We start from the raw sequence: 115,343 nt of genomic DNA on the forward strand, positions 1-115,343 counted from the left end.
GGGCGACAGCGGGGCGTCGGTCGCGCCCGCGATGACGATGTCGGCGGTGCCCTCCTCGATGAGCTGGACGCCGTGGGCGACCGCGTCGAGACCGGAGGTGCAGCCGGTCGAGATCAGCGCGACCGGGCCTTCCGCCCCTGCCTGCCAGGCGACTTCGGCCGCCAGCGTGCTGGGGACCATGTAGCCGTACAGGTGCGGGACACCGTAGGTGTGGTCGACGAGCCAGTCCTTGCCGCCCTCCGACAGCACCTTGTACTCGTCCTCCAGGCCGGTGGTGCAGCCGACGGCGCTGCCGATGCTGACACCGATACGGCCCGGGTCGCCGGCCGCCAGGTCGATGCCGCTGTCCTCGACGGCTTCCCGTGCGGCGACGACCGCGAACTGGGCGGCCCGGTCCATCCGGCGGACTTCCTTGGGGCTGAGCCCCGCGGCCACGGGGTCGAAGTCGCACTCGGCGGCGACCCGCGAGCGGAAGTCCGAGGCGTCGAACAGGCTGATCTCCCGGGTGGCCGTGCGGCCGGCCGAGAGCAGGTCCCAGTAGGCGTCGCGGCCGATGCCTCCGGGGGCGACGGCGCCGACCCCGGTGATGACGGCGCGACGGCTCATCGGGCCCCTCCGACGTCCGGGTTGGCGCCGGACCGGTCCAGCGGGGCCTCTGTGTCGACGTGGCCCAGCTCCGGACGGGGTGCCAGCGGTGAGAGGTGGAAGACCACCTGCGCCGGCTCCTGTCCCGCGTTGACCAGGCGGTGGCGGACACCGATCGGGACGAGCAGGGAGTCACCGGGGCCGATGCGCACCGGGTCGTCGTCCAGGGTGATCTCCAGATCGCCGGAGACGACGTGCAGGAACTCCTCGGAATAGGGGTGCAGATGCTCGGTGACGTACTCGCCCGGAGCCAGCCGCAGGGTCCCCCCGAATCCCGAGGTGCAGCCGACGGTGCGCGGGCTGAGGGTGATCCGGATGTCGCCGCCGCGCTTGCGGTTGGCGGCGACCTCGTCCAGGTTGATCTTGGTGGGGTTCGCTGCGGTGGTCACCGGGCACCGCCCAGGTTCGGCGCGGACGGCGGGGTGCTGACCGGACCGTCCTGGGGGGTCCAGGAGTAGAACGGGACGGCCATCGCGTCGCGCGGCTCGCGCCAGTTCGGGTCGTACGGTGAGATGAACTCCTGCAGGCGGGTGTTGACGTCGTTGTACAGCGGGTGGCTGCGCGCCTTGTAGAGGTTCGGGCCGATGTCCTGCTCCGCCTCGACGAGGTGGAAGTACAGGTTGTGGAAGGCGAACAGGGTTCGCCTGGAGACGCCCACCATGTGCGGCAGGTCGGTGCTGTCCGAATCCGCGAAGACCTTGGCGACGCCTGCGGCGTCGTCGAGGTCCATACGCGCCACGATCAGTGTGCGGTGCACGTTGCCCTCCTGGCTTCTTCGGTCTTCGTCCCACCCTCGTGGAGGGCTCTCGAAGCTGTCTTGAAGAGGTCTGGACCGTCCTCCTGTGAGGTCACAGGCGGAGGTCGATCCGGTACTCGGTCATCCAGGTCTCTAGCTGCAGCACCATTTCCATGCTGGCCCGCTCGACCCAGGCGAAGGCGCCCTGTGGGGAGTTGTCCGAGGTCAGTGCCGTGCCGGTGGCCGAGGCGTCGAGGAGACCGGCCACGGCCGCGTTCGGGTCGGTGGCCAGCTCGGTGAACCGCCGGCGCACGAAGTCGCCGTAGGCCGCCTCCTGCGTGGCCGGGTACGCGCTCTTCTTGCGGCGCAGTACGGCCTCGGGCAGCAGGTCGGCGACGGCGGAGCGCAGCAGGCTCTTCTCGACGCCGTCCACCCGCTTCATGGCGGCCGGCACGTTGTAGACGTACTCGACGAGCGCGCGGTCGCAGAACGGCGGCCGCAGCTGCACGCCGTGGGCCATGCTCATGCGGTCGGCGCGGTCGAGGTGGGTGGGCGCCCAGCGGGTGAGGGCGAGGTAGGTGACCTCCCGGGCCCGGCGCTCCTCGGGGGAGTCACCGTCGACGTGCGGCACCTCGGCGAGGGCGTCGCGGTAGTGCTGGTCGGCGTAGCCGATGAAGTCGAGTTCCTTGCGCAGCTGCCGGTCGACCATGGAGGTGCCCAGGCCGCCGGCGGCGGCGTCGTGGCCGCGCTCGAAGGAGACCCACGGGAATGTCTGCGAGTTGCTGTGCTTGGCGTCGTACGCCCAGAAGTAGCCGTTGAACACCTCGTCCGCGGTCTCACCGGAGAGCACGGCGGCGAAGCCCGCCTCGCGCAGCCGGGCGAAGAACTGGATGAGGGAGACGTCCATGTCGCCGAGCGGGGAGGGAGCGTCCTGGACGCGCAGCGAGGTGGCGTGCACCTCGGGGTCGGTGAGGGCGGCCATGTCCAGGAGGATCTCGGTGTGCCGTGAGCCGATGTGCTCCGCGGCGAGCGCGGCGAACGGCGCGTCGGGAGTGGCCCGCATGGTGGGATGCGGCTCGAAGTTCTCCGTGTAGCCGGTGAAGTTCACCGAGAAGCTGCGCAGCGGTCCGGCGCCGCCGGCGTTCGCCGTCCGGGAGGCGAGTGCCGTCAGGGCGCTGGAGTCGATGCCCCCGGAGAGCATGGCGCCCACGGGGACGTCGGCGCGCAGGTGGGAGACGACGGCGTCGCCGAGCAGGCGGCGGACGGTGGCGACGGTGTCGTCGAGGCTGTCGGTGTGCGCCCGTGCGGGCAGCGACCAGTAGCGCCTGTCCTGGCTTCCCGGGCGGCGTACGACCAGGACATGGCCGGGGATGACCTCGCGCATACCGCGGTAGACGGCCGTGCCGGGCTTGCGGCTGTGCGCGAACAGCTCGCGCAGGCCGTCGGCGTCCACGACCGGCTGCACGTCGGGGTGGGCGAGGATCGCCTTGGGCTCCGAGCCGAAGATCACTCCGGTGGGGGTCGGGTGGTAGCTGAGCGGTTTGACGCCGAGGCGGTCGCGGGCGAGCAGCAGCTCCTGGCTGCGGACGTCCCACAGGGCGATGGCGAAGAGTCCCTCCAGGCGGGAGAGGAAGTCGGTGCCCCACTCCAGATAGGCGTGCAGGGCGGTCTCGGCGTCGCCTCCGCCGGTGAACCGGTGTCCCTTGGACGCCAGTTCGCTCCGCAGCTCGGTGTGGTTGGTGACGGCTCCGTCGAGGGTGAGGACCGCGACGGTGGTGCCCCCTTCGGTGGTGTACGCGACGGGCTGCTTGCCGGTGTCCGTCACGTCGAGGAGGGCCAGGCGCCGGTGGGCGAGCGCGGCGTGGCCTTCGAGCCAGGTGCCTTGGCCGTCGGGGCCGCGGTGGGCGAGTGTGGCGGCCATGGCCTCGACGATGTCGGTCTGCGGGGACAGGTCCCGCTCGAAGTCGACCCAGCCGGCGATTGCGCTCATCGGGCGGTCCTCTCATTCATGGCGAGTGCGTGGGTGTCGCCGGTGCGGAGCGTGACGGTGACGAGGGCGAGCGGAATGCCGGTGACGGCGGCACGGAAGTCGTCGAGGGTGGGCATGGGCCCGTCGTCGACGGTGATGCCGAGGCGGCGCGGGGCGGCCTCGGCGCCGTAGCGCTCGTACAGCTCCAGGTATCCGCGGGCGGTCCGCTCGGGGTCGGTGACCAGGTCGAAGCGGGCTCCCGTGCGCCTGCCGCTCCAGGTGAGCTCTCCGTCGGCGCCTGCGGCGAAGTTGTGGCGCCAGGGACTGCCGGTGGCTATGCAGAGGGCGCCGTCGAGGCGATGGACCCCCGCGGGCACGGTGTAGCCGCGACCGCTGCGCCGTCCGGTGAAGTGCAGCAGGGCGAGGTGTGCGGCGACCGGGCCGGGGTCGGGCCGGTTGAGCATCGCGATCATGCGGTCGTTGGCGGCGGACCGGTCCTCCTCGCCGGGCAGGGCCCGTGCGATGCGGGGACGGGCCGGAGTGGTCCGCTCGTTCGCGGCGCTCATGACAGGACCACCGCGGCGGCGGTGAGGGCGCAGCCCGCGACGGCGAAGCAGGTACGCAGCAGGTGCCAGTCGCGCCACTGGGTCCGTGGGTCGTCCCACCCGGGGCCGATGTCCTCCGGCAGGGTTTTCTTGACCCGGTTGTTGATGGGCACGTTGCGGGTCTGCGAGACCACCGCGACACCGGTCATGGCCAGCGCCGCGGCGATGAACAGCGCTCTCGGGCCGGTCTGGTCGGCGCGTACGGCGAAGGCGGCGTCGACGACGACGGAGCCGCTCACGATGAACGGCATGATCCGGTCGTAGCGCCTGCCGAGCAGCTTGTGCGTGTCGACATAGCGGTCGGGCGTCATCGCGATCAGGGCGGGCATCACGCTGATCGCCACGGCGAACAGCACGCCCGCCACCAGCCCGGTGCCCAATAGCACCAGCACACTCAGGGTTTCCACCACGGCCCGGGGCCTCCCGTCCAGCACGGATCGTCATCAGCGCTTCGAAGATTCCAGCCGCCCCTCGCGTGCCGCTCGAAGCGGTCTGGACAGGCCGGGCGACCCAACTCCGATGCAAACGCGGCCCGTTCGGAGCCCGAGTGGCCCTCTAGGCGGTCGGTGTTGGCTGGCCGGGAGTGTCCAAAGCCGTATCGCGACGAGAACGGCATCGAGACAAGGGAGCACATCCGGTGGCGGAACGAACCGACGTGTTGATCGTGGGCGGCAGCATGGTGGGCCTGGCCCAGGCGCTGTTCCTCGCCCAGCAGGGCATCCGGCCGGTGCTCGTCGAACGGCACCCGCACATCTCCGCGCATCCGCGGGCACAGGCGGCCAGCCCCCGCACGATGGAGCTGATGCGTGCGCTGGGGCTGGAGCGGGCGGTGCGCGCGCAGGAGAACCCGCATGCGCAGTACGGCGACATCCTGCAGGTGGAGTCGCTGACGGGGGCCGAACTCGGCCGGTTCGACGGCCCGTTCCGCCATGATCCGAACGATGTCAGCACCACCGGCTGGACCCTGATCGGCCAGGACCGCTTCGAGCCGGTGCTGCGCGCGAAGGCCGTGGAGCTGGGGGCGGACATCCGTTTCGGCACCGAGCTGGTCGGCTACGAGGAGGACGCCGACGGCATCAGCGCCGTCCTGCGGGATGTCCGGCACGACACCGAGACCACCGTGCGTGCCCGGTACCTGATCGCGGCGGACGGCTTCCGCAGCCCGGTCCGCGAAGGGCTGGGGATCGGCACGCACGGCCAGGGGGCCTTCGGCCGCCAGATGAACGTCATCTTCCACGCGGCGCTGGACGAGTACGTCGACGGCCGCGAGTTCTTCCTGTGCTTCGTCAACAACGACAAGGTCAAGGGCGTGCTCGGCCGGCTCGACAACGCCGACCGCTGGGTGCTGGCCCCGAGCCTGCCGCCGCAGGAGACCCACGCCGAGTACTCCGAGGAGGACTGCGTCGAGATGGTGCGGGCCGCGGTGGGCGTCCCTGATCTGGACGTGGCGGTGGAGACGAGCACCAGCTGGGAGATCGCCGCGCGGATCGCCGACCGGTTCCGCTCCGGCCGGGTGCTGCTGGCCGGGGACTCGGCCCATGTCATGCCGCCGACCGGCGGTTTCGGCGGCAACATGGGCGTGCAGGACGCGCACAACCTGGCGTGGAAGCTGGCGCTGGTGCTGCGGGGTCTTGCCGGTCCCGAGCTGCTGGACACGTACGAGGAGGAGCGGGCCCCGATTGCCGAGTTCACCGTCGAGCAGGGCGTGATCCGGTATCTGCAGCGCAGCGGGCTGGACGAGGAGGTCGCGGCCCGGCACCGTCCCGAGACCACCGTGCTCTTCGGCCATGTCTACCGCTCGGGCGCGGTGCTGTCCGAGCCGGACACCAACGACGGCGCCCCTGTGGAGGACCCCACCCAGCCGTCCGGGCGTCCGGGCACCCGGGCCCCGCACATCGATGTGCGCATCGACGGTGCGGACACCCCCCTGCACGATCTGCTGACGGGCGGCTGGTGGCTGCTGGCCGGGCCCGAGAGCGGCCTGTGGGAGCGGGCGGCCGGCGACGTCTCCCGGCTCACCGGCATCGACATCGCGTTCCACGAGGTGGGCCGCCTGGAGCCGGCCGACGTGGTCGAGGACTTCCTGAAGAAGTACGCGATCACCGCGTCCGGCGCCGCGCTGGTCCGCCCGGACGGCTTCCTGGCCTGGCGCTGCCCGGAGCGGCCCGCGGACCCGGCGGTCGAGCTGTCGGCGGTCGTCCACCGGCTGCTGGCACGTACGGCCTGAAAGCCCCGGAGCGGGTCGCTCGGGCGGGCTGCGAGTGCAACGACGTGGCGCGCCTCCCCTCATCGGGAGGCGCGCCACGTCGTTTCCGCAGGGCGGCGCTACCGGGTCAGTCCAGGGCGAGGATCTGACGCAGCAGGCCGGTCACGGTCTGCCCGACGTCCCCTTCGGGGCCGCTCCGCGACCGCCAGGCCACGAATCCGTCGGGGCGGACCAGGACCGCGCCGCCGTCGGAGATGCCGTACTTCTGAGGGAAGGTGCCCTCGGCGTCGGTGTAGTCGCCGCCTTCGCCGATGCCGTGGACCCTCAGCATCAGGCCGAGATCGCGAGCGGCGCCGGCTGCGGCTCCCCACGGGTCGGCGGGGCCGGCGGTCAGCAGGGTGAAGCCGACGGGGAAGAGGTCGACGGTGGAGAACGGGCCGTGTGCCCCCTCGACGACGACGTGCGGGGCCCGGGTGCCGGGACGGCCACTGGGCTTGTCCGGGTCCTCGGTGACGGTCCACAGTTCCGGGGCCTCGCCGGCGAACGCGCCTGCCGGATAGGCGTATCCGAACGTCATCGTGGTCTCGTCGACCAGGTCCTTCGCCACGTCCTTCAGCTGCTTGCCCTCGCGGACGGCGAAGCGCAGCATCGCCTGCCGGACCGTCTCCTCGGCGACCGGGCGACGCTCGGCGTCGTAGGTGTCGAGCAGCGCGGGCCCGGCCTTGCCGCCGAGCACCAGGCCCAGCTTCCAGGCCAGGTTGTAGGCGTCCTGGATGCCGGTGCTGGCGCCGAAGGCACCGGTGGGCGGCATGACGTGCGCGGCGTCACCTGCGATGAGGAAGCGGCTCGCGGTGAAGCTGTCGGCGACGCGTGCCGAGATGTCCCAGGCGGGCATGTCGACCGACTCGATCGTCAGCGGCAGGTCGGGGACGCCGACCGCCGCCCGGACCAGTTCGACGCAGCGCTGCGGGGTGAAGTCGTCGGCGCTCTGCCCCTTGTCGGGGAAGAAGGAGACGTTGATGACCCACTTGCGGTCGTTGTCGAGCGGGATGATCGTGCCGCGTACGTCGGGGTTGTTGACGTACGCGGCGATGATCTTGCGACCGCGCAGCGCCTCCTTCAGGTCGGCGTCGAAGAAGAAGCTCACCAGGTTGGTGAGGGTGCCGCGGCCGTGGGCGCCGATGCCCAGCAGCTCGCGGACCGGGCTGCGGCTGCCGTCCGCGGCGACCACGTACGCGGCACGCAGCGTCGAGCTCGTGCCGGTGGCGGTGTCGGTGAGGGTGGCGGTGATTCCTTCCGCGTCCTCGGTGGCCGCGTCGAGCCGGGTGTGGAAGCGCAGGTCGACGCCGACCTCCTCGGCCCGTTTGCGCAGGATGGGTTCGAGCTGGTTCTGGTCGATCAGGGTCCACTGGGCGGGGCTGATCCGGCTGATGTCCTCGATCGAGGCGTTGGGCATCCGGACCCGCTCGTTGCCGGCGAGCGTCTCGACGTGCACCAGGTCGGTGTTGCCGGAGATCGGCGAACGTCCGGCCTTGACCCGCTCTTCCATGCCGACGGCACGGTAGAGCTCCATCGTGCGCGGGTTGATGGCGCGGGCCTTGGGATGGGTGGAGGTGCCGGGGTGGCGCTCCACCAGTGTCGCCTTCACCCCGTGGTGGGCGAGGAACACGGCGGCGGACAGGCCCGCGAGGCCGCCGCCGACGATGAGTACGGGCACCTTCTCCTGGCTCATGGTGATTCCTTAGGTGATCGGGGCGGGCGGCTCAGGTCCTGGCGGTCATCGGACCGCGGTCACCAGCGTGTGGGTGCCCAGCAGCGGCGCGGCGGTGCTGTCGGTGAATCCGGCCTCGCGCAGCCAGGTACGGAGGTCCTCGACGCGGTACTCCGAACCGTCCGGGCTGACCAGACGCATGTGGAGGCTGGACAGCAGGCGCTCGGGGTCTCGGCGCTCGTCATCGATCATCCGGTCGTAGACCAGGACCTGGCCGCCGGGGTTGACGGATGCGTGGACGCGGCGCAGCAGTTCGTGGCGCCGGTCGGTGTCGAAGCCGTGCAGGATGTGCCCGAGCACGATGACGTCGGCCTTCGGGATGTCGTCCGTGAAGAAGTCGCCGCCGGTGAACGCGATGCGGTCGCCGAGGCCCAGCCGGGCGGTGTGCTCGGTGAACAGGGGGCGGGTGCGCGCCAGGTCGAACACACCGGCCGCCAGGTGCGGGTGCTCGGTGGCCAGGACGGCGGCGAGGTTGCCTCGCGCGCCGCCGAGGTCGAGGACGGAGGTGTGCCGGCTCCAGTCGATCCGGCCGGCGAGCTCGATGCCCATCCGGTCGCTGTAGGCGTCGAGACCGGCGAAGAAGCGCTTCATCTTCTCCGGGTCCTTGTGCTTGTCCCCGACGAAGCCGCCCTTGTCGGGGTCAAGGTGCTGCGGGGCGCCGGTGGTCAGCGCCTCGGTGAGCCGCCCCCAGGTGCTGTAGAGGGTCTCGTTGGTCAGTTCGACGAAGCCACCGAGGTAGGTGGACGTGCCGGGCACCAGATACGCCTGGGCCAGCGGCGCGTTGCTGTAGCGGTCCCCGTCGCGCTCCAGCAGGCCGAGGCCGGTCAGCGCGTCCAGGAAGTCGGCGGCCATGCGGTGGTGCAGGCCGGTCGCGGCGGCAACCTGGTCCGCGTCCGCCGGGGCCTTCGCCAGGGCGCCGAAGACGCCGAGTGTCACGGCGCTGTGCAGCACCTTGGCCGCACAGTCCGCGATGGTCAGCTTGATCAGCGGACCGGGATCAACCGCCACGGCCGTCGTACGGACATCGGTCGTTGTCACGCAAGCCTCCTAGCGAGCTTTGGGGACCGCACAGGTCTTCCCTCGACGATGGCCGCTGCGCGTGGAGTCCCACTCGAAGCGGCCTGCAGCGGGGTACCGCACACGGCGAAGGGCCGCCTCTCCCACCGCAGTTCAGAGCGGTGGGAGAGACGGCCCTTCGGCCATGCGTGGAGCCCGCGCCGACCGTGAGTGGAGGGCGGCCGGCGCGGCCCCCTCGGTCCGGCGGCCGGCTACCGACCGCCGCGCCCGGTCGTCTCAGCCGTCCCGGCCCAGGCGTTCAGTGCCGTGTGCAGGCCCTCGGCGATCTCATCGGCGGTCGCCGACCTGTCCGCCGCCCAGGCCACGTAGCCGTCGGGGCGGACGAGGACACCGGCCAGCTCCGGCTCCTCCTCGCAGGCGGCCACGACGCGCCTGACCCGGTCGACGTCGCCCTCCTGCTGTGCGGCCCACTTGTCGAAGACCTCGGAGACCGCCGGGTTGCCGGCGAGGTCCAGCAGGACGAAGTCACCGCCACGCAGGAACACCGGAAGGGTCTCGGTGCCCTCCGCGGTCTCCAGGGTGAGGTCACGCGCGAAGTCGCCGAGCAGTCGGTGCTCGGCGCCCTCCAGGTCGTACCGGACCCGGACGCCGCTGAGCATCTCGGCGACGTGCCGGTTCACCTGGTCCTTGGTCATCAGATCCTGGAACAGCTCGCGCAGTTGGGTGACGTACGGGTCGGGGTTCATCAGCGCGATCTGGGCGCGGGTGTTGGAAATGACGTTGCGGGCCGGCTCCTGCCGCTCGCGGTCGTACGTGTCGAGCAGACCTTCGGCGGCCCAGCCGTTGATCACCGCGGCGAGCTTCCATCCGAGGTTGAAGGCGTCCTGCAGGCCGAGGTTGACGCCCTGCCCGCCCACCGGGAAGTGGGTGTGCGCGGCATCGCCGGCCAGGAAGACGCGGCCTTCGCGGTAGCGCTCGGCCTGCCGGGCGGAGTCGGTGAACCAGGACAGCCACCGCGGCTCGCTCGCGCCGAGGTCGTCACCCCAGATCTCGCGCAGACTCGCGGTGAACTCCGCCAGTGTCAGCTCGGAGCCCGCCTCCTTGCCCTCCTCGAAGTCGAAGGTGGCGACGCGGTGGTAGGTGTCGTCCAGCGGAACGCAGAAGAGCAGGCCCCGGTCCGTACGCTCCATGCCCATCGGCGCCTTCTCGCGGTCGGCGAGGACGACGTCGGCGAGGCGTGCGGTGACCCGGCCGCCGGTGCCAGGAAATCCGATGCCCGCGGACTTGCGGACGAGGCTGTGGCCGCCGTCGGTGCCGACGACGTACCGGGCGCGCAGGGTGTACGCACCGTCGGGCCCGGTGACATCGGCCTCCGCGCCGTTCTCGTCCTGGCGGACGGCGGTCACCTCGTGCCCGCGGCGGATGTCCGCGCCGCTCTCCAGGGCGCGCTCCTCCAGCAGGCGCTCGGTGCGGGTCTGCTCGGACAGCAGCGCGTAGTTGTGGGCGCTGTCGAGCAGGGCGAAGTCGACCCAGACATCGAGTCCGGCGAAGTGGCCGTTGTTCCACGAGCGGGCACCGTCGCGGAAACTCTCGACGAGACCGCGGCGGTCCAGCGACTCCAATGAGCGGGCGTGCAGACCGAAGGCCTTGGAGTGGGGTGTGCGCTCGGAGAGGCGCTCCAGCACGGTCGTCCTGACCCGGGCGAGGCGGAGTTCGGAGGCGAGCAGCATGCCCACCGGGCCTCCGCCGACGATAAGGACATCGAAGTCGAAGTCCTGGGTGTCCGGCATTGCAGTCCTTCCGGAAGAACTCGATGCGACAACATGCTTGTTATCGGGTAATTGACATGAACTATCCATGGTTGGCCGACTTCTGCCGGCTGATTCAGGACATGGCCCGCCGTGCCCCACAGCGGGGGGCCGGCACTCGCCCACTCCCGCCCACGGGCAGAAGTCCTTCGCGCTCAGCGCCCCAGAATCCGGCGCAGCGCCGCCTCCAGCGCCGCACCTTGCTCGGCGGCGGGGAGGGAGGCAGGTGCACGCCAGGCGACGACGCCGTCCGGGCGTACCAGGACCGCGCCCCCGGCACGCACGCCGTAGGCGTCGTTCCAGCGGCCCTGCCGGTCGACCAACTGCGTGTCCTCGGCGGTCGGACCGATGCCATGGAAGGCGATGTCCACACCGAGCGCGGGGCCGGCCGACGCGGCGGCCCTTCCCCATGAACCGCCGTCCCGCCCGGCCAGCAGGACGAAGCCCGTGCCGAACAGGTCCAGTGTGGACACCGGGACCCCGTCCCGCTCCAGCACCACGTACGGGGCACGGGTGCCCGGTTCACCGCGCAGGCTCCGCGGGTCACACGTCAGCGGCAGCGGCTCCGCGCCGGCCTCGTGGACGAAGGCGCCCGACGGGTATGCCTGCCCCATCGTCACCGTCATCGCGTCATCGGTCGCGGCCTGCTGCTCCTCGGTCGCGGTGCCCGACCGCACGGCGAGTTGGAGAGAGCCCTGACGGGCGGTGTAGGTGCCGACCGGCCAACGCTCCTCGTGGTAGGTGTCGAGCAGGGAGGGGGCCGCGACCCCCTTGAGGACGAGGGCGAGCTTCCAGCTCAGGTTGAAGGCGTCGGCGATGCCGGTGTTGGCGCCGTACCCGCCGGTGGGCGGGATCTGATGGGCGGCGTCGCCCGCGATCAGCACCCGGCCCTGGACGAACCTCTCGGTGACGAGTTCGGCCATGTCCCAGGGGAAGCGGGAGCGGACGGTGACCTCGACCGTGTCGGAGCCGATCGCGGCGGAGACGAGTTCGGCACAGCGGGCATCGGTGAAGTCGTCGAGACTCTCGCCCTTCTCCGGGTCGTAGCCGACGATCAGAGTGCCCTCGGTGAGGGTGTCGTCGTGCACGAGGATGCCCATGACCGTGTCGTTCTTGACATGTACGACGCTGTAGCGGCGCTCCCCCAGAACCGCGCCGAAGTCGGCGCCGAACGCGATACTGACGTGCCGCGACAGCACTCCCCGGCCCTCGCGCCGCAGGCCGAGAGCCTCCCGTACGGTGCTGCGCGGCCCGTCGGCGGCCACCAGGTAGTCGGCACGCAGGGTGCTCTCGACCCCGTGCTCATCCTTGACGACCGCGCTGACGCCGTCGCCGTCCTGGGTGAAGGAGACCAGCTCGGTGCCGAACCGCAGGTCCGCACCGAGCTTCTCGGCGCGGGCCCGCAGGAGGGGCTCCAGCCGGTCCTGGGGCAGCAGGAGCAGCTTGGACGGGGTCAGGTCCGCGAGCTCGTCACCCCCCGCCAGCTCCTCCTTGCTGAAGAGGACCTCGCCGGCGAGCGAGACCACGCCGGCACGGGTCTTGTGCTGCTCGAACCCGGAAGCGGCGTCCTTCGCGGCATCCTCCACCCCGACGGTGCGCAGGAGTTCGGCGGTGCGCGGGTAGTACCCGACCGCACGGGGATGGATCGAGGTGCCCGGATGCCGCTCGACCACGGTGCAGGGCACATTGTGATGGGCGAGGAACACCGCTGTGGACAGGCCGACGAGGCTGCCACCGGCGATCAGTACGTGTGTGCCGCTGTTGCTCACAAAGAACCCCTCTCGCGCTGAGCTGTCTGCGCCGAGCGTGGCAGCGGCCGGTGGACCTGAACTCGAACGCGGCTCGGATGGTCAGACCTTGACGGAAAACGTCGACCAGGCGCTGTCCGCCCGGAACCCGAGCCGGCGGTTGAGGGCGACGGCGGCGTCATTGCGGACGTCGTTCCACGCCTGCACCAGGGCCAGGTTCTCGTTCTCACCAGCCGCCCTGACCAGCAGGTTCGCCTTGAGCCAGGTGCCCAGGCCGCGGCGGCGCCGGTCGCCGAGCACGAGGGTCTCGCCCGCGTCGGCCATGGGGCTGTCCCGGACGAAGAGGGTGGCGTACCCCGCGACCCGGCCGGTGTCCGTGTCGACTGCGGCGCACACATACTGCCGGTGTCCGGCCCGCCGGCCTTCGGCCTCCCGCGCGCGGACGTCCTCCGCGGTGGGCGTCCGCACCTGCGCCTGTCCGTTGACGGGTACGTCCAGCGTGCCCCAGGCGCGGGCGTAGGAGTCGACGAGCTCGTCCGGGCAGCGGTCGGTCCACTGCACCAGGTGGTGACCGGTCACCGCCTGGGCGGCGAGCCCGTCGAGCCCGGCGCGCCCGGGCCCCCGCAGGAAGAGGCGGTTGCGAAGGTTGGTGCCGCGGAGTTCCGCGCCACAGACCGAGACGAAGGCCGTGGCGGCAGTTGTCTCGGGGGCGTCGATGACGAGGTGGCTGCGGCCGCGGGCGCGCAGTTCGGCGCGGGCGGCATCCACCAGGGCGGTGCCGGCGCCGCGGCGGCGGTGGGAAGGGAACACCCAGAGCGAGCCGTGCCCCGGCCCCGTCGGATCGCCGAGGTCGAGGCCGAGCTTGGTGCAGCCGACGGGCCGGTCGCCGTCGAAAGCGGCCAGGAGTATCCGGTCGGCGCCGTGCCGCCGCTGCATGAGCCGGGCCAGCAGGGCCGCCGAAACCGGTGGGTCGCCGGGCAGTTCCAGGCTCATGGTCTCCTGGAAGCCCGGGAGGAGAAGGGTGATCGTGGTCGGATCGTCGCCGTCGAGGCTGCGGATTTCCATGCGTTCATGGTTCTCGGCCTCGGTGGTACGGCCGTGGAGCGGTGCTCGAGCCCGGGGCCCGCACAGCGCCCCGGGATCGAACCACCACGGCCACCGGGAGGGGACGCCTGCCCGGGTGGGCAGGTCCGAGCACCCGATGGCCCCGTCCGGTGTTCAGCCGGCCGGCGTCGCCTCGCCGAGGCTCTGCGCGTGCCGGAAGAACCCGTCAGGGTCGTAGGCCCGCTTGATCTCACCCAGGCGGGGCGCGTTCTCCCCGTGGTACTCGCTCTCCCACTCGGCCGGTACCCGGGAGTTCGGGAAGTTGATGTACGAGCCGACCGCCAGCGGAGCGAGGGCCTGTCGGCAGTTGTCGGCCCACCGGTCGTACTCGGCCGGGGCCTGAGCGGCCAACTCATCGTCCCGGGTAGCCCTTTGGAAACCGGTGAGGAACTGTGCGTCACGGTGCACATAAGCGGTCTCGGCACGGTCCACGCGGTTGGCGGCGCCGCCCAGGGCCATGCACAGAAGGTAGCGCTCACCGTCCAGGTCCGGATTCCACGCCTGCAGCAGGGCATCGGCCTCGGCGAGGTTCGCCGCCCTCCCGGTGAGCCGGTAGGCCTGACGGGTGTAGGGGTGACGGTGCCCCTCCGCGTCGGGGTGGGTCCCGGTGCGGTGGCACTGCTGGACGGTTTTGGAGCCGCACAGCGCCTCGTGCATCACGTCGGCGTACGGGCCCGGCGCGCCGACCTCGCGGTGCATCGGCTTGGTACAGGCACGCTCGGTGAGCTCGTCGAGGGCACGCTCCAGGTCCTCGGGCAGGCCGTGGTGCACGCCCCAGATCTTCACGACCGGCCGGCCACCCGGCCCGAACATGCCGGGCAGCACCACCAAGGACGTGCCGAGGTCCTCGGAGCCCTCGACGGCCCAGTTCTGCCAGGCGACCAGCACGTTCGCCGCGTCGTCGTACGACCACAGGGTCTCGAAGCCGGTCAGCCTCGGGGCGTCGACAGGGCGCAGCTCGAACTCGGTGACGACGCCGAAGTTCCCGCCGCCCCCGCCCCTCAGCGCCCAGTACAGGTCCGGGTTCTCGTCCGCGGATGCCCGGACGACCCGGCCGTCGGCGAGGACGACCTGCGCGGAGACGATCCGGTCGCAGCCGACGCCGAACTTGCGGGTCTGCCAGCCCAGTCCGCCGCCGGTAAGAAAGCCCCCCTGGCCCACGGTGGGAAAGGTGCCGCTGATGATCTGACGGCCCTGGGGCGCGAGGGCGTCGAGCGCGTCGAGGGACTGGACGCCGCCGCCGATGCGCACCGTGGGGCCCTCGGCGACGGCGTGGTTCATCCGGGAGACATCGATGACCAGGCCCGTGCCGGTGGACCAGCCGTTGTAGCTGTGCCCGCCACCGCGCACATGCGCCGGGACCCCTGCCTCCTGGGCGTGGCGCACACAGGCGACGACGTCCTTTGGGGAGTGGCAGTAGGCGATGCCGCTCGGGGAGATCGCGTCGTACTCGGTGTTCTGCAACTGCTTGGCGAGCTGGTAGCCCGGATCGGACGGGAGAACGAGCTCACCCTTGAGTTGGTCCCGCAGCATGGGTCTTTCCTCCGTAACGTCCCGGTCCGGGATACGAGGCGGGTGCGCCGTGCGGTCTACTTGTCGATGCCGAACTTGCGGGCGCCTACCTTGGATCCCTCGTGGCCGCGCAGCAACTTGCCGCTGGGCGAGTAGAAGTTGGCACCACCGGTGCCCTCCCAGCGGTCGTCGGAGACGAATTCGCCGGTCACGAACACATGCGCCTCGCCGACGTGCTCGCCCTCGGGGCTGACGGCGAGGATGTGGAAGTTGTACTGGAACGAGTCCGGCCCGGTGGACTCCCAGTTGCCCAGTCCGATGTTCTTGGCGTTGACCTGGTAGCAGGTGACGCCGCCGTCACCGGTGAAGGACGCCAGTCCGAACACGGACTTGCCGTCGTCGTCAAGCTCCGTGGTCCAGGTTCCGACCAGCCTCGCGTCGTTCATGTCGATGCTCCTGCCGTGGGTCTCGGGTTGCGTCGTGTGCCGTCGATACGCTGTCACCGCGTGCTGGAGCCGAACTCGAACGGCTCTGCAGCACGCGGCGGGGGAGCAGGAGTCACCTGCTGCGCCACGTGCCGGCGGCCCGGTGCGGGTTGGTGTGCGCGCGGTGCCAGCCTGAGGGCGCGTTGCCGTCCTCGGTGGCCGCCGCTTCCGCGGCAGCCGCTCGCCCGGCCAGGAGGGCCGTCAGCACCACGGTCAGGGCGGCAGTCTCCTCGGCGCGGGGGCTGCCCCCGGTGATACGCCAGATGGTCACCGTCCGGCCTCCCGCGTCATGCCGGCGGATTGCCGTGCTTGCGCGACGGCATCTCCGCGTACTTCGACCGGAGCATTTCGAGTGCGCCGGTGAGGGCAGATCGGGTGTCCGCCGGGTCGATCACGTCGTCCACGAGGCCGCGCTCCGCCGCGTAGTACGGGTGCATCAGCTCGGACTGATACTCCTTGATCTTCTGTGCCCGTACCGCGTCCGGGTCGTCGGCCGCGGCGATCTCCCGGCGGAAGATCACATTCGCGGCCCCCTCGGCCCCCATGACCGCGATCTCGTTGGTCGGCCACGCGAGCGAGATGTCCGCACCGATGGAGCGCGAGTCCATGACGATGTACGCGCCGCCATAGGCCTTGCGCAGAATCACCTGCACCCGCGGGACGGTTGCGTTGCAGTAGGCGTACAGCAGCTTGGCACCGTGCCGGATGATGCCGCCGTGTTCCTGGTCGACCCCCGGCAGAAAGCCGGGTACGTCGACGAGGGTCACCAAGGGGATGGAGAAGGCGTCGCAGAACTGCACGAAGCGCCCGGCCTTCTCACTCGCGTGGATGTCGAGGACCCCGGCGAACGCGGACGGCTGGTTGGCGACGATGCCCGTGACATGACCGTCGAGCCGCACCAGCGCGCAGACGATGTTGGCGGCCCAGTCCGGCTGGATCTCGAAGTACTCGCCGTCGTCGACGATCTCCTCGATCACCGCCCGCATGTCGTACGCCTGGTTGCCGTTGGCCGGGACCATCTCCCGCAGCGCCTCGGTGAGCCGGTCGGCCGGGTCCGCCGTGGGCCGGCGGGGCGCCGTCTCGCGGTTGTTGGACGGCAGCAGGGTGAGCAGGAAGCGCACGTCCTCCAGGCAGGCGGCCTCGTCGTCGTAGGCGAAGGCCGCGACGCCGGAGACGGACGCATGGACATCGGCCCCGCCGAGACCGTTCTGGCTGATCTCCTCACCGGTGACGGCCCTGACGACGTCCGGTCCGGTGATGAACATCTGCGAGGTCTCACGGACCATGAACACGAAGTCGGTGAGCGCGGGCGAGTAGGCGGCGCCGCCCGCGCAGGGGCCGAGCATCACGGAGATCTGCGGGATCACGCCGGAGGCCCGGGTGTTGCGCTGGAAGATGCCGCCGTATCCGGCGAGCGCGGCGACCCCCTCCTGGATACGGGCGCCGGCCCCGTCGTTGAGGGACACCAGGGGCGCTCCGGCGGCCAGCGCCAGGTCCATCACCTTGTGGATCTTCTGGGCGTGGGCCTCGCCCAGCGCGCCACCGAAGATCCGGAAGTCATGGGCATAGACGAAGACGGTGCGGCCGTGGACGGTGCCCCACCCGGTGATCACACCGTCGGAGTGGGGGCGCTTGTCCTCAAGGCCGAATCCGGTCGCGCGATGCCTGCGCAGCGCCTCGATCTCGTGGAACGATCCCTCGTCCAACAGCAGGTCGATACGCTCTCGGGCGGTCAGCTTCCCCTTGGCGTGCTGACGGGCGGTGGCCTGCTCATCAGGTCCCTGAGCGGCCAGTTCCTTCAACTGGGCGAGTTCGGCCAATCGGTCTCGTACCGCACCCTCGGTCTCGGTGGTCACGCGCTCTCCTTCGGGCTCGCCAGCCGGCGTGCCAGGTCCTGTTCCTCGGCGCTGAGCGGCACGGACGGGCAGAACCGCTCCGGGTGGCCCGGCGGAGGCTGGGACAGCGTCCGCTCCTCGGCCGGATCGACGGGCAGGGGCACGGGTGACCACATGGCACCGGCCGTGGCCAGCATCCGGCCGATCCACCGCAGGAGAGCGGTCGATGCCGACCAGAAGCCCATGGGCCTGCCCCGTACCAAGGACCAGGTCGTCCAGATGGGCATGGACCCGCCTCCTCACACTCGTGGTACGCGATGTCGCACTCGCACCACGGTCATTCATGAGGCTCAAGAGCACTTGGAGACGCACTGGAGGGCCTGCGCTCCGCACGCGGACCGGCCGCAGGGCGCATGGACGCCGGGCGGTCACCGCTCAGCGATGCGCTCCGATCTCGGGCCCGTGGCCGGCCTGGTGACCGCCACCGCCGTCCGGTCCTGTGCCCTTTTCGGGCTCCCTCGTCAGACGCATGAGCGTGCGCGCCAAACCGTCCGCGTCGGCCGGCCCTCCCCCGTACGTCACCACGAGCGGACCGGGCGCGTCCGCCCCGGTCACCCGACGGGCGATCTCGTGCGCGGGGTGTCCGCTGCCCGACCAGCCGGCCAGAAGGAGGCGGCGGTCGGGCGGCAGCAGCGTGCGCAGTGCCTCCGCCGCCGCATCGGGCGCTTCGGTCGCCGAGCGCAGGGCGAGCAGCCGTTCGGGGCCGGTGTGGCTGGGCACGAGCGTGCTGTAGCAGGCATACGTCGCACCGGCCGGCGGGACGAGACAGACGGTCCCCGCGTCAGGGCCTTCGCCCTCGCGCAACTCCGTGAACACGCCGAGGTCCCGTCCCGCAGTCCCCTCCGCCATCCGGGGCACCTCGGCGCCGTGCAGCGCCTCCAGGACCGATGCGATGGGCCTGGCGCTGTCGGCAACGTCCATGAACTCCCGCAGCAGCTGCATGCTCTGGGCGAGGATCTTCGCCGCCTGTTCGTCGTCGAACCGGACCCGGTCGTAGACCGCGGTCACCACAAGAGCCCCGAGAGGGTCGAAAGACGCGGTCAGCCTGATCGGCAGCGTGCTGCCTGCGCCGGTGCTGCGCGGCGGCTCGACCCGGATGCCGTGGGCGGCGAGTTCCGCCACGAGGTATTCGGGCGGACGCCGGTGGGATTCGAAGACGAGGGCGGTGCCGAAGAGCCCGTCAGTGGTCGGGCAGCCGCTCCATTGGCGGATGTGCTCCGTGCTCACCCATTCGTACGCCGAGATGTCGATGGTTCTGTCGCGCAGGGCATCCAGCAGTTGGGGCAGTCCGGCCGTGGGATCGACCCTGACGGTCATCGGCAGGATGCCCCGCAACGGCCCCGGCAGATGCTCGACACCTTGGAGAGCGATGGCACGGCCGGCGACCGAGACTCCGAAGCCCACCGTGGTCGGGCCGCGGTCGCCGGTGGCGCGGTGCAGCAACAGGGCCCAGGCGGCCTGCAACGCGGTGGCCTCGGTGACGCCCCACGAGGCGGCCCAGTGGACGAGCCGTACCGCTTCGGGCCGTGGCAGTCGTCGCGACAGGCGTCCGAACCCGGTGAGACCGGTGGGCGCCCCGGCTCGGGCCGGGTGCAGCGCCATACCCGGCTCCCAGGCCCTCTCCGACCAGAACCTGCGCGCCGGGGAAAGGTCCTGCCCGCTGAGCCAGCGCGTGTAATCGCGCAGGTCGGGACGGCGTTCGCCGCCGCCCAGGTAGCCGTCGTGGAGATATGCGCGGTAGAACGCGAACAGGAGCAGCTGGATGCTCCAGCTGTCGAGGAGCGCGTGGTGGTAGGTGAGCAGGACCCGCGTCATGCCCACCGCTCCGCCGTCGCCCGGGTCGTCCTCGAACAAGGTGATCCGCAGCGCCCCGGGGCGGTGCGGGTCGACCCCGCGGCTGCGGTCACGCTCCAGGAGCCGGGCCCAGCTGACATCGTTGTGCGACAGACGGACGACCTGGACGGTGGCCCGGCCGTGCAGCACGACGCGGGAGTGGGTGCGGTCCCAGGCGGCGCGCAGAAGTGCCTCGTTGTCGAACACGGATTGCCATGCGGCGGTGAAGCGCTCGCGGTCCAACGGCCCGTGCCAGGTCCAGTGGAGCTGTTCGACGTGGTGGCCCGCACCGGGGTGGGCCAGGGACTGACTGAGCAGCTCGCGCTGACGGGGCGTGGCGGCGACGGTCGGGCCGACGGGGGGAACGGACCCCCCGGCCTTCCCCGAGCGCGCCAACTCCATCAGCAACGGGCGCAGATGGCCGATCAGTACGTCGACGCGGATCTCATCGGCACGGGCCCCGGAGTGGGGGTACCACTCGGTCCTGACGTGCAGTCTGCCGTCCTCGACGTGGCTGGAGACCTCTATCTCGTACACGGATGCGCTGTCGGCCGGTTCGGGCCGCAGCTTCGGTGCCCCGTTGTCGGCCGGTGTGAAATGAGTGCAGTGCGGCAAGAGTTGGGCCGGTAAGTGGTGGGTGAAGCAGGCCGACGCCGGGGGCGCCTCGCCGGGAAGGGGAGGGTCGGCGCGTAAGCAGCCGGACGGGCCACCGTCATCCGTGAACGCGGGCACGACGGCGGCAAGGTAGCGATCGGGCGCCACATGCCGGTCACTGTCGAACCGCACGGAACGGACACGGGTGTACGGGCCGAGGGCGCGGGCGTGTCCGGGGAGGCCCTCGCGCCCGTCGGTGCGTATGTCGAACACGACGTCGTGGGTCTCACTCGTGCGGGCCAGGGCCTGGCCGAAGGCCCCCGCGAGCAGTTCCACGACGGAGAGGCCGTATCGGGCCGGAAGGACCTCGGTGAGCGCCGTGGTCTCTCCGGCCGACAGCACGAAGTCGGTGCGGCGCGCCTGTGGCCGCTTGGCTCCCGGTGTGGCCAGGAGGGAAGCGGCGGACCCGCCATCGGGTGCGTCACGACCGCGGGTGACTGCCTCGGGTTCGGCCGTCAGCGCGCGCTGCCGCTCGGCCCATTCCTCGAACCTGCCCGCGTCGCTCTCCAGTCGCGGCGGTGTGCCTGCGGCGAGCGCGTCCAGCGCCGCGTCCAGATCCTCCAGCAGGATGCGCCAGGACGTCATGTCGGCGCCGAGGTCGTGAACGGCGAGGAACAGCAGGTCATCATGGGCCGAAACCTTTTTGCCCCGGTCCCGGACGAGTAAGGCGCGCAGCAGCACGCCGGTGTGCGGGGCGAGGCCGCGGCGGGTCGCGGCGACCGCCTGCTCGAACGGGGCGCGGCCGGTCAACTCCACGGTCCGCAGCGGGTCGTACCGCCCGGTCCCGCCGTCCATGTCGGTGGTCAGCGGCATCCGCCCCTCGGGCGTCAGCGGAATGCGGGCGGACAGCATCGGGTGGGCGGCCATGACGGCACGGAGGGCCCGCCGCAACACCTCCTCCTCGACGGGGCCGGCCAGCCGCAGCAGCACACTGTGGTGCGCACGGGCCGCTCCGCCGGGCGCGGAGCGCAGCACATCACGCTGACCGGGACTCAGTTCCACGGATGCGGCCGACGAGGTCAGCAGATCGGCGAGCATCCCCGCATGCAGGTCCCGCATCGGCTGCCCGGACGGCCCGTTGGGCCGGCCGACGAGGCGCACGGTGTGGTGGGCGCTGCCGTGCCGCTCCAGATGAGCGTGCAGTACGCCGTCCTCCTGGAGGTCGACGGCGCCGTCGGCGCTGATGCACCAGGTGCGCAGACCCCGATGGCGCGCGACGACGCACTCAAGGGCCCTCTCCAGTGCGGCGGGGTCCAGAGCGCCGTGGAGTTCGAGGACCGGGCCTACGGCGACCACGGTCATCGAAGCCTCCGTGGAACGGCTGCTGGCCATGCGCCCCCTCCTGGTGATGTGTGGGCGTCGGCCCGGCTTACCTCCTCGCGCTCCTGCGTGAGCGCTCTGGGAACGTTAGATCAGCGAGTCCGAGGGCCGCCCGTCGAACCCCACGCTTTCAGCCCCTGGGGTGGACCCTGAGCGGGACCGACACCCTCGTGCGACGGGTGCGGATCTCCGGACAGCAGCCCCGAGACCAGAGCCATCGACCGGTCGTCGGCGATGCCGTGGGCGGCGGCCCCGGGTGCCGGGCCGTGGGCGTGGCAGGCCACACTGATCAGCCACCGTCGCAGGGCCCGATAGGTGCCGAATCCCCATGCGCCGCGGACGGCCGGAGTACCGTCCGGCGCGAGCAGACCCGTGCCATGGGCTTCCGGCACGTCCCGCTCGATACAGGCCGACAGGTCGAAGTCGGTGAACCGCAGGCGCAGGCCCTGCCCGAGTGCCTTGGTGTAGGACTCCTTGAGCGTCCACAGGCGCAGCATCGCGGCCCTCCGATCGGGTACGTCGAGCGCTTGCAGCACGGCCCGTTCGGCGGGGGTGCACACACGGTCCAGCAGCACATCGAAGGACAGGGCACGCGACAGCGGTTCCGCGTCGACGCCGATCCTGCCGAGGCGGCTGACGCCCACCGCGACGAACTCCCCGGTGTGGGTGAGACTCACATCGACATGGCGAAGCCCGCGAAGGTGCGGGCGCCCACCGGTCTTGTATGCGAGGTCGAGTTCCACGGCCTCGGTGCCCAGCGCGGCCGCCGCCGTGTACTTGAGGGCGAGCCGGGCGGCGAACCGGTGGCGCACCACGGGCTCGGTGGCATCCCGGTAGCGCTGCCGGTCACGGCCGAGCACCTGCCGCATCCGAGGATCGGTGGTGACCGCGCTCAGCCATTCCCCCGAGGTGGTGTAGGCGACCACATTGCCGTCCCGCTGAAAGCCCTCTCGCACTGTGTGCCATGGGCCGGCCGGTCCGCCTATGTACACGGGTGGCGTCAGGCGCGGCGCGTCCGCCGTCAATGTGGCCCCCTTCCGGGACACGTCACAGCGAGAGGGGAACGCCGTCGAGGTCGAGGCCGTGTCCCGCCCTTTCACGGCGCAGCAGTTCGTCGAGTACGCCGCCGACGCAGTCGTCCGGAACGTCCGGCGCCCTGAGGCCCAGCCGTCGACCGAGCCGGGACAGCGCCAGAACTGCCCAGTCGGGGTCGGCCAGGAACGGGGCGTCCCCTTCCTGCGCCTCCCAGACCCCCAGGACCGCGGCGGCCGTGACCACCAGCGCGTACCGGTCGCACAACGCCGCCGCGGCAGGACGCGACAGGGCGCCACCCGACCGGGCGGGCAGGGCGGCACACTGCTCGCGCAGCACACGTAGTTCACCGAGGAACTCCTCGGCCAGCCGGCCGAGGAGGGCGGTCCGGCCGCCGGCCGACCGACCACGGGTGAGCCGGTCCGCTGAGCCGGCAAGGGACGCGGCCAGGAAGTCCCGGCCTCCGGCGAAGGGCAGCAGACGGTGGTCCAGCGGCGGCAGGTCGGCCCGGTCACGGAACAGTGCGGGCGGCGGTTCCTCCTCCGCCAACCAGGAGCCGGCCGCCAGCGTGCTCAGCTGGGGAACGATCACTGCCTGGCAGGAGGCGGCGCCGACGCGTCCGATGCCGGCGGCCGGCAGGTCGCGCCCCAGTTTGGCGAGAATGCCATGGGCGAGACCGCCGTCCCGCCGGCCGCCCGGGCCGAGCACCGCGCAGAGTTCCTCCAGAGCGTCCTCCAGCAGGGTGGGAATCACATACGTGGCGGCCACCGCCGGGACGTGCGCCCGGCCGGGCAGCAGGCTCATCGCCCGCAGGCACACCGTGGCCATGGCATCGCAGGCCAGTAGATCGCTGAAGGCCCCCGCGAGCGGGCGGTGCCAGCGCCGGGCGGGCGGTCCGACGCGCCCTTCGGTGGCGGCCCGTACCGCGGAGCGCAGTACGGGGTCGACGGCCGCGGTCGCGGCTCCGGCGACGAGGCACCGGTTGACCTGATGCGTACGGAGGGCCAGGGTGGCCCCCTCGCCGGGCCGGCCCACCAATGCGTCGTCCCCCAACGGGCAGTTGACGAACCGCAGCCCGGAGAAGACCGCGGAGCGGAGCCCCTCTGTCGCGACCCGCGGCAACCGGTGCACCCGGCCGCCCGGGAGCCCGGCAGGGTCGAGCAGGAACACGGAGTGGTCGCGCGCCCCAGGGTCTGCGGTGGTGCGCGCGTGAACGACAAACCTGTCCGCCCGCGCGGCATCGATGAGCACGTCCCTCCGGCCGCTGAGGGACAGTCCCCCGGCAGCCGGCCGCCGCACGGTGAACGCGTCCCGCCGAACTCCCCCTGCCGGGGCGAGCCCGGGGTGCGCGACGGTGGCCCGCCCGCCGTCCAGCAGAAGCCGGGCGGTGGAGCGCCGCTGTGCGTCGGTGCCCGCGGCCCACACCGCGGAAGCGGCGAACAGCGACGTGAGGCCGCACCCGAAACCGAGGGCGACATCACGCCGGAAGACGGGACGCAGCACCCGCAGAAGCAGGTCTGCCCGGGTCAGCGCGCCACCGTAGCGAGCAGGCACGAATTCGGCCGCCAACCCCGCTTCCGCCAGCAGCGACTCGGCCGCCTCCGGCGGACGGTGCTCCATGTCGGCGGCGAGGAACGACCGGAAACCGTGGGCGTTGGCCGGGTCGTAGGGGTCACCGAGCAGCGCGTCCAGGCGAGCGGCACGGCGCAGTGCGGCGATCCGGTCGTCCACGACGGTTCACCCCCTGCCCCGAGACCTGCGCGCTGCGACACTTGCGACGATCCTCGGAGATGCCGCTCGTGACCTGGTGGAACGGGATTCGAACCGCGCTTTGGCACCGGCCGCGCCCTCGGAGGGCCGCAACGGAGAAGCGGCAGGGGCTGCGAGGCCCCTGCCGCTTCGAACTCCGTGCGGATACCGGGGCTCAGGCCACGGTGCGGGAGGACAGTACGCGGTTGACGACCGCGAGGTACTGCCGAGGAGTCTCGGCCTCGTCCAGCGCCTCGTCATCCAGCGTGACGCCGGAGTCGCGCTCGATGACCCCGGTGACCTGAAGGAGCGCCAGCGAGTCGTAGCCGAGTTCGCCGAACGGGACGTCCAGGACGTCACCCTCCAAGTCGTTGGTGTCGCTCTCGCCCGCGCTGTCGCGCAGCAAGGCGAGCAGAGCGGTGATGTCGAACTGCTGCATGATGATGCCTCTCTCTTCTCGTGCCGGCACGCCCAGGTCTTCCTCCGGCGCCGGCGCCTTCAGGCAGGTTGAATCGGTCAGGTCAGGGCTCTTCACATGGCCTTTCACAGTGATTGCACAGGGCTTTTCGCAGCGCTCGTCACGGCGCTCGTGACGGGGCTTCCCACAGCCGCTCGCAGGCCGAGCCGTGCGGACTCGTCACACGGATCGGTACGCCCCCGGCCGTGCGGGACCTGCTCGCGCGCGGCGCCGGTACCGCCCAGCCGCTGCACCACACGACACGCACGGCCCACAAGGCGCGGCAGCCCACTGCCCCGTACGAAGAAGTGGTCGCCGGAGACGGTGCGGGTCACCACCGGCGCAACGCTCCAACGCCTCCAGCCGGCGACCAGCTCCGGGGGTGCCAGCAGGTCTCCCTCCCCGGAGACCGCGAGCAGCGGGACCCGCAGCGGCCCCCGCGTGGCCGAAGCTCCGCAGGCGGCGCCACGCAGAGCGTGTGCCAGGCGCAGATCGTCCCGGAGCACCGGCATCACCGCCCGGCGCCAGTACCCGTTGTGCTCCGCCCCGTCCGGCAGGAGGCCCAGGTCGCGGAGCCGGTCCATCAGGTCCTCGTCGGAACACTCGCTGCTGTCGGAGAGCTCGTTCGCCGCATCCGGTGGTGGGCAGGCACCGACCGCGATGAGCGCGGGCAGCGGCGCCCCCTTCTCCTCCATGGCCCGTGCCAGGCGGTGGACGACCAACGCGCCCAGACTGTGGCCGTACAGGGCGAACGGCCGGCCTGGCTCGACGCCGAGGCGATCCAGCAGATCGGCCGCCAGCGCGTCAGGATCCGTCAGACGGGGCTCACGACGCCGGCCCTCGCGGCCCGGCAGAAGGACCGGGACCGGCTCGACACCTGGTCCCACGCTGCGCGCCCAGCCCCGGAAGGCCGAGGTGCCGGCACCTGCGTGGGAGAAGCAGTACAGCCGCAAGGATGGTGCTGTCTCCGCCATCTCCGCCACTCCTCGGCCTATGGCTATCCGTGGACCATCAGGCTCGCCGACGCCACTAGAGGCAGGCTCGAAGCGGCCGCAACGGGGGGAGTCAGGCGGCGTAGAAGTCGAAGGTCGAGCTGCGCCGGGGGCCGGCGGCCATGTCCAGGGCGGGGTCCACGGTGAGCATCGCCTGGTGCAGGCGCTGCAGCGGCGGCGACGGCTCGACGCCCAGTTCCTCGATCAGCCTCATACGCAGCTTTCGGTAGACGTCGAGGGCCGCGGCCTGCCGGCCGGAGCGGTACAGCGCCACCATGGCCTGCGAATGCAGACCTTCGTGCTGCGGCTGGCGTGCGATCAGTTCCCGCAGTTCCGCGATCAGTTCCGTATGCCGGCCCAGCCGCAGATCGGCGTCGATGCGCCGCTCCAGGGTGACCAGCCTGCTCTCCTCCAGCCGGACCGCCTCGATGGCCAGAACGGGGCCGACGCGCACATCGACCAGCGCCTTCCCCCGCCACAGATCCAGCGCCCGTCGCAGGGTGTCCGCGGCGCGTTCGTTGTCGCCCGCCTCGAATGCCGCGCAGCCCGCTGCCGCCAGCCGCTCGTAGGCGTACACGTCCGTACTCTCCGGCGGGACCTGCAGGAGATACCCGCCGTGCGAGGTGGCGAGCACGTCCTTGGCGGTGCCCGGGAAGCCGGGCCGCATGGCAGCCCCCAGCCTGCGCCTCAACTGGAGAATGTAGGTCTGCAATGTGGTGACCGCGCTGCAGGGAGGGGCGGTGTCCCAAATTTCTTCCATCAGCGTGGAAACCGGCATCACACGGCCGGGACATACTGCGAGCAGCGACAGTATCTGTCGCGGTTTTCCGGCCGTAGGCACGATGGAGACGCCATCGATTTCGGCCCTCAGTGAACCCAGAATTTGAATCCTCATTTACCGGCCCCCATTTTTCGCCGTCGAGATTTCATCGAATTGCTTGTCCGAAGAAGATGTACGACTTCGGGAACCCTAGCCGCCACGGCACCGCTCCCCGGATTCCTTGAGCCTTCGTCAAGCGCGTCTCAACTTGCTTCCCAGCGACCTCCGGAGCGCCCCCTCACGGCCGCTCCCGGCCAAGGCTTTCGAGGGGGGACGCGTCGGTTGGTTGCCCAATACAACTCATCGGGCGACCCATTGGGCAGGCATGGGGCACCGCATTGGGTGCACGAGAAGAATCCGATGGCGGGTGCCCCCGCCACGTACACAGACAGGACCCCGAAAGGCCACTCCGTACGAGCCGCCACCCTCGGCCGCGTCGATGGCCCCGGCCACACTCACGCCGAGCGCGACGGGCCTCTCACCACGTCCGCCGCGGACGCCCGACCCTCCGGGGAGGCGGGGCGCACACGGGCGCGCCGGGGGCCACTCCGGTCGACTTCAGCGCCCCGGCGCCCACAAGCCGCAGCAGGCGCGATCACCACCGCAGCCACTGCGCCCTGCGCCCCAACCAGCCTGCCAGAGCAGTGACTTGAGTCACATCACAGCGAGCCGGAGAAGCCGGCCCGGCGGACGGGCGCACGACCCGCTCGACGTCCATACGCCGTCAGCACACACCCGCCGACGCGAACACGAACACCGGCGACGCGGATACCGGCGGCGTGTACACACCGCCGGCACGGACATCGCCGGCCGGCACCACCCGCGGGGCGTCAGCCCACGCGGCTGAGGCTCTCGTCCGATCCCAGAACCGCCGCGTCCAGAGTCGGTTCCGGCCCGGCCATCAGGATCGACTGCTGCACCCGGCGCAGCCTCGATGACGGTTCGAGACCGAGTTCCCGCACCAGGGTGTTGCGCAGCCGCTGGTACACGTCCAGCGCCTCGCTCCGCCTGCCCGATCGGTGAAAGGCCAGCATGAGTTGGCCGTGCAAGGTCTCGTGCGTGCGATAGCGGCTGGCCAGGACGGTGAGTTCGCCCAGCAGCTCACGGTGACGCCCGAGGCGCAGGTCGGCCTCGATGCGTTGGTCGAGGGCGCAGAGCCGCGTCTCCTCAAGACGCTTGATCTCCATCTCCAGCACTCCCCCGGCCTGGACGTCGGCGAGGGCGGAGCTGGTCCACAGCGTGAGCGCTTCGCGCAGCTGCCGTGCGGCTCCCTCGAAGTCGCCGGAGTCCATGGACCGGTAGCCCGTCCCGGCCAGCCGCTCGAACTCGCGGACGTCGCTACGGCCACCCGCCGTGTTCAGGATGTAGCCGCCCGCCGAGGTGACCAGTACGTCCTTGGCGGTGCGCGGCGCAGAGCCCTCCGGGTCGCTCCCGATCGCGGTCGAGATCTTCTCGCGCAGCTGCAATATGTACGTCTGGAGGGTGGTGCGGGCGCTGCGCGGAGCCTGCTCGCCCCAGAGCTCACCTATCAACTCGGACACGGGCACCAGGTGGTCGGCACGCAGCGCGAGCATGGCCAGCACCTGACGCGCCTTCGGGGCGGTCGGCGTCACCGAGACGCCATTCTCTCTGACCCTTAACACGCCCAGTAGTTCGATGTCCATGCCGTTTCCCCCATCCGTACATGAATCGTCGCGGCGCGCTATGGTCATGCCAGAGTCAGCTAGGCGCCGCTCCGAGTAAAATTCGAGTCACGCGGTTTGTCAATCATCGCCTCCTGTCCCCCACGAGCCACATCCCGTCAGTTCGGCAAAGAAAAGTAAAAGTTCTTCCCGGCTATTCCGCTGCCGCGAGGGCCGTGCGCATATCAGAGCAGCGGTTTCGGCCTGCGACGCCTCGAGCGGATGTGATTTTCCAGAACTCTCCTATGCCGTCGGGCTGCGGCCCCTTTTGGACAGCTGAGCAACTCCAGGCTCGCTCAAGCCGTTCCATAGTCTTTCCGGGCCCGGCCGAGGGCCGCTCCCGGAATGATCTCCAGTGGGCCGGCCGAGCGGCACGTCCCCCCTCCGGCGGAGCGAGGAGCCCGGACTGCGCCGGCAGGTTGGGCGGAGTCGCCTCGCCAAGCGAACCACCCTCGTCAACTCGCCGCGCAGCCACGGCTCCACACCACTGACCGAGGGAAACCGAAGGATTCGGTCGGTGGTGGACCGGACGCCGAATGCCGAATTCCGGATGCCCGAACCGTGGCGCCCACTGCCGATGTCACGGAAGCCCGCATTCCCTCCGCGCGGGTCCGCGGCGGGGGGGGGTCGGCTACCCGCGTGCGGAACGGAAACGTCCAGTACGGGACGGGACCTGAAATCCCTCTTGGCCACGCCCCGTTGATCGACGAGGTCCGTGCTGGGGCCGGTCCCGCCGGAACAGGGCCGTCCACAGGAATGGTTCACCGAAGGACAGGGACTCAGGTGACTCCCCCTGCATACGGCGTAGTTCGACCTCCGTGAGATCGGAGAACAACCAGCGCAAAGACTCCGGCGTGTAGGCGAGGCCGCCGTGGAAGATGCCGCCTTGGAGTCCTGCCTGGCGGTAGAAGTCGGTATCGCTGAGCTCCGATCCCATCCCCCCGGCCGCGAAACAGGTCATGGCGAGGTGGCCGCCGGGAGCGAGGGCCCGGTCGAGGAAATCGAGGTAGCTGATCCGGCGATGCGGCGGCAGATGGTGGAAGCAGCTGGAGTCGTAGATCAAATCGTAGGTGCCACCGAGTTCGGTACCGGCCGAGGCCAGGGCGTCCCCGCAATGGAAGCGGATCTTGGCCCCCGCATCGCGGGCGCGATCCTCCGCCCAGGCGATGGCCGCCGACGAAAGGTCGACCGCGTCCACCTCGAAGCCCAGCGAGGCCAGATGCAGGGCGTTGCGGCCCGCTCCGCACCCCAGGTCGAGGGCCCGCCCCGGGGTGATCAGCCCGCGATCGAGGTACGAGACCAAGTTCTCGTCCGGCTTCGGCACGAAGAACGGCACCGGTCTGGAGCGGTCCGCGTAGAGACTGTCCCACCAGGCGGCGGCGTCGCTCGTCCAGCTGTCGGCCTCCGGCGCGAACAGGCCGTCCAAGAGCCTGAGTACGTCGTCCACCCCGCGAATGTCCCGGTCCATCCGTGCCCTCCCCGCGTCGTTGCTCTCCTCGGCTCATTCAGCCACAGGAAAACGGGAGTTCCCACCCGGGTCCAGCCCGCTTCGACACCGCTTCAAGCAGAATTCCGAGCACCGCTTATTTCCTGCGAATTCCGCTGTCCGAATCTCGCACCGGAAAGCCCACGCGCACACCCGCCGCCCGGGCCACCGCCGTTCGGGCCCAGCACTGCTGGTCAGCAGCCACCTGAGCCACGGTTGACATTGCCCGAGGCCGCCCCGTGCCACCCCGATCACGCACGCCGTACATCAGAGGGTTCCCCCCTCAGGATCAAATTCCGCCAACAAGACCCGGGCCGAGTTGACCCCGCTGAGACAAAGACCGAGAAGCCGAAACCCGCGAAACCCAAACCGACTTCAGCCACCGAAAGCCTCAACTCCCCACCCCGGCAACCGAACCGAACGCGCTCGCCCCGGCCATCCGCCGGGATCACACCGATGACCTCTGCAGGGGGAACCCATGCACCCCCGTCAGCACGACACGGACACCAATCCACGAGACGAGGCCGACCCGGACGGGCCGGTTCGGCGATGAGACCCACAGCGCCACCCCGCGGCTTGGACGTCAGCCCTCCACGCGTCCTGGTGCAGTCCGGGAATGGCCAAGCGCCAAGCGCCGAATCCGGGCTGTGACAGCCACCGGCACCCACCACTACCTGGGCGAGCATGCAGGTCGGCGCGCCTCCAGCCGATGGTGCCTGGGGCAGCCCCCGCCGCAGGTGGTCATGCGAGCCGGTACCCGTCGAGCGTTGCACTTTCGGCTCGTCGCCGGCGCTCGTTGAGGGCGGCTACCAGTGCTAGGGGGACGGTCGCGACGACCCCGACTCCTGCGAGTGTCGTTCCCTGCTGCTGCCTATGGCGGCTGCCCCCATCGGCGGAGACACCGGGCAGCCACCAAGCGGGCAGCTCCGGCAGGAGCACCACGACGTCGACGTCTTCTCGCTGCTATACGGGCATCCACTCGGCCACGCGCCGGCTGAACGCCTCGGGCCTCGGCATGACCACGATCATGGAGATCCTTCAGCACTTCCGGATCAGTCAGACCGGCTGTAGGCACCGCCGCCCGGCCCGCGCTCAGCGCCGCCGCCACCTCCAGCAAAGCAAAAGCCCCAGGTCACGGCGAGTGAGTCCTGGGGCTTCCACGGAGCCGCCTTCGGGATTCGAACCCGAGACCTACGCATTACGAGTGCGTTGCTCTGGCCAACTGAGCTAAGGCGGCGTGGTGCGCGGCCTAGTCTACACATCGGCAGGGGGTGCTTTGACACCGGTTTAAGGGCTGGTCAGGGGTGGGCGGCGGGTGTGGCGCAGGTCACTCGCAGCGCTTGTTCTTGGGGGGCGGGGTGCCTTCCAGGAGGTAGGTGTTGATCGCGGTGTCGATGCAGTCGCTGCCGCGGCCGTAGGCGGTGTGGCCGTCGCCGTCGTAGGTCAGGAGAGTGGCGCTGGAGAGCTGGTCGGCCAGGCCCTCGGCCCAGGCGTACGGGGTGGCCGGGTCGCGGGTGGTGCCGACGACGACGATCGGGTCGGCGCCCTTGGCCTCGATGCGGTGGGGCTTGCCGGTGGCCTTGACCGGCCAGTAGGCGCAGTTCAGGGCGGCCCAGGCGAAGTTGTCGCCGAAGACCGGGGAGGTCTTGCGGAAGGTGGGGATGGCCGCGCGGGCCTGCCGGGTCGTGGTGAAGGCCGGCGGCAGGTCGAGGCAGTTGACGGCGGCGTTGGCGTACATCTGGTTGGCGTAGGTGCCGTCCGGGTCGCGCTCGTAGTAGCTGTCGGACAGCATCAGCAGGCCGCGGCCGTCGCCGCCCTTGGCCTGGGCGAGGTATTCGCGCAGGACGGACCAGGCGCCTTCGTCGTACATCGCGGCGATCACGCCGGTCGTGGCGAGGGACTCCGTGAGCGGGCGGGCCTCGCCGGTCGCGACCGGGTGCGCGTCCAGCTTCTTGAAGAGGGCGGAGAGCTGCTTGCCGGCGTCCTGGACGCTCTTGGTGCCGAGCGGGCAGTCGCTGCGCTTCACGCAGTCCGCGGCGAACGCGGTGAAGGCCGTGTTGAAGCCGGCGGTCTGGTCATTGTTGATCGTGCGGGAGTCCAGCGCCGGGTTCATCGCGCCGTCGAGGACGAGGCGGCCGGAGCGGGAGGGGAAGAGGCCGGCGTACGTCGCGCCGAGGAAGGTGCCGTAGGAGGCGCCGACGTAGTTGAGCTTCTCGTCGCCGACGATCGCGCGCAGCACGTCGGTGTCGCGGGCCGCCTCGACCGTGGAGACATGCCCGAGCACCTTGCCGGAGCGGGATCGGCAGCCGTCGGCGAAGTCGCGGTAGGCGTGGGTGAGCTTGCCGACCTCGGCCTGGGAATCGGGGGTCTGGTCGGTCTGGGTGTAGCTGTCCATCTGCTTGTCGGAGAGGCATTCGACGGGTTCGCTGCGAGCCACGCCGCGCGGGTCCATCGCCACCATGTCGTAGCGCGCGCGGACCGCCGCGGGCTGGGGCGCGTACTGCTGGAGGTAGTCGATCGCCGAGCCGCCGGGTCCGCCCGGGTTGACCATCAGCGAGCCGATCCGCTTGCCCGGGCCGGTGGCCTTCTTACGCGCCACCGCGATCTTGAGGTCGGTGCCCGCGCCGGGGTCGCCGTAGTCCAGGGGCACCTTCATCGTGGCGCACTCGAAGCCGGAGACCCCGCATCCGTGCCAGCTCAGCTTCTGGTCGTAGTACGGGCGGAGGCCGGCCGGAGTGGCGGTGGGGAGAGGGGCGAGCGTCGCGGAGGCGCCGCCCGGGTCGGTACGGCCCGCTCCGGCCTCCGACCCGCGGCCGGGCGACGCCTCCGATTCGGGGGTGGAACTCCCCGACGAGCAGCCGGAGATCAGCAGGGCGGTCGCCGCGAGGACGGCGGCGATGGTGCAGAGCGGACGGCTGGTGGCCATGGGTGGTCCCTCGGTCTCGGTACCTGGTTCGGCTTCGGCGGCGATGGCATCGGAGATGGCGACGGGGAGGCGTGGGAAGGGAGGTAGGAGGCGGTAGGGAGGGGATGGAGAGGGCGGCGGAGCGGGCGCGGTGCGAGGGAGCGGTCAGCCCGCGCGGAGAGCCGCGGTCATGGCTTCGACCGCGAGCAGCGGCGCGACGTTGCGGTCCAGGGCGCCCCTGCAGGCGATCACGGCTTCTATCCGGCGCAGCGTGCGCTCCGGGGTCGAGCTGCCGGCGACCCGCTGGATGCTGTCGCGGACCTCGTCGTTGGCGATGGGCACCGAGGCGCCCATCTGGAGGGCGAGCACATCGCGGTAGAAGCCGGTCAGGTCGATCAGGGCCAGGTCGAGGCTGTCGCGCTGGGTCCTGGTGGAGCGGCGCTTCTGCTTGTCCTGGAGTTCCTTCATGACACCGGCCGTGCCGCGCGGCAGCCGCCCGCCCGTGCCCGAGGCGGCGCCGAGCGCGGCACGCAGTTCCTCGGTCTCCTTGGTGTCGACCTCCTCCGCGACCTGCTTGGCGTCCTCCCCCGCGGCGTCGATCAGCTCCTGGGCGGCCTTGAGGCAGCCGCCGATGTCGTCGATGCGCAGCGGCAGCTTGAGCACCGCCGCGCGGCGGGCACGGGCGCGCTCGTCCGTGGCCAGACGGCGGGCCCGGCCGATGTGCCCCTGGGTGGCGCGCGCGGCGAGGGCGGCGGCCTCCGGCGGGATGCCGTCCCGGCGGACCAGGACATCGGCGACCGCGCTGACCGGCGGGGTGCGCAGGGTCAGCAGGCGGCAGCGGGAGCGGATGGTGGGCAGGACGTCCTCGATGGAGGGGGCGCACAGCAGCCAGACCGTGCGGGGCGCGGGCTCCTCGATGGCCTTCAGCAGGACGTTGCCCGCGCCTTCGGTGAGGCGGTCGGCGTCCTCCAGGACGATCGCCTGCCAGCGGCCGCCGGCCGGGGAGAGGGAGGAGCGGCGGACCAGATCACGGGTTTCCTTGACGCCGATGGACAGCAGGTCCGTCCGGACGATCTCGACATCGGCGTGGGTGCCGACCAGGGCGGTGTGGCAGCCGTCGCAGAAGCCGCAGCCGGGGGCTCCGCCGAGCGCGCGGTCGGGGCTGACGCACTGCAGTGCGGCGGCGAAGGCGCGGGCGGCGGTGGACCTGCCGGATCCGGGCGGTCCCGTGAACAGCCAGGCGTGTGTCATCTGGGAGGCACCCGACTGCTCGTCCGGCGCCTGGGAACCGCGCGGTGCGGCGGCCACGGCGCTGTCGGCGGACACGATGGCGTCGGCGTCGCGCGCGGCCGCGGCAAGCCGTTCGGTCACCTGGTCCTGCCCGACCACGTCGTCCCATACCGCCATCGCTGCCGCCGTCCTGTCCGTGTCGCTCCATGCCGCCCGTATGGCGTACGGCATGTCCTGCGCGTGATGCGTGCTGTACGTCGTGCGCCGCGTCACGCCGCTGCGCACGACCGCCGGCCATGCCCGCCGGCCTGCCCGTATGCCTCGCGGTGCGCCGCGTGCGACCCATTCTGGTGCAACCCGCTGACAAACGAATCCCGGGAGCCGGACGGCGGCCCCGCCGCGGCGTGTCCGACAACCCGAAAGGCCGTGGCCGCAGCATGTGCGCTGCGGCCACGGCCGGTGGTGTCACGGGGCGTTCGCTAGCCGCGCCGCCCGCCGCGACCGCGCCGCGGGTCGTCGCCGCCCGCTCCGCCGTCCGCGTCCTCCTCGCCCCGGGGGCCGAGGAGTTCGTCGGCGAGCGTGGGCAGATCGTCCAACGGGGTCTCCTCCGCCCACTCGGGGCGGCGGCGGCCACGCTGCGGCTGCTCCACGGGACGGCCCGTCGCCGGGTCGATCTGCGGGAGTTCACGGGTCCGCTCGGCACCCGACTCCGCCGTGCCGGGCTGCTGCCGCCCCGCCGCGTCGTGGGTGTCGTCCGCCCGGAACATCCAGGACGGTACGCGCTCCGCCGGGTCGGGGTGCTGCGCGTCCTGCGCGTGGCCGCGTCCGTAGCCGTGCTCCTCGCCGCCCCGTACGGGCGGCAGCACGCTGGTCTCCTCGGCATCGGGACCGGAGCCGGGCTGCGGCAGGACAGCCGTCTCGTCGGCGGCCGGGCCGCCCCGGGTGTCGCGGACCGGCGGCAGCACCGTGGTCTCATCGGCCGCGCCGGGCGCCTCGGGGCGCTGCAGCGACTCCGTCCGCTCGGTGTCGGAGCCGGAGTCGGCGGCGAAGCCGGTGGGCGTTCCGCCCGAGGGCTCCTCGCCGCTGTCGTCCGTGCGGTCCGTTCGCTTGTGCAGATCCGGCAGCGGAGTCTCCGTGGTGGGGGCATCGGCCGCCTCGGCGGCGGCAGCGGCTTCGGCAGCCGCCTTGGCGTCCGCCGCGGCCGCGGCCTCGGCGGCGGCCACCCGGGCCTGCTCGGCGCGCAGCAGCGCCGCCTCCGCCTTGCGCTGCTTCTCCAGCCGGCGCTCCTCGGCCTCACGGCGCAGGCGCGCCTCTTCCTCGGCCTGCTTCCGCAGCCGCGCCTGTTCGGCCTCGCGCGCCCGCTCCTCCGCCTCGCGCCGCTGGCGCTCCGCCTCCGCGGCCTGCCGGGCCTCCTCGGCGCGCAGCCGGGCCTCCTCCGCCTGGCGGGCGGCCTCCCGTGCCTTGGCCTCCTCCAGCTCGCGGCGCCTGCGCTCCTCTTCCTCGGCCCGCAGCCTGGCGAGCTGCTCCTGGCGCTCGCGCTCCTGGCGCTCTTCCTCCGCCTTGCGCGCGGCCTCTTCCTCGGCCCTGCGGCGGGCTTCCTCCTCGGCGGCCTTACGCGCCTCCGTCTGCGCCGTGAGTTCGGCGTCGGACAGCGGCAGCATCTGGTCGAGGCGGTGCCGTACGGCGGTCGTGACCGCCTCGGGCTCCTGCCCGGCGTCCACGACCAGATAGCGCGCGGGGTCGGCGGCGGCCAGGGTCAGGAAGCCGGACCGTACCCGCTCGTGGAACTCGGCGGGCTCGGACTCCATCCGGTCCGGTGCCTCGGTGAAGCGTTCCCGTGCGGTCTCCGGCGAGACGTCCAGCAGCACCGTCAGATGCGGGACGAGGCCGTCGGTGGCCCAGCGCGAGATGCGGGCGATCTCCGTGGGCGCGAGGTTGCGCCCGGCGCCCTGGTAGGCGACCGAGGAGTCGATGTAGCGGTCGGTGATGACGATCGCGCCGCGCTCCAGCGCGGGCCGGATGACGCTGTTGACGTGCTCGGCACGGTCGGCGGCGAACATCAGCGCCTCCGCCCGGTCCGAGAGGCCGGACGTCGAGACGTCCAGGATGATCGAGCGCAGTCGCTTGCCGATGGCGGTGGCGCCCGGCTCGCGGGTCACCACGACCTCGTGGCCCTTGTTGCGGATCCAGTCCGCGAGGGCCTCGACCTGGGTGGACTTCCCGGCACCGTCGCCGCCCTCCAGGGCGATGAAGAAGCCGGTGGCGGCGGGCGCCTGGTTCGGGTCGCCGCCACGCAGCGCCTCGCGCAGATCACGCCGCAGCGTCACGCCCTGCCGGTCGTCGGTCTTGCCCAGCACCCAGGCGGCGACCGGCAGCAGCAGCGCGCCGACCAGCATCAGGGTGAAGGCGGCACCGCCGTGCACGAAGCCGTAGGTCTCGCTGCCGATGCGGTGCGGGCCGATGACGGCGGCGAGCAGCGGCGCGGCGATGCCTGCCAGCGCGACGGCGAGCCGTACGACCGCGTGCAGATGGGCGGTGATGCGGGCGCCGCGGGACTCCTCGGCCTCCTGCTCCAGCAGGACGTGGCCGGTGTTGGCCGCGATTCCCGCGCCGCGCCCGGCCAGCAGCGCGAGCAGCAGCACCGTCGTGCGGTCCGGGACCAGCCCCATGGCCAGCAGCGCGAGGCCGGTGACGGCGACCGCGAGGGCCAGCATCCGGCGCCGGGAGAGCGCGGGCAGGACCTTGTGGGCGCCACGGATCCCGGCGACCGTTCCGCCGGTCAGCGCGAGCACCAGCAGCGCGAAGGTGACCGGACCGCCGGACAGGTCGTAGGCGTGCAGAACGGCGAGCGAGACGGCCGCTGCGATCGCGGCGGCCACCGCGGCACAGGCGAGGACCAGCAGCGGGATCGCGCCCGTGCGGCCCTTGTCGACGGCCTTGTCCTTCTTCGGCCGGCGCAGTCCCTCCAGCGGGGAGCGCGGGCGCGGCGTCTGCACACCGGGGAGTTCGATGAAGTAGAGGATCGACACCGACGCGGCGAACAGGCCCGCCGAGACGTACGACCCGAGTGCGGCCTGGTGGGCGTCGAACCAGTCGATGCCGAGGCCCAGGAGCTTGCCGACCAGCGTGACGACGACCAGCGCGGCGGCCGCGATGGGCAGGGACACGAAGATGGTGCGCAGGGAGAGTCGGCGCAGCGCGTCCATGTTGTCCGGAAGCGGTCGCACGGCGGAGCCCTCGGGGGGCGGCGTGGGCAGCAGTCCGGGCGCCGCGCTCTCGTGTGCGACCGTCCAGAAGCGTTCGGCGACGCCGACCACGAAGACCGTGACCAGCAGCATGGCCAGCGCGTCGCCCGGGGTCCAGTCGATCCACAGGGGCGCGATGACCAGGAGCGCCAGCCGGACACCGTCCGCGGCGATCATCGTCCAGCGCCGGTCCAGCGGCCCGGAGGGCGCCGTGAGGGCGGACAGCGGGCCCAGGAGGACGGCCCCGAAGAGGAGCGTCGCCAGCATCCGGGCCGCGAAGACCACGGTGACCGCGAGGGCTGCGCCCCGATAGCCACCGCCGAATGCGGCCTCGGATCCCAGCGGTTGGTACAGCGCCGCCTGGAGGGCGAGGAGTACCAGGACAAGCATGGACAGGGCATCGCCGATGCCCCCGACAAACTGGGCGCTCCACAGCCGCTTCAGTGGGGGGAAGCGGAGCAGGGCTCGCACGGCGCGCTCGCGGGAATCCGCGGCTAGGGCGCCAGAAGTGGGGGTCACGACCGTTGGCTGCTCGGCACGCGTCATCTGGCCAGCCTATCCGGAGCGCAAGCGCCCCCGGGGCCCCACCCGAACAAACGGGCGGGCCCGACGGAACACTGTCCGCCTTGCCCGCCCTTGTCCTGCACCGCTGCCGCCGACGAGGCCGACGGCGTCGGCCCGACTCGGCTCAGTCCTCGGTGGCCGCCGTCTTCTTCGCCGCCGCCGTCTTGGCCGTGGCCTTCTTGGCGGTCGTCTTCTTCGCCGTGGTCTTCTTCGCCGCGGTCTTCTTGGCGGTCGTCTTCTTGGCCGTGGTCTTCTTCGCCGCGGTCTTCTTCGCCGGCGCCTTCTTGGCGGTCTTCTTCGCCGGCCCCTTGGCCCGCTTCTCCGCCAGCAGTTCGTAGCCGCGCTCGGCGGTGATCGTCTCGACGTCGTCGTCCCGCCGCAGCGTGGCATTGGTCTCGCCGTCGGTGACGTACGCGCCGAAGCGGCCGTCCTTGACCACCACCGGCTTCTCGCTGACCGGGTCGGTGCCCAGCTCCTTGAGCGGCGGCTTGGCGGCGGCCCGCCCGCGCTGCTTGGGCTGCGCGTAGATCGCCAGCGCCTCGTCGACGGTGATCGAGAAGAGCTGCTCCTCGTTCTCCAGGGAGCGCGAGTCGGTGCCCTTCTTGAGGTACGGGCCGTAGCGACCGTTCTGCGCGGTGATCTCCACGCCCTCGGCGTCCTTGCCCACGACCCGCGGCAGCGACATCAGCTTGAGCGCGTCGGCCAGGGTGACGGTGTCCAGGGACATCGACTTGAAGAGCGAGGCGGTACGCGGCTTGACCGCGTTCTTCCCGGTCTTCGGGGTGCCCTCGGGCAGGATCTCGGTGACGTAGGGGCCGTAGCGGCCGTCCTTCGCCACGATCTGGTGGCCGCTCTCCGGGTCCATGCCCAGCTCGAAGTCGCCGCTCGGCTTCGCCAGCAGCTCCTCCGCGTACTCCGCGGTCAGCTCGTCCGGCGCGAGGTCGTCGGGGACGTCGGCGCGCTGATGGCCTTCGGCGTCCTTCTCCCCGCGCTCGACGTACGGGCCGTAGCGGCCGACGCGCAGCTTGATGTCGTCGCTGACGGGGAAGGAGGAGATCTCCCGGGCGTCGATCGCCCCGAGGTCCGTGACCAGCTCCTTCAGACCGCCGAGGTGGTCGCCGTCGCCGTTGCCCGCGTCGGCGGCACCGGCCGCGACGGTGTCACCCTCGCCGCCCGCGCCGAAGTAGAAGCGCCGCAGCCACGGCACGGACTGCGCCTCGCCCCGCGCGATGCGGTCGAGGTCGTCCTCCATCTTGGCGGTGAAGTCGTAGTCGACGAGCCGGCCGAAGTGCTTCTCCAGCAGGTTGACCACGGCGAACGACAGGAACGACGGGACGAGCGCGGTGCCCTTCTTGAAGACATAGCCGCGGTCGAGGATCGTGCCGATGATCGACGCGTACGTCGACGGGCGGCCGATCTCGCGCTCTTCCAGCTCCTTGACGAGCGTGGCCTCGGTGTATCGGGCCGGGGGCTTGGTGGCGTGCCCGTCGGCGGTGATCTCCTGCGCGGAGAGCGCGTCGCCCTCGGCGACCTGCGGCAGCCGCCGCTCGCGGTCGTCCAGCTCGGCGTTCGGGTCGTCGGCGCCTTCCACGTAGGCCTTCATGAAGCCGTGGAAGGTGATGGTCTTGCCGGACGCGCTGAACTCGGCGTCCCGTCCGTCGGCGGCCCGGCCACCGATCTTGACGGTGACGGAGTTACCGGTCGCGTCCTTCATCTGGGAGGCGACGGTCCGCTTCCAGATCAGCTCGTACAGCCGGAACTGGTCGCCGCTCAGACCGGTCTCGGCCGGGGTGCGGAAGCGGTCGCCCGAGGGGCGGATCGCCTCGTGCGCCTCCTGCGCGTTCTTCACCTTGCCGGCGTAGGTACGCGGCTTGTCCGGCAGGTAGTCGCTGCCGTAGAGCTGCGTGACCTGCGCCCGCGCCGCGGCGACCGCGGTGTCCGAGAGCGTGGTGGAGTCCGTACGCATATAGGTGATGAAGCCGTTCTCGTACAGCTTCTGCGCCACCTGCATCGTGGACTTCGCGCCGAAGCCCAGCTTGCGGCTGGCCTCCTGCTGGAGCGTCGTCGTACGGAACGGTGCGTACGGCGAGCGGCGGTAGGGCTTGGACTCGACCGAGCGCACCGCGAAGTCGGTGTTCTCCAGGGCGGCGGCGAGCGCGCGGGCGTTCGCCTCGTCCAGATGGAGCACGTCGTTCTTGAGCTGTCCGTTGGAGCCGAAGTCGCGACCCTGCGCGATACGGCGGCCGTCGACGGTGGTCAGCCGGGCGTTGAGGGTGGAGGGGTCGGTGGTGTCGCCCGCCCGGCCCGTCGCGAAGGTGCCGGTGAGGTCCCAGTACTCGGCGGAGCGGAAGGCGATGCGCTCGCGCTCCCGCTCGACCACGAGGCGGGTCGCCACGGACTGCACCCGGCCGGCCGACAGCCGGGGCATGACCTTCTTCCACAGGACCGGCGAAACCTCGTAGCCGTAGAGACGGTCGAGGATGCGGCGGGTCTCCTGGGCGTCGACCAGCTTCTGGTTCAGCTCGCGCGGATTCTCGACGGCCTCGCGGATCGCGTCCTTGGTGATCTCGTGGAAGACCATCCGGTGGACCGGGACCTTGGGCTTGAGGATCTCCTGGAGGTGCCAGGCGATGGCCTCGCCCTCGCGGTCCTCATCTGTGGCGAGGAAGAGTTCGTCGGACTCGGCCAGCAGCTCCTTGAGCTTCTTGACCTGGTCCTTCTTGTCACTGTTGACGACGTAGATCGGCTGGAACTCGGCATCGACGTTCACACCGAGGCGGGCCCACGGCTCACCCTTGTACTTCGCCGGGACCTCTGCCGCGCCGTTGGGGAGGTCGCGGATGTGCCCGACGCTGGCCTCGACCACGTAGCCCGGGCCGAGATAGCCCTTGATCGTCTTCGCCTTGGCAGGCGACTCGACGATGACGAGTCGGCGGCGGCCGCCGCTTGCGGTCTCGCTGGTCGGGGACAACTTCGCTCTTCTCTCCGGTCGACGCTTGTGGGACCCCCCGGGCCGGACGCCCGGGGCGCACTGCGGTGACGCTTGACGCTGCGGAGTGTGACGGTACCTCCCGCCCCCGTGTCAAACGGAAAAACCCCGCAACGCCACTCGAACGGTAACCCGACTACATGCCTTCATGCCGCCCGGACCGCGCTGAGCGCTCGGCGCGGGCCCTCGGCGATCTTCCGCCGCCGGACCGGCGATCGCCCGTCCGCCCGCGCGCGCCCCCTCGCCCGGCCTGTCGGTGATCTCTCACAGTGACGGTGCCCACCCCGGCGCGCCGCCGGCACGGGGGTCACCGCGGAGCCACCGACTGTCACAAGGCTGCCCCGGATCCTGCCGATGCCTTGGTACGGCCCGGAAGGCGGCTGGCAGGATGGTCGCGGCACGGCTCATCTCTGGAGCCGAGGACTGCCGTCATCACGCACTCTCGGGGGTCAGATCACACATGGCGAACCAGTACCCCGGCCCGCCGCAGGAACAGCCCGACCAGAACCCGTACACCAAGCCGCCGGGTCAGCCCGCCGACGCCGGTTACGGCTACCCGCAGGGCGGCGTTCCCGGAGAGCCCGGATACGGCTACCCGCAGGCCGCCCCGCAGCCCCAGCCCGGCTACGGCTACCCCGGCGGCGCGGCGCAGCAGCCGCCCGCGCCCGACTTCGCGCCGAACGCCGGGGCGCAGCCGGGCATGGGGGGCTTCCCGGGTCAGCAGCCCGCAGGGGCCGCCACGGGTATGTCGCTCTCGCTCGGCGACATCGCCGTGACGGGCGACACGATCATGACGCCGGCCGGTCCGATGCCGCTCAGGGGCGCCATCTGGACGGCCACCGACATGTCGCGGACCGAGGAGAAGATCCCGGCGCACGCGGTCGTGCTCGCCATCGTCTTCTTCCTCTTCTGTCTGCTCGGTCTGCTCTTCCTTCTGATGAAGGAGCGCGTCACGACCGGCTTCGTGCAGGTGACGGTGAACAGCGGTGGCCGCCACCACTCGACGATGATCCCCGTGCAGTCGCGTGAGCAGGTCATGTTCGTGCTCAATCAGGTCAACTACGCCAGGTCGTTGAGCGTGTGAGCACCGGCGAGCCCACCAGCCCCGGAAGCCCCGAGGACCGCGGCGAGCCCGGGCCGCCCGGCGCCTCCCTGGGCCCGGTGGGGCCCATCGAGCCGGTGGGCCCCACCGCCTGGTCGATCCGGACGCGCACCATCCGCAACGCGTCGGTCGCCCTCGGCGTCGGCGCGCTGGGTGCCGTCTACCTCTGGCACACCAATCCGCACCAACCCGGGCAGTTGCTGCTCCCCTGCCCGTTCAAATGGGCCACCGGCCTGCTCTGCCCGGCGTGCGGCGGCACCCGGATGGCCTACGACCTGATGCACGGCGATGTCCTGGCGGCCTTCCACGACAACGCCGTGCTGCTCGTCCTCGGTGTGCCGGCCGCCGGCTACCTCCTGGCGCGGTGGCTCGGCGCCGGGCTCCGCGGGATGCGGTTCCGGCCACGGCTGACCGCCCGCGGCAACGCCGTCGTGCTGGGCGTCGCCGCGGTGTGGATGGTCACCCGCAACCTCGTCGGCTGACGTCCGGGAGCCGCGGACCCCGGACGGTCGTCAGCGGACGGTGACCGCGACCGCCGGTGAGACGGCATTGCCGCCGGCGATACGCAGCTGGTTGACGCCCTTGAGCCCGAGCTTCACCCGCACCGCGTACCCGCCGGTGGCGTTGACCGGGGTCTGCGCGGGCAGGGCGACCCACTTGGTGCCCTGCTTCTGCTGCACCGTGACCTTCGTGCCGGCGGCGATGCCCTTGGCGATGCCGGAGATCCGGAACTCCTGCCAGGCGTTGACCGTGGTCGCGCTCGCCTTGGCCGTCAGCGATGCGGCGGCGGGCGCGGTGGCGGCGATCGGCTTCGGCGAGTGGAGGTCGGCGGGTGCGGCGAAGGCGGCGGCCGACCCGCCCGCGAGCAGGGAGACGGCGATCGCGCCGACGGCGACGTAGCGCAGTGCACGGTTCATGCGGAGATCCTCACTGATGGACATGATGTGACCTTCAGTGAGAAACACGGCTGATGCCACACGAAGGTTCCGTCCTACCCTCGCGCGCAGGCCACTCGGGTGAGAACTGGCCGGAAGTGAACCGCCGCGCCCGCGCCTTGCGGGCGCGACGCCCAGCCGTCACCCGGCCGCTACAGCGACAGCAGCAGCCAGCAGCCCGTGGCCGTGAACAGTGCCCCGAAGAGCACCGCGACCACGGCGCCCACCGGCCGGCTGACGCCGTCGGCGACCGGTGAGCCGATGCGTGCGCTGACGCCCGTCCACACCAGCAGTGCCGTGCCGAACAGGGCGAAGGCCGCGCCGGCGAAGACCTCGGGTCCACTCTCCATGCGGGCAGCGTGGCACCCCGGGACGGCGGCCGGGCGAACGCCGGGTGAACGACCCCCGTACGGCCCTCAGCCCGCCTGGTCCACCGGATCCAGGAATCCCTGCTCGACGAGCATCCGGATCGCCTCCGGCGTGCGGTCCCGCAGGAGAACCGGATCCTCGCCGACGAGTTGGGCGATGGCGTCCAGGATGCGGCCGGCCGGCAGCGAGCCGTCACACACACCGGCGAACCCCGCGCCGACGGTGTCCACCTTGGTGGCCCGCCGCATACCGCGGTTCTGACGCAGCACCACATGCTCGGGGTCCTCCGCCCCGGGCAGCCCGACCTGCTCCTGGACCACTTCGCCGGCCAGCCGGAAGTGCCCGGCCAGCAGCGCCGCGTCATCCGTCGACCGCAGATAGTCCTGGCGGTCGAAGTGCCCCACGACGCGGTCCCCCAGCGGCTGTTCGACCGGATGCGGCCATTCCTCGACCGTGACGGACGGGGTGTCCGAGCCGGACTTGCGCAGCGTGATCCAGCCGAAGCCGACCGCCTTGGTCTTGCGCGCCTCGAATTCGTCGAGCCAGGCGCCGTACCGCGCGGCGTAGGCGTCGTCGGCGGCGCGGTGGTCGCCGCCGTCCCGCAGCCAGAGCTCGGCGTACTGGGTGACGTCCTGCACCTCGCGCTGCACGATCCACGCGTCGCATCCGCTCGGCACCCACGACCGCAGCCGGTCGCGCCAGTCCTCGCCCTCCACGTGCTGCCAGTTGGCCAGCAGCTGGCAGTATCCGCCGTCGTTCAGATACGCCGCGGACTGCTGGACCAGGGTGCGGCAGAGGTCGTCGCCGCCCATCCCGCCGTCCCGGTAGGTCAGGCGGGCGCCCGGCGAGATGACGAAGGGCGGGTTGGACACGATCAGGTCGTACGTCTCGCCGTCGACCGGCTCGAACAGCGAGCCCTCCCGCAGGTCGGCCGGCTGCGCCCCGGAGAGCGCCAGCGTCAGCGCGGCGATGCGCAGGGCACGGGGGTTGAGGTCGGTGGCCGTGACACTCGTGGCGTGCTGAGCGGCGTGCAGCGCCTGGATACCGGAGCCCGTGCCGAGGTCGAGCGCCTTGCCCACGGGCTTGCGCACCGTGATGCCCGCGAGGGTCGTCGACGCGCCGCCCACCCCGAGCACCAGCTGCGAGCGGTCCACTCCGCCGGCGCCCTGGATGCCGCCGGCGCCGCCGACCGCGCAGCCGAGGTCGGAGACGATCCACCAGTCCTGGCCCTCGGGACCGCTGTAGGGGCGGACGTCCACGGCGGCGCGCACCTCGTCGCCGTCCTGCACCAGCCATCCGTCGGCGAGGCAGTCGTCCACGGGCAGCGCGGCCCGTGCGCGCCGCAGCTCCACCGGACGCTGCAACAGAAACAGCCGCACCAGGGTCTCCAGCGGCCCGTCGCCGCCCGTCCTGCGCAGCGCGGGGACGGTCTCACTGCGGGCCAGCGCGGCATAGGCGGGCGCGCCGAGCAGGTCGAGCAGACCGTCGGCGGTGAAGGCGGCGGCCAGCAGTGCCTCGCGCAGCCGGTCGGTGCGGGCGCTGCTCTCGGGGTCCTGGGCATCTGCGGTGGGGAGGTGCGTACTCACACCCCCATTGTCAGCCCTACCGCTGACAATCCGCGACGGCCCGGCGCCACGGCCCTCTCGGGCGTGGCGGCCGGGCCGTGCGTCAGCTGGTGGCTGCCCCTTCCGCTACGACTTCTTGGACGGCGAGGCGGACGGGTTGCCGGTGGCCGCCTGGCTCTGGCAGCCCTCCTGATTGGCCATCGCCTTGCCGACGTCGCCGGATTCGAGGTTCTTGAAGGCTTCCTCGCTCTGCTGGTTGAGCTTGTTGATGCCGTTGGAGAGGCTCCGCAGGCCGTCCGCGAACTTGAGCTTGTCCGAGGTGTTCAGGGCATCGACCTGCTTCTTGAGGTCCGCGTATCCCTTGGAGAGAGAGTTGAGTTCGTTGACCGCGTTCTTCTGGGCCTGTTCGCCGCCGTCGCTGGGCGGGGGTCCCGCCTTTTCGAGGGACTTGGCCAGCGAGGCGTAGGCATCGGAGATCTTCTGGAAGGCCGCCGAGTCCGTCTGCTGGACCTTCTTGGAGTCCGTGTTGCCGTCATCGGCCGTCTGCATGGCGGCGTTGGCGTCCTGGATCTGCTTGAACTGGGCCTGCGCAGGGTCGCAGAACGACTTGGCCCAGTCGTCGAGCTTCTTGTTGCTGTCGTCGCTGCAGCCGGTCAGCGCGAGCACCAGTGCCGCACCGCCGGACAGTGCAGCCACAAGCTTCTTGTTCACCGGATTGGTCCCTTCCATGGCTCTCGGCCCCGGAACATACACGCCGAAAGGGCCTGGGCCATGGGTCGGGCAGCCCGCCCGCCCCTCATTGCAGCCATTTGCACCAAGGAGTACAGGGCCACCCGAGCACGACGAGGGCGGGTGACCGGCGCCCGCAAAATGCGCCGTCCACCCGCCCGTTGAGCGGTTCGTGAGCGTTCCTGGGCTAGGACGCCACGGCCGTCTCCGCCGACTTGGCCGCCTTGTCGGAGGCCGCGGAGTTGCCTTCGTCACCCACGGCGATTCCACGCCGCTTGGAGACGTACACCGCCCCGACGATGACTCCGATCGCGAGCAGCGAGACCACGATCCGCACGCCGACGTTCTTGTCCTCGCCGTAGCTGAACTTGACGACCGCGGGGGCGATCAGCAGCGCCACCAGGTTCATCACCTTCAGCAGCGGGTTGATCGCGGGGCCCGCGGTGTCCTTGAACGGGTCGCCCACCGTGTCGCCGATGACCGTCGCGGCGTGCGCCTCGCTGCCCTTGCCACCGTGGTGGCCGTCCTCGACCAGCTTCTTGGCGTTGTCCCACGCGCCACCGGAGTTGGCGAGGAAGACCGCCATCAGGGTGCCGGTGCCGATCGCGCCGGCGAGGAACGAGCCGAGCGCCCCGACACCGAGCGAGAAGCCGACCGCGATCGGTGTGAGCACCGCGAGCAGCCCCGGGGTCGCGAGCTCGCGCAGCGCGTCCTTGGTGCAGATGTCGACGACGCGGCCGTACTCCGGCTGCTCGGAGTAGTCCATGATCCCGGGGTGCTCCCGGAACTGCCGGCGGACCTCGAAGACCACCGCGCCCGCGGACCGCGACACCGCGTTGATCGCCAGCCCCGAGAAGAGGAAGACGACCGAGGCACCGAGGACCAGTCCGACGAGGTTGTTGGGCTGCGAGATGTCCAGGCTCAGACCCAGCCCGGTCGCGGCGTCGCCCACTTCCTGCACGGCCGTGGCGATCGCGTCCCGGTAGGAGCCGAACAGCGCGGCAGCCGCCAGCACCGCCGTGGCGATGGCGATGCCCTTGGTGATGGCCTTGGTGGTGTTGCCGACCGCGTCGAGGTCGGTGAGGACCTGGGCGCCGTCGCCGGTGACATCGCCGGACATCTCGGCGATGCCCTGGGCGTTGTCGGAGACCGGACCGAAGGTGTCCATCGCCACGATCACGCCGACGGTGGTGAGCAGACCGGTGCCGGCCAGTGCCACCGCGAACAGCGCGAGCATGATGGACGTGCCGCCGAGCAGGAACGCCCCGTAGACGCCGAGGGCGATCAGCACACCGGAGTAGACCGCCGACTCCAGACCGATCGAGATTCCGGAGAGGACGACGGTGGCCGGGCCGGTCAGCGAGGTCTTCCCGATGTCCTGCACGGGCCGCCGGGTGGTCTCGGTGAAGTACCCGGTCAGCTGCTGGATCAGCGCGGCGAGCACGATGCCGATGGCGACCGCCACCACGGCGAGGACCCGCGGATCCCCGCTGTGGTCCAGGATCGCCGTGTCGGTGACGCCGGACAGGTCCGCGTACCGGGACGGCAGGTAGACGTACACCGCGATGGCCACCAGGACCAGCGAGATGCCCGCCGAGATGAAGAAGCCGCGGTTGATGGCGGTCATTCCGCTGCGGTCGGAGCGCCGGGGCGCCACGACGAAGATGCCGACCATCGCGGTGAGCACGCCGATCGCCGGGACCAGCAGCGGGAACGCCAGACCGGCGTCGCCGAAGGCCGCGGTGCCCAGAATGAGCGCGGCGACCAGCGTCACGGCGTACGACTCGAAGAGGTCGGCGGCCATACCGGCGCAGTCGCCGACGTTGTCGCCCACGTTGTCCGCGATGGTCGCGGCGTTGCGCGGGTCGTCCTCGGGGATGCCCTGCTCGACCTTGCCGACGAGGTCGGCGCCGACATCCGCGGCCTTGGTGAAGATGCCGCCGCCGACCCTCATGAACATCGCGATCAGCGCGGCGCCGAGACCGAAGCCCTCCAGCACCTTGGGCGCGTCAACGGCGTAAACGAGCACCACACAGGAGGCGCCCAGCAGGCCGAGCCCCACCGTGAACATGCCGACGACGCCGCCGGTACGAAATGCGATCTTCATCGCCGTGTGCGAGACGGCGGTGAGATCCCTTTTCTGGGTATCGCCCTCGGCCGGCGTGGCTTCCCGGGCAGCCGCCGCCACACGCACATTGCTGCGCACGGCGAGCCACATGCCGATATAGCCGGTGGCCGCGGAGAATGCGGCGCCGATCAAGAAAAAGACACTGCGACCCGCGCGCTGCGCCCAATCGTCCGCGGGCAGCAGCATGAGCAGGAAGAACACCACGACGGCGAATACGCCGAGAGTCCGCAACTGCCGTGCCAGGTAGGCGTTCGCGCCTTCCTGCACCGCCGCCGCGATCTTCTTCATACTGTCGGTTCCCTCGCCGTACGCGAGGACTTGACGCACCAGCACCGCCGCGACGGCCAGTGCCGCCAGGGCGACGACGGCGATCACCACGACCAGCGTGCGGTTGCCCGACGTCAGCGACGGTTCGGCCAGAAGAGAGGGGGTGTCCAGCAACTGAGGGGTATAAGGCCCCGCCATTCGTCCTCCTTGACGTTTGGCACATGGGCGCGCGGAAGCACGCTCAGGCGTCCTGAGCAAGATGTGGACGGATTGTAGGGAGCCGCACGAGATCAAAACAGTACGCGTCAAAGGGAATTCGGCCGCAGCCGGGAAGATCAAAAGGATGACGCCCGCAGAATTCGCCCGGACGACGGAAAGCGGCAAATTCGCTGACCACGGGCCGATGATCTCGATGTCCTACTGATCGTCGCTGCTCAAAGCCGTCGCAGGGGGAACCGCGCCCTCCGGTGCCCGGCGCGGCGCCCCGGGGAACCGGTCCGGTCCACTACCGCCGAACGGGTGACGGGCTCGTCGAGCGCGGCTCCCGGACGATGCTGAGCAAACGTCAGATCGAGTCCTGATCGGAACACACGTCCTCCCCGGGAGCGCCGATGTCGGGGGCAGGCGCCTGGTCCGGGAGGCGTGGCAGGGGGACACGGACTGCATGCGGTCCGAGCCGGATGGCTCACGGGTGCGCGCGACGCGGCACGGTGGTCGCAGGGCGATGAGAACCGGGTGAGGCGGCGGGTGAGCCCTGGGGTGTGCCGGCGGGGCGCTGCGAGGCGCGCTGAGGCGGCCGGCGAGCCTGCGGGGCGCCATTACCTGCGGGGCGGCCTACGAGGTGGAGTCGTACGTGCGGGGGCCACCTGCCGAGGCTTACGGCGGTCCATGGCCCCGTGGTCGCGGGCCGAGACGGGAGGTTGCCGCTGGGCGTCTCGTGGGAACGGTGGAGCTTCCCTGGGAGGCGCGCCTCGCGGAGGCGGGTCGCGGGGCAGCAGCCAGTCAGGGGAGCCGCCCTCGCGGAGGGGCGGTGTAACCGGGGGGCAGGGCTCGCGGGTAGGGCGGCCCAACCGGGGGAGCAGTGCTCGGGCGCTAGGGCAGTACCGGTGCCGCCGCGGTGGGCCAGCTCATCCGGATCACTCCGCCGCTTTCACCGGAGGTCACCTCGACATCGTCGACCAGGCCGCTGATGACCGCGAGGCCCATCTCGTCCTCGCCTTCGGCATCGCTCTCGCCGGCGCCGTCGTAGTCGGCGCCGTCCCCGCCCGCTCCGGCCGCGCCGGAACCGCCGGGCACGCCGTCGCCCACCTCGATCGAGAACTTCTTCTCGTCCTCGATCAACAGAACCCACACGGGATCGCCGATGTCGTTGCTGGAGTGCAGCCCCACAGCCCGGCTGCACGCCTCACCGACGGCGAGGCGCACCTCGTCGAGCACGGCCTCGTCGACACCGGCACGCCTCGCCACGGCAGCCGCGACCAGCCGAGCGGTCCGGACGTGCTCGGGAAGGGCGCTGAAGCGTAGTTCGACGGTGGCCATGCCATCCCCCTCGATATGCGGGCGTGCAACGCAGGGGGCCGGACCGCTACGTCCGGAACCCCCCACTACTTCCATCCCCGCGCCGAGCGGCGCGGGGTACCGCGAAGTCGTCAGTCAGTGGCTGCGACGGCTTCGTCGACCGAGGTGTGAATCGGGAACACCTTGGTCAGACCGGTAATACGGAAGATCTTGAGAATGCGCTCCTGGTTGCAGACCAGGCGCAGCGAGCCCTCATGGGCACGCACACGCTTCAGCCCACCGACCAGTACGCCGAGCCCAGTGGAGTCGAGGAAGTCGACACGTTCCATGTCCACCACGAGGTGGTAGCTTCCGTCGTTCACAAGCTCGACCAGCTGCTCACGCAGCTTGGGCGCGGTGTATACATCAATCTCGCCACCGACCTCGACGACCGTACGGTCGCCAACGGTCCGGGTCGACAGGGACAGGTCCACGGATCCTCCAGCACCTTGCTATCGAGCGGTCGCCCCCCTGGGGCCTCCCCACCATGGTGGGGGCGGATCGGCAGCCGCGATGGCATTCAATCACTTACCAGCAGGCGCGCACGACGCCTTGTGAGCATTGTCCGTCACTCCGGTGACACACTCGGTGCCGATGGCCTCCAATCAACGCCCGCCGGACGCGGGCACGAGACCCACCCCGGGCATGATTCTCGACCGTCTCGCCCGGGGAGCGACCCGCGCTGAACGCATCACTCATACGGAGCACTTGCCCCCGAGGATCGGCAGCCATGCCGACTGGCCCGAACAGATCCGGCCGGAAGTGATCGCCGCCATTCATTCGGCCGGAATCGAGCGTCCCTGGGCTCACCAGGCACGGACATCCGAACACGCGCTGCGCGGCGAGTCGGTCGTCGTCGCCACCGGCACCGCCTCGGGCAAGTCCCTGGCCTATCTCGCGCCGGTCCTCTCGACGCTCCTGGACGGCTCCGAGGCGCCGAACGGGCGCGGCGCGACAGCCCTGTACCTCGCCCCCACCAAGGCGCTGGCCGCCGACCAGAGGCGCGCCGTCCGGGAGATCGCGGCTCCGCTCGGCTCGGCCATCCGGCCCGCGGTCTACGACGGCGACACCCCCGTCGAGGAACGCGAATGGGTCCGCCAGTACGGCAACTACGTGCTGACCAACCCCGACATGCTGCACCGCGGCATCCTTCCGGCCCACCATCGCTGGTCGTCCTTCCTGCGGGCGCTGCGCTACGTCGTCATCGACGAATGCCATTCCTACCGGGGCGTCTTCGGCTCCCACGTCGCGCAGATCATCCGCCGGCTTCGCCGCATCTGCGCCCGCTACGGCTCCGACCCGGTCTTCCTGCTCGCCTCCGCCACCGCAGCGAAACCGGCCGAGGCCGCCACCCGGCTCACCGGTCTGCCCGTGGTGGAGATCACGGAAGACACGTCGCCACGCGGCGAGCTGGTATTCGCACTCTGGGAGCCTCCGCTGACCGAGCTGCACGGCGAACAGGGCGCGCCCGTCCGCCGCACCGCCACCGCGGAGACCGCGGACCTGCTCACCGACCTCGCCGTCCAGGGCGTGCGCACCGTCGCCTTCGTACGCTCCCGGCGCGGTGCGGAACTGATCGCCCTGATCGCGCAGGAACGGCTCCGGGAGGTGGACCGTTCGCTGCCGGCCCGGGTCGCCGCCTACCGCGGCGGCTATCTGCCCGAGGAGCGGCGCGCCCTCGAACGCGCGCTGCACAACGGCGATCTCCTCGGCCTGGCCGCCACCACGGCGCTCGAACTGGGCGTGGACGTCTCCGGCCTCGACGCCGTGGTCATCGCCGGCTATCCCGGAACCCGCGCCTCGCTGTGGCAGCAGGCCGGACGCGCGGGCCGCTCCGGCCAGGGGGCTCTCGCCATCCTGGTGGCCCGTGACGATCCGCTGGACACCTTTCTCGTTCACCACCCCGAGGCGCTCTTCGACCAGCCCGTCGAGTCCACCGTCCTGGACCCGGACAACCCCTACGTGCTCGCGCCGCACCTGTGCGCCGCCGCAGCGGAAATCCCGCTCACCGAAGCCGACTTCCCGCTCTTCGGGCCCGCGGCCGCCGGGCTGATGCCGCAGCTGGAGGCAGCGAGCCTGCTGCGCCGCCGCGCCACGGCCTGGCACTGGACCCGCCGCGAGCGGGCCGCCGACCTCGCCGACATCCGCGGCCAGGGCGGCTCGCCGGTGCAGATCGTCGAGGCCGGCACGGGGCGGCTGCTGGGCACCGTGGACGCCGGCGCGGCGCACACCACCGTCCACGACGGCGCCGTCCACCTCCACCAGGGCCGTACGTACGTCGTCAAGCAGCTCGACCTGGAGGACGACGTCGCCCTCGTCGAGGAAGCCAATCCCCCCTATTCGACGACCGCCCGCGACACCACCGCCATCTCCATCCTCGAAACCGACACCGAGATCCCCTGGGGCGACGCCCGGCTGTGCTTCGGCTCCGTCGAGGTCACCAATCAGGTCGTCTCCTTCCTTCGCCGCAAGCTGATCACCGGCGAGGTCCTGGGCGAGACCAAGCTGGACCTGCCCCCGCGGACGCTGCGCACCCGGGCGGTGTGGTGGACGGTCACCGAGGACCAACTCGACGCCGCCCGGGTCAATCCCGAGCAACTGGGCGGCGCCCTGCATGCCGCCGAGCACGCTTCCATCGGCATGCTGCCGCTCTTCGCCACCTGTGATCGCTGGGACATCGGCGGCGTCTCCATCCCCCTGCACCCGGACACTCTCCTTCCGACCGTCTTCGTCTACGACGGCCACCCGGGCGGCGCCGGCTTCGCCGAACGCGCCTTCCACACCGCCGCCGACTGGCTGACGGCCACCCGCCAGGCCATCGCCTCCTGCGAATGCGACGCCGGCTGCCCCTCCTGCATCCAGTCCCCCAAGTGCGGCAACGGCAACGACCCCCTCCACAAGCGAGGAGCGATCCGCCTCCTCGGCGAACTCCTCCGAGGAGCTCCGGCGGAGACGCCGAAGGAGCGGGACGAGGAGAAGGAGCCGAACGGGGCGACGGAGGCTGGGGATGCGGGGGCGGTGGAAGCGCCTGAGGAGCCGCAGGCGTAGGGGCGCTCTGGATGCGGCTGCTGGACGGGTCGGGGTGTAGCGGCCCGGCGGATGCGTTGGGCGGGCTGTGGCCGGTGGTGGCCGAGGGGCCGAAGCGAATGGGGCGCCTGCCTCGGGACGGTTCCGTAGCGTGCCTGCGCCCTCTACGCCGCGGATCGATAGCCCCCGGCCGTCGTCGCACCGCGCCTACGGCCCTGATGGTCCCGGACTGGCCCACCTGCTCGCCGGTACGCGGTACGCCGATACACACCGCCCTGCCTTCTCAGGGAAGCCCCTCCGCCCCGGGCGGCGGGGCGAGAGGCGGTGCCGCTCGGGCCCGAACCCGGGACGTGAACGGGGAACTGCCCGCCTCGGCTGATACGTCGGCGATCGCGGCGGCCACGGAGCAGCGCACGAGGCGGGTGTGCTGGGCCGCCGCCACCCGGCGGGCTGCCGCGCAGGCCACCGTCTGCCCCTGCATGGCACGATCCGCCGCCGCCAACGCCGCCAGGTCCGCCGCGCCGCCGGCCCGGTGCCGTGCCGTGACGGCCTGCCCCAGCCCGATCAGCGCCGTGAAGACCGCGCACAGCGACGCCGCGGCGAAGACGGTCCACACCGTCGCCGAGCCTTCATCGCCCCACCGTCTCCTCCGCAAGAGCCACCGCCTCCCCCTGGACCTTCACCGCGAGACGTCCCATCCCCGGCAAGTCCGCCACGACCCGTACGCGCACCAGGTCGCCTTCTCGTGCCAGGCCGACCCGTGCTCCTCGTGGCGCCGCATCTCGTGCCGCCTTGAGCACGGCCACCCGGGCCTCAGAGCGCGCAGCCGCTCTCGCCCCGGCCCGTGCCGCATCGACACACTCGATGCGGGCACAGACCGCCATCAGGCCCCAGATGAGAGCTCCCGCCACAGCCACAAGCACAGGCATCACCAAGGCCGTCTCCGCCGTCACGAATCCGGCGTCCCGAGGCGCTCGCCCGACGACACCGCCGACGCCTCGCGCGGGCCTCTCCCTGTAGGACGCAGCGCCGTCCGCCCGTCCTCGCTCGCCTCGCCCCCTACGCCGCCATGCGCCGACCAGCCGCCTCCAACTCCCGCCGGCGGAAGCGGCTCTCCGCATCCCTTGGGGCGCCGCTGCCCTGCTGACCAATGCCGCGTGACGCACGGAAACGTCATCTGCGTCGGCCGTACCCCCGCCATCCGAAGCCCTGGCCCGGGCCCTGGCACTGATGTCGCCGGTCCGGCCGGTATCCGGGGCCCGCGCCCCAGGAGCGCCTTCGGGAGTGCCGCCGCGCCCTTCGAGATACGGGGATCCGAGCCCACGGGCACCGGCAGGCCCACGTGCCCGTGGCATCCCGCGTGCCCCTGACAGCCCATTTGCCCGCAGCCGCGCCAGCAGCCCAGCCATCCACGCGGGCCCTACGGAACCGCACTCCCCCGCACCGTGCCCGCGCTCCCAGAGCGACCCGTGCTCCCCGGCCGCCGGGCTGCCGTCAGAAGCCGCCGTGCCGTCAGAACTGGACATCGACAGCCCTCTGGATCACCGATCGCAGCATGCCCTGCACCGCCTCGCTCGTCACGACCTTGTAGAGCACCGCCGCGAATGCGCATGCCGCGAGGGTTCCCACGGCGTACTCGGCCGTGGCCATCCCCCGGTCCTTCCCTGCCGCACGCAGCTCCGCTCGCCATCGCCGAAACATCGCCATCCCCCTTGAACTCAGCTTCACCAACAGATCAGTTACGTCCCAAGAGCCCGCCGGCCAGGCCGATCAGCACCGGAGCGACCCCGAGCGTCAGAAACGCCGGGAGGAAGCACGCCGAGAGCGGCAGAGTGACCAGCACACCGGCCCGGCGCGCTCGCTGGGCCGCCGCCCTGCCCCGCTCCGCCCGGAGTTCGGCGGCAATACGCGACACCGCCTCGACGGCCGGCACGCCGGATATCCCGGCGCGCTCCATGCAGCGCGCCAATGCCTCGGCGCCGTGCAGCTCTGCCAACCGTCCCCATGCGGTGGCCGGTTCGCCGCCCAGCTTCAGTTCCGCCGCCACATGGCGCAGCCGCACCGCAACCGGCCCGTCGAGCGAGCGCCCCACCGCCTCGGCAGAGTCCCGCGGCCCCGCGCCCGCCGCGAGACATGCGGCCAGGAGATCGCCGACCGGCGCCAGATCGTCTTCCACGCGGGCTTTCGCCAACCGGGCACCCCGTCTGCCGCGTTGACGCACGATCCAGCCGCGAGCCGCCAAGCCGACGGCGAGGCCCATCAACAAACCGGGTGCGCCATCCACGAGAATGCCCACGAACCCGCCCGCACCTAACGGCCCCAGCCACTCCTTCAGTCCACGGCCTCGATAGCCGCCACCCCTGGCGCCAGGTCCTCCCACCTCCCGCCGTCCCGCCTCCCGGTGTCCGGCCCGAGCGATCCCGTGCCACAGTCTCCAGGCGCCGCCGTTCCACCCGGCGTCGCGCCGGCCCCGGCTCCCGCCGAAGACAGCCGACACCCGCTTGCGCACGGCCCGTCTCAGCCGCACCCCACGTGCCATGGCGGCCACGCACAGCACGCCTCCGAAGACCGCAATAACCATCCCCACCCTGTGGACAACTTCCGCGCTCACGACCTCCACCCCACCGTCCCCTCTCCCCGCGTCCGATCACATCCGGCGCCGGTGTCGATGCGCGCCCCGACGCCCCGCGGTATCGGCGGCATCGCGTCGGCGACGATGCGTCCCGTCCAGGCCACGCCGCCCCACTCCAGGAGCCCGCCGATCACGAGGCAGCCCCAGCCGACCGGCGTGTGCAGCAGCACCCGTAACGGGTCAGCGTCGAGTGCGGTGCCCATCAGGAGCCCGCAGACCGGCAACAGCGCGAGCATCAAGGCCGTGGCCCGTGGGCCCGCCAACTGGGCTCTCAATTCCTCGCGTTGATCACGCTGCGACCGGAGCCCGTCAGCGATGCGTTCCAGTCCGGCAGCCAGTCCGGCGCCGCCCTCCACCGCGACCCGCCAACACGCCGCGACGCCCGTCAGGCCCTCCGCTCCCGGCAGCCGCGCAGCGTCCCGCAATGCCTGAGCGACGTCACCGCCATACCGCGCCGCCGCCAGGACCGCCGAGATCGCTGCGCCCAGGGAAGGAGCCCGCGCGATCAGGAGGGCCTGACCCGGCTGGCGCCCCGCCCGCAGCTCACCGGCCACCGTCGCGCACAGGCTGATCACCTCGGCCGCCCGACGGTCACGTGCCCGCTCCGCGTCCCGAGCGGTCAGCCAACGGTGAACGAGGAACGCCGCCACCACCGAGGCCGCGACGGGCAACGCCGACCTGCCAATCACTGCGAGGCAGAGGCCCGCGGGAAGACACCACGCCTCCCGGCCCACGGCCACCCGCCGCACCAGTCTCAACCGCCGCGCCGAGCCGGCCTCGTCCACCACACGCCCCGCGAGCCACCTCCGCACCGCATCACCCGAGCCGAGCCCCCAGCCCCGTTCCCCGGCCGCCGCACCCCGCACACCACCGGCCTCGCCCGCCACCCCGTTCAAGTCGCCGGCCAGCAAGACCCGTGCCCGTCGTCGAATGTCGTCCCGGCCGCCAAAGGCCAACCAGCCCGCCGCTCCCCCACAGATGACTGCCACCCCGGACGACACCGAGAGCCCAGTGTTCGACACCACAGTTCCGAATGCCACGACCCCTCACCCCCTTCGCCCTCACTCGACACTCGTCGTCGCTCCCCCCTCGCCCCTCGCCCGGCGCCTACCGCCCAGGTCCGGCCCCAGCGGGAGACCGCCTCCTCCGCAGGCTCAGAGTTCGCCGCCTCCCCTCTCGCACAGCCGCATCAACCGCCCCCATCCGCGCGCCTCTTGGAAGCCGTCCGCGGCCCATTCCGCCGCCGGCACGGTCACCACGAAGCCGTCCCGATCCCGCTCCAGGACATGCACCTGGGCGAGACGCCGCCGGCCGTGCCGGTCGCGTACGAGGTGGAGGACGACCGAGAGGGCGGCCGCGAGCTGACTGTGCAGTGCGGCACGGTCCAGCCCCGCAGTCGAGCCGAGCGCCTCCAGACGGGCGGGGACATCGCAGGCGGCGTTGGCGTGTACGGTGCCGCAGCCGCCCTCATGGCCGGTGTTGAGTGCCGCGAGGAGGTCCGTGACCTCGGCGCCGCGCACCTCGCCCACCACCAGCCTGTCCGGTCGCATGCGCAGCGCCTGCCGGACGAGGTCCCGCAGTGTCACGCGGCCGGCGCCCTCCTGATTCGCCGGGCGAGTCTCCAGCCGCACCACGTGGGGATGGTCCGGCCGCAGTTCCGACGAGTCCTCCGCCAGCACGATCCGTTCGGCCGGACTCACCAGTCCGAGCAGGCTGCTGAGCAACGTGGTCTTCCCCGAGCCCGTGCCACCACTGATCAAGAACGACAGCCGGGCCCCCAGGATCGCGGTGAGCAGCCGGTCCCCGCCGGGCGGCACCGTGCCGGCCGCGACAAGTTCCGCGAGGCCGAAGGCGCGTGGCCTGAGCACCCGTAGGGACAGACAGGTGCCCGCGACGGCGACCGGTGGGAGTACGGCGTGCAGCCGTGTGCCGTCCGGCAATCTGGCGTCCACCCACGGCCGGGCGTCGTCCAGTCGCCGTCCGGCCACCGCCGCGAGCCGCTGGGCGAGCCTGCGCACCTCCGCCGTGTCGCGAAAGCGGATGTCCGTGCGCTCCAGGCCGCCGCCCCGGTCCACCCACACCTCGTCCGGCGCCGTGACGAGTACGTCCGTCACATCCGGTGCGGCCAGCAACGGTTCCAAGGGGCCGCTGCCCACCATCTCGGACCGCAACGCGGCCACCACGCTCAGGACCTCGGCGTCCCCGAGGAGCCGTCCCTCCGCCCGCAGCGCCACCGCCACCCGGGCCGGTGTGGGCTCCGCCCCGGCTGCCGCCAGCCGGGTGCGCACGACGTCCAGCAATTCTCGGCTCACAGCCGCCCCCCGGCCCAGGCCACCGGGACTGCCATTCGTCCGCCGGGCGGCAGCCACCACCAACTCGGCGAGCGACCCGTCTCCGGCCCCCGCTTCTTCCCTGACTCCGGCTCCGCGACCCGTGTTCGCGGCCACGCGGCCGTAACCCGCCTCGCACCGGCCCACCACCCGGCAACGCAGCGAAAGCCGTCCCGCCACCACCACCGCGGGCTCCACTCGAAGCCGCCACCACGAATGCCGTCGGTCCGGCCCGAACACCCGGCCGCACAAGCAGCGTCCGTCCCGGCGACCACACTCCCGGTCCGCGAACCGGCCCCCGCTGCCCCGGCCCGGCCCCCGAGAACAGGCGCGTCGCACACCGCCGCGCCTCTCCACCACCGCGCCACGTCCAGCCCACTTCCTTGCCTCACCCCGGCACACCTCCCCGTACGTCGCCGAACCCCGCCCTACCCAGAGCCATCTGCGTCGCAGAAGACGGCCTCGGCCCATCACTCCTGGCCAGCGCCCGGTTCCAGAAGCCCGCGCAGAACCGCGCCAGAGGCCCGCGCACATTCGCCCCCGGGGGCACGCCACGCGACAGCCCGTCCAACAAGCTCGCCTCCCAGGCCACTTCGCCGGCTAGCGGCAACTCCAGAAGACGGGCGGTTTCCTCCGGATCGAGACCCATGTGCGGCCCCGGGCCACCGCACGCCACCACCCGCAGGTCGCGCAGCTGCCGCTGCGCGCCGGCCACCACCCGCTGGGCCGCCGCGACCGCTCGTAACTCCATGGGGACGAGCAGCAGCCCGACATCGATCTGAGCGAGAGCCTCCGCCGCCGCTTCGTCCACCCGGCGGGGCAGGTCCACCACCACAACTCCGCCGCGGCGGCGGGCCGCTGCCATGACCGCCCGTATGGCCGGAGGAGGAATGGTGACCTCCGCTCCGCGGTCCCAGCTGAGCACCCGCAGGGAATGCAGTCGCGGTAGGGATTCCTCCAGGGCCCCGCAGGCCACCCGGCCGCGCGATTCGCGGAAGGCCGGCCAGCGCAGGCCCTTCTCCTTCTCGCCGCCCAGCAGGACATCGAGGCCGCCGCCGAGCGGATCGCCGTCCACGAGGACGGTGCGCAGACCGGAGCGAGCGGCGGTGACAGCCAAAGCACAGGCGAGGGAACTCGCACCGGCCCCACCGCGACCGCCGATCACCCCGACCGTCACGGCCGGATCGCCGGCGTCCTCGACCGCGTCGGCGATCCGGTCCACCAGCCAGCTCTCACCGTCCGGGAGGGTCAGGACACGTTCCGCGCCGATGGCGACGGCCAGCCGCCAGACGGCGGAATCGTCCGCGTCCCGCCCTACGAGGAGCACCCCCGGCCGCTTGTCGGTGTCCCGCAGACGAGGCGCGCAGTCGTCGCCGACGATGACCAGCGGCGCTGCTTCCCAGTCGCCTTTACGGTCCGGCGGACCGTGGACCGCCTCGGGCAGCGCACCGGCCGCCGCGCACAGCCGCAGGAGGTCGTCGAGGAGTTGTTCGTCCTCGGTGATGAGGAGCGGACCCTTCCGCTCTTCGCCGCCACTAGTTGTTTGATCGGACGCCAAGGTTCCGGACACGCTCTGTTCCCCTATCGCTACACAAATCACATCCCCGCGAAGTCCCGCGGGGTTTTTACGGTGCAGCGATCGGGAAAATCCCGCGGATCTTGACCCAAATCTGTGGACAACTCCGCGCCTGTGAATAACTCCGTCACCTATTCGACGGGAACGACACTTTCGGCCGCAGCAGGGCTTCCACAGAGCAGCGAAATGACTACGATGAGTGACGAAGGAGCGTCGGCGTCAGCGCCGTCATCGCAAGGCGAGGAGGGGGAGGCAGAGCCGTGTTCGAAGGCTCAAAATGCGTCCGGACATGCGACGACCCCCGCCGGGGGGGAGAGCGGGGGTCGTCCCCACGGCCGACTCGGGGGGGGAGGAGCCGGACCGGGTTAGCACGGTCGCGAACGATCCGTGACTTCCATGGTGTACCCGAGGGCCTTCTCAGGCAAACCCACGCGCCACACCTTACGCCGAATGGTGGGCGCCTATGCTCGCCTCGTGGAAAACCACTCCGTGCCTCACTCGACTCCCCGTACTGCCGCGTTCTTCGACTTGGACAAGACCGTCATTGCAAAGTCGAGCACGCTGACCTTCAGCAAGTCGTTCTACCAAGGCGGTCTGATCAATCGGCGGGCCGCTCTGCGTACCGCATACACCCAGTTCGTGTTCCTCGCGGGCGGCGCCGATCACAGCCAGATGGAGCGTATGCGCGAGTATCTGTCCACCCTCTGCCGTGGATGGGATGTCGCCCAGGTCAAAGAAATCGTCGCCGAGACCCTGCATGATCTGATCGACCCGATCATTTACGACGAGGCGGCCGCTCTGATCGAGGAACACCACACCGCCGGCCGCGATGTCGTGATCGTCTCCACCTCCGGCGCCGAAGTCGTCGAACCGATCGGTGAACTCCTCGGCGCGGACCGGGTGGTGGCCACTCGCATGGTCGTCGGCGAGGACGGCCGCTTCACAGGGGAGGTCGAGTACTACGCCTACGGCCCGACCAAGGCCCAGGCCGTCCGCGAACTCGCCGCGTCCGAGGGCTACGACCTGGATCGCTGCTACGCGTACAGCGACTCCGCGACAGACGTCCCGATGCTCGAGGCGGTCGGCCATCCCCACGCGGTCAACCCGGACCGGGCACTGCGCCGCGAGGCGGTCGCCCGAGGCTGGCCGGTTCTCTCCTTCACCCGCCCGGTTCCGCTCAAGCAGCGCCTTCCCTCGCTGTCGATGCCCTCGCGGCCGGTGCTCGCCGCCGCCGCGCTGACCGCGGCCGCCGCCACGGCGGGCCTGGTCTGGTACTCGACCAGGCGACGGACGGCCCGGGAAAGCCTGGCCCGTATTCACCGCATTTGACGCCCGGAGCAAAGATCTGCGACGCAGGGTTCCACTTCCCCCACATCAGTAGTACAAAGGAATTAACGGCCCGCGAGACCAAGGACATCCGAGAGGACTACCTTTAACGCATCAAGGCCCCACGGACCGATGCATGAATGCAGGGCACCCACGCGACGCCGACCCGTCGATTACGGGCCAGCCGCACCAGGTAACCGGACGAAGATTCCGACCTGATCGGCAAAATCCGAGCACGCACTGGTAACCCGGCGGACATGCCAGCGGCGGTACCCACCAGCAACGGGTACCGCCGCAACCCTGTTCAGGGCTACTTCAGGGCCATATGAACGGAGACCTGGCGACACATCCGGAGAGTCGCCGCTCCAACCGGCCGGACGCGTCGGACCGGCCCTGACCTGCTGCTACCACTTCGCCTAGGCGGCGCCGCGCTGCATCGCCTCGCAGACGGCGGTGCTCTCCCGGGAGCCCAGCTCGACCGCGCGACCACAGTGCGCGATCCACGCCGCGACGCCTTCCGGGGTCCCCGAGGCGTACCCCTCCAGGGCACCGGCGTAGGCCGCCCGCCCCTGCTCGGCGTGCCCGACCTCCGCAGGACAGATCGACTTGGGGTCCAGCCCGCTGCCGACCAGCACGATCCGCTCCGCGGCCCGCGCGACCAGCCCGTTGTGCGAGCCGAATGGCCGCAGCGCCAGGAGTTCGCCGTGCACCACCGCGGCCGTCACCAGGGCAGGCGCCTCGCTGCCCGCCAGCAGCAGCCGCGCCAGACCGTCCAACCGGCCGGCGACCTCATCGGCCCCCGGCAGCGTCAGCTCCACCAGCTGTTCCTCCACCACGGGCTCGCCGGCCAGCCGCGGCCGCCCCACGGCGTCGTCCGCCACGCCGCCACCTGCCGCCACCAGATGGAGTCGCGCCAGCACCCGCAGCGGCGACTGCCGCCACACGCTCAGCAGCTGCCCCGCCTCGGCGGTCAGCCGCAGTGCCGCGCCAACCGTCCGCGGCTCGCCGTCGACGCCGAAGTCGGTGCGCCGCCTGACCTCTTCGAGCTCCCAGTCCGCCCCGGAGAGCGCGGCGGAAGCACGCGCTCCGCGCAGCGCGGCCTCCGAGGTGACCTCGCTGCTGCGGCGCCGCATGATCCGGTGCCCGTAGACCCGGTCGACGCCCTTGCGTACGGCGTCCACGGCGTCCACGACGCCCGGGAGTGACGCGAGGGTGGCGAGCGGATCGGCGCTCGCGGTCGGGGGTTCGGGGGTCGTCCCCCGCGGGTTTGCTGCCATGGGGACGACCCTACGCACCACGGGGCCGCACCCCTCGAAGGAGTGGTCTTCTTCACGCAAACCTCTCACTCAAAGCGATACTACGATTACCCTTGGTGAACATGAAGATCGCTTTCGTAGGCAAGGGCGGCAGCGGCAAGACCACCCTGTCCTCCCTGTTCATCCGTCATCTCGCCGCGGCCGGGCACCCGGTCATCGCGGTGGACGCCGACATCAACCAGCACCTGGGCCCGGCACTCGGCCTTGACGAGGCGGAGGCGGCCACTCTCCCCGCCATGGGCGCCCATCTCCCGCTGATCAAGGACTACTTGCGCGGCGGCAACCCCCGGATCGCCTCCGCCGAGACGATGATCAAGACCACTCCGCCCGGCGAGGGCTCGCGGCTGCTGCGGGTGTGCGAGGACAACCCCGTCTTCGATGCCTGCGCCAGGACCGTGCGGCTCGACGAGACCTCGGTACGCCTGATGGCGACCGGACCGTTCACCGAATCGGATCTCGGGGTGGCCTGCTACCACTCCAAGGTGGGGGCGGTCGAACTCTGCCTGAACCACCTCGTGGACGGCCGTGAGGAGTACGTCGTGGTGGACATGACGGCGGGCTCGGACTCCTTTGCCTCCGGGATGTTCACCCGCTTCGACATGACCTTCCTGGTCGCCGAGCCGACGCGTAAGGGCATCGCCGTCTACCGCCAGTACAAGGAGTACGCCAGGGACTTCGGCGTACCGCTGAAGGTGGTCGGAAACAAGATCCAGGGCGCCGACGACCTGGCCTATCTGCACTCCGAGGTGGGCGACGACCTGCTGGTGACCGTCGGCCACTCCGACTGGGTGCGGGCGATGGAGAAGGGCCGGCCGGCCCACTTCACGCAGTTGGAGGAGCACAACCGGCAGGCCCTGGGGAAGCTCCATGCCACGGCCGACGGGGCGTACGCGCACCGCGACTGGGAGCGCTACACGCGGCAGATGGTCCACTTCCACCTGAAGAACGCGGAGAGCTGGGGCAACGCGAAGACGGGGGCCGACCTGGCAGCCCAGGTCGACCCCGCGTTCGTGCTCTTCGAGGGTGCGGCTACTCCTCAGCCTGCCTGACCTCCGCGTGGGCCGGCTCCGCCGGCACGGCCGACCGCGCGGGCAGCGACGGACCCGCGGGCCGGGACGGCGCCGAAGAGGAGGGCGAGTCGGTCAGGTACCCCGACCAGCCTCCCTTCGGGGCCTGGCCCACGGGCAGGGCGCGCAGCTTGTCGAGCACATCCGAGTCCTGGGCGTCCAGCCAGTCCGTCAGCTGCTTGAAGCTGACACACCGGACGCCCTTTCGGGGGCAGACCGTCTTGATGGTGTCCTCGACGGCCTTCATGTAGGTCCCGCCGTTCCAGGACTCGAAGTGGTTGCCGATGAAGAGCGGCGCCCGGTTGCCCTCGTAGGCGCGCTCGAAGGCGCTCAGCAGGCCGTCCCGCATCTGGCTGCCCCAGGTGGCGTGCATCGCCGGGTCGCCCTTGGTGGTCCCGGACTGGTTGGCCAGGAAGTTGTAGTCCATGGACAGCGTCTCGAAGTTGCGGCCAGGAACGGGGATCTGCTGGAGCGGGAAGTCCCAGATGCCGTCGATCTGCTGGGGCCAGGTCTGCCGGCCGCCCACCGAGCTGGCGTCGTAGCGGAAGCCCATCTCCTTCGCGGCGGGAATGAGGTTGCGCTGGCCTTCCAGACACGGCGCTCGGCCACCGACCAGCTCCTTGGAGTAGTCGAACGGCAGCGGCTCCTCCCCCTTGAGCTGCGCGTTGGTCTTCCAGGTCTTCACGAACGTCTCGGCCTGCTCGATCTCGCTCTTCCACTCCTCCGACGACCAGGTGCCGACGCCGCCGTTGGAGCCGCAGAAGTGGCCGTTGAAGTGGGTGCCGATCTCATGGCCCTCCAGCCAGGCGCCGCGCATCTGCGCCACGGTGGCCTTGATCCCGCTGACGTCGTTGAAGCCGATGTCCGAGGCGCCGGCGCTGTGCTTGGGCGGGTTGTACAGCCCCTTGGAGTCGCCGGGAAGCATGTAGACGCCGCTGAGGAAGAAGGTCATGGTCGCGTCGTACTTCTTGCCGACGTCGCGGAAGTGCGAGAACAGCTTCTGGTTGTCCTCGCCGGCGCCGTCCCAGGAGAACACCACGAACTGCGGCGGCTTCTTCCCGCGCTTGAGTCGCTTGGCCTTGGGCTGGTTCGGCTGCGCGCCGGTGTAGGCCGTGGAGCCGTCCCCGATGAGTCTGACCGTCTGGCCCTTGAGCGCCGCGCGCCCTTTCTCCGTGTTCGGCGGCGACCCGCTCTGCAACGAGGCGGAGCAGCCGGCGACGGCAGCCATTGCCACCGCCGCCGCGAGCCCCACCGTGACTTTTGATGCGGCTGCCATCAGCCACCTCATTCCTGGCGCTGCGTGCACCTTCCGAGGGATAAATCGGAAAAACTGCCCACAAGATCGCATACGCCAAGAAGAGGGATTAAAACGACAAGCCGATAGTCATTACATTCACCCGATAGACGGAACGACTGGCTCGTATGCCCGAAAAGACCTCTCCAGGGCTTTACGTGCCATTACGATTCATTTACCGAAGCTTGAGAGTCACCAGACCATCACGCACCGCGACGACCCACCCGGTCAGCTCGCGTCCCGCCGCAGTACACCGCCGCCCACGATCGCGCCCCGCGCGACCGCGTCGCCCCGGAGGAGACGGGAATGTCCCAGATCGAGAAGTCGCGGCCGCAGCCGCAGCACACGCCGCAGCACTCGGAGCTGCCCCCCGAGTCCCGCCGGAAGCCCCGGCCCGAACCCCGCGAGAAGGGCACCCGCCGCACGGCGGTCCGCCGGGACCTCTCCGCCTCGATCGTCGTCTTCCTGCTGGCCGTCCCGCTGTCGCTCGGCATCGCCCTCGCCACCGGCGCGCCGCCCCAGGCGGGCCTGGTGGCCGCGGTCGTCGGCGGCATCGTCGCCGGGCTGCTCGGCGGCGCGCCGCTCCAGATCAGCGGCGCGGCGACCGGCCTGCTGGTGGTCACCGCCGACCTCGTCCAGCGCTACGGCTGGCGCGCCACCTGCGCGATCACCGTCCTCGCGGGCCTCGTGCAACTCGCCCTCGGTGCGGCCCGCGTGGCGCGCGCCGCACTGGCCATCAGCCCGGCGATCGTGCACGGCATGCTGGCCGGCATCGGCGTCACGATCGCGATCGGACAGCTGCACGTGGTGCTCGGCGGCAGCCCCGACAGCTCAGCGCTCGACAACGCCGCCGCGCTGCCCGGACAGTTGGAGCATCCGCATCTCGCCGCGCTGCTGATCGGCACCGTCACCGTCGCCGTGCTGGTGGGCTGGGGCCGGCTGCCGGGCCGCGTCGGCCGCTGGGCGCGGATGGTGCCCGCCCCGCTGGCCGCGGTCCTCGCCGCGACGGCTGCCAGTGCGGGGATTGCCGTTCCCCGGGTCGATCTGCCGTCCTGGCAGATGCCCGAGCTGCCGGCGCTGCCGGACGCCTCCGTCCCCGCCATCGCCGCCGCGGTGCTGACCGTCACCCTCGTCGCCAGCATGGAGTCGCTGCTGTCCGCCGTGGCGGTGGACCGTCTCGCGGCCGAGCAGCCGGGTGCTCCCGTGGCCCGGGCGCACCTCAACCGCGAGCTGGCCGGTCAGGGCGCGTCCAACGCCGTGTCCGGGTTGCTGGGCGGCTTTCCGATCTCCGGGGGCGCGATGCGCGGCTCGGCCAATGTGAAGGCCGGTGCGGTCAGCCGCCGGTCCACCGTGCTGCACGGCGTCTGGGTGCTGGTGTGTGCCGGTCTGCTGGCCGGGGCCCTGGAACAGATCCCGCTGGCCGCGCTCGCCGCGCTGGTCATGGTCGTCGGCATCCGGATGGTGAGCTTCGCGCACATCCGGCATGTGCAGCGGCACCGCGAATTCCCGGTGTACGCCGCCACCTTGGGTGCGGTGGTCGTCCTCGGCGTGTTGCAGGGTGTGGCGACGGGCATCGCCGTCGCGGTCTTCCTCGCCCTCCGGCGGCTGACGCACACCCGCATCACGGTGACCGAGGAAACCGACAGCCACCGGGTCCGCGTCACCGGCCAGTTGACGTTCCTGGCCGTGCCGCGGCTGACCCGGACACTCGCCCTGGTGCCCCCGCAGGCCAATGTCGTGGTCGAGCTGTGCGGCTCGTTCATGGACCACGCCGCCTACGAAGCGCTGCAGACCTGGTCGACCGCGCATCAGGCGCACGGCGGCTGGGTGACCCTCGGCGGCCGCTCGCGTCGGCCGATCGCCGAGCCCGCCAGTGCGCACGCCTGCCGGCCGTGGACGCCGTGGCGCAATCACCACTGCACCCGCCCGGCTCCGGCCCGCGAGTCCGTGCCGGAGTCCAGTGGCAGCCAGCTGATGGGCGGCGTGAGCGCGTTCCAGCGCCACACCGCTCCCCTGGTCCGCGAGGAGCTGGCCCGGCTGGCGCGCGAGGGCCAGCGACCCACCCAGCTCTTTCTGACCTGCGCGGACTCCCGGCTGGTGACGAGCATGATCACATCCAGCGGGCCGGGCGACCTGTTCACCGTGCGCAACGTCGGCAACCTGATGCCGCCGCCCGGCTCGGACAGCTCCTGCGACTCCGTCGGGGCGGCGATCGAGTACGCCGTCGATGTGCTCCAGGTCGGCTCCATCACGGTCTGCGGCCATTCCGGATGCGGCGCCATGGCAGCGCTGCTCACCTCCGCACCGTCCGGTTCGCAGGCGGGACCGCAGGGCGGCTCGCACGGCGGGGTGCCATCCGCCGACGCGACCCCGCTCGCCCGTTGGCTGCGGCACGGCCGGCCGAGTCTGGCGCGCATGGAGCGGATCGGACGGCTCGGCAGGGGCGAAGTGGCGCTCTCCGAGCGGCCGGTGGCCGACGATCAGGAGCGGCTGGCCCTGGTCAACGTCATGCAACAGCTCGATCACCTGATGGCGCACCCCTGCGTGGCCCGCCGGGTCGCCGAGGGCTCGCTCGCGCTGCACGGCATGTACTTCCACGTCGGCGAGGCCCAGGCGTACGTCCTGGACGAGCCCAGCGGACGGTTCTGCGCGGTGCGCGCCGAAGCAGCTCCGGTCACGGTCTGACCTGCGAAAGCACCCGTTCGGACAGGAGAAAACGACAGGTCTACACCAATTTACCCGGGCGGCCCTTGTCAGGGGTGGCCACGGGCTGATGAGCTATGGCCTGGGACACATCGGACGCCCTGGGAATGGGAGATGTCGTGAGCAACGAAAGCCTGGCCAACCTGCTCAAGGAGGAACGGCGGTTCGCGCCGCCTGCCGAACTGGCCGCGAACGCCAACGTCACGGCAGCCGCGTACGAAGAGGCCGCGTCGGACCGCCTCGGGTTCTGGGCGGAGCAGGCCAAACGCCTGTCCTGGGAGACCGCGCCCACCCAGACGCTCGACTGGTCCAACGCGCCCTTCGCGAAGTGGTTCGCCGACGGCAAGCTCAACGTCGCCTACAACTGCGTGGACCGTCATGTGGAGAACGGCCTGGGTGACCGGGTCGCCATTCACTTCGAGGGCGAGCCCGGCGACACCCGCGCGATCACCTACGCCGAACTGCAGCGTGAGGTGTCCAAGGCGGCCAACGCACTGATCGAGCTCGGGGTACGGACCGGCGACCGGGTCGCCATCTACCTGCCGATGATCCCGGAAGCGGTCATCGCCATGCTGGCGTGCGCCCGTCTGGGCGCCCCGCACTCCGTGGTCTTCGGTGGCTTCTCCGCGGACGCGCTGGCGACCCGCATCAACGACGCCGACGCCCGCGTCGTGATCACCGCCGACGGCGGCTACCGCCGCGGCAAGCCGTCCGCTCTCAAGCCCGCCGTGGACGACGCTCTCACCAAGCCCGGTACGGAGAACGTCCGCAGCGTGCTCGTCGTGCGCCGCACCGGCCAGGAGGATGTCGCCTGGACCGAGGGCCGGGACGTGTGGTGGCACGAGGTCGTCGACCGGCAGAGCGACCGGCACACGCCCGAGGCGTTCGACGCCGAGCACCCGCTGTTCATCCTCTACACCTCCGGGACGACGGGTAAGCCCAAGGGCATCCTGCACACCACCGGCGGCTACCTCACCCAGGTGTCGTACACCCATCACGCCGTCTTCGACCTCAAGCCGGAGACCGACGTCTTCTGGTGCACGGCCGACGTCGGCTGGGTGACCGGCCACTCGTACATCACCTACGGCCCGCTCTCCAACGGCGCGACCGAGGTGCTCTACGAAGGCACGCCCGACACCCCGCACCAGGGCCGCTGGTGGGAGATCGTGCAGAAGTACGGCGTCACGATCCTCTACACCGCGCCGACCGCGATCCGTGCCTGCATGAAGTGGGGCGACGACATCCCCGCGAAGTTCGACCTGTCCTCGCTGCGCGTCCTGGGATCGGTGGGCGAGCCCATCAACCCCGAGGCGTGGATGTGGTACCGCAAGCACATCGGGGCGGACACCACGCCGATCGTCGACACCTGGTGGCAGACCGAGACCGGCGGGATGATGCTCACCCCCCTGCCGGGCGTCACGGCGACCAAGCCGGGCTCCGCCCAGCTGCCGTTGCCCGGTATCGCCGCGACCGTCGTCGACGACGACGCCAACGAGGTGCCCAACGGCGCGGGCGGCTATCTCGTGCTGACCGAGCCGTGGCCGGCCATGCTCCGCACCATCTGGGGCGACGACCAGCGCTACCTCGACACCTACTGGTCCCGCTTCGAGGGCAAGTACTTCGCCGGTGACGGCGCCAAGAAGGACACCGACGGCGACATCTGGCTGCTCGGCCGGGTGGACGACGTCATGCTGGTGTCCGGCCACAACATCTCCACCACCGAGGTGGAGTCGGCGCTGGTCTCGCACCCGAAGGTGGCCGAGGCGGCGGTCGTCGGCGCGACGGACCCGCAGACCACCCAGGCCATCTGCGCCTTCGTCATCCTGCGCGGCGGCGCCACCGACGAGGACGAGGGCCTCGTCGACGAACTGCGGGCGCATGTCGCGCAGCAGCTCGGCCCGATCGCCAAGCCCAAGCGGATCCTGCCCGTGGCGGAGCTGCCCAAGACTCGCTCCGGCAAGATCATGCGGCGCCTGCTGCGCGACGTGGCCGAGAACCGCGACCTCGGTGACGTCAGCACGCTCACCGACTCGTCCGTCATGGATCTGATCCAGACGAAGCTGCCGAGCGCGGCCAGCGAGGACTGAGCGGTCGACCGCACGAGCTGAGGGGCACCGTCCATTTCGGGCGGTGCCCCTCCGCCATTCCGGCAAGGGCTCCCCGCCGTTCGTTCGCCGCAAGGAGACTCCCGGCAGCCGCCGCACCCGTGGCGCGCCCGACACGCTCGGCGGCCCCCCCGGCCCCCGGCCCCCCGGCTCCGACGCACCGACGCACCGACGCACCGACGGCATCGCATCCGCCGACCGGAAGCCCAATATGCCCGTAAACTCCCTATTGTCGGATCGCCGCTCGCCCGCGCCGGGTAAGGTAGGAACCGCGTCAATGAAACGCTAAGAACTCTGGGTGCGCCGGGAAGTCTGGTCGGCAACTGCAACAGCCGTACACAGCTGCCGAAATGGCCGGAGGTCACCGCGTGAGCGCCCCCCAGAACCGTCGTTCCACCTTCCTCGGACGCATGTCGCTGCCCGAGCGGAACTTCATCGCGGACACTCTGCGCGCCGAGACCGTGGGCGGCGTCCTCCTCCTCGCCGCCTCCGTGGTGGCCCTCATCTGGGCCAACACCCTGAGCGGCAGCTACGAGTCCGTCCGCGACTTCCACCTCGGCCCCGCCTCCCTGGGCCTGGACCTCTCCATCCAGCACTGGGCCGCCAACGGCCTGCTCGCCGTCTTCTTCTTCGTCGCGGGCATCGAACTCAAACGCGAACTGGTCGCCGGTGAACTGCGGGACCCCAAGGCCGCCGCCCTCCCGGTGATCGCCGCGGTCTGCGGCATGGCGATGCCCGCGCTCGTCTACGTCGTCGTCAACGCCATCGGCGGCGGCTCGATGGAAGGCTGGGCGGTCCCCACCGCCACCGACATCGCCTTCGCGCTCGCCGTGCTCGCCGTCATCGGCACGTCCCTGCCGTCCGCGCTGCGCGCCTTCCTGCTCACCCTCGCGGTCGTCGACGACCTCTTCGCGATCCTGATCATCGCGGTCTTCTTCACCTCGAAGATCAACTTCCTGGCCCTCGGCTTCGCCTTCGTCGGCCTCGGAGTCTTCTATCTGCTGCTGCGCAAGGGCGTCCGCGGCTGGTACATCTACCTCCCGCTCGCGCTGGTCATCTGGGCCCTGATGGAGAACAGCGGGGTGCACGCCACGATCGCGGGCGTCGCGATGGGCCTGATGCTGCGCTGCTCCCGCCGCGACGGCGAGGAGCACTCCCCCGGCGAGCACATCGAGCACCTCGTGCGCCCGCTCTCGGCCGGCCTCGCCGTGCCGCTCTTCGCCCTCTTCTCCGCCGGCGTGTCCATCTCCGGCGGTGCGGTCCACGAGGTCTTCACCCGGCCGGAGACGCTCGGCGTCGTCCTCGGCCTGATAGTCGGCAAGGCGCTGGGCATCTTCGGCGGGACGTGGGTCACCGCCCGCTTCACCAAGGCGGAGCTCAATCCGGACCTGAAGTGGCCGGATGTCTTCGCGGTGGCGTCGCTGGCCGGCATCGGCTTCACCGTCTCGCTGCTCATCGGCGAACTCGCCTTCACCGAGGACCTGGAGCTGGCCGACGAGATCAAGGCGTCGGTGCTCATCGGCTCGCTCCTCGCCGCGGTCTTCGCGGGCATCCTGCTCAAGGTCCGCAACAACAAGTACCGGGGACTGTGGGAGGAAGAGGAGCGGGACGAGGACCAGGACGGCATCCCCGACATCTACGAACAGGACAAGCCCGAGTACCACTTGCGGATGGCCGCGATCCTCGAAGCGAAGGCCGCGGAGCACCGGCGCCTTGCCGAAGTGGCCGCCGACGCACGCACCGGGGACGATGGTCCGGCATGATCTGAGAGGCTTGATTTTTCCGGTGACGAGATGAGGGAGACGGCGATGAGCACTGCCGACGACGGCGCGGACCGCAGCCTCGGGCAGCTGGTGGCATCGGCCACCGCCGAGATGTCCGCACTGGTCCACGACGAGATCGCGCTGGCCAAGGCGGAGCTGCGGCAGGACGCCAAGCGTGCGGGCATCGGCGGCGCGGCGTTCGGCGCGGCCGGGGTACTGGCGCTGTTCGCGCTGCCGGTGCTGAGCTTCGCCGCCGCCTACGGCATCCACAACCTCGGCCTCGGGCTCGCCTGGTCCTTCCTGATCGTGGGCGGCGCCTTCCTGGTGGTCGCCGGTCTGCTGGTGCTCATCGCGATGGCCAAGCTCAAGAAGATCAAGAAGCCTGAGAAGTCCATCACCTCCGCCAAGGAGACCGCGGCCGTACTGCAGAAGGCCAAGCCCCACCCGCGTCCGGCGCCCGTGGAGCACCCGGTCCTGGAGTCTGTGACACGCTCATCGGTATGACTGCCCCCGACAGCACCACCTCGGTCGTCCAGCTCGACATCCCCGGCGGGAAGGAGCTGTCGCACCGCGACGTCGCGGCGAACGGCGCGCGCTTCCACATCGCCGAGATGGGCGACGGCCCTCTGGTGCTGCTGCTGCACGGCTTCCCGCAGTTCTGGTGGACCTGGCGGCACCAACTCCCCGCGCTCGCCGACGCGGGCTTCCGCGCGGTCGCGATGGACCTGCGGGGCGTCGGCGGCAGCGACCGCACGCCCCGCGGTTACGACCCGGCGAATCTCGCCCTCGACATCACCGGGGTCATCCGGTCCCTGGGCGAGCCCGACGCCGCACTCGTCGGACACGACCTGGGCGGCTATCTCGCGTGGACGGCCGCGGTGATGCGGCCCAAACTGGTGCGCCGGCTCGCGGTGTCCTCGATGCCGCACCCACGGCGCTGGCGCTCGGCGATGCTCGCCGACGTCAAGCAGAGCACCCAGAGTTCGCACATCTGGAACTTCCAGCGGCCGTGGCTGCCCGAGCGCCGGCTGACCGCCGACGACGGGGCGCTGGTCGGCCGGATGATCCGCGACTGGTCCGGGCCCCGGATGCCGGACGACGAAGCCGTCGCCGTGTATCAGCGGGCGATGTGCATTCCCTCCACGGCCCACTGCTCGATCGAGCCGTACCGCTGGATGGTGCGGTCCATGGCCCGTCCGGACGGCATCCAGTTCAACCGGCGGATGAAGAAGCCGGTACGGGTCCCGACGCTGCATCTGCACGGATCGCTCGACCCGGTGATGCGCACCCGCAGTGCCGCCGGCTCCGGGCAGTACGTCGAGGCCCCCTACCGCTGGCGGCTGTTCGACGGCCTCGGACACTTCCCGCACGAGGAGGACCCGGTGGCGTTCTCGACCGAGCTGATCAACTGGCTGAAGGACCCCGAGCCGGACCGCTGACCGGGGCTCCCCGCCCGAGCGGGCCGGCGCCGTCCGGCCTCGGGCGGCAGGGCCGTTCGGCCGATCGGTGCGAACGTTCGTCTGACGAACAGCCAATTGCCCGGCGCATAGGCCAATTGGCGGCGGCCGGAGCGATTACGGACCTTGGGGCAAGGGCAGAGTCGTGTGTATGGGCTGGACGCACGACTACCGTGACGTGGCACGCAACCGCCGCAGCAGTGCCGCTGCAGTGGGCACTCGGGAGAGGGGCACGCCGGACCTCAGGTCCGCCGACTCCCCCGATCCCGCCCACCCGATGGGCATTCCCCTCATCCTGCGCCGCAGAGCGCGCTGGGTGAGCGCACGCCTGCGCCATCCTCGCGGCTGAGCCGCGCGGCGCAGGTCTCTCTTCTCCTTCGGCGCACCGCGCGGGGACCCTTGCGTCCCCGCGCCTGCGCCCTGACCCGCCTCAGATCGCGCAGCCCTGGCTGTCGACCTGCCGCTCGGCCGTACGCCCCTTGCTGATGTCCTCGCTGACTTCGTCGGCGGTCAGCGCATAGCCGGTGCGGGAGTCGTCCAGCGACTTCGCGAAGACCACGCCGTAGACCTCGCCGTTCGGTGTGAGCAGCGGGCCGCCGGAGTTGCCTTGGCGGACGGTGGCGTAGAGGGAGTAGACGTCGCGGCCGACCGTGCCCCGGTGGTAGATGTCCGGGCCGTTGGCCTGGATGCGGCCGCGGATACGGGCCGCGCGGACGTCATAGCCGCCGTTCTCCGGGAAGCCGGCGACGATCGCGTTCTTGCCGCTGTCCGCGTCGGCCCGGGCGAACCGCAGGGCCGGGGCGTTCAGTGACGGGACGTCCAGCACCGCGATGTCGCGCTGCCAGTCGTAGAGCACGACCTTGGCGTCGTAGCGCCGCCCCTCGCCGCCGACCTGCACGGTGGGCTCGTCGACGCCGCCGACCACGTGGGCGTTGGTCATCACGCGGTGCCGTCCGAAGACGAAGCCGCTGCCTTCGAGGACCTTGCCGCATCCGGGGGCCGTGCCGACGACCTTGACGATGCTTCGCTTGGCCTGCTCCGCGACCGGGCTGCTGGCCAGCCGGGGATCGGGCGCGGGCACGGAGGTGATCGGCTCGTTGGAGAACGGCGTGAAGACCTGGGGGAAGCCGTTCTGCGTCAGGACCGAGGAGAAGTCCGCGAACCAGGTGTTGGCCTCCGGGGGCATCACCCGGGACACACCGAGCAGCACCTTGGAATTACGGACCTCCTTGCCGAGCGTCGGCAAGGAGGTGCCGGCCAGGGCCGATCCGATCAGCCAGGCGACCAGCAGCATCGCCAGGACGTTGACCAGCGCGCCGCCGGTGGCATCCAGCGCCCTCGCCGGTGACCAGGTGATGTAGCGGCGCAACTTGTTACCCAGATGGGTGGTGAGCGCCTGGCCCACGGATGCGCACACGATCACGACGGCCACCGCGGCGATGGCCGCGAAGGTGCCGGGTGTCGCGTCGTCGGTGATCTCGTTCCAGATCACGGGCAGCAAGTAGACCGCGATCAGGCCGCCTCCGAGGAAGCCGATCACGGACAGGATGCCGACGACAAAGCCTTGCCGATAGCCGATGATCGCGAACCACACGGCCGCGACCAGCAGCAAGATGTCCAGGACGTTCACGCCCGACACCGTCTCACGAGCGCCAGTCGAGCGGGACCTGCTTGTCACGGTCCCACGGAATCTCCCAGCCCGCGTAGTGCAGGATGCGGTCGATCACGCCGGCCGTAAACCCCCATACCAATGCATTCTCGACAAGAAACGCGGGGCCGACGTGGCCACTGGGGTGACGTGTCGTCACGCGGTGACCGGGGTCCGTGAGATCCGCCACGGGCACCGTGAACACCCGGGCGGTCTCCGCCTGGTCGACCGCGCCGACCGGGCTCGGCTCCCGCCACCACCCCAGGACGGGTGTCACGACGAAGCCGCTGACGGGGATGTACAGGCGCGGGAGCACTCCGAAGACCTGGACACCGGACGGGTCGAGGCCGGTCTCCTCCTGGGCCTCCCGCAGCGCCGCACGCACCGGGCCGCCGCCCTCGGGGTCGCCGTCCTCCGGATCGAGGGCGCCTCCGGGGAAGGAGGGCTGGCCGGCGTGCGAGCGCAGGGTCCCGGCGCGCTCCATGAGCAGCAGCTCGGGGCCGCGCGGGCCGTGCCCGAAGAGGATCAGCACCGCGGACTGCCGGCCGCCGCTCTCGGGCGGCAGGAACCGGCTGAGCTGGCGCGGCTCGATGGTGCCGGCCGCGCCCGCCACCGGGGACAGCCACTCGGGCAGCCCCTCGGCCGTGACCGGCACGTCCCGGCCGGACGACGCCTGGCGGGTGCCGGTGTCCTCGCCGTAACTCTCCCGTGCTCTCGTCATCCGCGCCCCCTCAGGCCCTGGCTTCGATGGTTGGTTCCCCTCGGGGGCACTCCTGCCCGCGGCTCCGCAGCCGTCATGGGGCCGCCATCGGGGGCGCGGGCTGCCCCGGATAGTCCGCCGGCGGGTTCAGCCGCTGCCCCGGGCGGCCGCCCAGCTCGTACTTCAACAGCTTCTTCGCCTTCTCCGGGTCCGTCTCACCCTCGCCGTACGAGGGGCAGAGGGGGGCGATGCCGCAGGCGCCGCAGGCGGGCTTGCGGGAGTGGCAGACGCGGCGTCCGTGGAAGACGACGCGGTGCGAGAGCATCGTCCACTCGCTCTTGGGGAAGATCTCGGCGATCTCCGCCTCGACCTTCTCCGGGTCCTCCTGAGTGGTCCAGCCGAAGCGGCGCACCAGCCGGCCGAAGTGCGTGTCGACGGTGATGCCGGGGACGCCGAAGGCGTTGCCCAGCACCACATTGGCGGTCTTGCGGCCGACGCCGGGGAGCGTGACGAGATCCTCCAGCCGGCCCGGCACCTCACCGCCGAAGCGGTCGCGCAGCGCGGTCGACAGGCCGATCAGCGACTTGGTCTTGGCGCGGAAGAAGCCGGTGGGCCGGATCAGCTCCTCCAGCCGCTCCGGGGCCATCGCCGCCATGTCCTCGGGCGTCGGGCAGACGGCGAAGAGACCCGGGGTGGTCTGGTTGACCCGCAGGTCGGTGGTCTGCGCGGACAGCACCGTCGCGACCAGCAGCTCGAAGGGGTTGGTGAAGTCCAGCTCCGGATGGGCGTACGGATACAGCTCGGCCAGCTCGCGGTTCATCCGGCGGGCCCGGCGGACCATGGCCACCCGGGACTCCGGCTTGCCCGCCGGGGCCTTCCTGGCGGGCGCGGCGGCGCTCCCGGCCGAGGGAGCGGCCTTCTTCGCGGCGGTCTTCTTGGCAGAGGTCTTCTTCGCGGCGATCTTCTTGGCGGAGGTCTTCTTCGCGGCGGAGGTCTTTACCGCGGTCTTCTTCGCCGCGGTCTTCTTCGCGGGCTCGGCCGCCTGCCCGGCCGGCTGCCCGGCGGGCTTCTTCGCCGTCCCGCCTGCGGTCTTCCGTGCGGGTGCCTTGGCCACAGCCGCCTTCTTCGTCGCCGCGTCCTTGGTCGTCACGGCCTTTTCGGCGACCGTCTTCTTCTTCGCTGCGGCACGCTTCGGGGCGGCCTCATCGGCGGCGGCCTGCGCGCCCGCCACCGGCTTCGCGGGGGTTTCGTTCACGGCGGCCTTCTTCCCTGCCGAGCTCTTGCGTACCGAGTTCTCACCCGCCGAGATCCCCTTCGCGGAGATCTTCGGGGTAGCGTCCTTGACGATCACGTCCTGCGCTGCCGCTCGCGACGCGCCGGGCCTTCCCGCCGTCGCCGTCCGGGCGGACCTCACCCTGGAGGACGATTTGTTACCTTTAGCCGAATTCGAGGCACTTCTGGATGGCTGTTCGCCCACAGCGGAATCGGGCCCTGCGCTCACTCACTCAGCCCCCAGTCCTGTGCTCCCACCGGCGTATTGGACACTCGGCCAGACTAAGGCCACCCACTGACAACCGACTCGATCACTGTGATTCCTGACCCCAATCGGCCCCCTGCCGTATGGCTCGGGCCACGGGTCCGGCAAACTTGTGATTGATCGCACTGTTTTGCATTCCGGCATGATGGGGACCACAGTCCCCCGGAGCATGTCGACAAGGAGAGATCTCGTGGACGACGTTCTGCGGCGCGCACCGCTCTTCGCGGCGCTCGATGACGAGCAGGCGGCCGACTTGCGCGCCTCAATGGGAGAGGTCACGCTCGCCCGCGGCGACGCCCTGTTCCACGAAGGGGACCCCGGCGACCGCCTGTACGTGGTCACCGAGGGCAAGGTGAAGCTGCACCGCACTTCCCCGGACGGCCGGGAGAACATGCTCGCCGTCCTCGGCCCCGGAGAGCTCATCGGTGAGCTCTCGCTCTTCGACCCGGGCCCGCGCACGGCCACCGCCTCCGCGCTCACCGAGGTCAAACTCCTCGGCCTCGGCCACGGCGACCTCCAGCCCTGGCTGAACGCCCGCCCCGAGGTGGCCACGGCCCTGCTGCGTGCGGTCGCCCGCCGCCTGCGCAAGACCAACGACCAGATGTCCGACCTGGTCTTCTCGGACGTTCCGGGCCGCGTGGCGCGCGCCCTGCTGGACCTGTCGCGCCGCTTCGGCGTGCAGTCCGAGGAAGGCATCCACGTCGTGCACGACCTGACGCAGGAGGAGCTTGCCCAGCTGGTGGGCGCCTCTCGCGAGACGGTCAACAAGGCCCTCGCGGACTTCGCGGGCCGCGGCTGGCTGCGCCTGGAGGCACGCGCCGTGATCCTGCTGGACGTCGAGCGGCTGGCCAAGCGCTCGCGCTGATCCGTACGACCACCGGCACGCTCCGGCACACACTCGGAAGGACCCCGCTCCGGCGGGGTCCTTCGTGCGTCTCCCGGCCCCCGCCCGCCCGAGGAGCCGACGGGACGCGCGGGAAAGCAGTCGCGGGCGGGGAGGCCGATCGCCATAGTGGCGCCATGGATGACATCTGGCGGTACGGCTCGTCCGAGGGCGAGAATCACCGGGTGAACGACCGTGCACCCGGCGTACACGGCGCGAGCCGCGCCCCCACCGGGCTGGACGCGGGGGGCTACTTCGTCCGCGAAGGCGCCCTGGACCGGGTGTCCGCCCCCTTCGCGCCGGTGGTCACGGCCCTCCGCGAACGCCTCGCCGAACGCTTCGGCGCCTCCCGCCTCACCTGCGCGTACCTGTACGGCAGCATCCCGCGCGGCACAGCCGTCCCCGGCCGCTCCGACCTCGACGTCCTGCTGGCCCTGAGCGCCGGCCCCACCGCGGCCGACCACGCCGACGCACGAGCCGTGGAGGCGGAGCTGGACGCGGCCTTCCCGCAGATCGACGGCGCCGGGATCCTGGTCCACGGCGTCGAGCAGGTGCTGAGCGAACTGGAGCGGTACGACCTCGGATGGTTCGCCGCCTGCCTGTGCACGCCTCTCATGGGCGAGGACGTCACGTCGGCGCTGCCCCGCTACCGCCCCACCTCGCTGCTGGCCCGGGAGACCAACGGCGACCTCCACGAGCGGCTGCCCGGCTTCCGGGTGCGGGCCGCCGCGGCCCGCACCGACGCCGAGCTGACCCGGATGACCCGGGTGGTGGCCCGCGCAATCGTACGGACCGGGTTCACCCTCGTCATGCCGCGCTGGGGCGGCTGGACCAGCGATCTCGCCGAGTCCGCCGAGGTGTTCGGCCACTACTATCCTGCGCACGCCGAACGCATGCGCGCGGCAGCACGCGCGGCGCGTACGCCCCGCGCCGACCCCGAGCTGCTCGACGAACTGCTCAACGGCCTCGCGCCCTGGCTGGCGGATGAGTACCTCGCCGTCCACGGCCCGAAGGCGCCCCGCCCCCAGGAGCAGTGACGGGGCGACGGCTGCCGACGCGGTCTCAGCCGCCGAAGCCCGGCTCCGCCGTCAGATCAGCCCGTGTTCGCCCAGATAGTCCAGCTGTGCCCGCACCGACAGCTCGGCGGCCGGCCACAGGGAGCGGTCGACGTCGGCATAGACGCTGGCGACGACATCGGCGGGCGTGCGATGGCCCGACTCGACGGCCGTCTCGACCTGCGCGAGCCGCTTGGCCCGGTGCGCCAGATAGAACTCCACCGCTCCCTGGGCGTCGTTCAGCACGGGTCCGTGGCCGGGAAGCACCGTCGACACGCCGTCGTCGACCGTGAGGGACCGCAGCCGCCGCAACGTGTCCAGATAGTCGCCCAGCCGGCCGTCCGGGTGCGCGACCACGGTGGTGCCACGGCCCAGGATCGTGTCGCCGGTGAGCACCGAGCCGTCGGCGGGGAGGTGGAAGGACAGGGAGTCCGCGGTGTGCCCCGGGGTCGGCACCACGCGCAGCTCCAGACCGCCGGTGGTGATCACATCGCCCGCTTCCAGCCCCTCGCTGCCCAGACGCAGCTCCGGATCCAGGGCTCGTACGGCCGTACGGGTCAGTTCCGCGAAGCGTCCGGCGCCCTCGGCGTGGTCGGGGTGGCCGTGTGTCAGCAGGGTCAGGGCGATGCGCTTCCCGGCCCGCTCGGCGGTGTCGACGACGGCCTGAAGGTGTCCCTCGTCGAGCGGCCCGGGGTCGATGACGACCGCGAGGTCGGAGTCCGGCTCGGCGACGATCCAGGTGTTGGTGCCGTCCAGGGTCATCGCCGAGGCGTTCGGGGCCAGCACGCAGTGGGCCCGCGCGGTGGCCTGCCCCTGGATGACGCCGCCTCGGGGCTGCCCGGGGAGAGCGGCTGCTTCGGTCATACGGGGGTCCCTCCCGAGGAGCTGGGGGTGTCCGAGGGGCCGTCGGAGGCGCCGGGCCGGGCACCGCCGTCGTCCTTCGGCGTGAGGTGCTTGGTGAACTCGTCATGGCCCGGCCAGCTCAGCAGGATCTCGCCGTCCACCAACTCGGCCCGGGCCAGGACCGGCGTCAGGTCCTGGGCGGGCGCTGCGCCCAGCGCCTCGCGGGCGGTGCCGTAGGACTGGAGGCCGCGCAGCGTCGCGATGGTGGGCGGCATCATCAGCAGCTCGCCGCGGTCGTAGCCGGCGGCGGCCTCCGAGGGGCGGATCCACACCGTGCGGTCGGCCTCCGTGGAGGCATTGCGGGTGCGCTGGCCCTCGGGCAGCGCGGCGACGAAGAACCAGGTGTCGTAGCGGCGCGGTTCGAACTCCGGGGTGATCCAGCGGGCCCAGGCGCCGAGCAGGTCGGAGCGCAGCAGCAGACCGCGCCGGCCCAGGAACTCGGCGAAGGACAGCTCGTGCGCGACCAGCGCCGCACGGTCCGCCTCCCAGTCCTCGCCCGTGGTGTCCTCGACGACCGTGTCGGCCGAGGTCCCGGCGAGCAGCACGCCGGCCTCTTCGAAGGTCTCGCGCACCGCGGCGCAGACGATGGCCTGCGCGGTCGCGGGGTCGACCCCCATCCGTACGGCCCATTCGGTCCGCGACGGGCCCGCCCAGGCGACCGGCGCCTCGTCACGCGGATCGACGGAGCCGCCCGGGTAGGCGTACGCGCCGCCCGCGAAGGCCATGGAGGCGCGTCTGCGCAGCATGTGGACGTCCGGCCCGGGGGAACCGGCGGGACCAGGGGGCGCGTCCCGCAGCAGCAGGACGGTCGCGGCCCGCCGGGGCGCGACCGGCGTCAGCTCGCCGTTCGCGAGGGCCCGGATACGGGCAGGCCACTCCGGCGGGTACCACTGGCCATTGGTCGTCGACGACATGGCCGGATGCTATGCGCTCACGCGTGGATGTTCGAGGGGCCTTCCGCTACCGGGCTGCTTCGCGGGGGCGAGGGGCCCCGGAATGGCGCGAACGCCCCGGGCCCCTCCGCCACACGCGAAACCGGCTGCGGACGAGTGCGCTACTGCGCGACCTCGACCTGGATCTCGACCTCGACCGGCGCGTCGATCGGCAGCACCGCGACGCCCACCGCGGACCGGGCGTGCACACCCTTGTCGCCCAGGACCTCGCCGAGCAGCTCGCTGGCTCCGTTGATGACGCCCGGCTGGCCGGTGAAGTCCGGCGCGGAGGCCACGAACCCGACGACCTTCACGACCCGCTGGATCTTGTCCAGGTCGCCGATCACCGACTTCACGGCCGCCAGCGCGTTGAGCGCGCAGGTCGCGGCGAGTTCCTTGGCCTGCTCGGCGCTGACCTCGGCACCGACCTTGCCGGTGGCCGGCAGCGCGCCGTCCACCATCGGCAGCTGGCCGGAGGTGAAGACATAGCTGCCGGAGCGCACCGCGGGCTGGTAGGCGGCCAGCGGAGGCACGACCTGGGGCAGCTTCAGGCCCAGCTCGGCGATCTTGTCCTCGACCGCGCTCATGCCTTCTCCCGCTTCAGGTAGGCCACCAGCTGCTCGGGGTTGTTCGGACCCGGCACGACCTGGACGAGCTCCCAGCCGTCCTCGCCCCAGGTGTCCAGGATCTGCTTCGTCGCGTGTACGAGCAGCGGCACGGTTGCGTATTCCCACTTGGTCATGGGCCGAGCGTAATGCCTGTCCACGGCCACCGCGGACGGTGCCCGCCGCGGCCCGCGCGCACCCGCCCCGGACGGCGCCCGGCAGGGGAGGTGTCAGCCCCCTGTCCGCACCCTTAGGGAACATCCCCGGCGCGTCCCCGAGGGCATCGCGCGCAGAACCCAGGGGCATCACAGGCCCGTCCCGTGCGTACTCCGGACGCGGACTGGTTAGGCTCCTTGACGTGAGCAGGCTCCATGTCGTCAGCGGCAAGGGCGGCACCGGCAAGACCACGGTCGCCGCTGCCCTCGCCCTCGCCCTGGCCACCGAGGGACGACGCACCCTCCTGGTCGAGGTCGAGGGCCGTCAGGGCATTGCCCAGCTGTTCGAAACCGAGGCGCTTCCCTACGAGGAGCGCAAGATCGCCGTGGCCCCGGGTGGCGGTGAGGTGCACGCCCTGGCCATCGACGCCGAGCGCGCCCTCCTGGACTACCTCCAGATGTTCTACAAGCTCGGCAGCGCGGGCCGGGCGCTGAAGAAGCTCGGCGCCATCGACTTCGCCACGACCATCGCGCCGGGCCTGCGGGACGTCCTGCTGACCGGCAAGGCGTGCGAGGCGGTCCGCCGCAAGGACAAGAGCGGGAAGTTCGTCTACGACGCGATCGTGATGGACGCCCCGCCGACCGGCCGCATCACCCGCTTCCTGAACGTCAACGACGAAGTGGCCGGGCTGGCCAAGATCGGCCCGATCCACAATCAGGCGCAGGCCGTGATGCGGGTCCTGAAGTCGCCCGAGACGGCGGTGCATCTGGTCACCCTCCTGGAGGAGATGCCGGTCCAGGAGACCGCGGACGGCGTCGCGGAACTGCGCGCCGCCGGCCTGCCCGTGGGCGGCATCGTCATCAACATGGTCCGCCCCGCCGTGCTGGACACCGACGACCTCGACATCGTCGCCCGCGGGGCCCGTACGGGCATCGCCAAGGCGCTCTCCCAGGCCGGCCTGGGCGGCGCCCGTCGCGGCGGGCTGGCCGACCGGCTGATCGACCCCCTCCTGGAGCAGGCTCGCGAACACGCCGAGCGGGTCGATCTGGAGCGCGCCGAACACGCCGAACTGACCGGCATCGGGCTGCCCACCTACGAGTTGGAGCAGCTCCCCGAGGGAGTGGACCTCGCCGGGCTCTACCGCCTGGCGAGAGACCTGCGGAAACAGGGGCCCATATGACGTCGGAGGACACCACGCTGGACGCGTCGACCCCGTGGCTCGGGGTCGACGCGCTGATCGACGACCCGGACACCCGCATCGTGGTCTGCTGCGGCTCGGGTGGCGTGGGAAAGACCACGACCGCCGCGGCCCTGGGCGTCCGCGCCGCCGAGCGCGGCCGCAAGGTCGTCGTGCTGACCATCGACCCGGCCCGGCGGCTGGCGCAGTCGATGGGCATCTCCGAGCTGGACAACGTCCCCCGCCAGGTCAAGGGCGTCGACGACGCCGCGGGCGGCGAACTGCACGCGATGATGCTGGACATGAAGCGCACCTTCGACGAGATCGTCGAGGGCCACGCTGACGCCGACCGGGCCCGCGCGATCCTGGAGAATCCTTTCTACGAGTCCCTGTCGGCCGGATTCGCGGGCACGCAGGAGTACATGGCCATGGAGAAGCTCGGCCAGCTGCGCGCGACCGACGAGTGGGACCTGATCATCGTCGACACCCCGCCGAGCCGCTCCGCGCTGGACTTCCTCGACGCGCCCAAGCGCCTCGGCTCGTTCCTCGACGGCAAGTTCATCCGGGTCCTGATGGCGCCGGCGAAGGTCGGCGGGCGCGCCGGCATGAAGTTCCTGAACGTCGGCATGTCGATGATGACCGGCACCCTCAGCAAGCTGATGGGCGGCCAACTGCTGCGCGACGTCCAGACGTTCGTGGCGGCGATGGACACCATGTTCGGCGGCTTCCGCACTCGCGCCGACGCCACCTACCGGCTTCTTCAGGCACCCGGCACGGCATTTCTCGTGGTGGCCGCCCCCGAACGGGACGCGCTGCGCGAGGCGGCGTACTTCGTCGAGCGGCTGGCCGCGGAGCAGATGCCGCTGGCCGGCCTGGTGCTCAACCGCGTGCACGGCAGCGGCGCCGCCCAGCTCAGCGCGGAGCGGGCGCTGGCGGCTGCCGAGACCCTGGCCGACCACACGGCCGAGGACACCGACGCGGATGCCGATGCGGATGTCGGCACGGATACCGACGCGGAAAATCTTGAAACCACCGGCATTGTGGATCTCGACGGCGGGAATGCTGGATCACGTGCCGCCGGCGACCACTCCCCCGGTGCCGCGGCGCGCCCTACGACACGCTCCTCCGCCTCGGCGGCACACCTCGCTGCCGGGCTGCTCCGACTCCACGCCGAACGCATGCAGGTCCTCGCGCGCGAACGTCGCACGCGGGACCGCTTCACCGCACTCCACCCCGAGGTCCCGGTGACGGAGGTCGCCGCACTGCCCGGCGACGTCCATGACCTCGCGGGCCTGCGCGCGATCGGCGACCGCCTGGCGCTCGGCCCCGCCGAGACCGGCACCGACAGCTGACCGACAGCGACAGCTGACGGCCGTACCACCCGGCGCACCGACATACCGGCCCTGAGCAGTCCCCGGCCTGCCGGGATCACCGGCTCGCCCTGCCCGCACAAACGGTTCGGCATCCCGCCGGCGCACAGCACCATCGCCTCACCAGTTGTCTCGCCCTGCCCCTCCAAGGGCGAGACGCGATGGCCGGGCCCCAGACACGACGTGGCCCACCACGCGCTCACGGCACACCCGGCCCATGAGTTCGCACGGCCCGCAGAGAGCCCCAACCCGCGGGCACGCCGAAGTCGTTGACGGCACAACCGGCCATATCCCGGCCCGGACCTGCCCGTCGTCGCCTGAACCGTGCACCCTCGACATCCGGTGCACCGCTCAGAAGTCAGCCCTCGGCCTGACCACGCAACAGCCCGACTCACGCAATAAGCGGAAGTCGGCGCTCCGCCGGCCCGCTAGCCGACCGCGGCGTACTCGTCGAAGACCTCTTCCTCACAGTCCACGGGCAGCGGGCCCGTGCTGTGCTCATATTCCGTGCGCGCTGTCTCCAACAGGCGACGCCATGACGTCACCGTCGGGCGGCGGCGCAGCAGCGCCCTCCGCTCGCGCTCGGTCATTCCGCCCCACACACCGAACTCCACCCGGTTGTCCAGGGCATCGGCCAGGCACTCCGTGCGTACCGGACACCCGGTGCACACCGCCTTGGCGCGGTTCTGCGCTGCCCCTTGCACGAACAATTCATCCGGATCGGTAGTGCGGCAGGCTGCCTGTGCACTCCAGTCGGTTACCCAGCTCATGCTGGCGCCGTCCTCTCCCGAATCGAGGCTCCCCCACGGCGGCAAGCGGCATATTCACCGTTGCCAGTTGAGGACGTTACGGAAGGCAGGCAGGGCGCAACACCCCCTTCGGGCCCAATCTTGAATGGCCCGAACGGACTATGCGTACGCGGCAGATCACCCAACGGAGTGACCGAAGGGCATACGTGACTTTCCCCGCAAGCGGGGCAGTTCGCCATGGTCACGCGGCTTTTCCGGTGGTGCCGGCGGGCAGGTCGAGGCGCGATCCCCGGGGGAGGGGGGCTTGACGAACTGGCGCGTAACCATCCGCTTCGGCAGGTGTGAACAGGCTAAGCGAACAGGTGCGCCCCTGTCCGGCGATTGAGAACGTAGGGTGCCCTCATGGCTAAGAAGCGCGACGGCGGGGGTCTGACCAAGACCCAGCGGGCCGCCAAGTTCCTCGGTGTCAGCGTCCTCGCCGGAGCCGTGCTCGCGGGCCTGGCGCTGCCGGCGGCCGGAGCGCTCGGCCTGGCGGCCAAGGGTTCGGTCGAGGGTTTCGACGACATCCCCGCGAACCTCAAGACACCGCCGCTCAGCCAGCGGACCACCATCCTCGACTCCGACGGCGGCGAGATCGCGAAGGTCTACTCCCGCGACCGCACGGTCATCGGCCTCAAGGACATGTCGCCGTACATCCGGAAGGCGATCATCGCGATCGAGGACGCGCGCTTCTACGAGCACGGCGCGGTCGACCTGAAGGGCATCCTGCGTGCGCTCAACAAGAACGCCCGCACCGGCGGCGTCTCCGAGGGCGCCTCGACGCTGACCCAGCAGTATGTGAAGAACGTCTTCGTCGAGGAGGCGGGCAACGACCCCGACAAGGTCGCGCAGGCCACCCAGCAGACGATCGGCCGGAAGGTCAAGGAACTCAAGTACGCGATCCAGGTGGAGAAGGAGCTCGGCAAGAGCAAGATCCTTCAGAACTACCTGAACATCACCTTCTTCGGGCAGCAGGCCTACGGCATCGAGGCCGCCGCCCAGCGCTACTTCAGCACCTCCGCCAAGGACCTGAAGCTGGAGCAGGCGGCCCTGCTGGCGGGCATCGTCCAGTCGCCGAGCCGCTACGACCCGGTCAACGACCCGAAGGAAGCGACCCTTCGGCGTAACACCGTCCTGCAGCGGATGGCCGACCTGAAGGACATCACCCAGGCGCAGGCCGACGAGGCGTCCGAGAAGCCGATCCAGCTGTCGGTCAGCCGCCCCAAGAACGGCTGCATCACCGCGACCCACGGCTCGGGCTTCTTCTGCGACTACGTCCGCGAGGTGTTCCTCAACGACAAGAAGTTCGGCAAGTCCCGGAAGGTCCGCTCCCGGCTGTGGAACCAGGGCGGCATGACGATCCGCACCACCCTGGACGCGCAGACGCAGAAGTCGGTCCAGGCGTCCCTGAGCAAGCACGTCTACGAGAAGGACCCGGTCGCAGGCGCCGCGGCCATCGTCGAACCGGGGACCGGCAAGATCCTGGGCATGGGCCAGTCCCGCCCCTACGGCTTCGGCGAGAACCAGACCCAGATCAACCTCTCGGTGGACCGCAGCATGGGCGGCGGCGCCGGCTACCAGCCCGGCTCGACCTTCAAGCCGGTGATCGCGGCGGCCGCGCTGGAGCAGGGCACGAACCCGCAGCAGGAGTTCTCCTCGCCCTACCGCATGCGCTATCCGAGCCCGGTGCAGACCTGCAAGGGCCAGTGGCGGGGCACGGAGATGACCCAGAACGAGAACAAGAAAGAGGTCGGCCCGTACGGCATGAAGGAGGCGACCGCCAAGTCGGTCAACACCTACTTCGTCCAGCTGATCAGCGACATCGGCATCTGCCCCGCGGTCAAGATGGCCCAGGGGATGGGCATCGAGCGGGCCGACGGCAAGAAGCTGCAAGAGGTCCCTTCGATGACGCTCGGCGTGCAGGAGATGTCGCCGCTGACGATGGCCGGGGGCTACGCGGCCTTCGCCAACGGTGGCGAGTACTGCTCCCCCGTCGCGATCCAGTCGATCACCGACCCGCAGGGCAAGAAGATGAGCGTCCCGCGCAGCAGCTGCCGCCGGGCCATGTCGGAGAAGACCGCCAAGACGATCAACGCGCTCCTCAAGGGCGTCGTCGAGGACGGCACCGGTAAGCAGGCCGGTCTGCGCGGCCGGGACAGCGCCGGCAAGACCGGCACCAGCGACAGCCGCTACGCCGCCTGGTTCGTCGGCTACACCCCGAACGCGGCGGGCGCGGTCTGGGTCGGCGACCCGCAGCACAAGCGCAAGATGTTCGACATCTCCATCGGCGGCGCGTACCACGACAAGGTCTACGGCGCGGACACTCCGGGACCGATCTGGCGCGACGCGATGTCCGGTGCCCTGGCGGGCCGCCCCGCGCCCTCCCTGCCCACGGTCCCGATAGGGGATCCGCACAAGGACAAGGCCAAGCCCCCGGCCGGCGAGGACGGCAAGGGCCGGCACCGGCCGGGCAACGGGGGCGACAACAAGCCGGGCGGTGGATGGCACCTTCCCGACTTCCCCGACATTCTGGGCGGCGGTAACGGCGGCTGGTGACCGTCGCGTTGCCGGCGAGGGCGGTTCGCGGGCCCGTGACCACGCGCGGGCACGAGGACGCGCCGACGACGGCTCACCGGCTGTGACCACACGCGAGCCATGACGGCACGCAGGTCGTACGGCACGCGGAAGGGGCGCCCCTCCCAGGGGGCGCCCCTTCCGTCGTTCGTCGGTCCGGCTGCCTGCCGCCGGAGGCCGGAGGCGTCAGTCGGCGAGCAGCTTCTTCACCACCGCGGCCACCCGGCCGCCCTCCGCGCGGCCCGCCACCTGCGGGTTCACGATCTTCATGACGGCGCCCATGGCCCGCGGCCCCTCGGCTCCGGCGCCCTTGGCCTCCGCCACGGCGGCCGCGACCAGCCCCTCCAGCTCCTCATCGGTCAGCTGCTTGGGCAGATAGTCGGCGAGCAGCTCGCCCTCGGCCCGCTCACGCTCCGCCGACTCGCTGCGGCCGCCCTTGTCGAACGCCTCGGCGGCCTCGCGACGCTTCTTCGCCTCGCGCGCGATGATCTTCTCGACGTCGCCGTCGGACAGCTCGCGCGCCTCGGTCCCCGCGACCTCCTCCTTCTGGATCGCGGTCAGCGTGAGGCGGAGGGTGGAGGAACGCAGCTCGTCCCGCGCCTTGATCGCGAGGGTGAGGTCGTCGTGCAGCTTGGACTTGAGCGTGGTCATGACGTCGAGTATGCCCCCACCCGGCGCCGACCGCCGCGACTTTTCCCCCGGCCCACGGCCTGCCGACGCCCTGTCGCCTCCCGCCGCCCCCACGGTCCCCTGCCGAAAGCGGCCTGCCGAAGGCCGCCCGCCGCATGACCGGCGCCCCGGACCACGACCGCCCGCCCGCCCGCCCGACGCTCGACCACCGCAAGCCCCACCGCCCCGACCCCTCTCCTCCCTGTCCCTCCTCTCCTTCCCCTCCTCTCCTTCCCCTGTCCTCCCGCTGCGTCTTTCCGGGCCACTCTGCGACCATGGGGTTCATGCGCGCGCGATACGGAGTACCCCTGTCCCTGACCGCAGTAGGCGCCGCCGGCGTGGCCTACGCCGCCGGCTTCGAAGTCCGTTCGTTCCGCCTGCGGCGCGTCACGGTTCCCGTACTGCCCCGTGGCATGCGCCCGTTGCGCGTCCTGCAGGTCTCCGACATCCACATGGTCCGCGGCCAGCGCAAGAAGCAGCGCTGGCTGCAGTCACTCGCCGGGCTCCGCCCCGACTTCGTGATCAACACCGGCGACAACCTCTCCGACCCCGAGGGCGTACCCGAGGCGCTCGACGCGCTCGGCCCGCTGATGGAGTTCCCCGGCGCGTACGTCTTCGGCTCCAACGACTACTACGGCCCGAAGCTGCGCAACCCCGCCCGCTACCTGATCGAGAAGGTCCAGGGGCGGCACGGCCTCAACGGCAACGCGCCGGCCGTCGGCGTCGTCCACAACCCCTGGGAAGAGCTGCGCGACGCGTTCGACACGGCCGGCTGGGTCGGCCTGTCCAACACCCGCGGCCGCCTCAAGCTGGAGGGCTTCGAAATCGCCCTGACCGGCCTGGACGACCCGCACATCAAGCGCGACCGCTACGCCGAGGTGGCCGGCGGCCCGGAATCGGGTGCCGACCTCTCGCTGGCCGTCGTACACGCTCCGTATCTGCGGTCCCTGGACGCCTTCACCACCGACGGCTATCCCCTGGTCCTGGCCGGCCACACCCACGGCGGCCAGCTCTGCATCCCCTTCTACGGCGCACTGGTCACCAACTGCGACATCGACACCAACCGCGTCAAGGGCCTCTCCACCCACACCGCCGGCGGGAAGACCTCCTACCTCCACGTCTCCGCGGGCTGCGGCACCAACCGCTACACCCCGGTCCGCTTCGCCTGCCCCCCGGAGGCGACCCTCCTGACCCTGACGGCGCAGGAGTAACCGGAACGATCGGGATCACCGCACGCAGCCGGCTCGGGCCTCCCGGCGCAGGCCCGGCTCGCACCGGCTGCGCTGCTGCGTGACGGCGTGCAGGACGAAGATCGCGCCCCAGGGCCTCGTCGCCACAACACGGCACCCTGCTTCCGGGCCCTGGGGGACGGCGGACGCCCGGATCCGCGAACCGCAGGCCCAAGACTTACGGAGCGCAGCGGCGGACCGGAACCGTTCCCGACCGGCGGCCGGTCCACCCGCCCCGCCACCCCTCTCCGCGCGGCCCTGGCCTCTACCGTGGAGGAATGTCCGACCCCACCCGGACCTCGCAGTCCACGCGCCACGCGACCGGCGCCGCCCGTGCGGCCGACCGCACGCCGGCAACCGCCGTCGCCCCTGCCGTCCGACACCCTCTCGCCGCCGCCGTCCGCGCCCTGATCGCCGCAGCTGCCGTCACCGGACTCGCCACAGAGGCCGACCTCGCACCTGATCTCCCCCATTTCCTGGGCAACTTCGCGGTGCAGGCGAACATCGCCGTGGCGCTCGTCTTCCTCTGGTCCTCCCACCGCTCCTGGACCGGGCGCCGCCCCGTGTCCCCTCGCCTCACGGGCGCGGCCCTCTTCTTCATCACCCTCGCGGGCCTCTTCGCGCTCTTCGCCCACGCAGCCCCAGCCGGCGACACCGGCGGCTTCGCCCTCCCCGGAGCCACCACCGGGCCGACCGGCGCCCACGCCATCGCGGGCCCACTCCTGCACACGGTCACCCCCCTCGCCGTCCTCGCCGACTGGCTCCTGCTGACGGCACCCGGCGGCTTCCACCGCTCCGACGCCTGGCAGTGGCCGGCGTACCCGCTCCTGTACCTCGCCTTCACCTTCCTCCCCGACCCGCCGCCCCACGCCCTCGCCATCGCGGTGACCGCCTGCCTCCTGCCACTGGTCACCATCGCGATCGACCAGGTCAGGCCGTCTCCGTGGCTCCGCCGGAACCGGATTTCGCCTACGGGGATCAGTCCGCTAAAGTAGAGCTCGTTGCTTCGGGGTGTAGCGCAGCTTGGCAGCGCGCTTCGTTCGGGACGAAGAGGTCGTGGGTTCAAATCCCGCCACCCCGACTGAAGAAACACCAGGTCAGCCCTGGTCTTCCGATAAGGAAGACCAGGGCTGATTGGTTTTCAGGTTCTCCTTGGCGGGCCTGGGAGACGCTCTTGGAATTCGGCTCCCGGCGAGCCACTACCGGCGTTCGGCCGGCCGCACCCGCAACAGGCCATCGAGGGCGGCGGCGGGTGACGTGTGACACCTCGCCAGCCGGGCATCCCGTGCCGCTTCCCACTCCTCGGTGAGTCCCGCCGCCAGGTCCCCGTTCTCAGGCATCTGCCGCGTGAGGTGGCTGTACCGGCGGGGTACGCGTCGAGCGCAGGTGGTCGTGGAGGACCGCGAATGCCGTGCACGTGAGGGGGAGGGCCAGGGCGGCGGTGACCAGGATGCCGACGGCGACGGGGGCGAGGATGCCCGCGTAGTAGGCGGCGAAGAAGTTTCCCGTGGCCTGTTCGAGGAGGGCTCGCACGAGGGGGCGCAGCGGCAGCGCGAGCTGCACCACCAGCCGGAGCACGCCGGCGGTGAGCGCGGCCAGCGGCAGCGCGAGAGCGAGGACGCGAACTCCTCCGGCGCGCGTACACGTCAGCGACCAGGAACGGCGCAGGGCCTCGCGGGGCCCGAGGCCGTCGGCCGCGGCGGCCGGGGCGAGTGCCAGCGCGAGGCGCAGCAGCACGGCGGCGAACACGGCCACCGCCGGGGAGGCCGCGATGAGCGTGTAGAGCCACGATCCGCGTTCCAGAATCTGCTCTTCGGTGTCGAGAGAGGGGCCGGTGAGCCTGTCGGCCACGGCACCGACGAGCAGCGGCAGGGGCCATACCACCAGGCCGCGCAGCGCGTACACGGCGAGCACCGGTCGCAGTCCCGTACGAACCGGGGCAGGCGCCCCTTCTTCCACCGAGGGCGCCCGCGTCCCCGCTGCTACGGCTCGGGAGCACGCACCTTGCAGGGCCGCACTGCCGACGCCGAGGAGGAGCAGGAAGAGCGGGAGCGTGCAGAGGACGACCAGCACGAGGTCGGTGGTGTCGTGCAGGTAGGGGTCCTCGACGTGGTGGTACCAGATGCGTTGGTTCCGCATGTGGGTGAAGAGGGGCCAGGCGAGCGCGAATATCGCGGCCGTCGTCAGCAGCCCGACCAGTCCGGACAGGCCGACGACGCGTACCGTCGCAGCCGCCAGCGGCCTCCGGTGCCGCCGCAGGACGGCGAACCCCGTGGCGGTGACGCCGCGTTGCGGGTTTCCGCTGGTCGGTGGGGTGGTGCGGTCGTCCTGCGGGGTACGTGTCACGGGGCGAGCTTTCTGTCATTCCGGGTCGGTTCCCGGTGGAGATGCGGCAGTTGCTGACGAAGGCAGATTCCCCGGGCCGCCGCGGAGGCCCGGGGAATCTGTGCGTTCTGCTTCAGAGCCCGGCGGCATGCCATGCGGAGCATTCGGGCCCGATGGGCACCAACTAGGGGGCAGGGTCACCCATCACGAGCCGGTATTCAGTCGTTGCCCACTTCGAGCAGCCAGCCATCGCTCTGCTCGGTGCACATGTAGCCGGCCGTGTGACCGTTGTTCGTCAGCGCTGCCCCCTTGTCCATGCACGCCTTCTGGGTGGGGAAGCCACGGTATTCATCCGCTGCCTGCGCCGCCCCCATGCTGATCGTGGTGGCCGCCGCCATACCGGCCAGGACGACAGCTGCCTTGCTGAGCCTCTTGCGCATTTCCTCGCTCCTCCGAAGTACTTCCGTGGACGATCCCCACGCTGTCCGGGCCGGCTAATGGATCACTAAACGATCACTAACGCGCGGCGCGGGGCCCGCGACGAGGGCGGCCCGCCCGACTGATCCACCTGTGGGCGCTCGCGATCGGCAGCCGGATGAAGCCGGAACCGCCACCGCGTGCACCTCACGTGGCCGTTCCGGGTGCGGTCGCCTCGGCATACGGCAGGCCGCGCAAAGCTCCTGCTCGGGGATCTGTGGGCGGGGACGCTCAGTGCACCGCGGCGGCGATGGCGGGTTTTCGTCACCGTTCCGCAACAGCCGTGAACCGCCCCCGCAGGTGCCCCGTACAGCCCGGTGTGTGCGGCCCGATGGCCGCGGCGATACGGAGCGATGGAAGGAATCGACATGGCCGGCGGCAACATCCAGATCAGCCCGGAAGAAATGCGGGAGGCGTCGACATGGCTGCAGAACCAGAAGGAGCTGATGCAGCAGAGCCTCCACGAGGCCCACACCAAGATGGACGAAATGGTCGAGGCGGCTTATGCCACCCCGGGCTCCGAGACCAAGTTCCGTCCGTACTGGGAGGAATACAAGAACAGCACCGAGAAGGCGATCGAGGGCCTGCACGGCGTCAGCGAGTTCATCAAGCAGGTCGCCGACGCGTTCGTCGACACCGACGACCAGACGTCCGGCGCCATCGGCTGACGTGCCCCGCCCCGTCCGGCCCCGCCCTCCCTGTGAGGGCGGGGCCGGACGGCCGGAGCAGGAGAGGAGACACCGATGGGTCGCATCAGCGTTCCCGTGCAGGATCTGAAGGACACCGCCAAGGAGCTCCAGCACATCGGGGAACTGATCGGCAACAGCGCGACGCTCTACCACGCCACGGGTGAGGCCCACTCGTTCAAGGACCTCGCCGGCGACAGCCGCCTCGCGGACGCTCTCGACGAGTTCGACAAGGCGTGGGTGGCGGGGCACGAACGGGTCAGCGACAACGTGAAGGTGTTCGCGGAGAACACCGACAAGATCTCCGAGAACTTCACGAAGACGGACGAAGAGAGCGCCAAGGCGCTGGACGATTCCAAGAAGGACGCGTGACAAGGAGCGTCGTGCAGAAGGGAAACGCGTCATGACGCATCCGGTCACGGAGCGGCCCGCGGGCGCGCCCGCGGGCTACCGACTGAAGTTCCCGCACTCCTGGTGGCACCTCGACCTGGATCCGAGCACCCGGGACGCCTCGATCCGACGCAAGATCGAGGCCCAGGTGAAGAGCGCCCCGCAGCTCACCCGCGAGCAGGTGGACGACCTGATCCGCAACACCCGGCGCACCGCCCGCGACGCGCACGCGCAGGGCGCCCTGCAGGCGTCGGGGATGCTCAGGATCCTCAACAGCGGAAACGGGGCCGTGGTGCTCAGCGCCACGACGATCGTTCTGCGGGTGTCGGTGCCCGAGGAGCAGTCGGAGGATCTGGCCGACCTCATCGTCGCGGCCGGCATTCAGGTCGGCACCGACGCGGAGGGCTCCGGACTGCCGCCGGGTGAGGTGGAGTTGCTGGAACTTCCCCTGGTGGGGGCGGTCGGGCGGATCACCAGGATCGAGGAAGTGGAACTCAAGGGGAAGCGAATCCCCACGGCGATGCGGCACACCCTGATCCCGGTGCCGAACAGCCGGGACTATCTGGTGCTCGCCAGCTCGACCACCAATGTGAACCTGGCGGAGCAGTTCTACGAGGTCTTCGACGCGATCGCCGAGTCGTTCCACTTCGATGACCTCGCCGGCACGCCCGGAACAGCGGATCCGGCGGCAGAAGCCTCCGGTGGTGGCCCCATGGGCCCGGAACACAACGGAAAGTGAGGTCGCGGTCATGGTGCGGCCAGCGGTATCCGAATGGGAATCGGTCTTCGGGTTCGACGACGACCCGACGCCGGGCGACGCGGACATGCTCGAAAGGCTCGCGAACAGCTACCGCTCCGTAGCCGACGACGCGGGCGACGCCCTCCCTCTCGTCACCCAGCTGGAGAACCAGCAGGGGGGCGAGGGAAAGTCCATGGACAAGCTCCGGGACAAGCTCGGCGATCTGGCCAACCAGGTCCGCAAGCTGCACAGTTCGTACGACCAGGCGGCCGACGCGCTGAAGACGTACGTGCACTCCCTGCGCGACCAGCAGCAGAAGGCCGACAACGCGCTGGAGGACGGGCGGGATGCCAAGGAGCGGCTGGCGTCGGCCACCGAGGTGGTGCGTGCGGCCGGGGCCGACATCGGCCGTCTGGACGCGGACGCACCCCCTCCGGACGATCAGGAGGCGCGGCGGAGCACGCAACGCGCACTGGACGAAGCCAGGGGCAAGCAGTCCTCCGCGCAGCGGGACGCCGACGACGCCCAGGCGGACCTCGACGCCGCCCGCCTGCTCGCGGAGGACGCGCGGGAGGTGCGCGAGGACGATGCCGGGGTCGCGGCCCGGGCGCTGGACGAGGCGCGCGACGAGGCGGTCGCGGGCAAGAGCATCTGGGAGAAGATCCGCGACAAGCTCAGCCTCGCCTTCGGCATCATCGGCGGCATCCTGGGCGTCCTGGCCATGCTGGTCCCCGGCCTTCAGGGCATCGGACTCGCCCTGACGATCGGCAGCTTCGCGTTCAGTGCGGCGGCCTTCGGGATCAACATCGCCAAGAGCGCGCAGACAGGCGAGTGGGATCCCCTCGACATCGTGCTCAGCGTCATCGGGCTGGGCCTCGGCGCGGGCGCGATCTTCAAGGCCGGTGGCTCGATCGGCTCCCTGCTCAAGGGAATCCCGAAGGAGATCAAGGACGTTCCCACGGCCTTCAAGGGCATCCCCAGGAACATCAAGGTCGCCTTCAACGACTACAAGAACCTCCCCGGCGACATCATCAAGGGCGTGAAGGGACTCGGGTCCAAGATCGACGACTACAAGTGGGTCATGCAGTTCCCCAAGAACCCGATGGGCGCGCTGACCACCGGTGTGGGGAACGCCTTGAATGCCATGCTCAAGTTCCGTCCCTCAAGCGGGAGACTGCCGACCGTCCCGGGTCTGCTGGGGGTCACCGCACGCTGGTCCCGTCCGGATGTGGCGGGCTTCTTCCTGGGCGTGGCGGGCCTCATCTACGGTCCGGCCGCCTATGCGGGCCACACGGCCCCGCCGGTACATGACGGCAGTTACGTCGAGGGATCGACCTGATCCGGGCCCGCCGGGCAAACGAGAGGGCTCCCGCCGAACGTATCGGCGGGAGCCCTTCGCTGTGGGACCTCAGCTGCCGGCCGGCGGCAGCACCGTCTCCGGGACCTGGACGGTGCGCAGCACGCCGTCGCCCAGGTGCAGGATCGCCCGGCCCGGGCGGGTCGCGCCCAGGCGGCTGCGGGGCACCTTGACGCCGATCAGCTCGCCGTCGCTCATGTTCTGCGGCTTCAGCAGCAGTCCGTACCGGTTGCGGCGGGCCTCGGTGTGCCAGCCGGAGAACCCGGAGGAGAGCCGGTCGGTCTGCCCGGCGATCACCAGGCCGCGGCCGGTCTCGGCACCGGACTTGGCGATCTGTGTGAGGACGGGCTCGGCCTTCGACTTCAGCAGCAGGTCGGCGTCGTCGAGGAGCACCACCGCGCCGTCGGGGGCGGAGGCCAGCGCCGTTTCCAGGGCCGCGGGGTCGATGTCGGACTCGTCGAACAGCGCGAGGACCCCGGGCCGTCCGGCGAGGTTGCGCAGCGGCGACCTGGCGGGCGCCCCGACGACGACCGGCACCCCGGTCGCCAGCAGCGACAGCGCCAGCGTCGACAGGACGGTGCTGCGGCCCGAGCGGGCGGGACCCGCCACGAGGAAGGTCGGCGTGACGGTGAAGTCCGGGCCGTATGCGGTGAGTTCGTCGCCGCCGACACCGGAAAGGGCCCAGCGTGCGGACGGCAGCGGGCGCGGCACGTGCCGGGCCGCCTCCTCCCAGGTGAGCCGGTCCGGCAGGACGTCGACGCGGAACGGCCGGGTGGCGGCGGGCAGCTGAGCCGCCCGCTGCCGGCAGTACTCGCCGATCTGCTGGAGCGCTGCGGCCTGCGCCTGGCCCTCCGGGTTCTCCGTGAGGAGCGCGATCTGCACCTCGGCCTTGTCGGCGGCGCGGAACGCCCGGCCCGGCGGGATCTCGTCGGGCACGTTGCGCTGGGTGATGCCGATCATTCCGTACTCGGACTTCTCGTTCAGCTTCAGCACGAGCTTGTCCTCGGTGGAGCCGTTGACCCGGCTGGAGAACAGCGCCCGGTCGCCCGTCATCACCAGGTGGATGCCGGCGCTCGCGCCGTCCCGGAGCAGGTTCTGCACGGAGCTCAGCAGGTTCCCGGCGTCGTACTCGCCGAGCTGCTTGTCGAAGACCTCCCAGCGGTCGATGAACAGCACGATGTGCGGCGGCCGTTCGTCCTCCGGCAGGGCGCGGCGGAGCTCGGGCAGGTCGGCGCTGCCGCGGGCGGCGAGCATCTCCTGGCGACGGGTGAGTTCCGCCGTGAGCCGGGCGAGCAGCCGGGCCACCCGGTCGGGCTGGGTGCGCTGGGTGACGGCGCCGCAGTGCGGCAGCCCCTCCATGGCCAGCAGGGCACCGTTGCCGCAGTCGATGCCGTACATGTGCAGCCGGTCCGGGGAGTGGGTGTAGGCCAGCATGCCGGCGAGCGTGCGCAGCGTCTGCGACCGGCCCTGCCGGGGCGAGCCGATGATGTGCAGGTGCCCGAGCGTCGCGGGGTCCAGTACCAGCGGGAGCCGGGCCTGTTGCGCGGGCAGGTCCACCACGCCGTACGCGACGGGCGCGAGGTCGTAGTCCGAGGGCGGGGGCGGCGGCAGTTCGCCGGTGGTCAGGATCTCGGGCAGCGGCGGGAGCCAGGGGCTGTGCTGCTCGGGGATGCCCATCTCCCGGTCCGCTTCACGGATCGCCGTGACGAGTCCGGTGAGGTCGGTCTCCACCTCGGCGGGCGCGGCCGCGGCGCGGGGCCGCGCCGGCAGCGGTTCGCCGAGCCGCTCCCAGGCGACCGCCACCGCCCAGGGCGCCGGCAGCGAGGTCGCCGCGGCGCCGGGCCTGCGGCCGCCGACCCGTCCGGACTGGAACGGCACGAGGGAGTTCTGGCCGAAGCGCACATAGGCGCGGCCGGGTGTGCTCTGCGCGATCCCGGCGGCTTCGGGGGAGTTGATGACGTCCTGGCTCTCGCCGGAGTCCGTCACCCGCAGGGCGATGCGCAGGTTGGTGTTGGCGCGGATCTCCGAGGAGACGACGCCGCTGGGGCGCTGCGTCGCCAGGATCAGGTGGATGCCGAGGCTGCGGCCCCGCTGCGCGATGTTGACCAGGCCCTTCACGAAGTCCGGCAGGTCGCGCACCATCGAGGCGAACTCGTCGATGACGATGAGCAGCCGGGGCATGGGGGCGCGGCCCGCGGGGTTCCGCTCCAGCAGCTCGACGTAGTCCTCGATGTCCTTGGCGCCGGCCGCGGCGAGGATGTGCTCGCGCCGGGTGAGTTCCGCCGTCAGCGACACCAGGGCCCGCTCGACGAGGTGGGCGTCGAGGTCGGTGACCATACCGACGGTGTGCGGCAGGTCCACGCAGTCCTTGAACGCGGAGCCGCCCTTGTAGTCGACGAGGACGAACGTCATCGCGTCCGGACGGTTCGCCACCGCGAGCGAGGCGACCAGCGTCTGGAGGAGTTCGGACTTGCCGGAGCCGGTGGTGCCGGCGACCAGCCCGTGCGGGCCGTCGCGCTTGAGGTCCAGGAAGAACGGCCCGTCCAGGGAGACGCCGACGGCCGCCCGGGTCGAGCGGCCCCCGGCCGTCCAGCGCGCCCGGATGCCGGCGGCCTGCGGCGGGTCGAGGGCGAGTACGTCGAGCAGCCGTGCGGAACCGGGGAGCACCGCGGCTTCCTCGTCGGCCCCGCCCGGGTCCCGCAGCGGGCCCATCGCACGGGCCAGCGAGCGGCACCAGTCCAGGGACACCCCGTCGGGCCGGATGCCCCCGACGGTGCCCCTCCCGGAGCGTCCCACCCGCACGGTGCCCCCGGGCTCCTCGGCGACGACGGCGTGGCACTCCTCGGGCAGCAGCCGCTCCTCGGCGTCCAGGCAGACCGCGCGGACGCCGACGGCCGGTCCGTCGCGCAGGATCTGCGCCACGCCGGGCAGCGAACGCAGCCTGCGGGCCCCGTCGAGGACGACGAGCACGTCGGGCCCGGCGGGCCGGCTCCGCCGGTCCGCTCCGGCGCGCTCGGCGATCAGCGCGGTCAGTTCGGCGACGCGCCGGGCGCAGGTCTCGGTGCCGTAGCCGATGCTGGCCGGGATGTCGCCGGACTTCTTCCGCACATGCGGCAGCCAGCGCAGCCAGGACCAGCCGTCCCGGCCCTGTTCGCCGGTCGTCAGCAGGTGGATCTGGAGGTCACGGGGGCTGTGCAGGGCGGCGGCCTGGGCGACCGCCCAGCGTGCCACGGCGCGCGCGGTCGGGCCCTCGCCCGCGATGCCCAGGACGTCGTGCTCACGCAGCGGAACCGTCACCGGGACGTCGTACGCGGTCCACGGGTCCTGGCGGCGGTGTTCGTCCTTCGTCGGGTCGTGCAGCACCACATCGGACGGCATATCGGCGGTCCCGATGCGCAGTTCCAGGAAGTCGGCGTCCGAAGTACGGCGCTCCCACAGGCGGCGCCGGGGGCCGACGGCGGTCAGGACGACCTCGGCCGGGTCCGGGAAGCCGCGGCGCCGGGCGGTGCGTTCGGCCGCGAGGGCCTGCTCCGCGTCGCCCTCGATGCGCGCCTTCTTCTCCTCGTACGCGGCGACCGCGCCGGAGTGGGACTCGCGTCCGGTGCGCCGGCTCATGATGTAGTTGCCGACGATCGCGACCGGCGAGAGCAGCCCGAAGAGCAGCATCGACATGCGGCCGAAGACCAGTGCGCCGGCCACCGCCATCACCAGCGGCGCCAGGGCGGTGATCCACGGCAGCGTCCGGGCGGCGGGCGGCGCGGGCGGGGTGGGCAGGGTGAAGCGGGTGGCGTTCTCGGCCGGCCGCAGCCGCGGCGGCCGGTTGTAGTCCCAGCCGGTGCCGTCCTCCGACGGCTGCACGGCCGCGTCCGGCTTCTGCGGGAGCGCGAGTTCGAGCAGGCAGCCGCCGACGAGGAGCTGCGCGCCGGCCGGCCACGCGGTGACCTCTGCGAGGTCCTCGCGGTCCAGTTGCAGGGCGCCGCCGTCCGGCGCGGACGCGTCGGGCGCCACACGGCAGCGTCCTCCGGGGCCGACCGTCAGGACGGCGAACGGACGGGCCGGTACGGCGCGCAGCACCTGGGCGGTCCCGTCCTGTGCCAGTCCGATCCGGTACTCGCCGATGTCGAGCCGGTGCACCGCGCCCGCCCCGGCACCGCCAACGGCACGGACCTCCACCAGCCCGTCCGGCTCGGCCGACGAGATGCCCGCCGGGCGGCCCAGGCCGACGATGGCCGCGTGGTGCAGCGGCGAGTCCCGCAGCCGCATGTCCGCGGGCAGCAGTCGGTCGCCGACGTACAGGCCGAGGCCCTCCGGCGGCCGGTGGCCCCCTCCCGCTCCGGCCAGCGACTCCGCGACGGCGCCCAGGGGCGTGTCCGGGTCGGTGTCGAGGTGGACGTCGAACGCGTCACCGTTCCCCTCGACCACGGTCAACATCAACGACACGAAAACGTCCTCCAGCCGGCGTGAATGCGGGGGCCGCGGGAGCCCTGCTGTGCGGCTCCCGTGCCACTGACGGGACCTACGGACCCGGCTCGCGAACGGTTCACCGGACGGTTCCCGGACGCACCGGTGAACCGTCCGCGGCCGCGCCCCGTAGTGGCCTTCGGGTGCACGTCGCCGCGACGCCGCCGCGGTGCCGCCCCCGCTCTCGACCGTCCCGGCTCCGCCGCCGTGGCGACCCGACAAGGAGTCAGAAGATGATCTGGTACGTCCTGGCCGTGGTGCTGGGGCTGGCGCTGATCGGGGCGGTGGCCGCGCTGATCATCACCGAGCGGCGGCCCCGCCCGCCGAAGCCCGTCGCCGCCTCCGCCGCCGTCGTCGGGCGGGAGGCGCTGGACGTGGTCGACGCGGGCCTGCGCCGGCTGACGGGCGAGTGCCTGCGCTCCGGCCGGTCGCTGCCCGACCTGTACGCCGTCGTCTACTCCGAGGAGCGGCTCGGCCTGCTGCTGGCCGGCGCGGAGGAGGCCGCTCCCGCGCCCTGGACCGCCGAGGCGGACGGCGAGCGGTGGACGATCTCGCCCGACAACCTGCACCGCCCCGGTCCCGAGGGCGAACCGGCCCTGCCGTACGCGCTGACGGTGACGGTGGGTCTGGACGGCGCCGACCGGGTGCTGGTCGACCTCTCCCGGGCTGCGGGGCCGGTCTCCGTCGCGGGCCCGGACGAGGAGGTCCGCAGCCTGGCGCGGGCCGTCATCACCGAGACGCTCTCCAGCCCGGTGGGCGCCCTCGCAGAGGTCACCCTGGTGGGATCCCTGGCCGGCGACGGTCTCCTCGGCGGCGACATCCCGCGGACCTCGCGGTTGCACACCGCGGCCAGCCTGGAGGAGGCGTTCGCCAGGGCGGCTTCGGCGGGCCCGGGCGAGCCGGAGCCCGGATCGTCGGACGTCACCCAGATCTTCCGGCTGATCGAGGGCAGCAGCCGGATCGCCGTACGGGGCGAGGCACCGCACCTGTTCGTCGTGGACGCCTCACAGCTCCCGCGGCGGCAGGGGGCGCTGGACGGCCTGCGGCGCGGGGACGCGCTGCTGGTGCTCGGCGACGCGCCGACCGGGTGGCGCTGGCAGGCCGGTGCGGGCGGAACGCTCGACACCGGACCGCTCGGCCTGGAGATCACCCGGCACGCGGGGCGGTTCGCATGAGTCTCATCCGGCGTCGCGGTCACGGTCGTCCGCGTGCAGCCCGCGGCTGTGCAGCGCCTCCCGCAGGGCGCGGGCGGCGTAGTACGTCCGCGACTTGACCGTGCCGGGCGGCACACCGAGGACCTTGGCCGTCTGGTTGACGCTGCGCCCCAGGTAGTGCACGTGCATCAGGACCTCGCGTTGCGGCGGCCGCAGATCCCGCAACGCCTCGATGAGCACCTGGGAGGTGAGGAGGTGGTCCACGCCGTCGGACACCGGCAGGTGGGCGAGTTCCGGGTCACCGGTCTCGGGTGGTCTCGCCTGGCGGGCCCGGTGACCGTCGATGACGAGGTTGCGCAGCACGGTGAACAGCCACGGCCGCACGGAGTCCGCGGTCGGGTCGAGCTCCCCGGCGTGGCGCCAGGCGCGGATCGCGACCTCTTGGAGGACGTCCTCGGCGCGATGCCAGTCACCCTCCAGCCGCCGTGCGGCGAACTGCAGCAACGCGCTGCCGTGGAACTGGTAGAGGGCTCTGAGGAACTCGTCGGGGCGGAGTTCCTCGGTGTGCGGGCCGGGTATTCGGTCTTCGGTCGAAGCACTGGCCGTCAAGGCATTTTCCTCTCCGGTCGTCTGTGGGGAAGACGGGTTCAGCGGGCGGCGGGAGAGCCGACGGGACGCCGCCGCGAGCGGTCGTACGCTGCGCGCGGCGCGGCCGCAGGCACTCGGCGGCGCTGAACTCGCCCCGGTATCGCCGTCGTTCCGGCCGCCGAGGCGCTTCGTCCGGGGTGTCTGCCGTCAGGGCACGATGTGCGGCCGGGCCGTGCCCCTTTGCACGTCCCGGCTCGCTCGGTGCGCGGCCCGCCGCGGCGGCCGGCGCCCGCGGTCGCGGGCGCGGGCGCGGGCGCCGACGCCGGCCGTCAGCTCGGTTCGCGGGAGGAGAGCGATTCCACCTCGCCGGGCGTCAGTTCCCGGTCGTAGATGTGCACGTCGGCGATGTCGCCCTGCCAGTGGTCGGCCGCCTTCCCGCCGAACTTGCCGCGTCCGACGACCACGGAGCCGGTGGGCTTCACCGTGCTGGTGGCCTGCCTGCTTCCCGCCGGTTGCCCGTCCACATAGATCTGCATCCGGTGGTCCTTCTGGCGGTACGTGCCGGTGAGGTGGTACCAGCGGCCGGGCTCCGGCTGCCCGATCTCCGCGACGGTACGGGCACCGGAGAAGCTGAACGCGAAGTTCTGGTCCTGGCCGGAGTACTGCAGGAAGAACGCACTGATCTGGTCGCCGTCCTGGGACAGCGCGGTGTGGAAGCCGCTCATGTCCTCGGAGGTGAGCCGGACCCGTGCGGCGACCGAGTAGTCCGCGCCGGCGGTGTCGAGCCGGGAGCCGGTGTCCGCGTATCCGCTGGTGCCGTCCAGCTGAAGGGCGCCGCCCTCGGGGCCTTCGGTCCACCTTGCGCCGCCGTTGATGACGGCGTCGTGTTCACCCGCCTTCGCGGTACCGGACCGGTGCAGGGGCCACCACCCGACGCCGTGCAGCGACTCGGCGTCGGTGCCAGGACTCGACGAGGCCGGCTTCGCCTCGTCCTGCTCACCGGCCCCCTGGCCGCGCACCAACTGGACGGCAACGAAGGCCAGCGCGACGGCCAGTACGGCGATGGTGGTGATGAGTGACCATCTGCGCGTCATGAATCTCCCCGGGGCGTACGGCATAAATGTGTCACTGGTGATCACGTGTCCGATCCGGAAATGGTTCGGCGTACACGTGAATTGTGACAGGCCGGAAACACAGGGGGTCTGGGCGCCCCCGAATGTGCGGCCGTGCACCGGAACATGCGACGACGCCCCGGTATGGGTAGTTGAACACGGGGCGTTCGGGTACCCGGGCGGTGCGGGTTCGTCGCCCGAAGACCTTTCCGGGCTGTTCACGCCGCGCTCACCGACGTCCACCACCGTTCCGGATCCGTTCACCCATGGGGCGTGTGGAGGGGGACATGACACATCCCCGCTGCCCCTCCGGCGGAGGCGAGGCCGGGCGGGTTCAGCGCAGCGCCTCCTGACATACCTTCAGAGCGAGCCCCGGCCGCCCCGGCGGGGCCAGCGGACAGCCGCCGTCGCAGTCGCAGTCGCAGTCGCAGTCGCAGTCGCAGTCGCAGTCGAGACATGAACTGCGGTTGAGAAACGGCGAGTTGGTCGCGCCCCGTCCCCATTGGCCTCATCGCCGCCTCTCTTGATGTCGGACATTGCGATATCAGTCAACCGAAACACCAACATTGGATATCACCCCTGAGTTTCACGGAACGGCAAGCTCAAGGTCCGCTCAACTCGGGTTCCACAGACGGCTACCAAGCAGTACGTTTGTTGGCGGCAAAAGAGCGCGGTATCTGACCCGTACCGCGCCGAATGAAGTTGAATTGGGGGAAAATTCAATGAAGAGCATTGTCTCCGGTGCGATGTCCGCCGTCCTGCTGGCAGGAGTCGTCCTCGCCGGCGGCACCGGTGTGGCATACGCCGATTCGAGCCCGCGACCCGTCGTCGACTCCCGCATGGTGAACCCCATCGAAGAGGCTCGTTCGATGTGCACCATGTCGAAGAGCAAGGACGACTGCGCCTACCTCATGCACCACACCAAGATGCTGAAGATGGTGAAGAACTGCCTGATCAAGGGGGCGATCGGTGGGGCCGGGGCCCTGGTCGTGGGCCGGTACGTCAGTAAGGACGCGGCCAAGGACATCGCGAGCAAGACGGTCGTCGCCGGTGCCACCGGCTGCCTCTCCTCGCTCGCCTGAGAGATGGGGAATTCTGATGGCCAAGATCGCATTCACCGTTTTCTGGGCCGGCCTGCTCATTGTGGTGAACAAGGTTCTCGATGAGGCCACTTGGGCCCAGTATCTGGCGACGTTCGTCCTTGCTGGGATGTATGCCTACGCCATCGGCAAGATGCCGGGCGGTAACGGAAAGAGCGTGCAGGAAGGATCGGAGCGGTAACGCCCTCGACGTTACGCGTCAGAGTTTCCGATCCCTGCGAGCCGACGGCACCTTCCTGACGGGTGGCGACCCATAGGCGAGCGTAAAGGGAAACCGGCTGTGTCGGCGGTGCCACCGGGTACCGCCGACACCGTCGTTGGTTGAGTTCCGAAGGCAATGCGGCCGCTCGTAACGCGTGTCCCAGGTGCGCCAGCTGGCGACAGCCGCGCGGGAGCAGGGGAACGGAGGCGTCGGCCGGCCCGCCCCTTCGAGCGGGCCGCCTTGCCGCTGCGCACGCCTGTCGTAAACTCCTCTTGAGGACATACTCTGGAGCCGTTCGACGAGCAGGGACGGTGAGCACCGCATGGCCAAGAAGTACGAGCGGATCGCTGACGCGCTGCGTCAGGCCATCCGCGCGGGCCGGCTGAAGCCGGGCGAGCGCCTGCCGGCCGAGACGACTCTCGCGCAGCAGTACAGGACCAGTGTGCCGACGATGCGCGACGCGCTGGCCGAGCTGCTGGCCGAGGGACTCATCGACAAGCGGCACGGCGTCGGCAACTTCGTCCGCGAGCAGCGGCAGCGGGTGGAGCGCTCGAACGAGCGCCATCAGTGGGAGAAGGACCGTGCGCGGCTGGTGGAGACCGAACGTCTGAAGACCGGGTCCACCGAGCACGACACCGGGCTCACCCCCTCCGACCTCGCCTTCAAGGCCGAATACCGGACGGCGCAGGCCGACGCGGACCTGGCGGCGGCTTTCGCCGTGGCCGTCGGCACGACACTGCTCCGGCGCAGTTACCGCACCTTCCACCGTGACGAGGACGCGCCGTTCAACCTCATCACCTCGCATCTGGTCCACGACCTGATCGCGCCCAACCCCGATCTCCTCGACGAGACCAAGGAGCCCTGGCCCGGCGGCACACAGAGCCAGCTGCTCACCGTGGGCATCGAGCTGGACCGCATCGTCGAGCGCATAACGGCCCGGCCTCCCACAGCAGAGGAGGCCGAGGAACTCGGCCTCCAGAAGGGTGTCTCCGTGATCCAACTCCGAAAGCTCTCCGTCGGGACCACCGGGCGGGTGGTGGAGGTATCCGACCTGGTGATCCCCGGTGACCGGACCGAACTCGTCTTCACGACCCCGCTGGCCAGGTGGTGACGATGACGAACCTCGTCACGGTGCTGACGGCCGTCCACCCGCCGTCCGCCCCCTACCTCGCCGACGCCTACAAGTCGCTCCTGGCCCAGGAGTTGCCGGCGGGTTGGGACTGGCAGTGGGTCATCCAGGAGGACGGCGAGACGGAAGAGGTCGCGCCGCACGTACCCGAGGACCCGCGGATCAGCTTCGGCCAGGGCCGCCAGGGCCGCGCGGCGATGGCGCGCACGGTCGGCCTGTCACGGGCCGAGGGTGAGTACGTCAAGGTGCTCGACGCGGACGACATGCTCGCGCCCGGTGCGCTCGCCCGGGACCTCAGCGCGCTGAAGGACGATCCGGCGGCCGGGTGGGCGACGTCCCGCGTGCTCGACTACCTGCCGGACGGGTCCACCGTCGGCTTCGACCAGGACCCGCCCCAGGGCCCGATCGACCGCGGCGTCGTCCTCCGGCACTGGCTGGACCACGGCTACCGCGCCCAGGTCCACCCGGCGACCCTCTTCGTACGCCGGGATCTGCTGCTGGCCCTCGGCGGCTGGATGGCCCTGCCGGCCTCCGAGGACACCGGCCTGCTGCTGGCCCTGAGCGCGGTCAGCCGCGGCTGGTTCTCGGCCGAGACCGGGCTGCTCTACCGGAAGTGGCCGGGACAGGTGACCAGCCAGCCGGCGCACGCGGATGAGGTGGAACGGGAGGCGCGGTTCTCGGTGATCGCGGCTCGCGCACGGATGCTGGCCTCGATGGAGGGCTGGCGCTTCGGCGGAGCGTAGGCGCCGCGCGGCCCGGTCCGTCCCGTGGATCCGGCGCGGGACGGACGGTCGGGAGAGTGCCCGAGGCTCAGGAGGGCCTCAGGGGAGAGTCTCCGCGTCCGTGCGGGAGAAGATGAGTTCGCTCTCCTCGACGATGGGCTGCCGGCAGCGACGGGCCGCCCGGGGCGCCCCGGTTCGGGAGGCGGGGTAGTTGCGGGCCGAGTAGTCGTTGGGCAGCCGGTAGGTGTGGAAGCCGTGGGACCTCAGCGTCTCCAGCAGCTCCTCGACGGAGTCGCCCAACTCCCCCATTCTCTGCGGCGTGACCTCGATGGCCAGCTCCGCATCGGGCCGGAGTCGGCCGAGCATCGGGGCCAGGCCCCGCAGGACCGCGCCCTCCGCCCCTTCGACGTCGATCTTGATCACCCGCGCGCGGGCGATCTCCTCCTCCGTGACGACTTCCGGCAGGGGCACGGCGACCGTCTCGAAGCTGGATTCCGCCACTCCGTCGTACGGGACGACGCTGTTCGCCCCCATGTTGCGCGAGCTGGCCAGGACGAACCTGACCTTGCGTTCCCGGTCCGAGACGGCGGCTCGGACGGCACGGACGTTGGTGCAGCCGTTCATGCGCGTATGCGTGGTCAGCCTCCGGTGGAAGGCCGGCGATGCCTCGATCGCGACCACGCCGCCCGCCGTCCCGACGAGCTTCGACGCCAGCACGCTGTAGTACCCGATGTTCGCCCCGGCATCGATGAACACGTCCCCGGGCCTGAGCCGGGATTCCAGCCAGTGCGTCAGATGCGGCTCCCAGACACCGAACTCGTAGAGGTAGCGCTGGATCAGGTCCTGGGTGTCGGTGAGGAAGGTCGCGCCGAACCGGGTCCGAGCCCGGCGTAACCGCGGGTGGTCCCTCAATCCGGCGTTGAGGAAGTTCTCGACCACCGCCGCCTTGCCGACGGCCCCGGGGCCGTAACGGACATACCAGCGGGTGAGATCGAGGCCGATCTCCCTGGCGGCGTTGGACACGGCAGCTCCCGGACGTCGAACGGTGTCGGCCCGCTCCAGCCTACGGGCGATCGGCCGGTCCCTCGCAGGTGATCGTGTGGTTGCCCGGGGACGACGATGACGCGGGGCGCACACCCCGCAGAAGGGCCGTACCGCCGCGCGTCGGTACGGCCTTCTCCGTCAGCGCGCCTTGTCGAAGTCCAGATCGAGCATGCGGATCGCGTTGCCGCGCAGAAGCTTGTACGTCACCTCCGGCGAGAGGCCGGCGACGTGTTCCGCCGCGACCTTCTTGGTGTGCGGCCAGGTGGAGTCGACGTGCGGATAGTCGGTCTCGAAGGTCGCGTTGTCGACGCCGACCACATCGATGGCGTCCACGCCGTGCTTGTCCCGGAAGAAGCAGCAGAAGATCTGCCGGTAGTAGTACGTCGACGGGGGCTCCGGGATCAGGTCGCGGACTCCGCCCCAGGCGCGGTGCTCCTCCCAGACGTCGTCCGCGCGCTCCAGGGCGTACGGGATCCACCCCATCTGCCCCTCGGCGTACGCGAGCTTGAGGCGCGGGAACTTCACCAGCACACCGCTGAAGAGGAAGTCCATCATCGAGGCCATGGCGTTGTTGAAGCTCAGCGACGCCTGGACGGCCGGCGGGGCGTCGGGGGACGCGGCCGGCATCTGCGAACTGGACCCGATGTGCATGCAGACCACCGTTCCGGTGGCCTCACACTCCGCGAAGAACGGGTCCCAGTAGCCGCTGTGGATGGACGGCAGCCCGAGGTACGTGGGGATCTCGCTGAACGTCACGGCACGTACCCCGCGCGCCGCGTTCCGCCGGATCTCCTGAACCGCCAGGTCCACATCCCAGAGCGGAATGAGGCAGAGCGGGATGAGCCGCCCGCCGCTGTCGCCGCACCACTCCTCCACCATCCAGTCGTTGTACGCGCGCACGCAGGCGAGACCGACCTCCTTGTCGCGCGCCTCGGCGAACGTCTGGCCACAGAACCTGGGGAACGTCGGGAAGCAGAGCGATGCCTCGACGTGGTTGACGTCCATGTCGGCGAGGCGCGCCTTGGGATCCCAGCAGCCACGGCGCATCTGTTCGCGGGTGATCCCGTCGAGGGTCATCTCGTCCCGCGAAAAGCCGACGGCGGCGATGATGCGCTTGTAGGGGAAGAGATCCCCCTCGTACTGCCACCAGTCCGTCTGCTGGCCCTCCGGGTCCGTCGTGAACTTGTACTTGCCGCCGACGTAGGCCAGCTCACCGATGCCGGCCGTCAGCGGTTTGGGGCCCCGGTCCCGGTATTTCGCCGGTAGCCACGTCTCGAAGAGGTGCGCCGGCTCGATCACGTGGTCGTCCACGCTGATGACCCGGGGGATCTCGGTCGTGCCGTTTGTCTCGCCAGTCATGGGGACCTCTCCACGGATTCCACCTGCGGACAGATCTGACGATCCGTCAGATTCATGACGGTACAGAGAGCGCGTGGAGGGGGCAAGGCGTTCGCCGCAGCGGGCGTCGGGTGCGGGCCGCGAAAGAAGGCGTGCCTGTCAGCACTCGGCCGTAAGCTTCCCCGGACACCGCATCGGTTCAGTTGTCTGGGGGGACGGCTTGGGTGCCACCGAGCAGCTCGTGACGATCGCCGCCGTACTGCTCGGCGCGCTGACGTCGTTCGGGGCGAACTACCTGATGGAGCGCAGTCGCAACCGCTACCAGCTCCAGACGCGGTGGGACGACGCCAAGCTGAGCGCCTACGAGTCGTACGTGGACCGGATGCGGGCCTGCATCTTCCTGGCCGTGCAGCTCTACGAGAGCAGGGAAGGGCTCCGGCCGAGAGACAAGCCCGAGGCCGAGCTGCTGGCCGAGGTCGCGGAAGCCGGGCGGCTGCGGGGGCGGGCCTTCGAGCGGATCATGCTCCTCGGCGGGGACGATGTGGTCGAGGCGGCTCACGAGCTGAACGCGGTGGCAGCGGAGGTGGACTGGCACGCCACCGGCAAGATGACCGGAACGCTGGAGGAGTGGCGCGCCCGCAATCGCGCGGTCTTCGCCTCGATCAACGCCTTCCACGAAGCTGCCAGACGCGATCTCGGTGTCCAGGGCGGCGTGCGCGGCGAGCGGCACCCCGAGAGAGATCTGCTGCTTCCGCCGGCGCGTGGCGAGCAGCGCGACACCCGCGCGTGAGAGCGGCGGGGCGCTCCGGCCGTACCGTGCGCAGCCGCCTCCTGGCGCAGGACGACCGCCCGCCGGGTGGGGGCCCGGGATCGTTCCGCGGCTCCTTCGCGGGACGGCCGCGTACCGCCCGCAGACCCTCCGCTCCGCGCCATCGGTACCGGTCCCTCCCCTCGTGGGGACCGGTACCGAACGGCGCGGTCTGTATCGATCCGCACCACACCGGCGCGGATCGGGAACTGATCACCGGTCGACGCGAGAGCGGTCCGGATGGGCCGGCTCCACGGGTCTCCCCGGTTCAGGCGACGGGACCGTCGCCGCCGTCTCGTCACGGCGACGGAAGTTGGCCGAGAAATTGCGGCGTCAGGTCTGGTCAATCCGAGTACCGAGCTGGTGGCCTGTCCGGACGACGCCTCGGTTGCCGGCTGCTGCGTCGTGATCCTGCCAGCTGTGGCCCCCGCGGGGCAGGTTCCGGCCTCCGGAGGACGGTGTAACCGCAGGTCAGCCAGATAGGGTGAGTTTTCCGGTCCGGATGTCCAGGCGCGGGGGAAGTGAGGAGTGGACACCTTGAGTTCCGACTCAGGGGCACGCACAGCCCTCGCGGAACGTCTCGCGCTGCTGTACAAGGAGGCCGGCAACCCTCCGCTCAAGAAGGTGGCCGAGTCGGTCGTCCGGCTGCAGCGGGTCGACGAACGCGGACGGCCCGTGCGGGTATCCGTCCAGCGGATCAGCGACTGGCGACGGGCCAAGAACGTACCTGCCCAGTTCGCGGCCCTCGCCGCGGTGCTCCACATTCTGATCCCCCAAGCCCGGCGAGCGCGACCGACGCCGGTGTCCCCGGGCCTGTACGACCTCGCCCAATGGCAGCGCCTCTGGGAGCGCGCGGTCGCCGACCCGGTCGGCGGCCGTGCCACGGCCTCCGCGGACGAGGAGGAGCACGCCGAGGCCGAAGCGCGGAACGTCTCCGGCGTGTGCCCCTACCGCGGCCTCGCTTCGTACCGGCACCAGGACGCCCGGTGGTTCTTCGGCCGCGAGCGGTGCAGAAACGCCCTCGTCGCCCAGCTCCGTTCGGTGGAGAAGGCGGAGGGCGGCCTGGTCATGCTCGTGGGCGCCTCGGGAGCAGGAAAATCCTCCCTGCTGAACGCCGGCCTGGTGCCCGCGTTGCAGAAGGGCGCACTGGGCGACGAGGACGGCGTGGAGCGGGAGGTCGTGCAGCTCGTCCCCGGAGGGGACCCCCTCCGGGAGCTGACCCGCCGGATCCCGGACCTGGCGCACGTCATCTCGCCCGATCGGGAAACAGCGGCCGCGACGCCCGGCACTCCGCAATTCGCACACGCCGTACGAGAGGCCGCCACGGCATGGGCGCGACGCGAGACGCCCTCCCCCGCCCGCCCGGTCATCGTCGTGGATCAGTTCGAGGAGGCGTTCACCCTCTGCTCCGACGAGACGAACAGGCGCACCTTCCTCCAGCTCCTGCACGCCGCATGCACCCCGTCCGACTCGGGTGACCCGCCCCCGCTGCTCGTCATCCTCGGCATACGAGCCGACTTCTACGAGCACTGCCTGGCCTATCCCGAACTGGCCGACGCGCTGCAGCACCGCCACATGGTGCTCGGACCGCTGACCACCGCCGAACTGCGCGAAGCGGTGACCGGCCCGGCCAAGGCCGTCGGTCTGGAACTCGAACCGGGGCTGGCGGAACTGATCGTCCGGGAAGTGAGCGCCGACGGCCCCGGCGGGGCGCACGACGCGGGGGTACTGCCGCTGCTCTCCCACGCCCTGCTCGCCACCTGGCAGCGCCGCAAGGCGGGACGGCTGACGCTGGCCGGCTACCGCGCGGCGGGCGGCATCCAGGGAGCGGTGGCGGCGACCGCGGAGCGGGCCTGGACCGGCCTCGACCCCGCGGCACGCACCGCCGCGAGGCTGCTCCTCCTCAGGCTCGTACGGCTGGGCGAGGACACCCATGCCACCCGCAGGCGCGGGACGCGGCGCCAACTGGCGGAGGAGTCCACGGACCCCGACAAGACGGAGGAATCGCTCGAAGCGCTGGTACACGCCCGGTTGGTGACACTCGACGCGGACGCGGTGGAGATCACCCACGAAGCGCTGCTGCACGCCTGGCCGCGCCTGCGCGACTGGATCGACGAGGACCGCAACGGCAACCTGCTGCGCCAGCGGCTGGAGGAGGACGGCAGGGCCTGGGAGGGCTCGCACCGTGACACGTCGCTGCTCTACCGGGGCTCGCGTCTCCAGCAGGCCCGCAACTGGGCGGCATCTGCCGGTGACACCTTCCTGACCCGCAGCGCCGTGGAATTCCTGGCCGCCTCGGTCAAACTGCGCAAACGCACCGACCGGATAAGGCGTGGTGCGGTCGCGGCCCTGGCCGTCCTGGCCCTGCTGGCGGCCGGTTCCGCGGTGATCGCGTGGCAGCAGCGGGACGATGCGGTGTTCGGGCAGGTGCTCGCCGAAGCCGATCGCGTCCAGTACACGGATCCGTCGCTGTCCGCTCAGCTCGACCTGGTGGCGCACCGCTTGCGACCGGACGACGAGGACACGAACAACCGGCTGATCTCCACGGTCAACGCCCCGCTGGCCACCCCGCTCCTCGGCCACACCGGCGCCGTCTACCTCACCTCGTTCAGCCCGAGCGGACGTCTCCTGGCCACCGCCAGCTACGACCGCACCGTCCGGCTGTGGGACGTGGCGGACCCGACTCGCCCGAAACCCCTGGGCAAGCCCCTCACGGGCCACCGGAGCTGGGTGAGCACCGCGGTCTTCAGCCCGGACGGGCACACCCTGGCCAGCGCTTCGGACGACGGCACGATCCGAATGTGGGACATCCGCGACCCCCGCCGTCCGCGACCGATCGGCACGCCCTTGACCAGCCACGACGGCACGGTCTACCTGCTCGCCTTCAGCCCCGACGGACGCACTCTCGCCTCCGCAGGCGAAGACCACACCGTCCGGCTGTGGAACGTCGCCGACCCGCGCCGGCCGCGGGCGCTGAGCGCCCTGCCCGGGCATACCTCCGCGGTGCGCTCGGTGGCCTTCAGCCCCGACGGGCGGACGCTGGCAGCCGGGGCCGACAACGGCACGATCAGGCTGTGGGACGCGGCCGAGCCACGCCATCCGAAGCCGATCGCCTCGGCCCTCACCGGCCACCGGAGCACGGTGCACTCGGTGGCCTTCAGCCCCGACGGCCGCACCCTCGCCAGCGGCAGCGCCGACGACACCATCCGGCTCTGGAACGTGGGCACCCCACGGCACGCGGCACCGCTCGGCGGGCCGCTCACCGGCCACACCGGTCCCGTGTGGTCGGTGGCCTTCAGCCCCGACGGAAAAATGCTCGCGGCCGGCAGCGCGGACAGCACGGCCAGCATCTGGAACGTCAGCAATCCGGCCTACCCGTCGCAGGTCGGCGAGCCGCTCGCCGGCAGCAGCGGGGAGATGTACGCCGTGGGCTTCAGCCCCGACGGGCGGACCCTCGCCACCGGGAGCGGCGACAGCAAGGTCCGCCTGTGGTCGATCCCGACGTCGGACATGACCGGCCGGATCGGAGCGTTCAGCCCGGACGGGCGCGTGCTCGCCACGGCCGCGCGCGACGCAAGGGTCCGGCTGTGGAACGTGAAGGCGCCGCACCGGCCCGTGTTGCTGGGCAAACCGTTCATGCCCGGGGAGGGCGACGTGCGGTCGCTGGCGTTCTCCCCCGACGGCCACACGCTCGCGGTGCTGACGGGAAGCCGCGCGGTGCAGCTGTGGAACGTCACCGACCCGGCCCGTCCCGTCCCCCACGGACCGCCCGTCGCGCTGAAGACGCGATACGCGGGCCCCGACGCGCTGGCGTTCAGCCCGGACGGCAACACCCTGGCAACCGCCTACGAGGACCGCACGGTCCAGTTGTGGAACGCCGGCGACCCGTCACACCTTCGCCGGCTCGGCGCCCCGCTCACCGGCCACCGGGGCTACGTCAACTCCCTCATCTTCAGCCCCGATCGCCGCACCCTCGCCAGCGGCAGCGCCGACGGCACCGTCCGCCTCTGGGACGTGGCCGACCCGCGCCATGTCACCCGGCTCGGCACTCCCCTCAAGGGACACCTGGGGCCCGTCAACATGCTCGCCTACAGCCCGGACGGCCACACGTTGGCCAGCGGCAGCGACGACAACACCGTCCGCCTCTGGAATGTCACCGACCCCCTCAAGACAACCCGGCTCTCCACCCTCACGGGCCACACCGAGGCGATCGTGTCACTGACGTTCAGCCAGGACGGCCGCACCCTGGCCAGCGGCGGCAACGACGACATGGTGCGGCTCTGGAACGTCGCCCGACCCGCCGGGGCCACACCCATCGGTGAGTCGATGAGCCCCAACGCCAAGACCGGAAACTTCCTGTCGTTCAGCCCCAAGAGCAACATGCTCGGGGTGTCGAGCGGCGCGGACAGTGTCCGGCTGTGGAGCCTGGACATCGACGAGGCGATTCGCCGCATCTGCTCGACCACTCGGGGCGTTCTGACGCCGGAGAAGTGGCACGAGTATCTGCCCCGCCTCTCGTACGAGCCTCCGTGCGGCAATTGACGACGCCGAGTGATCCCCGTCACAACTGCCTACTGCGGCAAGGAAGTTGCCCCGCTTCATACAAACAACCTTGTTAGCCTTGCCCGCAGCCCGATCGCTGGCGCATCCCCCGTCGCCAGCGATCGGGCGCTTCCATGCGCCACCCGCAACGGCAGCGTGGTCACCGCGATGCACCGCGCGAGGCGTACAGCCCCGGAGTGGTGCCCACGACGCGCTTGAAGTGCCGGTTGAGGTGTGACTGGTCGTAGAAACCCGCGGCCGTCGCCACCTCGCGCGGCGGCTGTCCGTCGAGCAGCAGTCGGCGCGCCAGGTCGACGCGGCGGGAGACGACGTACTGGTGCGGAGCGATACCGAAGACACCGCTGAAGGCACGTACGAGATGCGCGGGGTGTGCGTGGAGCAGCCGTGCGGCCTCTTCCAGGGCGACGCCTTCGATCAGCCGCTCGTCGAGAAGGCCCCGCAGGCTGTCGGCGATGCCGGGGCCGGGCACCGCACCGCCGGCAGCCGACGCCGGACGCAGATGTGCGCGCAGTCGCTCACCGATGAGGGCCAGGCGGCTCTCCGACTCGAATTCGTCGCCGTGATGCGCGAGGGCCGTGTGCAGTTGTCCGACGCGCCTGCGCAGGAGGGGGTCGATGATGTCCGGGCTGTCCACCGACGGCCCGATGAGGCGCTCGGGCAGCTGCGTCATGTCGAGATAGACAACGCGCTTGCGGAAACCGTCCGGAGTGGCGGGTGACCCGTTGTGCGGCACCTGGGGCGGAAGCAGACTCACCGTGTCGCCCGGCGTGGCGCGCTCATGGCGGTCCAGGTCATAGCGGACCGCGCCGTCGTCCACGATCAGCAGGGTCCACGCGTCGTGGACGTGCATGGGGTAGGCATGCTCGGTGAAATGAGCATGGAACACCTCCACGACACCCGCGACCGCCGGTCGCCAGGCGGAGATCTCCTGCCGGGGCTTCACCGGACTCCTGGGCGGATGTCCCGGCCTTCAGACCGGGGAGGCATCGGGCTTCTGCGGGGCAGGGCAGGTAGCGGTGAAGCGTCCGCAGGGCGATTCGGGTGTCCGCCCGTCGAGGTGGTGAGGACGTCCATAAAGATCGAACCTCTCAACTGTCTTATGTCACAGGTAGGTTGGATTTCGTGACGTCGTAAGCGCAGAGGGTGGATGCCGGGCATTCCCGGTACACCTATCGCCTGCGTTTGTCTTCCACGGCCCGGTCGGCGCTGGAAGCGGAGTGGGGTCGGTGCCGGTGGTTATGGAACGAGTGCGTGGCCCGGTCGAAGAAGGCGCATACCAGCGGCGAGAGTTGCGGTCCGGCCGCGCTGGACAAGATGCTGACTCAGGCGCGTGCCCGCACGCCGTGGCTGCGTGAAGGCTCCTCCGTCCCGCAGCAGCAACTCATCCGCGACTTCGCGAAGTCGCGCGCCAAGGCGCTCAAGGACATCAAGGCCCGGTCGCCGATGCGGCAACGCGCCGGGATGCCCCGGTACAAGAAGAAGCACACCGCCCACCCCACTCTGAACTTCACCCGGCGCGGCTTCCGGCTGAAAGACGGCCGTTTGCACTTGGCGGGCGGGATCGTTCTGACGGTGGTGTGGTCTCGGGTACTGCGCGCCGATCCGTCGTCGGTGCGGGTGTACCAGGACAGCATCGGACATTGGTATTGCTCCTTCGTCGTTACGTCCTTGGTCGAGCCGCTGCCCGAAACGGGCCGCGTGATCGGTATCGACTGGGGCGTGCGGGAGACGGCGACCACCACATCCGACACCCACGACCTCCCGCATGCCCAGCACGGCAAAAGGGCCGCGCAGAAGCTGGCCCGCTACCAGCGGATGATGTCCCGGCGAAGGCCGAAGAAAGGGCAGCGCGGGTCGAATGGCTACCAGCGGGCCAAGAAACTGACGGCGAAGCTGCACAAGAAAGTGGCCCGTCAGCGACAGGACACCGCCCGCAAGTGGGCCAAGACCGTGGTCCGCGACCACGACGCCTTGGCGGTCGAAGACTTCCGTCCGAAGTTTCTCGCCAAGACCACCATGGCCCGAAAGGCGGGTGACGCTGCCATCGGTTCGACCAAGCACGCGCTTGTCGAAATGTGCCGCAAGCACGGCCGTGAGCTGCATCTCGTCCACCCCGCACACACCACGATGGACTGCGCACAGTGCGGAGCAAGAGCCAAGCACGCACTACCTCTCTCAGAACGAACCTATGCCTGCACCGCGTGCGGAGCCGTATCCCCCAGGGATAAGAACTCGGCCCACGTGATGCTCGCCCGGGCTGGTCTCAACCCGGCTGGTGCTGATCGTGTAAGACCTGCGCGCTCCCGGGCCGCAGGCAACGTGAGCCAGGAATCCCCCTCCCTCACGAGGGGGAGGAATCAAGCAAAGAACGTACAAGACCCAGCAGGCGTGCATCGCGCAGTCTCGAAGCATGAGAAACAGGAACGAAACCGAGGCCGGAACGGACGTGGGGACGGGGGCCGGCACCGAGGCCGAGGCCGGGGTCACGGTCGGCGCTGAGACCGGGGCCGGTGCGAGGGAGGCGAAGGCGCCCGTGCGCTTCGACTCCAAGATCGCTGTTCTGCTGCGCGACGACCTGGCGACCTGGCAGCGGCTGAACGTGACCTCCTTCCTGGTCAGCGGGCTCGGCACGGCGTCACCCGAGGTCATCGGCGAGCCCTACCGGGACGCCGACGGCACCTCGTATCTGCCGATGTTCCGCCAGCCCGTGCTGGTCTTCGAGGGGTCGAAGGAGACGATGACCGCCGCGCACAGCCGGGCGCTCTCCCGCTCACTGCTGTGCGCCGTGTTCACGTCGGATCTCTTCGCCACGGGCAATGACCGGGACAACCGGGCGGCGGTGGAAGCCGTGGGCAAGGACCAGCTCGACCTGGTGGGCCTGGTCGTCCACGGGCCGCGCAACGCGGTGGACAAGGTCCTCAAGGGCGCACGGATGCACCCCTGAACGACGCGGCTCGACAACGCGCGGACCGGAACCTCGACCCCGGTGTCTACCGCGTGCGCGACAGGGCCTCTCTCGTGTCCTGGGAGCGTTGTCCGGGGATGCCGGCGAGGCGGGTTTCCATGCGGGTGCGGCGTTCGTCGGCCTGGGCTGCGAGGTCGAGGGCGGCCTGGTTGAAGCGGACCGGCGAGGGCGGGTCGGAGGGGCCCAGCAGATGGGTCTTGAGCGCGGCACGCTCGGGGGCGAGGGTGTCGTGCTCGGGGTCGCGGACCGC

Annotated in this window: 93 protein-coding genes, 2 tRNA genes and 1 pseudogene (2 of these 96 only partly in view); 33 read left to right on the plus strand and 63 right to left on the minus strand. The window is 71.1% G+C overall.

The features are described 5' to 3' along the window. From QOM21_RS16600 to QOM21_RS16625, 6 genes are all read right to left on the minus strand, one after another. A protein-coding gene (locus tag QOM21_RS16600; protein ID WP_407550922.1) for a beta-ketoacyl-[acyl-carrier-protein] synthase family protein crosses the window boundary here: on the minus strand, positions 1-606 show its 5' end (the start). It extends 678 nt beyond the left edge of the window; 606 of the gene's 1,284 nt are visible here — the first part of the coding sequence; the start codon lies at positions 604-606; the stop codon falls past the left edge of the window. Then, positions 603-1,034 carry a cupin domain-containing protein gene (locus QOM21_RS16605; protein WP_407550924.1) on the minus strand — a complete coding sequence of 144 codons (432 nt, stop codon included), beginning with the start codon at positions 1,032-1,034 and terminating at the stop codon, positions 603-605. Before QOM21_RS16605 ends, QOM21_RS16600 begins: the two co-directional genes overlap by 4 nt. After that, on the minus strand, positions 1,031-1,402 hold the full coding sequence (locus QOM21_RS16610) for a TcmI family type II polyketide cyclase (protein WP_407550926.1): 372 nt from the start codon (positions 1,400-1,402) through the stop codon (positions 1,031-1,033). The genes QOM21_RS16605 and QOM21_RS16610 overlap by 4 nt, the downstream gene beginning before the upstream one ends. 91 nt (positions 1,403-1,493) lie before the next feature. After that, a complete protein-coding gene (asnB, locus tag QOM21_RS16615) occupies positions 1,494-3,371 on the minus strand; it encodes an asparagine synthase (glutamine-hydrolyzing) (RefSeq protein WP_407550927.1) in 1,878 nt (625 codons plus the stop codon). Beyond that, positions 3,368-3,916 (minus strand): hypothetical protein, encoded by a 549-nt coding sequence (locus QOM21_RS16620; RefSeq protein ID WP_407550929.1) that lies wholly within the window; start codon positions 3,914-3,916, stop codon positions 3,368-3,370. The genes asnB and QOM21_RS16620 overlap by 4 nt, the downstream gene beginning before the upstream one ends. Next, on the minus strand, positions 3,913-4,365 hold the full coding sequence (locus tag QOM21_RS16625; protein WP_407550931.1) for a DUF1772 domain-containing protein: 453 nt from the start codon (positions 4,363-4,365) through the stop codon (positions 3,913-3,915). The genes QOM21_RS16620 and QOM21_RS16625 overlap by 4 nt, the downstream gene beginning before the upstream one ends. Positions 4,366-4,592: 227 nt before the next feature. Between QOM21_RS16625 and QOM21_RS16630 the strand changes: the two genes are divergently transcribed. Beyond that, on the plus strand, positions 4,593-6,182 hold the full coding sequence (locus QOM21_RS16630; RefSeq protein WP_407550932.1) for an FAD-dependent monooxygenase: 1,590 nt from the start codon (positions 4,593-4,595) through the stop codon (positions 6,180-6,182). Positions 6,183-6,288: 106 nt separating this feature from the next. On the opposite strand, the gene QOM21_RS16635 is transcribed toward QOM21_RS16630, so the two are convergent. The 23 genes from QOM21_RS16635 to topA all read right to left on the minus strand — a co-directional run bounded on the left by QOM21_RS16635 (position 6,289) and on the right by topA (position 40,441). After that, positions 6,289-7,893, minus strand: coding sequence for an FAD-dependent oxidoreductase (locus tag QOM21_RS16635; protein ID WP_407550934.1), 1,605 nt, complete (start codon positions 7,891-7,893; stop codon positions 6,289-6,291). Positions 7,894-7,938: 45 nt separating this feature from the next. Then, positions 7,939-8,970, minus strand: a complete 1,032-nt coding sequence (locus QOM21_RS16640) for a methyltransferase (protein WP_407550936.1) — start codon at positions 8,968-8,970, stop codon at positions 7,939-7,941. A gap of 230 nt (positions 8,971-9,200) precedes the next feature. After that, a complete protein-coding gene (locus tag QOM21_RS16645; RefSeq protein ID WP_407550938.1) occupies positions 9,201-10,739 on the minus strand; it encodes an FAD-dependent monooxygenase in 1,539 nt (512 codons plus the stop codon). 173 nt (positions 10,740-10,912) lie between these two features. Then, positions 10,913-12,526 (minus strand): FAD-dependent oxidoreductase, encoded by a 1,614-nt coding sequence (locus QOM21_RS16650; RefSeq protein ID WP_407550939.1) that lies wholly within the window; start codon positions 12,524-12,526, stop codon positions 10,913-10,915. Between the two features lie 81 nt (positions 12,527-12,607). Then, positions 12,608-13,570 (minus strand): GNAT family N-acetyltransferase, encoded by a 963-nt coding sequence (locus tag QOM21_RS16655; RefSeq protein ID WP_407550941.1) that lies wholly within the window; start codon positions 13,568-13,570, stop codon positions 12,608-12,610. Between the two features lie 153 nt (positions 13,571-13,723). Further along, entirely contained in the window at positions 13,724-15,142 is a 1,419-nt protein-coding gene (locus QOM21_RS16660; protein WP_407550942.1) for an FAD-binding oxidoreductase, read from the minus strand. Between the two features lie 56 nt (positions 15,143-15,198). After that, the gene (locus QOM21_RS16665) at positions 15,199-15,567 is read right to left on the minus strand and encodes a hypothetical protein (protein WP_407550943.1); all 369 of its coding nucleotides are present in this window, start codon (positions 15,565-15,567) and stop codon (positions 15,199-15,201) included. A 112-nt stretch (positions 15,568-15,679) separates the two neighbouring features. Beyond that, positions 15,680-15,877: an acyl-CoA carboxylase epsilon subunit gene (locus QOM21_RS16670; protein ID WP_407550945.1), complete on the minus strand. Its 198-nt coding sequence runs from the start codon at positions 15,875-15,877 to the stop codon at positions 15,680-15,682. Positions 15,878-15,893: 16 nt separating this feature from the next. Beyond that, positions 15,894-17,462 carry an acyl-CoA carboxylase subunit beta gene (locus QOM21_RS16675; protein WP_407550947.1) on the minus strand — a complete coding sequence of 523 codons (1,569 nt, stop codon included), beginning with the start codon at positions 17,460-17,462 and terminating at the stop codon, positions 15,894-15,896. Further along, on the minus strand, positions 17,459-17,728 hold the full coding sequence (locus QOM21_RS16680) for a DUF6059 family protein (protein WP_407550949.1): 270 nt from the start codon (positions 17,726-17,728) through the stop codon (positions 17,459-17,461). The genes QOM21_RS16675 and QOM21_RS16680 overlap by 4 nt, the downstream gene beginning before the upstream one ends. Positions 17,729-17,876: 148 nt before the next feature. After that, positions 17,877-21,320: a condensation domain-containing protein gene (locus QOM21_RS16685; RefSeq protein ID WP_407550951.1), complete on the minus strand. Its 3,444-nt coding sequence runs from the start codon at positions 21,318-21,320 to the stop codon at positions 17,877-17,879. 80 nt (positions 21,321-21,400) lie between these two features. Further along, positions 21,401-22,264: a 4'-phosphopantetheinyl transferase family protein gene (locus QOM21_RS16690; RefSeq protein ID WP_407550953.1), complete on the minus strand. Its 864-nt coding sequence runs from the start codon at positions 22,262-22,264 to the stop codon at positions 21,401-21,403. A gap of 91 nt (positions 22,265-22,355) precedes the next feature. Then, positions 22,356-24,071 carry an acyl-CoA dehydrogenase gene (locus QOM21_RS16695; protein WP_407550955.1) on the minus strand — a complete coding sequence of 572 codons (1,716 nt, stop codon included), beginning with the start codon at positions 24,069-24,071 and terminating at the stop codon, positions 22,356-22,358. Between the two features lie 193 nt (positions 24,072-24,264). After that, positions 24,265-24,558 (minus strand): acyl carrier protein, encoded by a 294-nt coding sequence (locus QOM21_RS16700; RefSeq protein ID WP_407550957.1) that lies wholly within the window; start codon positions 24,556-24,558, stop codon positions 24,265-24,267. Between the two features lie 74 nt (positions 24,559-24,632). After that, positions 24,633-25,520: a thioesterase II family protein gene (locus QOM21_RS16705; RefSeq protein WP_407550958.1), complete on the minus strand. Its 888-nt coding sequence runs from the start codon at positions 25,518-25,520 to the stop codon at positions 24,633-24,635. Positions 25,521-25,611: 91 nt separating this feature from the next. Continuing rightward, positions 25,612-26,433, minus strand: coding sequence for a BTAD domain-containing putative transcriptional regulator (locus tag QOM21_RS16710; RefSeq protein ID WP_407550960.1), 822 nt, complete (start codon positions 26,431-26,433; stop codon positions 25,612-25,614). Between the two features lie 755 nt (positions 26,434-27,188). Then, positions 27,189-28,022, minus strand: a complete 834-nt coding sequence (locus tag QOM21_RS16715) for a BTAD domain-containing putative transcriptional regulator (protein ID WP_407550962.1) — start codon at positions 28,020-28,022, stop codon at positions 27,189-27,191. 649 nt (positions 28,023-28,671) lie between these two features. Beyond that, positions 28,672-29,508: a class I SAM-dependent methyltransferase gene (locus QOM21_RS16720; RefSeq protein ID WP_407550964.1), complete on the minus strand. Its 837-nt coding sequence runs from the start codon at positions 29,506-29,508 to the stop codon at positions 28,672-28,674. 1,181 nt (positions 29,509-30,689) lie between these two features. Beyond that, positions 30,690-30,763: transfer RNA gene (locus QOM21_RS16725), tRNA-Thr, on the minus strand. A 90-nt stretch (positions 30,764-30,853) separates the two neighbouring features. Then, the gene (locus QOM21_RS16730; protein WP_407550966.1) at positions 30,854-32,452 is read right to left on the minus strand and encodes an alpha/beta hydrolase; all 1,599 of its coding nucleotides are present in this window, start codon (positions 32,450-32,452) and stop codon (positions 30,854-30,856) included. A gap of 144 nt (positions 32,453-32,596) precedes the next feature. Further along, on the minus strand, positions 32,597-33,838 hold the full coding sequence (locus QOM21_RS16735; RefSeq protein WP_407555701.1) for a DNA polymerase III subunit delta': 1,242 nt from the start codon (positions 33,836-33,838) through the stop codon (positions 32,597-32,599). Positions 33,839-34,140: 302 nt separating this feature from the next. Continuing rightward, positions 34,141-37,452, minus strand: coding sequence for a dTMP kinase (gene tmk, locus QOM21_RS16740; protein ID WP_407550968.1), 3,312 nt, complete (start codon positions 37,450-37,452; stop codon positions 34,141-34,143). A gap of 142 nt (positions 37,453-37,594) precedes the next feature. Continuing rightward, positions 37,595-40,441: a type I DNA topoisomerase gene (gene topA, locus QOM21_RS16745; protein WP_407550970.1), complete on the minus strand. Its 2,847-nt coding sequence runs from the start codon at positions 40,439-40,441 to the stop codon at positions 37,595-37,597. 478 nt (positions 40,442-40,919) lie between these two features. On the opposite strand from topA, the gene QOM21_RS16750 reads away from it, so the two are divergent. Further along, complete coding sequence (locus QOM21_RS16750; RefSeq protein WP_407550972.1) at positions 40,920-41,543, plus strand: hypothetical protein; 624 nt, start codon at positions 40,920-40,922, stop codon at positions 41,541-41,543. 116 nt (positions 41,544-41,659) lie between these two features. After that, a complete protein-coding gene (locus QOM21_RS16755; protein WP_407555702.1) occupies positions 41,660-42,043 on the plus strand; it encodes a DUF2752 domain-containing protein in 384 nt (127 codons plus the stop codon). A gap of 30 nt (positions 42,044-42,073) precedes the next feature. On the opposite strand, the gene QOM21_RS16760 is transcribed toward QOM21_RS16755, so the two are convergent. The 7 genes from QOM21_RS16760 to bldG all read right to left on the minus strand — a co-directional run bounded on the left by QOM21_RS16760 (position 42,074) and on the right by bldG (position 49,545). Next, positions 42,074-42,478, minus strand: a complete 405-nt coding sequence (locus tag QOM21_RS16760; RefSeq protein ID WP_407550974.1) for a hypothetical protein — start codon at positions 42,476-42,478, stop codon at positions 42,074-42,076. A 170-nt stretch (positions 42,479-42,648) separates the two neighbouring features. Then, positions 42,649-42,846: a hypothetical protein gene (locus QOM21_RS16765; RefSeq protein ID WP_407550975.1), complete on the minus strand. Its 198-nt coding sequence runs from the start codon at positions 42,844-42,846 to the stop codon at positions 42,649-42,651. A 66-nt stretch (positions 42,847-42,912) separates the two neighbouring features. Beyond that, positions 42,913-44,451 carry a methyltransferase gene (locus QOM21_RS16770; RefSeq protein WP_407550977.1) on the minus strand — a complete coding sequence of 513 codons (1,539 nt, stop codon included), beginning with the start codon at positions 44,449-44,451 and terminating at the stop codon, positions 42,913-42,915. Positions 44,452-44,556: 105 nt separating this feature from the next. Next, entirely contained in the window at positions 44,557-45,141 is a 585-nt protein-coding gene (locus tag QOM21_RS16775) for a small secreted protein (RefSeq protein ID WP_393896529.1), read from the minus strand. Positions 45,142-45,346: 205 nt separating this feature from the next. After that, the gene (locus tag QOM21_RS16780) at positions 45,347-47,752 is read right to left on the minus strand and encodes a sodium-translocating pyrophosphatase (RefSeq protein WP_407550979.1); all 2,406 of its coding nucleotides are present in this window, start codon (positions 47,750-47,752) and stop codon (positions 45,347-45,349) included. Between the two features lie 894 nt (positions 47,753-48,646). Continuing rightward, entirely contained in the window at positions 48,647-49,093 is a 447-nt protein-coding gene (locus QOM21_RS16785; RefSeq protein ID WP_407550981.1) for an ATP-binding protein, read from the minus strand. A 110-nt stretch (positions 49,094-49,203) separates the two neighbouring features. Next, positions 49,204-49,545, minus strand: a complete 342-nt coding sequence (gene bldG, locus QOM21_RS16790) for an anti-sigma factor antagonist BldG (RefSeq protein ID WP_004571875.1) — start codon at positions 49,543-49,545, stop codon at positions 49,204-49,206. A gap of 160 nt (positions 49,546-49,705) precedes the next feature. Here bldG and QOM21_RS16795 point away from each other — a divergent pair, with 160 nt between their 5' ends. Next, positions 49,706-52,159, plus strand: coding sequence for a DEAD/DEAH box helicase (locus QOM21_RS16795; protein ID WP_407550983.1), 2,454 nt, complete (start codon positions 49,706-49,708; stop codon positions 52,157-52,159). A 262-nt stretch (positions 52,160-52,421) separates the two neighbouring features. Here the strand turns inward: QOM21_RS16795 and QOM21_RS16800 are convergent, their stop codons facing one another. From QOM21_RS16800 to ssd, 7 genes are all read right to left on the minus strand, one after another. Further along, the gene (locus tag QOM21_RS16800; protein ID WP_407550985.1) at positions 52,422-52,793 is read right to left on the minus strand and encodes an Rv3654c family TadE-like protein; all 372 of its coding nucleotides are present in this window, start codon (positions 52,791-52,793) and stop codon (positions 52,422-52,424) included. Then, entirely contained in the window at positions 52,768-53,664 is an 897-nt protein-coding gene (locus tag QOM21_RS16805; protein ID WP_407550987.1) for a TadE family type IV pilus minor pilin, read from the minus strand. Before QOM21_RS16805 ends, QOM21_RS16800 begins: the two co-directional genes overlap by 26 nt. Continuing rightward, a complete protein-coding gene (locus QOM21_RS16810) occupies positions 53,651-53,839 on the minus strand; it encodes a DUF4244 domain-containing protein (RefSeq protein ID WP_393896534.1) in 189 nt (62 codons plus the stop codon). The genes QOM21_RS16805 and QOM21_RS16810 overlap by 14 nt, the downstream gene beginning before the upstream one ends. Before the next feature lie 34 nt (positions 53,840-53,873). Next, positions 53,874-54,434 carry a type II secretion system F family protein gene (locus QOM21_RS16815; protein ID WP_407550989.1) on the minus strand — a complete coding sequence of 187 codons (561 nt, stop codon included), beginning with the start codon at positions 54,432-54,434 and terminating at the stop codon, positions 53,874-53,876. A 311-nt stretch (positions 54,435-54,745) separates the two neighbouring features. Continuing rightward, entirely contained in the window at positions 54,746-55,441 is a 696-nt protein-coding gene (locus tag QOM21_RS16820) for a type II secretion system F family protein (RefSeq protein ID WP_407550991.1), read from the minus strand. A 483-nt stretch (positions 55,442-55,924) separates the two neighbouring features. Beyond that, complete coding sequence (locus QOM21_RS16825; RefSeq protein ID WP_407550992.1) at positions 55,925-57,082, minus strand: TadA family conjugal transfer-associated ATPase; 1,158 nt, start codon at positions 57,080-57,082, stop codon at positions 55,925-55,927. A gap of 406 nt (positions 57,083-57,488) precedes the next feature. After that, a complete protein-coding gene (gene ssd, locus QOM21_RS16830; RefSeq protein ID WP_407550993.1) occupies positions 57,489-58,670 on the minus strand; it encodes a septum site-determining protein Ssd in 1,182 nt (393 codons plus the stop codon). Between the two features lie 456 nt (positions 58,671-59,126). Between ssd and QOM21_RS16835 the strand changes: the two genes are divergently transcribed. Next, positions 59,127-60,005, plus strand: a complete 879-nt coding sequence (locus QOM21_RS16835) for an HAD family hydrolase (RefSeq protein WP_407555703.1) — start codon at positions 59,127-59,129, stop codon at positions 60,003-60,005. A gap of 413 nt (positions 60,006-60,418) precedes the next feature. On the opposite strand, the gene QOM21_RS16840 is transcribed toward QOM21_RS16835, so the two are convergent. Then, complete coding sequence (locus QOM21_RS16840) at positions 60,419-61,279, minus strand: oxidoreductase (RefSeq protein ID WP_407550994.1); 861 nt, start codon at positions 61,277-61,279, stop codon at positions 60,419-60,421. A gap of 101 nt (positions 61,280-61,380) precedes the next feature. Here QOM21_RS16840 and QOM21_RS16845 point away from each other — a divergent pair, with 101 nt between their 5' ends. Continuing rightward, entirely contained in the window at positions 61,381-62,367 is a 987-nt protein-coding gene (locus QOM21_RS16845; protein ID WP_407550996.1) for an ATP-binding protein, read from the plus strand. Here the strand turns inward: QOM21_RS16845 and QOM21_RS16850 are convergent. Further along, complete coding sequence (locus tag QOM21_RS16850) at positions 62,348-63,661, minus strand: hypothetical protein (RefSeq protein ID WP_407550998.1); 1,314 nt, start codon at positions 63,659-63,661, stop codon at positions 62,348-62,350. The two genes, QOM21_RS16845 and QOM21_RS16850, sit on opposite strands and share 20 nt — an antisense overlap. 324 nt (positions 63,662-63,985) lie before the next feature. Here QOM21_RS16850 and QOM21_RS16855 point away from each other — a divergent pair, with 324 nt between their 5' ends. From QOM21_RS16855 to QOM21_RS16880, 6 genes are all read left to right on the plus strand, one after another. Then, a complete protein-coding gene (locus tag QOM21_RS16855; RefSeq protein WP_407551000.1) occupies positions 63,986-66,364 on the plus strand; it encodes a SulP family inorganic anion transporter in 2,379 nt (792 codons plus the stop codon). Between the two features lie 137 nt (positions 66,365-66,501). Beyond that, on the plus strand, positions 66,502-68,469 hold the full coding sequence (gene acs / locus QOM21_RS16860) for an acetate--CoA ligase (protein ID WP_407551001.1): 1,968 nt from the start codon (positions 66,502-66,504) through the stop codon (positions 68,467-68,469). Positions 68,470-68,855: 386 nt separating this feature from the next. Further along, the gene (gene nhaA, locus QOM21_RS16865; RefSeq protein WP_407551003.1) at positions 68,856-70,250 is read left to right on the plus strand and encodes a Na+/H+ antiporter NhaA; all 1,395 of its coding nucleotides are present in this window, start codon (positions 68,856-68,858) and stop codon (positions 70,248-70,250) included. A 45-nt stretch (positions 70,251-70,295) separates the two neighbouring features. Next, on the plus strand, positions 70,296-70,754 hold the full coding sequence (locus QOM21_RS16870; protein ID WP_407551005.1) for a phage holin family protein: 459 nt from the start codon (positions 70,296-70,298) through the stop codon (positions 70,752-70,754). Next, positions 70,751-71,689 (plus strand): alpha/beta fold hydrolase, encoded by a 939-nt coding sequence (locus QOM21_RS16875; protein ID WP_407551007.1) that lies wholly within the window; start codon positions 70,751-70,753, stop codon positions 71,687-71,689. Before QOM21_RS16870 ends, QOM21_RS16875 begins: the two co-directional genes overlap by 4 nt. 169 nt (positions 71,690-71,858) lie before the next feature. Further along, complete coding sequence (locus QOM21_RS16880) at positions 71,859-72,056, plus strand: hypothetical protein (protein WP_393896548.1); 198 nt, start codon at positions 71,859-71,861, stop codon at positions 72,054-72,056. Positions 72,057-72,137: 81 nt separating this feature from the next. Here the strand turns inward: QOM21_RS16880 and QOM21_RS16885 are convergent, their stop codons facing one another. From QOM21_RS16885 to nth, 3 genes are all read right to left on the minus strand, one after another. Further along, positions 72,138-73,337: a MarP family serine protease gene (locus QOM21_RS16885; protein WP_407551009.1), complete on the minus strand. Its 1,200-nt coding sequence runs from the start codon at positions 73,335-73,337 to the stop codon at positions 72,138-72,140. 13 nt (positions 73,338-73,350) lie between these two features. After that, on the minus strand, positions 73,351-74,076 hold the full coding sequence (locus QOM21_RS16890) for an NUDIX hydrolase (protein WP_407551011.1): 726 nt from the start codon (positions 74,074-74,076) through the stop codon (positions 73,351-73,353). A gap of 73 nt (positions 74,077-74,149) precedes the next feature. Further along, positions 74,150-75,310, minus strand: coding sequence for an endonuclease III (gene nth, locus QOM21_RS16895; protein WP_407551013.1), 1,161 nt, complete (start codon positions 75,308-75,310; stop codon positions 74,150-74,152). A gap of 472 nt (positions 75,311-75,782) precedes the next feature. Here nth and QOM21_RS16900 point away from each other — a divergent pair, with 472 nt between their 5' ends. Together QOM21_RS16900 and QOM21_RS16905 are read left to right on the plus strand one after the other, a co-directional pair. After that, positions 75,783-76,457 carry a Crp/Fnr family transcriptional regulator gene (locus QOM21_RS16900; RefSeq protein WP_393896552.1) on the plus strand — a complete coding sequence of 225 codons (675 nt, stop codon included), beginning with the start codon at positions 75,783-75,785 and terminating at the stop codon, positions 76,455-76,457. 155 nt (positions 76,458-76,612) lie between these two features. Further along, positions 76,613-77,512 carry a nucleotidyltransferase domain-containing protein gene (locus QOM21_RS16905; protein ID WP_407551016.1) on the plus strand — a complete coding sequence of 300 codons (900 nt, stop codon included), beginning with the start codon at positions 76,613-76,615 and terminating at the stop codon, positions 77,510-77,512. A 51-nt stretch (positions 77,513-77,563) separates the two neighbouring features. Here QOM21_RS16905 and QOM21_RS16910 read toward each other — a convergent pair whose 3' ends face one another. From QOM21_RS16910 to QOM21_RS16925, 4 genes are all read right to left on the minus strand, one after another. Continuing rightward, a complete protein-coding gene (locus QOM21_RS16910) occupies positions 77,564-78,394 on the minus strand; it encodes an MBL fold metallo-hydrolase (RefSeq protein ID WP_407551018.1) in 831 nt (276 codons plus the stop codon). Further along, on the minus strand, positions 78,391-79,347 hold the full coding sequence (locus QOM21_RS16915; RefSeq protein WP_407551019.1) for an NUDIX hydrolase: 957 nt from the start codon (positions 79,345-79,347) through the stop codon (positions 78,391-78,393). The genes QOM21_RS16910 and QOM21_RS16915 overlap by 4 nt, the downstream gene beginning before the upstream one ends. Before the next feature lie 140 nt (positions 79,348-79,487). Continuing rightward, positions 79,488-79,952 carry a RidA family protein gene (locus tag QOM21_RS16920; protein ID WP_407551021.1) on the minus strand — a complete coding sequence of 155 codons (465 nt, stop codon included), beginning with the start codon at positions 79,950-79,952 and terminating at the stop codon, positions 79,488-79,490. Beyond that, entirely contained in the window at positions 79,949-80,107 is a 159-nt protein-coding gene (locus tag QOM21_RS16925) for a DUF4177 domain-containing protein (protein WP_003967454.1), read from the minus strand. The genes QOM21_RS16920 and QOM21_RS16925 overlap by 4 nt, the downstream gene beginning before the upstream one ends. Before the next feature lie 221 nt (positions 80,108-80,328). Between QOM21_RS16925 and QOM21_RS16930 the strand changes: the two genes are divergently transcribed. After that, positions 80,329-81,306, plus strand: a complete 978-nt coding sequence (locus tag QOM21_RS16930) for an ArsA family ATPase (RefSeq protein ID WP_407551023.1) — start codon at positions 80,329-80,331, stop codon at positions 81,304-81,306. Further along, entirely contained in the window at positions 81,303-82,655 is a 1,353-nt protein-coding gene (locus QOM21_RS16935; protein WP_407551024.1) for an ArsA family ATPase, read from the plus strand. Before QOM21_RS16930 ends, QOM21_RS16935 begins: the two co-directional genes overlap by 4 nt. Before the next feature lie 446 nt (positions 82,656-83,101). Here the strand turns inward: QOM21_RS16935 and QOM21_RS16940 are convergent, their stop codons facing one another. Beyond that, entirely contained in the window at positions 83,102-83,443 is a 342-nt protein-coding gene (locus tag QOM21_RS16940) for a WhiB family transcriptional regulator (RefSeq protein WP_407551026.1), read from the minus strand. Positions 83,444-83,824: 381 nt separating this feature from the next. Here QOM21_RS16940 and QOM21_RS16945 point away from each other — a divergent pair, with 381 nt between their 5' ends. Continuing rightward, entirely contained in the window at positions 83,825-86,017 is a 2,193-nt protein-coding gene (locus QOM21_RS16945) for a transglycosylase domain-containing protein (protein ID WP_407551028.1), read from the plus strand. 204 nt (positions 86,018-86,221) lie between these two features. Here QOM21_RS16945 and QOM21_RS16950 read toward each other — a convergent pair whose 3' ends face one another. After that, a complete protein-coding gene (locus tag QOM21_RS16950; RefSeq protein ID WP_407551030.1) occupies positions 86,222-86,686 on the minus strand; it encodes a GatB/YqeY domain-containing protein in 465 nt (154 codons plus the stop codon). Between the two features lie 302 nt (positions 86,687-86,988). On the opposite strand from QOM21_RS16950, the gene QOM21_RS16955 reads away from it, so the two are divergent. From QOM21_RS16955 to QOM21_RS16965, 3 genes are all read left to right on the plus strand, one after another. After that, positions 86,989-87,915: a metallophosphoesterase gene (locus tag QOM21_RS16955; RefSeq protein WP_407551032.1), complete on the plus strand. Its 927-nt coding sequence runs from the start codon at positions 86,989-86,991 to the stop codon at positions 87,913-87,915. Between the two features lie 296 nt (positions 87,916-88,211). Next, a complete protein-coding gene (locus QOM21_RS16960) occupies positions 88,212-88,928 on the plus strand; it encodes an integral membrane regulator (RefSeq protein ID WP_407551033.1) in 717 nt (238 codons plus the stop codon). A 12-nt stretch (positions 88,929-88,940) separates the two neighbouring features. Further along, positions 88,941-89,014: transfer RNA gene (locus QOM21_RS16965), tRNA-Pro, on the plus strand. A 251-nt stretch (positions 89,015-89,265) separates the two neighbouring features. Here the strand turns inward: QOM21_RS16965 and QOM21_RS16970 are convergent. Continuing rightward, on the minus strand, positions 89,266-90,279 hold the full coding sequence (locus QOM21_RS16970) for a hypothetical protein (RefSeq protein ID WP_407551035.1): 1,014 nt from the start codon (positions 90,277-90,279) through the stop codon (positions 89,266-89,268). A 197-nt stretch (positions 90,280-90,476) separates the two neighbouring features. Beyond that, entirely contained in the window at positions 90,477-90,698 is a 222-nt protein-coding gene (locus QOM21_RS16975) for a hypothetical protein (RefSeq protein ID WP_407551037.1), read from the minus strand. Positions 90,699-91,088: 390 nt separating this feature from the next. On the opposite strand from QOM21_RS16975, the gene QOM21_RS16980 reads away from it, so the two are divergent. From QOM21_RS16980 to QOM21_RS16995, 4 genes are all read left to right on the plus strand, one after another. Further along, positions 91,089-91,403 (plus strand): WXG100 family type VII secretion target, encoded by a 315-nt coding sequence (locus tag QOM21_RS16980; RefSeq protein ID WP_407551038.1) that lies wholly within the window; start codon positions 91,089-91,091, stop codon positions 91,401-91,403. A gap of 75 nt (positions 91,404-91,478) precedes the next feature. Then, entirely contained in the window at positions 91,479-91,793 is a 315-nt protein-coding gene (locus tag QOM21_RS16985; protein ID WP_407551040.1) for a hypothetical protein, read from the plus strand. Between the two features lie 31 nt (positions 91,794-91,824). After that, positions 91,825-92,550 (plus strand): hypothetical protein, encoded by a 726-nt coding sequence (locus tag QOM21_RS16990; protein ID WP_407551041.1) that lies wholly within the window; start codon positions 91,825-91,827, stop codon positions 92,548-92,550. Positions 92,551-92,560: 10 nt separating this feature from the next. After that, positions 92,561-93,889, plus strand: coding sequence for a hypothetical protein (locus tag QOM21_RS16995; RefSeq protein ID WP_407551043.1), 1,329 nt, complete (start codon positions 92,561-92,563; stop codon positions 93,887-93,889). A gap of 69 nt (positions 93,890-93,958) precedes the next feature. Here the strand turns inward: QOM21_RS16995 and QOM21_RS17000 are convergent, their stop codons facing one another. Next, positions 93,959-98,338 carry an FtsK/SpoIIIE domain-containing protein gene (locus tag QOM21_RS17000; RefSeq protein WP_407555704.1) on the minus strand — a complete coding sequence of 1,460 codons (4,380 nt, stop codon included), beginning with the start codon at positions 98,336-98,338 and terminating at the stop codon, positions 93,959-93,961. A gap of 263 nt (positions 98,339-98,601) precedes the next feature. On the opposite strand from QOM21_RS17000, the gene QOM21_RS17005 reads away from it, so the two are divergent. Beyond that, positions 98,602-99,543, plus strand: a complete 942-nt coding sequence (locus QOM21_RS17005; RefSeq protein ID WP_407551044.1) for a hypothetical protein — start codon at positions 98,602-98,604, stop codon at positions 99,541-99,543. A 3-nt stretch (positions 99,544-99,546) separates the two neighbouring features. Here QOM21_RS17005 and QOM21_RS17010 read toward each other — a convergent pair whose 3' ends face one another. Together QOM21_RS17010 and QOM21_RS17015 are read right to left on the minus strand one after the other, a co-directional pair. After that, on the minus strand, positions 99,547-100,131 hold the full coding sequence (locus QOM21_RS17010; protein ID WP_407551046.1) for a sigma-70 family RNA polymerase sigma factor: 585 nt from the start codon (positions 100,129-100,131) through the stop codon (positions 99,547-99,549). Between the two features lie 308 nt (positions 100,132-100,439). Next, positions 100,440-101,204 (minus strand): LamG domain-containing protein, encoded by a 765-nt coding sequence (locus tag QOM21_RS17015; RefSeq protein ID WP_407551048.1) that lies wholly within the window; start codon positions 101,202-101,204, stop codon positions 100,440-100,442. 740 nt (positions 101,205-101,944) lie between these two features. Here QOM21_RS17015 and QOM21_RS17020 point away from each other — a divergent pair. The 4 genes from QOM21_RS17020 (at position 101,945) to QOM21_RS17035 (ending at position 104,396) form a co-directional block, all read left to right on the plus strand. Then, positions 101,945-102,304: a hypothetical protein gene (locus tag QOM21_RS17020; protein ID WP_407551049.1), complete on the plus strand. Its 360-nt coding sequence runs from the start codon at positions 101,945-101,947 to the stop codon at positions 102,302-102,304. A gap of 16 nt (positions 102,305-102,320) precedes the next feature. Further along, the gene (locus QOM21_RS17025) at positions 102,321-102,503 is read left to right on the plus strand and encodes a hypothetical protein (protein WP_407551051.1); all 183 of its coding nucleotides are present in this window, start codon (positions 102,321-102,323) and stop codon (positions 102,501-102,503) included. A 343-nt stretch (positions 102,504-102,846) separates the two neighbouring features. Continuing rightward, positions 102,847-103,635, plus strand: coding sequence for a GntR family transcriptional regulator (locus tag QOM21_RS17030; protein WP_407551052.1), 789 nt, complete (start codon positions 102,847-102,849; stop codon positions 103,633-103,635). Positions 103,636-103,637: 2 nt separating this feature from the next. Next, positions 103,638-104,396: a glycosyltransferase family 2 protein gene (locus tag QOM21_RS17035; RefSeq protein ID WP_407551053.1), complete on the plus strand. Its 759-nt coding sequence runs from the start codon at positions 103,638-103,640 to the stop codon at positions 104,394-104,396. 78 nt (positions 104,397-104,474) lie between these two features. On the opposite strand, the gene QOM21_RS17040 is transcribed toward QOM21_RS17035, so the two are convergent. Further along, entirely contained in the window at positions 104,475-105,398 is a 924-nt protein-coding gene (locus tag QOM21_RS17040) for an FkbM family methyltransferase (protein ID WP_407551055.1), read from the minus strand. A gap of 159 nt (positions 105,399-105,557) precedes the next feature. Continuing rightward, a complete protein-coding gene (locus tag QOM21_RS17045) occupies positions 105,558-106,778 on the minus strand; it encodes an amidohydrolase family protein (RefSeq protein ID WP_407551056.1) in 1,221 nt (406 codons plus the stop codon). 199 nt (positions 106,779-106,977) lie between these two features. Between QOM21_RS17045 and QOM21_RS17050 the strand changes: the two genes are divergently transcribed. After that, complete coding sequence (locus tag QOM21_RS17050) at positions 106,978-107,547, plus strand: hypothetical protein (protein WP_407551058.1); 570 nt, start codon at positions 106,978-106,980, stop codon at positions 107,545-107,547. A gap of 546 nt (positions 107,548-108,093) precedes the next feature. Continuing rightward, positions 108,094-112,107: an AAA family ATPase gene (locus QOM21_RS17055; RefSeq protein ID WP_407551059.1), complete on the plus strand. Its 4,014-nt coding sequence runs from the start codon at positions 108,094-108,096 to the stop codon at positions 112,105-112,107. A 160-nt stretch (positions 112,108-112,267) separates the two neighbouring features. Here the strand turns inward: QOM21_RS17055 and QOM21_RS17060 are convergent, their stop codons facing one another. After that, positions 112,268-113,071: a helix-turn-helix domain-containing protein gene (locus QOM21_RS17060; protein WP_407551061.1), complete on the minus strand. Its 804-nt coding sequence runs from the start codon at positions 113,069-113,071 to the stop codon at positions 112,268-112,270. Positions 113,072-113,271: 200 nt separating this feature from the next. Here QOM21_RS17060 and QOM21_RS17065 point away from each other — a divergent pair. Further along, positions 113,272-114,423: pseudogene (locus QOM21_RS17065) on the plus strand (RNA-guided endonuclease InsQ/TnpB family protein); the annotation flags it as partial. Positions 114,424-114,538: 115 nt separating this feature from the next. Beyond that, positions 114,539-115,072 carry a DUF2000 family protein gene (locus QOM21_RS17070; protein ID WP_407551063.1) on the plus strand — a complete coding sequence of 178 codons (534 nt, stop codon included), beginning with the start codon at positions 114,539-114,541 and terminating at the stop codon, positions 115,070-115,072. 46 nt (positions 115,073-115,118) lie between these two features. On the opposite strand, the gene QOM21_RS17075 is transcribed toward QOM21_RS17070, so the two are convergent. Then, positions 115,119-115,343, minus strand: the 3' portion of a protein-coding gene (locus QOM21_RS17075; protein WP_407555705.1) for a hypothetical protein. Its footprint extends 1,824 nt past the window's final position; only the last 225 of its 2,049 coding nucleotides appear in the window; its start codon lies beyond the right edge, outside the window — the gene reads right to left on this strand; its stop codon occupies positions 115,119-115,121.

Origin of the sequence: Streptomyces sp. Pv4-95, assembly GCF_045782725.1 — a bacterium.
GTDB lineage: Bacteria > Actinomycetota > Actinomycetes > Streptomycetales > Streptomycetaceae > Streptomyces.

Bases quoted from the DNA above. Each gene is read 5' to 3' on its own strand.
- asnB (WP_407550927.1), bottom strand. From the start codon at position 3,371: ATGAGCGCAATCGCCGGCTGGGTCGACTTCGAGCGGGACCTGTCCCCG.
- QOM21_RS16620 (WP_407550929.1), bottom strand. From the start codon at position 3,916: ATGAGCGCCGCGAACGAGCGGACCACTCCGGCCCGTCCCCGCATCGCA.
- QOM21_RS16635 (WP_407550934.1), bottom strand. From the start codon at position 7,893: ATGAGCCAGGAGAAGGTGCCCGTACTCATCGTCGGCGGCGGCCTCGCG.
- QOM21_RS16645 (WP_407550938.1), bottom strand. From the start codon at position 10,739: ATGCCGGACACCCAGGACTTCGACTTCGATGTCCTTATCGTCGGCGGA.
- QOM21_RS16655 (WP_407550941.1), bottom strand. From the start codon at position 13,570: ATGGAAATCCGCAGCCTCGACGGCGACGATCCGACCACGATCACCCTT.
- QOM21_RS16660 (WP_407550942.1), bottom strand. From the start codon at position 15,142: ATGCTGCGGGACCAACTCAAGGGTGAGCTCGTTCTCCCGTCCGATCCG.
- QOM21_RS16665 (WP_407550943.1), bottom strand. From the start codon at position 15,567: ATGAACGACGCGAGGCTGGTCGGAACCTGGACCACGGAGCTTGACGAC.
- QOM21_RS16680 (WP_407550949.1), bottom strand. From the start codon at position 17,728: ATGCCCATCTGGACGACCTGGTCCTTGGTACGGGGCAGGCCCATGGGC.
- QOM21_RS16685 (WP_407550951.1), bottom strand. From the start codon at position 21,320: ATGGCCAGCAGCCGTTCCACGGAGGCTTCGATGACCGTGGTCGCCGTA.
- QOM21_RS16705 (WP_407550958.1), bottom strand. From the start codon at position 25,520: ATGGCGGAGACAGCACCATCCTTGCGGCTGTACTGCTTCTCCCACGCA.
- QOM21_RS16710 (WP_407550960.1), bottom strand. From the start codon at position 26,433: ATGAGGATTCAAATTCTGGGTTCACTGAGGGCCGAAATCGATGGCGTC.
- QOM21_RS16715 (WP_407550962.1), bottom strand. From the start codon at position 28,022: ATGGACATCGAACTACTGGGCGTGTTAAGGGTCAGAGAGAATGGCGTC.
- QOM21_RS16720 (WP_407550964.1), bottom strand. From the start codon at position 29,508: ATGGACCGGGACATTCGCGGGGTGGACGACGTACTCAGGCTCTTGGAC.
- QOM21_RS16730 (WP_407550966.1), bottom strand. From the start codon at position 32,452: ATGGCCACCAGCCGTCCGCTCTGCACCATCGCCGCCGTCCTCGCGGCG.
- QOM21_RS16735 (WP_407555701.1), bottom strand. From the start codon at position 33,838: ATGGCGGTATGGGACGACGTGGTCGGGCAGGACCAGGTGACCGAACGG.
- tmk (WP_407550968.1), bottom strand. From the start codon at position 37,452: ATGACGCGTGCCGAGCAGCCAACGGTCGTGACCCCCACTTCTGGCGCC.
- QOM21_RS16750 (WP_407550972.1), top strand. From the start codon at position 40,920: ATGGCGAACCAGTACCCCGGCCCGCCGCAGGAACAGCCCGACCAGAAC.
- QOM21_RS16760 (WP_407550974.1), bottom strand. From the start codon at position 42,478: ATGAACCGTGCACTGCGCTACGTCGCCGTCGGCGCGATCGCCGTCTCC.
- QOM21_RS16765 (WP_407550975.1), bottom strand. From the start codon at position 42,846: ATGGAGAGTGGACCCGAGGTCTTCGCCGGCGCGGCCTTCGCCCTGTTC.
- QOM21_RS16780 (WP_407550979.1), bottom strand. From the start codon at position 47,752: ATGGCGGGGCCTTATACCCCTCAGTTGCTGGACACCCCCTCTCTTCTG.
- QOM21_RS16785 (WP_407550981.1), bottom strand. From the start codon at position 49,093: ATGGCCACCGTCGAACTACGCTTCAGCGCCCTTCCCGAGCACGTCCGG.
- QOM21_RS16795 (WP_407550983.1), top strand. From the start codon at position 49,706: ATGGCCTCCAATCAACGCCCGCCGGACGCGGGCACGAGACCCACCCCG.
- QOM21_RS16805 (WP_407550987.1), bottom strand. From the start codon at position 53,664: ATGTCCAGTTCTGACGGCACGGCGGCTTCTGACGGCAGCCCGGCGGCC.
- QOM21_RS16810 (WP_393896534.1), bottom strand. From the start codon at position 53,839: ATGTTTCGGCGATGGCGAGCGGAGCTGCGTGCGGCAGGGAAGGACCGG.
- QOM21_RS16835 (WP_407555703.1), top strand. From the start codon at position 59,127: ATGGTGGGCGCCTATGCTCGCCTCGTGGAAAACCACTCCGTGCCTCAC.
- QOM21_RS16840 (WP_407550994.1), bottom strand. From the start codon at position 61,279: ATGGCAGCAAACCCGCGGGGGACGACCCCCGAACCCCCGACCGCGAGC.
- QOM21_RS16845 (WP_407550996.1), top strand. From the start codon at position 61,381: ATGAAGATCGCTTTCGTAGGCAAGGGCGGCAGCGGCAAGACCACCCTG.
- QOM21_RS16850 (WP_407550998.1), bottom strand. From the start codon at position 63,661: ATGGCAGCCGCATCAAAAGTCACGGTGGGGCTCGCGGCGGCGGTGGCA.
- QOM21_RS16855 (WP_407551000.1), top strand. From the start codon at position 63,986: ATGTCCCAGATCGAGAAGTCGCGGCCGCAGCCGCAGCACACGCCGCAG.
- QOM21_RS16870 (WP_407551005.1), top strand. From the start codon at position 70,296: ATGAGCACTGCCGACGACGGCGCGGACCGCAGCCTCGGGCAGCTGGTG.
- QOM21_RS16875 (WP_407551007.1), top strand. From the start codon at position 70,751: ATGACTGCCCCCGACAGCACCACCTCGGTCGTCCAGCTCGACATCCCC.
- QOM21_RS16880 (WP_393896548.1), top strand. From the start codon at position 71,859: ATGGGCTGGACGCACGACTACCGTGACGTGGCACGCAACCGCCGCAGC.
- QOM21_RS16890 (WP_407551011.1), bottom strand. From the start codon at position 74,076: ATGACGAGAGCACGGGAGAGTTACGGCGAGGACACCGGCACCCGCCAG.
- QOM21_RS16905 (WP_407551016.1), top strand. From the start codon at position 76,613: ATGGATGACATCTGGCGGTACGGCTCGTCCGAGGGCGAGAATCACCGG.
- QOM21_RS16910 (WP_407551018.1), bottom strand. From the start codon at position 78,394: ATGACCGAAGCAGCCGCTCTCCCCGGGCAGCCCCGAGGCGGCGTCATC.
- QOM21_RS16915 (WP_407551019.1), bottom strand. From the start codon at position 79,347: ATGTCGTCGACGACCAATGGCCAGTGGTACCCGCCGGAGTGGCCTGCC.
- QOM21_RS16920 (WP_407551021.1), bottom strand. From the start codon at position 79,952: ATGAGCGCGGTCGAGGACAAGATCGCCGAGCTGGGCCTGAAGCTGCCC.
- QOM21_RS16925 (WP_003967454.1), bottom strand. From the start codon at position 80,107: ATGACCAAGTGGGAATACGCAACCGTGCCGCTGCTCGTACACGCGACG.
- QOM21_RS16935 (WP_407551024.1), top strand. From the start codon at position 81,303: ATGACGTCGGAGGACACCACGCTGGACGCGTCGACCCCGTGGCTCGGG.
- QOM21_RS16940 (WP_407551026.1), bottom strand. From the start codon at position 83,443: ATGAGCTGGGTAACCGACTGGAGTGCACAGGCAGCCTGCCGCACTACC.
- QOM21_RS16945 (WP_407551028.1), top strand. From the start codon at position 83,825: ATGGCTAAGAAGCGCGACGGCGGGGGTCTGACCAAGACCCAGCGGGCC.
- QOM21_RS16950 (WP_407551030.1), bottom strand. From the start codon at position 86,686: ATGACCACGCTCAAGTCCAAGCTGCACGACGACCTCACCCTCGCGATC.
- QOM21_RS16955 (WP_407551032.1), top strand. From the start codon at position 86,989: ATGCGCGCGCGATACGGAGTACCCCTGTCCCTGACCGCAGTAGGCGCC.
- QOM21_RS16960 (WP_407551033.1), top strand. From the start codon at position 88,212: ATGTCCGACCCCACCCGGACCTCGCAGTCCACGCGCCACGCGACCGGC.
- QOM21_RS16975 (WP_407551037.1), bottom strand. From the start codon at position 90,698: ATGCGCAAGAGGCTCAGCAAGGCAGCTGTCGTCCTGGCCGGTATGGCG.
- QOM21_RS16980 (WP_407551038.1), top strand. From the start codon at position 91,089: ATGGAAGGAATCGACATGGCCGGCGGCAACATCCAGATCAGCCCGGAA.
- QOM21_RS16985 (WP_407551040.1), top strand. From the start codon at position 91,479: ATGGGTCGCATCAGCGTTCCCGTGCAGGATCTGAAGGACACCGCCAAG.
- QOM21_RS16990 (WP_407551041.1), top strand. From the start codon at position 91,825: ATGACGCATCCGGTCACGGAGCGGCCCGCGGGCGCGCCCGCGGGCTAC.
- QOM21_RS16995 (WP_407551043.1), top strand. From the start codon at position 92,561: ATGGTGCGGCCAGCGGTATCCGAATGGGAATCGGTCTTCGGGTTCGAC.
- QOM21_RS17000 (WP_407555704.1), bottom strand. From the start codon at position 98,338: ATGTTGACCGTGGTCGAGGGGAACGGTGACGCGTTCGACGTCCACCTC.
- QOM21_RS17005 (WP_407551044.1), top strand. From the start codon at position 98,602: ATGATCTGGTACGTCCTGGCCGTGGTGCTGGGGCTGGCGCTGATCGGG.
- QOM21_RS17015 (WP_407551048.1), bottom strand. From the start codon at position 101,204: ATGACGCGCAGATGGTCACTCATCACCACCATCGCCGTACTGGCCGTC.
- QOM21_RS17020 (WP_407551049.1), top strand. From the start codon at position 101,945: ATGAAGAGCATTGTCTCCGGTGCGATGTCCGCCGTCCTGCTGGCAGGA.
- QOM21_RS17025 (WP_407551051.1), top strand. From the start codon at position 102,321: ATGGCCAAGATCGCATTCACCGTTTTCTGGGCCGGCCTGCTCATTGTG.
- QOM21_RS17030 (WP_407551052.1), top strand. From the start codon at position 102,847: ATGGCCAAGAAGTACGAGCGGATCGCTGACGCGCTGCGTCAGGCCATC.
- QOM21_RS17035 (WP_407551053.1), top strand. From the start codon at position 103,638: ATGACGAACCTCGTCACGGTGCTGACGGCCGTCCACCCGCCGTCCGCC.
- QOM21_RS17045 (WP_407551056.1), bottom strand. From the start codon at position 106,778: ATGACTGGCGAGACAAACGGCACGACCGAGATCCCCCGGGTCATCAGC.
- QOM21_RS17070 (WP_407551063.1), top strand. From the start codon at position 114,539: ATGAGAAACAGGAACGAAACCGAGGCCGGAACGGACGTGGGGACGGGG.